The organism is Curtobacterium sp. SORGH_AS_0776 (genome assembly GCF_031453355.1).
Lineage (GTDB): Bacteria > Actinomycetota > Actinomycetes > Actinomycetales > Microbacteriaceae > Curtobacterium.
This window is the reverse complement of the sequence record NZ_JAVIYU010000001.1, coordinates 2,320,879-2,436,221: the sequence shown is the minus strand read 5'-3', so window position 1 is coordinate 2,436,221 and position 115,343 is coordinate 2,320,879. Positions and strand designations below refer to the sequence as shown.

Sequence of the window (115,343 nt, the reverse complement as noted above, 5' to 3'; positions counted from 1 at the left end):
ATCTCGACCTACGCGTCGAGCGCCGCCATGTACGAGGTCGGCTACAACCACTTCTTCCGCGCGCAGGACCACCCGTCCGGCGGCGACCAGGTGTTCTTCCAGGGGCACGCGTCCCCCGGCATGTACGCCCGCGCCTACATGGAAGGGCGCCTCGGCGAGGACCAGCTCGACGGCTTCCGGCAGGAGAAGTCCCACGCCGGCGGCGGACTCTCGTCCTACCCGCACCCGCGCCTCATGCCGCACTTCTGGCAGTTCCCGACCGTGTCGATGGGCATCGGCCCGATCAACGCGATCTACCAGGCGCAGCAGGCGAAGTACCTCTCCAACCGCGGCATCAAGGACGCCTCCGACCAGCAGGTCTGGGCGTTCCTCGGCGACGGCGAGATGGACGAGGTCGAGTCGCGCGGACAGCTCCAGGTCGCCGCGAACGACGGCCTCGACAACCTGAACTTCGTGATCAACTGCAACCTGCAGCGTCTCGACGGTCCGGTCCGCGGCAACGGCAAGATCATCCAGGAGCTCGAGGCGTTCTTCCGCGGTGCGGGCTGGAACGTCATCAAGGTCGTCTGGGGCCGCGAGTGGGACGACCTGCTCGCCCGCGACACCGAGGGCGCGCTCCTCAACCTGATGAACCAGACGCCGGACGGCGACTACCAGACGTACAAGGCCGAGAACGGCGCGTACGTCCGCGAGAACTTCTTCGGGCGCGACCCGAAGGCGCTCGAGCTGGTCAAGGACTACACGGACGACCAGATCTGGAACCTCAAGCGCGGTGGGCACGACTACCGCAAGGTCTACGCCGCGTTCAAGGCCGCGACCGAGCACAAGGGCCAGCCGACCGTCATCCTCGCGAAGACGGTCAAGGGCTACGGCCTCGGCCCGAGCTTCGAGGGGCGCAACGCGACGCACCAGATGAAGAAGCTCACGCTCGACAACCTCAAGCAGTTCCGCGACGAGATGCGCATCCCGATCACGGACGCACAGCTCGAGGAGAACCCCTACACGCCGCCGTACTACCACCCCGGGAACGACGACGAGGCGATCCAGTACATGCACGAGCGCCGGCGTGAGCTCGGCGGGTACGTGCCGGAGCGTCGCACCAAGTACACGTCGATCACCCTCCCCGAGGACTCGAAGTACCAGGTCGTCAAGAAGGGCTCCGGCAAGCAGGAGATCGCCACCACCATGGCGTTCGCCCGACTGCTGAAGGACCTGCTCCGCTCCCCCGACTTCGGCGACCGCGTGGTGCCGATCATCCCCGACGAGGCACGCACGTTCGGCATGGACGCGTACTTCCCGACGGCGAAGATCTACAACCCGAACGGCCAGCACTACACGTCGGTCGACCGTGAGCTCCTCCTCGCCTACAAGGAGAGCCCGCAGGGACAGATCATCCACGTCGGCATCAACGAGGCGGGCGCCCTCGCGGCGTTCACCGCGGTCGGCACCTCGTACTCGACGCAGGGCGAGCCGCTCATCCCGGTCTACGTCTTCTACTCGATGTTCGGGTTCCAGCGCACCGGCGACGCCATCTGGGCCGCCGGCGACCAGATGACCCGTGGCTTCATGATCGGCGCCACCGCCGGTCGCACGACGCTCACGGGCGAGGGCCTGCAGCACGCCGACGGCCACTCGCTGCTCCTCGCGACGACGAACCCCGCCGTGGTGTCCTACGACCCCGCGTACGGCTACGAGATCGGGCACATCGTCCAGGCCGGCCTCGACCGGATGTACGGCACGAACGAGGACGGCAGCGCGAAGCACGCCGACCCGAACGTCATGTACTACCTGACGGTCTACAACGAGCCGATCGTCCAGCCGGCCGAGCCCGAGGGCATCGACGTCGACGGCATCGTCAAGGGCATGTACCTGCTCAACCGCAGCGAGCACGACGGCCCGAAGGCCCAGCTGCTCGCGTCGGGTGTCGCCGTGCCGTGGATCCTCGAGGCGCAGCAGCTCCTCGCCGAGGACTGGGGCGTGTCGGCCGACGTCTGGAGCGTCACGAGCTGGGGCGAGCTGTACCGCGACGGTCTCGACGCGGAGCAGCACGCCTTCCTCAACCCGAACGAGGCACCGCGCACCCCGTACGTGACCGAGCGACTGCTCGGCACCGAGGGCCCGGTCGTCGCGGTGAGCGACTTCATGCACGCCGTGCAGGAGCAGATCCGCCCGTTCGTCCCGACCGACTACGCCACCCTCGGCGCCGACGGCTTCGGCTTCTCGGACACCCGTCCGGCAGCGCGCCGCTTCTTCCACATCGACGGCCCCTCGGTCGTCGTGCGGACGCTGCAGCAGCTCGCGAAGCAGGGCAAGGTCGACGGCGCGCTCGTCCAGCAGGCGATCGACAAGTACCGCCTCCACGACGTGACCGCCGGCACCACGGGCAGCGCGGGCGGCGAGAGCTGATCAGCGAGTGACGTCGGTCCGACCGGACTCCGAGAGCCAGGAGAGCGCGCGCGAGCGGGCGCTCTCCTGGCTCCGTCAGGTGTCCGGGGAACTCTCCACCGCCACCATCAAGCGGCTCGAGGACACCCTCCCCTGGTACAGCGAGATGCCTCCGGGCCGACGCTCCGCCGTGGGGCTCGTGGCCCAGGCGGGCATCACCTCGTTCATCAGCTGGCTCGAGGGCACCGCGTCGACCCCGTGGATCGCCGCGGCGGACGTCTTCGGCTCCGCGCCGCGGGAACTCCTGCGCTCGGTGAGCCTGCAGCAGACGCTCCAGCTCATCCGCGTGGTCGTCACCGTGGTCGAGGAACGCGCCAAGGACGACGAGATGCTGCAGGAGGCGATCCTCAAGTACTCGCGGGACATCGCCTTCGCGGCCGCCGACGTCTACGCCCGCGCGGCCGAGGCCCGTGGGCTGTGGGACGCCCGGCTCGAGGCCCTCGTGGTCGACTCCATCCTGTCGGGCGAGTACGACGACGAACTCCCGTCGCGCATCGCGGCCCTCGGCTGGCACGGTCACGGCGAGGTCGCGGTCCTGGTCGGCAACGCGCCGAAGCAGCTCGAGGTCGACCAGATCCGTCGAACCGCGCGGCACATGGACGCCGACGTGCTCATCGGCGTGCAGGGCTCCCGCCTCGTCGTGGTGATCGGCCGTGCCACGCCGCGCGACGACGTCCCCGAGGGCGAGGAGCCGGTGTCCTTCACCGCCATCGCCCAGGCGCTCGAACCCTCGTTCGGCGAGGGACACCTCGTCCTCGGCAACGAGGTGCCCGGCGTCGTCGACGCGTCCACCAGCGCGAAGGGCGCCCTCGCCGGCTTCGCGGTCGCGCGGGCCTGGCGCGGTGCTCCTCGTCCGGCCCTGGCCGACGACCTGCTCCCGGAACGCGCCCTCGCCGGCGACCCGCTCGCCCGGTCCGCTCTCGTGCAGCGCATCTACGTGCCGCTCAAGGACCAGTCGACGGAGCTCCTGCAGACACTCTGGTGCTACCTCGACACCGGCCGGTCGCTCGAAGCCACGGCGCGCGAGCTGTTCGTGCACCCGAACACGGTGCGCTACCGGCTCCGCCGCGTGGCGGACATCATCGGGTGGGACGCCACGCACGCGCGGGACGCCCTCATCGTGCAGTCGGCGCTCATCCTCGGCGCCATGTCCGAGTCGACCGCCGGGCGGCGTCGCATCCCGCACCGCCGGTGAGCGACGTCCTATGCCGCATCGTCGCTAGGAAATGCACAATGTCGAGCGGTCATCGCTGTGGGAAGCCCACACGGGTGCGGCGCGGGCCGACGGGCAGGATTGTCCGGTGATCGTCGTCGTCGCGCCCGGACAGGGCTCCCAGACCCCCGGCTTCCTCGCCCCCTGGCTCGAGGACGCCACCGTCCGTGACCGCGTGGGGGCGTGGTCCGAGGCCATCGGCGTCGACCTCGCCGCCCACGGCACCGAGTCCGACGCCGAGACCATCAAGGACACGGCGCTCGCGCAGCCGCTCATCGTCGCCGCCGGTCTCATCACGGCCGACGCCCTGCTCGCCGACGGCCGCCGTGCCCTCGTGGGCGGGGTCGCCGGCCACTCGGTCGGCGAGTTCACCGCCGCCGGGGTCGCCGGGATCCTCGAGCCGACCGACGCCGTCGCCCTCGTCGCCGAACGCGGCCGGGCGATGGCGGACGCCGCCGCGCTCGAGCCCACGTCGATGGCCGCCGTCCTCGGTGGGGACGCCGACGCCGTCGCCGCCGCGCTCGAGGCGAACGGCCTCGTCCCCGCGAACCACAACGGCGGCGGTCAGACCGTCGTCGCCGGTCCCGCCGACGCGATCGCCGCCCTCGCCCGCCGACCCGCCCGCGAAGGCCCGCGTGATCCCCCTCGCCGTGGCCGGTGCGTTCCACACCCGGTACATGGCGTCCGCCGTCGAGCGTGTCGCCCCGGTCGCCGCCGCCGCGACCGTGCAGGACCCGTCGCTGCCGATCTGGACGAACGCCGACGGTTCCCGTGTCGACGACGGTCGTCGCTTCGTCGACCTCATGGTCCAGCAGATCCAGAGCCCCGTGCACTGGGACGCCGTGATGGAGTCCTTCGCGGCCGCCGGTGTCACGGGCATCATCGAACTCGCACCCGCCGGTGCCCTCGTCGGCCTGGCGAAGCGCGGTCTGCGCGGGACGCCGACCGTCGCGATCAAGACCCCCGACGACCTGCCCGCAGCGATCGACCTGCTGCAGAGCGCGGGCCAGGAAGCAGACGCAACCGCATGACCGACGCACCCATCCCGACCACCGCGACCGAGGGGACGGAGCCGACCCGCGCCTCCCGTCCGCTGCTGCAGCAGCGTCGCGGCCACGAGTTCACCCGCATCCTGGCCTTCGGCGCCGCCCGCGGTGAGAACGCCGTGCCGAACGACGACCTCGTCGGGCCGATCGACTCCTCCGACGAGTGGATCCGCCAGCGCACCGGGATCATCACCCGCATGCGCGCCGGCAAGGACGTCGAAGCGGTCGACCTCGCCGAGGCCGCCGCGCTCGACGCGATCGCCAAGGCGGGCCTGACGCCGGACCAGATCGGCGTCGTGCTCGTGAGCACCGTGACCCACACCGTCGCCACGCCGTCGATGGCGTCCCTGCTCGCCGAGCGCATCGGTGCGGCGCCCGCCGCGGCCTACGACATCAGCGCCGCGTGCGCCGGGTACGCGTACGGCATCGCCCAGGCGGACTCGTTCGTGAAGTCCGGCATCGCCGACCACGTGCTGGTCGTCGGTGCCGAGAAGCTCAGCGACATCGTCGACCCGACCGACCGCTCGATCTCGTTCCTGCTCGGCGACGGTGCCGGAGCGGCGATCGTCGGCCCGAGCGACTTCCCCGGGATCGCCCCGACGATCTGGGGTTCCGACGGGTCGAAGTGGGACGCGATCGGCATGACCTCGACCTACAACGAGTGGGAAGCGGGGGCCGCGCGGCCGACGATACGGCAGGCCGGTCAGACCGTGTTCCGCTGGGCCGTCTGGGAGATGGTCAAGGTCGCCCGTGAGGCGCTCGAGTCCGCCGGCATCCAGCCGTCCGACCTCGCCGCGTTCGTGCCGCACCAGGCGAACATCCGCATCATCGACGAGTTCGCGAAGCAGCTCGGCCTGCCCGAGTCCGTCGTGATCGCGCGCGACATCACCACCACCGGCAACACCTCGGCCGCGAGCATCCCGCTCGCCACGCACCGCCTGCTCGAGGAGAACCCCGAGCTCTCCGGCGGCCTCGCCCTGCAGATCGGCTTCGGCGCCGGCCTCGTCTTCGGCGCCCAGGTCGTCGTCCTCCCCTAGCCCATCCCGGCCACGCACCCGCGCGGCCACCCTCCGACGAGCCTCCGGGCACGCGACCGCTGCGTGCCCTAGGCTGGTCCACGGTCAAACGACACCCCCTCAAGGAGAATCCCCATGGCCCTGTCCAACGAAGAAGTCCTCGCCGGCCTGGCCGAGCTGATCAACGACGAGACCGGCATCGCGACCGACACCGTCGCGGCCGACAAGTCGTTCACCGACGACCTCGACATCGACTCGATCTCGATGATGACCATCGTCGTCAACGCCGAAGAGAAGTTCGACGTCAAGATCCCCGACGAAGAGGTCAAGAACCTCAAGACCGTCGGCGACGCCGTCGACTACATCGTCAAGGCCCAGGCCTGACGCGAGCTTCCTGAGCGCCGCGGCCCCGGCGGACCGACCGCGGGCCGCGGCGCTCATCTCGTCCACCGGACCGACACTCGTCGGTCCACACAGGTCCGGCGTTCGTCGGGCCGCCCCGGTCCGGCGTTCGTCGGGCCGCCCCGGTCCGGCGTTCGTCGGGCCGCCCCGGTCCGGCGTTCGTCGGGCCGCCCCGGCTCCGTCCGGCACCGCCACGAGCGGTCGGACGTCCTCACGAAAGAACACGTCGTTCCATGACCAACAAGACCGTCGTCGTCACCGGGATCGGTGCGATCACGCCCCTCGCCGCGACCGCCCCGGACACGTGGGACGCGCTGCTCGCCGGCACGTCCGGCATCACCCGCATCGAGGACCCGCGCTACGCCGAGCTCGAGCTCCCCGTCGAGTTCGCCGGCCAGGCGCGCCGGTTCCTCACCGACCAGCTGACCCGCCCCGAGTCGAAGCGCCTCGACCCCTCGTCGCAGCTGTCGCTCGTCGCCGCGCGCGAGGCCTGGGCCGACGCCGGCATCGACGCCGAGACCGTCGTCCCCGAGCGCCTCATCGTCGACTGGGCCACCGGCATCGGCGGCGTCAACACCCTGCTCGACGCGTGGGACACCCTGCGTGAGAAGGGGCCCCGTCGCGTCCTGCCGATGACGGTCCCGATGCTCATGGCGAACGGCCCGGCCGCCGCCATCGAGATGGAGTTCGGCGCCCGCGGCGGCGCCCGCACCTACCTCTCGGCGTGCGCGTCCTCGACCGAGTCCCTCGCCGAGGCCTACCGCCACGTCGCCACCGGCGAGGCCGACATCGTCATCACCGGCGGCGCCGAGGCCGCCCTGCACCCGCTGCCCCTCGCGGCGTTCGCGTCGATGCAGGCACTCTCCCGCCGCAACGACTCCCCCCAGACCGCATCGCGTCCGTACGACGTCACGCGCGACGGCTTCGTGCTCGCGGACGGCGCCGCGGCGCTCATCCTCGAGACCAAGGAGCACGCCGAGGCCCGCGGTGCGACGATCTACGCCGAGGTCGCCGGCGCCGGCATCACCTCGGACGCGTTCCACATCACCGCGCCGGACCCCGAGGGCAGTGCCGCTGCCCGGGCCGTCCTGCAGGCGCTCGAGCACGCCGGTGCCGCGCGCGAGGACGTCGTGCACGTCAACGCGCACGCCACCTCGACCCCGGTGGGCGACGTCGCCGAGTACCACGCAATGCGCCGCGTGTTCGGCGACCACCTCGACAACGTCGTGGTGTCCGCCACGAAGGCGTCGACGGGGCACCTCCTCGGTGGTGCCGGTGCGATCGAGGCCGCGTTCACCGCCCTCGCGCTGCACAACCGCGTCGCGCCGCCGACGATCAACCTCACCCAGCAGGACCCGGAGATCGTGATGGACGTCGCCACGGCGCCGCGCGAGCTCCCGCAGGGCGACCTGCTCGCGGTGAGCAACTCGTTCGGGTTCGGTGGGCACAACGCCGTGGTCGCGTTCCGGAGCGTCTGAGCCCGGCCCGTCGGTCCTGCGGCCCGTGGCGTGTGGCCGCGTCCGTTCGCCGAGACTCGGCCCCGCGGACGGTTTCGCGGCTCCGGAAGCGCGAAACTGTCCGCCGAGGCGAGACTCGGCGCGGGCGGCCGCGGACGCACGAACGCCGCCCCGAGGGGCGGCGTTCGTGACGGAGGGAACGGCTCGGCAGGTCAGCCGACGCGGTGCAGCCAGACGACCGGGTTGCCCTCGGCGGCGTGGCGGAACGGTTCGAGTTCGTCGTCCCACGCCTGACCCAGGGCGAGTCGGAGCTCGCGGTGGAGTTCGAGGGCGTTGCTGCCCGCCACCTCCATCGCGTAGCGGACGCGGTCCTCGGGGACGACCATGTTGCCGGTGACGTCGGTCTGCGCGTAGAACACCCCGAGGTCGGGCGTGTGCATCCAGCGGCCGCCGTCCGACTCGGAGGTGGGTTCCTCGGTGACCTCGTACCGGAGGTGCTCCCAGCCGCGCAGGGCCGAGGCGATCGCCGCACCCGTACCGACGGAACCGGTCCAGGTGAACTCGGTCCGACGGGCGCCGTCCTGTGCGGGCTGGTCGAGCCACGAGAAGTTCACGGCGCGACTCATGGCGCGACCTGCCGCCCATTCGACGTGCGGGCAGAGCGCGCGTGGTGAGGAGTGCACGTAGAGCACCCCGGTGGTCGTTCCGTTCACGATTCCTCCGATTCGTCAGGTGCGACTTCCCCATCGACCTGAACTGGAGGTTCTCGTTTCGGAACCATCGATATCCGATTGTGATGTCCTTGCGGACACGCCCATTATGCAGGCTGCGCGCTGGGAACACCAGGCACCGCGACAGAGTCAGTGGAAGACGTGCCCCGATGCGTCGAGCGGGTGCCGCTCCCCCGCGGTGACCGGCACCGGGATCCGGTTCTCGGCGGGCGGGATCGGGCAGGCGAACTGATACGAGAACGCGCACGGCGGCAGGACGAGGAGGTTCCAGTCCAGCTCGACGTCGGCAGCGACACCGGGGTCGTCGAGGTACAGGAACCGGCCCATCGAGTAGGTGCTGCCGGGATCGTCCTCGGGCAGGGCGCTCGTGGCGTCCTGCACGATGAGCTGCAGCCGTGCGGCGCCTCGGAAGGCCGCGGAGCGGACCGCCACCAACCGGACGGCCGATCCGCCCAGGGTGGTCTCGACGTGTCCGGCGACCTCGAGCGGATCGCCGGCTGCGTCGACGACGCTCGCCGCGCCTCCCGGGACACCCGGCGTGTACCTGCCGGACGTGACCCACGCGGCGGAGTGGCCGAACCGGGCGATGTGGGCGAAGCGGGCGATCGCGTCGGACGCCGGGTCCCACACGCGCAGCGTGCCGCGGGAGACGGTGCCGGCGAGGCCGTCCGGGAAGGCGACGACCGACGGGACGACCGCCTCGTCGCCGGCGACGAGCACGGTGTCGTCCACCGGGTCGCCGTCGACGACCACCCCGTCAGCCGCGTCGGCGGTGACCGTCAGGCCGCCGGGTGCCGGTGCCCACTGCCCCGGGACCGGCCACACGGGCTGCGCGTGGTCGACACGCTGGGCGTTCACGAGCGCGAGCGGACCCCGAGCGCTGGTCGCCCAGCGGTCACGGTCGGCGACGTGCTCGTCGAAGGCGGTCACGACTGCTCTTGGCGGGGGTAGATGACCTTCTGGACGATGATGATCACCGACGCGGCGACCGGCAGGGCCACGAGCGCGCCGAGCACCCCGCCGATGGTCCCGCCCGCGACCGCTGCGATGACGACGAGGGCGCCGGGGACCTGCACGGCGCGCGACATGATCCGCGGCGAGATCACGTACGCCTCGACCTGCATGTACACGAGGTAGTAGATCGCGGCGGCGAGGGCCGTCGCGGGCGAAGCGAACAGGCACAGCAGCGAGATGACGATGGCCGACGCGAGCGTGCCCACGAGTGGGATCAGCGACCCGAGGAAGGCGAACGACGCCAGCAGCACGGGCAGCGGAGCACCGATGATGAGCAGGAACACCAAGCTGAGGATGCCGTTGATGAGTGCCTGGGAGATCTGCCCGACGACGTAGCGACCGACCGCCTGGGTGATCTGCTCGCTGACGTCGATGAAGTTCTCGCGACGGGACGCCGGGACGAAGCGGTAGGTCATCGACTTCATGCCGCGCATCGACGCGAGGAAGTAGAGCATCAGGATGATGACGATGACGGCGCCCGTGAGACCGGTCAGGATCCCGCTGCCGACCGCGAGGATCCCGCCGCCGAGGCTCAGCAGGTTGCCGGGGTTCTCGACGAAGGACTGCACGGACTGCAGCGCGTGGTCGATGTCGAACGACCCCGACAGCTGGTCGGAGAGGTTCTGCACCCACTCCTGCCTCGAGATGTCCTGCACGATGTCGGGGAAGTTCTGGATGAGGTTCGTCGCCTGCTGGACGAGGATCGGCACGACCGCGAACACCACCCCGGCGAACGCGGCGAGGACCCCGACGACCACGACTGTGATGGCCACCCAGCGCGGCACGAACCGTTCGAGGAAGGACACCAGCGGGTCGATGCCGAGCGCTAGGAACAGCGCGACGCCGACGTAGACGAGCACGGTGGAGAGCTCGTTGACGATCGCCCCCGCGACGACGGCGACGAGCACGCCGAGCGCACCCATGAAGCCGATCCGGAAGGCGTTCACGCGCACGCCGGTGCCACCACGGGTCACCTCGAACGTCACGTTGGGCGTCGGGCTGTGGTCGTCCTGTTGCTGCTGCGTGTCGCGCTTCCTCGGGAGGTGCACGCGGGGCGGGTGCGGTCGCTTGCTGTTGCTCGAACCCGCGTCGGCTTTTGACATGTAGGGCGGGCGGGACTTGAACCCGCGAATCGTTCGGTTATGAGCCGACTGCCTTGACCAGCTTGGCTACCGCCCCGTGCCGGGGACCGTCAGGCCACCGGTTCCCCACGATACAGCGACTCGAACGTCGAGAGCGTGCGGTTGATGTCGTGTGCCTCGATCATCGCCAGGCTGCGGTCGCGCATCGTGACGTAGTCCTCGTCCGACGCGGTCAGCACCGCCGTGAGCTTCGCCGCGAGGTCGTGCTCGTCACCGGGGGTGAAGAGGTAGCCGTTGCCGTCGATGAGGTGCGGGAGCGCCATCGAGTCCGCCGCGACGACGGGGAGGCCGGAGGCCATGCCCTCGAGCGAGGCGATGCTCTGCAGCTCGGCGGTGGAGGGCATCGCGAACACGGTCGAGTTGGTGAGCGCCTGCTGCTTGACCTCGTCCGAGACGAAGCCGAGGAACCGGACGCGGTCCTCGAGCCCGAGCTCCTTCGCCTGCTGCCGGAGCTTGGGGATCATCTCGCCGTCGCCGACGATCGTCAGCGTGGCTCCGAGCTCGGACGGCAGCAGCGCGAGGGCCTTCACGAGGACGTCGAGGTTCTTCTCGGGTGCGACCCGACCGACGAAGACGATGTCGTTGTTGGCAGGCCGCCCCTCGCGTGCGACGTACCGCGTGGCGTCGATCCCGCACGAGATCGCCAGGACCCGCTGCCCGGCGATGGCCCGGCGCAGGTAGTCGGCGGCGAGGTTCGTCGGGGTCGTGATCGCGTCGGCGAGCCGGTAGGTCTTGGCGGCGTCGTTCCAGGCGATCTTCACCGCGATCGGCACCGTGCGCTTGCCGAACGGCGTGTACTCGAGGAGGTTCTCGGGCATGAAGTGGTTCGTAGCGATCACCCGGATGCCGCGCGCGTGCGCCTCGGGCACCATGCCCCGGCCGACGACGACGTGCGACTGGATGTGCAGGACGTCGGGCTGGAACGCGTCGAGGATCGGGGCGGTCCACTTCTTCACGCTCCACGGCCACACGAAGCGCAGCCACGCGTGCAGCGGCCACTTGTAGGACTTCAGGCGGTGCACGACGAGGGTCACGCCGTGGAGCTCCTCGTCGAAAGTGCCGTAGTGGCGGCTCGCCGCCGGGGCGACGATCTGGACCTCGTGCCCGCGTTCGGCCAGGCCGACGGCGAGCTGCTCGGCGAAGGTCGCGGCTCCGTTGACGTCGGGTGCGAAGGTGTCCGCTGCGATGAGGACGCGCAGCGGTCGTCGACCGCCCGTCGCACCCGTCGGTCCGGCGGTGGCGGTGGTGGCGTCGTCTGACACGGCTGGCGTCGTCCTCTCGTGGGCGATTGCTGGTCGTTCGACGACGCTACCGCACGCCGCTCGGGCTGCGCGTCCGCCTCGCGGTGGACGCCGTCACCCCACGGGACGACGGCTCAGGAGCGGGTCTGCGGGTGGTGCTTGGCGAGGAGGAACACCCCGGTGATCGCGATCGCGGCGGCGACGACGAAGCCGAAGACGGCGAAGACCGGGGCGCCGGCGGCCTCGCCGAGGACGATCACCCCGATGCCGACGGCGACGATCGGGTCGATGACCGTCAGCCCCGCGATCACGAGGTCGGCCGACCCGCTCGAGTACGCGTTCTGCACGAAGTACCCGCCCAGCGAGGCGGCGACGACCACCCCGACGATCGCGAGCACGGTCAGCCAGTCGAACGTGCCGTTCACGAACCGGTTGAGCACGACCTTGGCCAGCGTCGCGACGAACCCGTAGAGGACGCCGGCGCCGACGATGTAGTACAGCGCGTTCTTGTGCTTCGCGACGAGGCGGAACGACACCAGCACGAGCACCAGCACCACGGCCAGGATCACGAGCACGGTGACGAGCTGTCGGCTCGTGATCGCGCTCTCGTGCCCGACGAAGGCCGCGATGCCGACGAAGATGCCGACGCCGATGATGCACGTCCAGACCGCTCGCCGTGCCCGACGGCCGAGCGGCACCCCGGAGGACCGCGACGAGAACCAGGTCGTGATCACGAGGGCCACGGCGCCGAGCGGCTGCACGACGATGAGCGGCGCGTACGTGATGCTCACCAGCTGCAGGACCACGGCGATGCCGAGCATGAGCGTGCCGAGCACCCAGTAGCCGCTCGAGACCAGCCCGACGACGTGCCGGACGCTGAGGCCCTTCGACTGCCGACCGAGCCGCGCTTCCACCCGCTGCACCCCGCGGCTCTGGAACTGCGCCCCCAGTGAGAGGAACACGGCCCCGATGAGCGCGACGGGGATCATGAGCGCCTGGAACGGCGTGAGGTTCACCGCGTCGGGCAGCTGGAGGTCCGTCGTCACGCGTCGAGGCTACCGTTCCCCGCCGGATAACCTGGGTGAATGGCCGTTCTCCCGATCCGCATCACCGGCGAACCCGTCCTGCACGAGCGTGCAGCCGAGGTCACCGACTTCGACGACGACCTGCGATCGCTGGTCGCCGACATGTTCGAGACGATGGACCTCGCACCCGGGGTCGGACTGGCCGGCCCGCAGGTCGGCGTCGGCAAGCGGCTTTTCGTGTACTCATGGACCGATGATGACGAGGTCCTCCACCGCGGCGTCGCGGTGAACCCCGTCCTGTGGACGACCCCCGCCGTTCCCGAGGCTGTGGAGGAGCTCGACGAGGACGAGGAGTCCGAGGGCTGCCTCTCGGTCCCGGGCGAGCGGTTCCCGCTCCGCCGCTCCGAAGGCGCGCTGCTCCGTGCCGTCGACGAGCACGGCACGCCGTTCGAGGTCGAGGCCCACGGCTGGCTCGCCCGCATCTTCCAGCACGAGTACGACCACCTCGACGGGTACCTCTACGCGGACCGGCTCGTGCACCCGTACGGCAAGCAGGTCGCGAAGGCCATCAGGAAGAACAGCTGGGGCGGGCCGGGCAAGTCCTGGCTGCCCGGGCGCGACCACCCCGAGGGCTGACGGCGGCGGACCGCGTCGGCTCGGGCCCGGTGAGCGGGGACGCATGGCGAGGGCCCGGTCAGCGGGGACGCAAGGCGAGGGCCCGGTCAGCGGGGACGCAAAGGGAGGGCCCAGGAGGCGCGGCTCACCCTCGCCAGGCAGCGATCGCGTCCCGCAGGTGCTCGGTCTCCGGATGCCCCGGGCAGTACTCGAGCAGACCGGCCGCGACGTGCGCCTCGGCCGACGAGTCGACGGAGGCCGCCCACGGCCCGGTCCCCCGCACCGCGCAGGTGGTCGCGAGTTCCTCGAGCGTGGCGTCCCCCTCGGCGGCGTCGACCGCGGAGCGCTGCTGCGTCGACATCTCGGTGCCGGTGATCCGCTGCGCCCGGCAATCGGTGCGCTCGTCGTCCCACACGGCGGAGTAGGTGGTGTACGTCTCGGAGCGGTCCGACGTCCCCACGTCGCAGACGAACGCGAAGACGATCGGCGCCGTGCCGGACACCGCGACGCCCGAGGTGGCGGTGGTGTCGAGCGAGTCGCCCGGCTCGGACTCCGCGCCGGTCGTGCACCCCACGAGGCCGATCGCCGCGGCCGCGACGACGCCCGCGGCGAGGGCTCGGCGCACGGTGATCACCTGTGAACGCTAACAGCTTCCGGCCATGCGTCCGCTGCGAGCTCCGACGCCACGCAAAAGGCCCCCACCCGAAGGTGGGGGCCGTTCGCTCCCCGAGTTGGACTCGAACCAACAACCTGCCGGTTAACAGCCGGCTGCTCTGCCAATTGAGCTATCGAGGATCACTGTCCGCTGGCGAATGTCGTGCGAACAACGGGTAACAGCATAGCAGCACCCGGGAGCGACCCCGCGCATCCGCCACGCATCCCGGGCGTGCCGCGCTCAGTACCCCGCGACCGGGTCCACCACGCCGACGAAGCCCTCGCCTGCCCCGCCGAGGAACGCCACGGTGTTCACCCGCACGCGCTCGGCGAGCAGCGGCGCCACCATCTCCGGCGTGTCGGCCTGGTGCGGCGTGATGATCGCGCCCGGCTCGTCCCAGAGCGGGTGCCCGTCGGGCAACGGCTCCGGGTCGGTGACGTCGAGTCCGGCCGCCGCGATCGCACCGCTGCGCAGGGCGTCCACGAGCGCGGAGGTGTCGACCAGTCCCCCACGGGCGATGTTCACGAGCCGTGCCGACGGCTTCATGATCGCGAACTGCGCGGGCCCGAACAGCTTCGCGGTCCCCGAGGTCATCGCCGCGGCGATCATGACCACGTCGGCATCGGGCAGGACGTCGTCGAGCTGGTCGGTCGTGACGGTCCGTTCCGCCCCGGGAACCGGCGAGGACGACCGGCGCACCACGGTGACCGAGACCTCGAACGGCGCGAGCAGGCGGATGTACTCCAGCGCGATGCCACCCGCGCCGATGACGACCACGTTCCGACCGTAGAGCGAGACACCCTCGGGCTCGGTCGCCCACGACCGCGCACGGGCACGCTTCTGCAGCACCCGCAGCGTCCCGAGCGTCAGCGCGAGGGCGTGCTCGGCGACGGGCTCGGCGTACGCGCCCTTGGCCGAGGTGAACAGCACCCGGTCGCCGTGCTCGGCGATCAGCGAGGCGAAGGCGTCTACGCCGGCGAACGGTAGCTGGACCCAGCCGATGGACGGTGCGCCGTCGAGCGCGTCGGCGAGTCCCGCGGGATCGCGAGGGTCGAGCCACACGAGTCCGGCGGTGTCCGCCCCGAGCGGAGCGACGGTCCCACCGGCTGCGGCGACGGCGTCCTCGTGGAGGGCGGTGCCGTCCCCGGCGGGCAGGATCGCGATCGGGCCGGCGGTCGGCGGGGCGACCGGCAGCTCGGCACCCGCGTCGGTCACCACGGCCCGGTGCCCGCGCACCCCCGACGACGCATCCGCGCTCATGCGTTCTCCTGCCGCTCCGCGCGCGGGCCGGTGCCGGCGGCGACCGGCCGACGCGGCGCCGAGGACCGACGGGGTGCGGCCGACGCCGGCTGCCGACGCTTCACCGGACGGGCCGCCGTCGACGCGAGCGTCTTGACGTAGGGGTCGACGGGGTTGTCGAGGACCTCGTCGAAGGTGCCGAGGCCGACGAGCCGGCTCTCGGCCATGATCGCCACCCGGTCGGCCAGTGCCCGGGCCTCGCGCAGGTCGCTCGACACCACGACCGCCGAGAACTGCCGGTTCCGCTGCAGGGTCGCCAGCGCCTCGAGCACCGACTGCCGCACGAGCACGTCGACGCCGCGGGCGGGTTCGTCGGCGACGAGCAGCTGGGGCTCGAGCACGAGCGCCTTCGCGAGCGCGACGCGCTGCCGCTGCCCGCTCGAGAGCTCCCACGTGTTGAGTCGCATCACCCCGAGCGGCAGGTGCACGGCGTCGACCAGGCGGGCGACGATGAGGCCGGCCTCCTTCCGGTCGAACCGGCGGTCACGGGCGTAGATCGGTTCCGCGATCGCCTCGCCGACGGTGAGGTCCGGGCTGAGCCGGTCCGCGCCGTCCTGCGGCAGGTAGCCGATGCGGCCGCTGAGCCGCTCGAGCTTGCGGGACGTCGGTCGGAGCCCGCGCGTCTTCTGCCCGAGCACCGTGAGTTCGCCCCCGACGATGTGCCGACGGTGGGCGCCGTCGCCCTCGCCGGTGGTGCCGAGCTGGCCGGCGATCGCCGCGGCGAACGTCGACTTGCCGGACCCGGACTCGCCGAGCACGGCCAGGATCTCCCCCTGACGGACCGTGAGGCTCACGCCGTCGACGGCCCGGATCGCATCCGTCCCCCGTCCGCTCCGGTACTCGATCGACACGTCGTCCGCGACGACCGCCGGTCCGTTGACCGCGATCATGGGTCCCCTTCCACGCCGCCCCCTGGCGGCGGTTCGCGACGGACCGGGCTGCACCGACCGTCGTGCGTGTTGCGGTGGAGGTGACCGTCCAGGAGGCGCGGCGTGCGTCGTCGACGTCGGCCGCGCCTCCGGGGATGGTCGCGTCGGGTCAGGACCCGGCGTTCTCCAGTTCCACAAGCGTACGCCGTCGCTCAGCCTGTTCCGCCGGATCCGGCACCGGGAGTGACGCCAGGAGACGCTGCGTGTACGGGTGCTGCGGCGAGCCGAGGACCTCGGCCGTGGTGCCCGTCTCGACCAGGTCGCCGCGGTAGAGCACGGCGATCCGGTCGGAGAGCGCGCCGACCACGGCGAGGTCGTGGCTGATGAACAGCGACGCGAACCCGAGGTCCTGCTGCAGCTCGAGGAACAGCTCGAGCACGCGCGCCTGGACGGACACGTCGAGCGCACTCGTCGGCTCGTCGGCGATGAGGAGCTTCGGCCGGAGCGCGAGCGACCGTGCGAGCGACGCGCGCTGCCGCTGGCCGCCGGACAGCTCGTGCGGGTACCGGTCGCCGTAGGCCGCCGGGAGCTGCACGGCCTCGAGCAGTTCGCCGACACGCTTCCGGGCGGCACGCGGGCTCGACACCTCGCCGTGCACGACGAGCGGTTCCGCGACGCACTCCGAGATCGTGAGCAGCGGGTTGAACGAGGTCGCCGGGTCCTGGAAGACGAACCCGATGTCCTTGCGGTGCCGCTTGAAGTCGCGTTCGCGGTATCCGAGCATCTCGGTGCCGAGTACCTCGAGCGACCCGCCGGTGATCTTCGTCAGGCCGGCGATCGCGCGGCCGATGGTCGTCTTGCCGGAGCCGGACTCCCCCACGAGGCCGAGGACCTCGCCGGGACGGATGTCGAGGTCGACGCCCTTGACCGCCTTGAACGCGTGCGACCCGAGCCGGCCCGGGTACTCGATCTCGAGCCCGCGTGCGCGGACGAGCGGCTCGACGTCGTCACTGATCGCCGCACGGCGGGCGACCCCGGTGGAGGCCTCGAGCCGGGGCACGGCGGCGAGCAGGCGCTTCGTGTAGTCGGCCTGCGGCGCCGCGAACAGCTCGGCGACCGGGGCCTCTTCGACGACCTCGCCCTGGTACATCACGGCGACGCGGTCGGCCAGGTCGGCGACGACACCCATGTTGTGCGTGATGATGACGATCGCCGCGCCGAACTCGTCGCGGCACCGGCGGAGCAGGTCGAGGATCTCCGCCTGGACCGTCACGTCCAGGGCGGTGGTCGGCTCGTCGGCGATGATCACCGACGGTTCGAGGGCGAGCGCGCTCGCGATGACGACGCGCTGCTTCTGACCGCCGGAGAACTGGTGCGGGTAGTGGTCGACCCGGGTCTCGGGATCGGGGATGCCGACGCGGCGGAGGTAGTCGATCGCCTTCGCGCGGGCCTCCTTCGCGGAGACGCCGCCGTGGGCCCGGAGCCCCTCGGCGATCTGCCACCCGACCGTGAAGACCGGGTTCAGCGCCGTGGAGGGCTCCTGGAACACCATCGCGCCGGCGGTGCCGCGCAGGCTTCGGAGCTTCTGCGCACCGACCGTCACGACGTCCGTGCCGTCGAGGAACACCGCACCGCCGAGCGTCGCCGTCTCCGGCATGAGGCGCAGGATGCTCCGCGCCGTGACGGACTTGCCCGAGCCGGACTCGCCGACGAGGGCGAGGACCTCGCCGGGGCGGACGTCGATGCTGACGCCCTTGACCGCGTCGACGGCACCGCCGTCGGTCGCGAAGGTGACGGTCAGGTCGTCGACGACGACGACCGGTTCCGTCGTGGTGTCGCCTGCCTGGAGGCGCGTGGAGGCGCGGGACTGGTTGGTCGCGTCCGTCATGCGGTCGCCCCTTCCGTGCTGGCCGTCTGCTTGCGGGACACCAGCTGCTTGAGCCGGCGTCGCGCACGCAGGCGCGGGTCGGAGATGTCGTTGAGGCTCTCACCGATGAACGTCACGCCGAGGACGAGCACCACGATCGCGACACCCGGGAAGACGCCGGTCCACCAGACGCCGCTCGCGACGTCGGACAGCGCGCGGCTGAGGTCGTAGCCCCACTCCGCGCCGCTGGTCGGGCCGATGCCGAAGCCCAGGAACCCGAGGCCCGCGAGTGTCAGGATCGCGTCGCTCGCGTTCAGCGTGAGGATCAGCGGGAGGGAGCGCGTCGAGTTCCGCAGCACGTGCCGGGTCATGATGCGCCACGGGTTGGTGCCCATCACCCGCGCGGACTCGACGAACGCCTCGTTCTTGAGCCGCACGGCCTCGGCGCGGACGACCCGGAAGTACTGCGGGACGTACACGACCGTGATCGAGATCGCCGCGGCGATGATGCCGCCCGCGTAGCTCGAGTTGCCGCCGGAGATCACGATCGAGACGACGATCGCGAGGAGCAGGGACGGGAACGCGTAGATCGCGTCCGCCACCACGACGAGGATCCGGTCGAGCCAGCCGCCGATGTAGCCGGAGACCATGCCGAGCAGGACGCCGATGATGATCGACACGACGACGGCCACGATGACCACGAGCACCGCGGTCCGGGCGCCGTAGACGACGCGGCTGAAGACGTCGAAGCCGCCGACGGTCGTGCCCCAGATGTGCGTGGCGCTCGGTGCACCGGTGCGCGGGAAGCTCTGCCCGTCGGCGCCCTGCAGCTGGCCGAAGCCGTACGGGGCGATGAGCGGTGCGGCGATCGCGACGAGGAGGTACAGCGCGCAGATGACCACGCCGGTGATGAGCATGGCGCGCTGCCAGCCCGTGCTCCGACGGAGCTGCAGCACGACGGGCAGCCGCTTCCAGAGCGGCTCGTGGCGGTCGACGAGGGAGGTGTCAGCCATCTCTAGAACCTCACTCTCGGGTCGATGAGGGCCGCGACGACGTCCACGATGAAGTTCGTCACCGCGACGATCACCGCGAGCATCGCGACGATGCCCTGGACCGCGACGAAGTCGCGGGCCGACAGGTACTGGTTGAGCTCGAATCCGAGCCCGCGCCACCCGAAGGTGGTCTCGGTGAGGACGGAACCGCCCAGGAGCATGGCGATCTGGAGTCCCATCACCGTGATGATCGGCACGAGGGCGGGACGGAACGCGTGCGTCCGGACGAGCCGCGCCTCCCGAACGCCGCGCGAGCGGGCCGCGTCGACGTACTCGGAACCGAGCGTCCCGATCATGTTCGCGCGCACCAGGCGCAGGAAGATGCCGGCGGTGAGGAGCCCCAGGGTCAGTGCCGGCAGGACGGCGTGCGCCAGCACGTCCCCGATGATCTGGGCGTTGCCGGTGCGCAGGGCGTCGATGAGGTAGATGCCCGTCGCGCCCTGGATGTTGTCGAGGACGAGCGACACCCGCGTGGACGCGCGGTCACCGAGCGGGAGCCAGCCGAGCCACACCGAGAAGACGAGCTTGAGCAGCAGGCCGCCGAAGAACACCGGCGTCGCGTAGGTGAGGATCGCGAGCGCGCGGAACAGGACGTCCGGCCACTTGTCGCGCATGTACGCGGCGAGCATGCCGAGCGGGATGCCGAGCAGCAGCGCGACGATGAGCGCGTAGAAGACGAGCTCGGCGGTCGCGCCGCCGTACGTGACGATGATCTCGGTGATCGGCCGGTTGTCGGTGGCCGTCGTGCCGAAGTCGCCGCGGACGATGTTGCCGAGGTACTCGATGTACTGGACGAAGACCGGGCGGTCGTAGCCCGCGGCGTGCAGGCGTTCCTGCAGCTGGGACGGCGTGAGTCGGCCGCCGACCGATGCGGTGATCGGGTTCCCGATGACGCGCATCAGGAAGAACACGAGCGTCACCAGGATGAAGACGGTCGGGAAGATGAGGAGGAACCGGACGAGGACGTACCGGCCGAGTCCGCCGCCGCTGCTCTTGGCACTGCGCTGTGCCTCGGGCTTGGTGGGGTCGGTGGCCAGTTCCGAGCTCGCCTCTGGGGTGCTGAGGGTCACGGGGACGGGTGCCTTTCGGTGCCGTTGGGGACGCGGTCACGGGGGCGCTCCTCGTGGGAACGCCCCCGTGGACCGGAACCGGGCTTACTTGGAGAGGGTCGCGTACCGGAACTTGTACGAGGAGTCGAGGGTCAGGCCCTTGACGTCCTTGGCCGCGACGGCGACCGACTTGCCCTGCAGCAGCGGCAGCGTCGAGATCTGCGTCGCCTCACGCTCCTGCGCCTGCTCGATGAGGTCGGCGCGCTTGTCCTTGTCGGACTCCTGCTGCTCCTCGGAGATGAGCTGCTGGATCGTCGGGTCGTCGTAGTGGTTCTGCACGAAGTTGTCCTTCGTGAAGAACGGCGACAGGTAGTTGTCGGCGTCCGAGAAGTCCGGGAACCAGCCGAGCTGGTACACCGGGTAGGCGTCCTTCGTGCGCTCCTGGGCGTAGGTCGTGTAGACCGTCGACTGGATGTTCACGGTGAACAGACCGGAGTTCTCGAGCTGGGTCTTGAGCTCGGCGTACTCGTCGTCCGACGTCGAACCGTAGTGGTCCGGTGCGTACTGGATGTCGAGCTGCACCTTGCCGGTGACGCCCGCCTTCGACAGGGTCTCCTTCGCCTTGTCGACGTCCGCGCCGCCGTCGCCGTCGCCGTAGAGCTCCTCGAAGGGCTTCGCGGCACCCGTGAGGCCGTCCGGCACCATCGAGTAAAGCGGCGAGTAGGTGTCGTTGTAGACGTCCTTGGCGAGCTTCTCGCGGTCGACGACGTCCGCCACGGCCTGGCGCACGGCCAGGGCCTTCGTCTCGTCGGCGTCCGACTGCTTCGCGCCGAACGGCTGCGTGTTGAAGTTGAAGACCAGGTAGCGGATCTCACCGCCGGGGCCGTCGGTGACCTTCACCTTGTCGTCCTTGCGGAGGTCGGCGATGTCGGTCGGCGTCAGCGAGCGGTAGGCGACGTCGACGTCGCCCTGCTGCACGGCGAGCTTGAGGTCGGTCTCCTTGGTGTAGTAGCTCGCCGTGACCTCGTCGGTCTTCGGCTTGCCCAGGAGGCCGTCGTAGTTCTTGTTCGCCTTGTACTGGATCGTGTCGTTCTCCTTGTAGGAGCTGATCGAGTACTGCCCGGCGAACGCCTTGCCCTTGACGATGTCCGCAGCCGGCGTGAGCTTGTCGGCCGAGAAGACCTGCTCGTCGACGATCGGGCCGGCGGGGCTGGAGAGCACCTGCGGCCAGGTCTGGTCGGCGTGGTCGAGGTGGAACACGACCGTCGTGTCGTCCGGCGTGTCGATGCTCTTGAGGTTGGCGAGCAGGGACTGCGGCCCGTTCTCGTTGTTGATCTTCAGCTCGCGCTCGAACGAGAACTTCACGTCGCTCGACGTGAGGTCGTTCCCGTTCGCGAACTTCAGGCCCTTCTTGAGCGTCACCGTGTACGTGGTGTCGTTCGTGAACTCGCCCTTGGTCGCGATGTCCGGCTTGACGTCGGGGCTGCCCACCGGCGTGTTCATCAGGAACGGGAAGACCTGGTTCTGCACGGCGAACGAGCCGTTGTCGTACGAGCCCGCCGGGTCGAGCGACGTGATCTTGTCGGTCGTCCCGATGCTGATGCCGTTCAGGGCGGTGTCGCTCACGCTGCTGCTCGCGCAGCCGCTGAGCACCAGCGCCGTCGCTGCCACTCCGGCGCCGAGCGCGATGCCGCGCTTGCCCCACTTGGTCACGGATGCCATGTCCGATGCCTCTCTTGGTGATGAATGCAAGGGTCCTGGGCCGGAGGTGGATCGACTGTGTGCCCGGCCAGGAACGCTCATTGCTATCACCCTGTCACGGAACTCCACGAACCGAGGGAGATTTGTTTACACCGCTGTAATGCACGGTCGCGTCGCGTGCTGCATCATCCGTGCGTCTCCGGGCGGCGCGTCGCGCAGGATTGTTGCGCGCTGCAACGTGGGGCTGTGCCGGGGTTCGGGAGCGCCGAGGTCGCACGAAGTGCCGCCCCGAGCGCTACCGACCGGCCGTTCGTGCGACCTCGGCAACACGCACGCGGCGCGTCGTGGGACCTCGGCGAACAACCCCGGCGAACGACCCCGGGGCGAACGGCCCCGCGCGAGCGACCCCGGCGAGCGACCCCGTGCGGGCGACCACGGGCGAACGACCGCACGGCAGCCAGGTGGGCGCCGCGGCCCGCCTACGAGTTCGCCGCCGCCTCGGCGTCCGCGCGCAACCGCATCCGCTGCGCGTCGATGTCCACGAGCTGCCGCTGGATCTCCGCCCGCCGATCGGCCTGCTCCGTCGGGTCCGCCCGCTGCAACTGCCCGAGCAGCGATGCCTTCCGGGCGAGCAGGTCCCGCTCCACCAGCGCGACGACGATGCTCCGCGCGTAGATGGCCAGGTCCTCGTCGGTGCGGGCCGGGATCGGTGCGAGCGCGAGCTCCTGCACGAGGCCACGGAACGGTCCCGGCACGTCCTGCAGCAACCGTTCGAGCCAGTCCCCTGCACCGATCGCGTCGACGTTCGCCACGACGGCGTCCCGCACGACGGACAGCATCGGCGCCGAGAAGGTCGCGGCCGCCGCCAACCCGAGGAGCGGTGCCCCGACGTGCCCGGGCTGCTGCACCATCGCCATCACGGCGTCGCGCTCCATGCGGGTGATCGGGTCGCTCGGCAGGAGTCGGAGCCCGGCCACGGGCTCGTCCGGAACGGCGGCCGCCTCGCCACCGGAGCCGGCGTGCGTGGCTGGAGCCGCGCCTCCTGAGCGGTGGTCGGTCGTCGACGCGCCCGCGCGCTGTCGGGCGTTCTCGACCGCGCGACGCACCTCGGGGATGTCGAGGCCGAGCCACTTGGCGGTCTCGCGCGTGTACGCCGTCGCGAGCGTCCGGTCGCGGATGCCCGCGACGACCGGTGCGGCGTCGCGGAGGCCGGCGACGCGCCCCTCGGCCGTCTCGATGTCGTGCGCCGCGAGCCGACGACGGATGATGAACTCGAACATCGGACGCTTCGTCTCGATGAGGCGCGTGACCGCGGCGTCACCCCGCGCCAGCCGGAGGTCGCACGGGTCGAGCCCACCCGGCGCCACCGCGACGTAGGTCTGCGAGGCGAAGCGGCTCTCTTCCGCGAACGCCCGCGAGGCAGCGCGCTGCCCGGCCTCGTCCGGGTCGAACGTGAAGACGATGTTGCCGAGCTGCGAGAGGTCGCGGCTCGCCGAGTCGCCGAGCATCGGCCGGAGCACCTTGATGTGGTCGACGCCGAACGACGTGCCACAGGTGGCGACCGCGGTGGTGATGCCGGCGAGGTGGCACGCCATGACGTCGGTGTACCCCTCGACGATCACGACCTGCTTCTGCTTCGAGATGTCCCGCCGGGCGAGGTCGAGCCCGTAGAGCACCTGGCTCTTGTGGTAGATCGGGGTCTCGGGCGTGTTGAGGTACTTGGGGCCCTTGTCGTCCTCGAGCAGCCGCCGCGCACCGAAGCCGATCGTCGCCCCGGTGACGTCGCGGATCGGCCACATGAGGCGCCCGCGGAACCGGTCGTACGGCGACCGGTCGCCCTGGCTGACGAGTCCGGCGGAGACGATCTCCTCGAGCGTGAACCCGCGACCGCGCAGGTGGTCCCGCAGCGCGTCGTAGGACTTCGGGGCGAAGCCGACACCGAAGTGCTGTGCCGCCGCGGGGTCGAACCCGCGCTCACCGAGGAACTGCCGGGCCGGCTCGGCCGCCGCCGTCGTGAGCTGCGCGGTGTAGAACTGCTGCGCCGCCTCGTTCGCGGCGATGAGCCGCGCGCGGGCGTTGTAGTCGGTGCGGGGGCCGTCGCCCTCTTCGTAGTGGAGCGTGAAGCCGATCTTCGCGGCCATCCGCTCGACGGCTTCCTGGAAGGTCGTGTGGTCCTGCTTGATGACGAAGTCGAAGACGTCGCCGTCCTCGCCGCAGCCGAAGCAGTGGTACCGCCCGACCTGGGGACGGACGTGGAACGACGGGGAGCGTTCGTCGTGGAAGGGGCAGAGGCCCTTCAACGACCCCACCCCGGCGGACTTCAGGGTCACGTAGTCGCCGACGACGTCGGCGATGTTGACACGCGAGCGGACCTCGTCGATGTCGTTCCGCGCGATCCTCCCAGCCACCCCTCGATCCTAGTTCGTGCGACCGACGTCGGCCGACCGTCACGAGACCTGTGGACAACGGCCAGGAGGCGCGGCTCGGCCCCGCCCCGCCGGCGCCACCCCGCCGCGGGTCGCATCCAGGGCGCGGCGCACGTGGCCGTGCGCGCGACCGTCAGACCGGGATGTGCACCGTCTCGCGGTCTCCCACCACGAGCCGCTTGTGCCACGCCAGCGCACCCTGGTCGGTCAGGCTCGCCACCTGGTCGACCACGGCCCGCAACCGCCCGGCGTCGTCGGACGCAGCACGCCAGTCCGCCGCGAAGCCCGGCTCGAGGTCGGCGCTGCCGCTCGCCGCGAGGGCGTCGAGGAGCTCGGTCAGGATCCGCCGCTGGTCCTCGTACACGGGCTGTCGATCGCCCTGCGTCATGACGAACGCCGCGACGATGCCCTTCAGCACGGCGATCTCGCCGATGATCTCGGGCGGGGTCACGACCGACGCCGCGAAGCGCACGAGGGAGCCCGAGGCGTAGGACTCCCGCGTCGCCGCGGTCGCCGTCCGCGCGAACCGACCGATCAGCTGCGAGGTGAGGTTCTTCAGCCGCGCCAGGTCTCGTCGCGACCCGTCGTAGGAGGTCATCCACAGCGGCAGCGCGCGGAGCCGGTCGAACGCCTCGAGCAGCTCGTCGCGGCTGAGGTCCGAGCCGACCCAGGCGTGCATGGCCGACACGATGTCGTTCTCGCCGACGCGGTCGCCCAGTGCAGCGACGTCGATGAAGCCAGCGACGACGGCGTCCTCGAAGTCGTGCACCGAGTACGCGATGTCGTCCGACAGGTCCATGACCTGCGCCTCGATGCAGCGCTGCCGACGGGGAGCACCGGCACGGAGCCACTCGAACGCGTCGTGGTCGTCGTCGTAGAAGCCGAACTTGGTGCGGCCGGACGACGCCTCGGACACGCCCTGGGCCGCCGGCCACGGGTACTTGCAGCTGGCGTCGAGCGATGCCCGCGTGAGGTTCAGCCCGTACGGACGGTGGTCCTCGGGCTCGACGCCGTACACCTTCGGCTCGAGCCGGGTGAGGAGCCGCAGCGTCTGCGCGTTCCCCTCGAACCCGCCGATGCCCGCTGCCCACGCGTTCACGGCCGTCTCGCCGTTGTGGCCGAACGGCGGGTGCCCGATGTCGTGCGCGAGGCAGGCGGTGTCCACGACGTCGGGGTCGAGGCCGAGCGAGTCGGCGAGCTCGCGGCCGACCTGGGCGACCTCGAGCGAGTGTGTCAGACGGTTCCGGGCGAAGTCGAGCCCGGTCGTCGGACTGAGCACCTGGGTCTTCGCGGCGAGCCGTCGGAGCGCGCTCGAGTGCAGGAGCCGGGCGCGGTCACGGGCGAAGTCGGACCGACGGTTGCCGTGGGTCTCGGGCAGCCAGCGTTCGGCGTCGGCCGGCCCGTACGAACTCGTGGCGCTCATCCGCCGCTGTGGTGCAGCTCGGCGGCGGCGAGGACCTTGCGGAACTCGCTGTCGACGTCGCGCGACTCGAGCCAGCGGTCGGGCAGGGCGGTGCGCTTCGGGTGGCCCGCACGACCCCGGGGCCCCTCGGCGTCGGCACCGGGGTAGGGAGCGTCGTGGTCGAGCTCCCCGAGCAGGTCGTCGATCTCCTGCAGGCTGGACGCCATCGCGAGCCCGGACCGGACGTCGCCGCCGATCGGGTACCCCTTGAAGTACCAGGCGACGTGCTTCCGGACGTCGCGGCAGCCGTGCTCCTCGCTGCCGAAGAACTCGACGAGCAGTTCGGCGTGCCGCTTGAACGCCACCGCCACCTCGCCGAGGGACGGCATGTAGCGCAGCCCCTCGCCGCGGAACGCCGCCGCGAGGTCGCCGAACAGCCACGGCCGACCGAGGCACCCGCGCCCGACGACGACGCCGTCCGCCCCGGTCTCGTCGACCATGCGGAGTGCGTCGGCAGCGGACCAGATGTCGCCGTTGCCGAGCACCGGGATGTCGGTGATGGTCTCCTTCAGCGTCGCGATCGCCGACCAGTCCGCGTGGCCCGAGTAGTGCTCGTTGGCGGTGCGGGCGTGCAGGGAGACGGCCGCGACGCCGGCGTCCCGCGCGATGCGGGCGGCGTCGAGGTACGTGAGGTGGTCGCCGTCGATGCCCTTGCGCATCTTCACGGTGACGGGGACGTCCCCGGCGGCACGGACCGTCTTCGTGACGAGTTCCTTGAACAGGTCGAGCTTCCAGGGCAGGGCCGCTCCCCCGCCCTTGCGCGTGACCTTCGGCACGGGGCACCCGAAGTTGAGGTCGATGTGGTCAGCGCGGTCCTCGCCCACGAGGATCGTCGCCGCCTCGGCCACCGTGTTCGGCTCGACGCCGTACAGCTGGATCGACCGCGGGGTCTCGGACTCGTGGTGCTGGATGAGCTGCATCGACACGGGGGTCCGTTCGACGAGCGCGCGCGAGGTGATCATCTCGCACACGTACAAGCCGGCGCCGTACTCGCGGCAGAGCCGGCGGTAGGCCATGTTCGTGATGCCCGCCATCGGCGCGAGCACGACCGGCACGTCGACCTCGATGGGGCCGATGCGCAGGGGCTTCGCCGGACGGGTCGCCGTCCCGGGTGCGTCAGTGATCGTCATACGTCGTCCATTCTCCCACGTCGGTGCGCGCCGGTAGCGTTCTCCACATGACGACCGACGCCATCACCAGGTTCGACGCCGACGCACGGGCCCGGGGCCTCCGGGTCGACGTGGTCGAACGCCCCGCCGCGGACTCCCTGCACGGGGCAGCAGCGCTGCTCGGCATCGAGCCCGGCGACATCGTGAAGACCCTCGTCGTCAAGCGGCACGACGGCGGCTTCCTGCTCGCCCTCGTGCCCGGTGGCCGTGCCATCGCCTGGAAGAAGCTCCGCACCGTCGTCGGCGTCAACAAGCTCTCGATGCCCGACGCCGCCACCGCGCTCGAGGCCTCCGGCTACGAACGCGGCACCATCACGCCCATCGGCGCGACGGGCGACCTGCCGGTCTACGCCGACGAACGGATCCTCGGACGCCGGGTCGCCCTCGGCGCGGGTCGGCACGGCGCGAGCGCCTTCGTCGACGCCGACGACCTGATCGCGGCGTACGACGCGACGGTCGCCGACATCACCGACGAGGAACCCGTCCGCTAGCACCCGCTCAGTCGGGGACCTCGGTCCAGACGCCCTCGGCGCCGGGCACGAAGCACGAGTCGCCCTCGCAGACCGGCGCACCGCCGGGCGTGACGAGCGTGAGCAGGGCGGGTCGCGCCTCCTGGCCGTCGGACTGGAGGCGCGGCTCGGTCGAGCCGTCGACGCGGACGTCCGTCATCGGGTCGCCTCCGCGTCTGCTGCCGCGTCCTCGGCGGACCGCTGCTCGGCCTCGGCGATGTCCGACGGGGTCGTCCCGCGGAGGGCGACGACCTGCGTCAGCACCTGCTCGAACGCAGCCGGGTCCTGCGCGCCGGAGACGCCGTACTTGCCGTCGATGACGAAGAACGGGACGCCGTTGATGCCGTACGACTGCGCCTGCGCCTGGTCGGCGCGGACGGCCGCGAGCTGCGAGTCGTCGCGGAGCGTGGCGCGGACCTCGTCCGGGTCGAGACCGACCTCGGCCGCGAGGGACGCCAGCGACTCGTCCTGACCGACGTGCTCACCACGCTCGAAGTAGGCGGCGAAGAGGCGCTCGACCATCTCGAGCTGCTTGCCCTGCTCCTTCGCCAGGTGGATGACCTGGTGTGCCTTCACCGTGTTGGTGTGGTGCATCGACTCGAAGTCGTAGTCGAGGCCGACGCTCGCGGCGATGCCGGAGACCTGGTCGAGCATCTGCTGCGCTTGCTCGACGGGCATGCCCTTGTGGCCGGAGAGGAACTCGGCCTCGGTGCCCTCGAAGTCCACGGGGGTGTCGGGGCTGAGCTCGAAGGAGTGGTACTCGACCTCGACCGGGGCGCCGTTCGGGGTCGAGGCGAAGGCGGCGACGCCGGCCTCGAACTTCCGCTTGCCGATGTAGCACCAGGGGCAGGCGATGTCCGACCAGACATCGACCTTCACAGAGTCGTTCATGCTGGGCGCAACCGGGGCCGCCGCAGCCGCATTCCCGCGCTGCCCCGGCCTGCGTCCGCTGTCACTCCGTCGAACCACGAATCCGACACCGAACCACGGCCGGGGCCCGGTTCGATGTCGGATCCGTGGTTCGACCCGGCCGCGCCGCGCCTACGCGCCGAGCAACCGCGCCGCGAGGTACCCCTGCAGCTGGTCGAGCGCCACCCGCTCCTGCGACATCGTGTCGCGCTCGCGCACCGTCACGGCCTTGTCCTCGAGCGTGTCGAAGTCCACCGTGATGCAGAACGGCGTGCCGATCTCGTCGTGGCGACGGTAGCGACGGCCGATCGCCCCCGCGTCGTCGAAGTCCACGTTCCAGTACTTGCGCAGGTCGTCCGCGAGGCCACGCGCCACCGGCGACAGCTGCTCGTTGCGGGACAGCGGCAGGACGGCGGCCTTGACCGGAGCGAGCCGCGGGTCGAGCCGCAGGACCGTGCGCTTGTCGACGCCGCCCTTCGCGTTCGGCGCCTCGTCCTCGTGGTAGGCGTCGAGCAGGAACGCCATGAGCGCGCGGGTCAGACCGAACGACGGCTCGATGACGTACGGCACGTACTTCTCGTTCGCTGCCTGGTCGAAGTACCGGAGGTCCTTGCCGGAGGACTCGATGTGGTTGTTGAGGTCGAAGTCCGTGCGGTTCGCGACGCCCATGAGCTCGCCCCACTCGGTGCCCGCGAACCCGAAGCGGTACTCGATGTCGGCGGTGGCGTCGGAGTAGTGCGCGCGTTCCCCGTCCGGGACGTCGAAGCGCCGCAGGTTCTCCGGGTCGATGCCGAGGTCGGTGAAGAACGCGACCGAGTCGGCGATCCACTGCTCGTAGTGCTCCTGCGCGGAGGCCGGCGGCACGAAGTACTCGATCTCCATCTGCTCGAACTCACGCGTCCGGAAGATGAAGTTGCCGGGCGTGATCTCGTTGCGGAAGGCCTTGCCGACCTGGCCGATGCCGAACGGGGGCTTCATGCGGCTGGTCGTCACGACCTGCGCGAAGTCCACGAAGATGCCCTGCGCGGTCTCGGGGCGGAGGAAGTTCAGGCCCTCTTCCGACTCGACCGGGCCGAGGTAGGTCTTGAGCATGCCGGAGAACTCGCGCGGCTCGGTCCACTGGCCGCGGGTCCCGCAGTTCGGGCACGCGATCTCGGCCATGCCACCCTCGGGCTGCCGGTCCTTCTTCGCCACGAACGCCTCGATGAGGTGGTCTTCGCGGAACCGGTGGTGGCAGTGCAGGCACTCGACGAGCGGGTCGGTGAACGTCGCGACGTGCCCGGACGCCTCCCACACCTTGCGCGGCAGGATCACGGCCGAGTCGAGGCCGACCATGTCACCGCGGCCGCGGACGAACCGCTGCCACCACTGCCGCTTGATGTTCTCCTTCAGCTCGACGCCGAGGGGCCCGTAGTCCCACGCGGAGCGCGATCCGCCGTAGATCTCCCCCGACTGGAAGACGAAGCCACGGCCCTTGGCCAGGGCGATGACGCTGTCGAGACGGGAGGACTGTGCCACGGGATGCTCCAGAGGTCGCCGAGCTGGGTGCCCGGTTCGGAAACGTACCGGGCAAGCGTACCGGCCCCACGGGCCTCGGCGGACGGGAGGCGCGGTGCCTGTGGAGAACGGGCCTCACCCCTCCGGTCTGAAGCCGTCCACCGCGCCCAGCGCGTCCGCCACGCGCGTCACGTCGTCCTCGTCGTTCCAGAGGTGGAACGCCAGCCGGAGCCGACCGGCCCGCCCGCTCGCGGTGATCCCGGCTGCCGCGAGGGCCCGGAGGGCCGCGCCGTCCGCGTCCGCGAACGTCGTGATCGCCTGACCGCTCCGAGGTGACCCGAGCGTGTCGGCGAGCCGGTCCGTGAGACGCGTGGCGTGCCTCCAGGACGACGTCGCGTCGAGCGCGGCGACGTGCCGGAGCGCAGCCACCGCGCCCGGCCATGCCTGCCACGCAGGCGAGACGTCGAACCGACGCGCGTCGTCGGCGAGCCGCATCGCTGGGCCGTAGCAGGACGCCCACACGTCGGCGCCCGCGTACCACCCGGCCTGCACGGGGCGGAGCCGTTCGAGCGCGGCGTCCGAGAACGTCGAGAAGGCGACCCCGCGCGGCGCGCACAGCCACTTGTACGCGTGCGTGACGGTCACGTCGAACGGGGCCGCGTCCACCGGGAGCACGCCGGCGGCCTGCGTGAGGTCGCACAGCGTGAGCGCGCCGACGGTCCGAGCCGCCTCGAGCACCGGCTCCGGATCGGTGACGACGCCGCTCGACGACTGCACCGCGGACCAGGCGACGAGGGACGTCCCGGGCCGCACCGCGTCGACGAGGGAGGCGAGCGGGACGCTCCGGACCCGGACGCCCCGGTGCGCCTGGGCGAGGAACGGGAACACGAGCGAACTGAAGTCGCCGTCGGGGACGACCACCTCGGCGCCGTCCGGCAGCGCAGCGGCGACGACCGCGACCATGGCGGAGGTCTGCGACCCCGTGGCGACCCGGGCCCGGTCGACGCCGACGATGCGCGCGAAGAGCGAGCGGCCCTCCTCGACGAGCGCGCCGTACGCGACCGGCGTGGACGCGGCGTGCTCCCACTCGTCGAGGTCGGCGCGCATGGCGGCGAGCGTGCCGCGCGTGGGGAGTCCGGCGGTGCAGGCAGCGAGGTAGCCGGAGCCGTCGACGAAGGAGTCCATGCCTCCACGGTGGCGCGGGGTCGCCCATCACACCAGGGCAGGCTTCTTCGATCCCCCATAACATGACGTTGTGGACGACCTCGATCCCCAACTCCTCCGCGTGCTGCGCGCCGTCCGTGACGCCGGCTCGATCAGCCGCGCGGCCGCCGCCCTCGGGTACAGCCAGCCCGCGGTGAGCCAGCTGCTCGCCCGCGCCGAACGCCGGACCGGCCACGAGCTCGTGCTCCGCGGAGCGCGCGGCGTCACGCTCACCGAGTCGGGACGAGTCCTCGCCGACCACGCCCTCGCCGTGCAGGCGGCCCTCGCGGCCGCGCGGGAGGACCTCGACGCCGTCGGCGGCCTCGCCCGCGGACGGGCGCGGATCGCCGGGTTCCCGAGCGCGTCGTCGACCCTCGTGCCGCCGGTGCTCGCCGCGATGTCGGCAACGAGTCCGGGCGTGGTGACCTCGTACGTCGAGGCCGAACCACCGGAGGCCGTCGAGCTCCTCCGCCGCGGCGAGGTCGACCTGGCGCTGACGTTCTCGCACGCGTTGCAGGGCGACGACGTCGGCGCCGACCCGACGCTCACGACCCGGGTGCTCGGTCGCGACCCGCTCGCCCTCGTGACGCCTGCCCCGGCGCTGAGCGGGTCCGCGCACGGTGCCGACGTGGTCGCGGACCTCGCCGCCTTCCGCGAGGCGCGATGGATCGGCGGGTGCCCGCGCTGCCGAGGCCACCTGCTCGCGTCGTGCGCCGCCTCCGGCTTCACCCCGGACATCGTCCTCGAGACGGACAACGCCGCGGCGGTCGTCGGGTTGGTCGCGGCGGGCCTCGGTGTGGCCCTGCTCCCCCGCCTCGCGCTCACGACCACCGTGGTGCCGCCCGGCGTCTCGGTCACGCCGGCGAGCGACGAACTCGCGCGGCGCGTCGAGGTGGTGGTGGCACGCGGCGCGGACCGGGTGCCGAGCGTCCGCGCCGCGCTCGACGCGGTCCGCGGCGCGGCGCACCTGCTCGGCTGAGCCGGAGGCGCGCGCTCGGTCGAGCCGGGAACCGTCGGACGGGAGGCGCGGTCGGCGCCGCCCCGCGCCTCCTGTCAGGCCGTCGGTGCGTCCACCGCCCCGCCGAACCGTCGATCGCGGCGCGCGTACTGCTCGATCGCTCCCCACAGGTCGGTGCGACGGAAGTCCGGCCACAGCCGGTCGAGGAACACCATCTCGGCGTACGCCGACTGCCACAGCATGAAGTTGGACGTCCGCTGCTCCCCCGAGCTCCGCAGGAAGAGGTCGACGTCCGGCAGCTCCGGCACGTACAGCCGCTTCGCGAGGGCCTTCTCAGTGACCTGGCTCGGCTTGAGGCGCCCGGCCGCGACGTCCTCGGCCATGCCCCGCACCGCGTCGACGATCTCGTTCCGACCGCCGTAGTTGACGCACATCGTCAGCGTGCAGACGTCGTTGTCGGCGGTCATGCGCTCCGCGGTCTGCAGCTCGTCGATCACGCTGCGCCAGAGCCGCGGCCGCCGTCCCGCCCACCGGATCCGGACCCCCCACGCGTTCAGTTGGTCGCGGCGGCGGTGCAGGACCTCGCGGTTGAAGCCCATCAGGAAGCGGACCTCGTCGGGTGAGCGCTTCCAGTTCTCGGTCGAGAACGCGTACGCCGAGACGTGCTTGACGCCGATCTGCACGGCGCCGGCGACCACGTCGAGGAGCGATGCCTCACCCGCACGGTGCCCCTCGACCCGGGTGAGGCCGCGCTGGTTCGCCCAGCGGCCGTTGCCGTCCATCACGATCGCGACGTGCTCGGGGACGAACTGCAGCGGGATCGCCGGAGGGTGCTCACCCGTCCAGTCGACGGGCTTCAGCGGCTCGGACTCGGCGTACCGGCGAGGGCTCATGCAGGGGTTCCTCCGTGGTCGGACGGCTGGTCGGTCGCGTGGTCGGGCGCGTTGCCGGGCGCGTGGTCGGACGCGTTGCCCGGCACGTTGCCGGTCGCGTTGTCGGACGGGTCCGGCGGCTCCGGCAGCGTGGGTGCCGGGGTCGCGGCGACCGCGGCGGGCACACCACCCGGTGTCGGATGGACCGGGGACGGGTGCTCGGTGCGGTCGACGTGCGGCAGCGACCGGAGCGATCGTTCCAGGTGCCACTGGGCGTACGCCGCCACCACGCCGGACGCCCGGGAGCGCGTGCGCTCGTCCGACGCGTCCACTGTGCGCCAGTCGCCGGCGAGCAGTGAGCCCAGGAGCTGCAGGGTGTCCGGGTCGAGCCGCGGTGTCCCCGGCGGAGCCGCGTGGTCCGCCACCACGCCGCCGAGCTGCACGACGAACGCCGAGTGCGGCCCGGGCTCGCCGGTGACCGCGCAGTCGCGGAACGACGGCGCCCAGCCCGCGATGCTCATCGCGCGCAACAGGTACGAGTCGAGCGTCGCACTCGTCACGTGCTCGCCCCGCGCCAGCGACCGGAGGGCCCCGACGAGGAGCAGGTACTGCTGCAGTCCGGCGTCGGCCTCGCTCAGGCGGTCGGCGGTCTCGACCATCGCGCTGGCGGCGGTGTAGGCCCCGTAGTCGGCGACGATCTGCGCGCCGTACGAACCGAGCGACTCGGCCTGGGTGACGATGTCGAGCGAGCGGCCCTCGTAGAACTGGGCGTCGACGACCATGAACGGCTCGAGCCGGGACCCGAACTTCGACGCGGTCCGCCGGACGCCCTTCGCCACCGCCCGGATCTTGCCGTGCTGCCGGCTCAGCATCGTGACGATGCGGTCGGCTTCACCGAGCTTGTGGGTGCGCAACACGACGCACTCGTCCCGGTACAGCGGCATTGGTCCAGTATCCCCCGCGCCACCGACGCTCTGTGCCGTGCCGCTCGCGGCGGGCGGGCGTCGAGCGTTCGCGGCGCGCAATCGGGCGGGCGTCGAGCGGGCGCGACACGCCGCTCACGTCCGCCGAGCGGGCAGAAGGTCCCGCTCGCCACCGCCGAGCGGGACAGAGACGTCCCGCTCGCGGCGCGCACGCACCAGCGCGACCACGCACACGAGGCGCGGTGCGGGACGGACCCGCACCGCGCCTCCTGGACGGAACGCGTTACGCCGAGACCAGCTCCGACGCGCCGGACGCAGCCCCCGCGCGCACCGCGCGGTTGACCGCCGAGACGATCGCCTTGAGCGACGCGGTGGCGATGTCGGCGTCGATCCCGACGCCCCACAGTCGGACGCCGTCGACGTCGAGCTCGACGTAGGACGCGGCCTGCGCGTCACCGGAGGCGCTCATCGTGTGCTCCGAGTAGTCGTAGAGCGTCACGTCGACGCCCTGCTCCCGCATGACCGTGAGGAACGCGTCGATCGGGCCCGTCCCGACGGCGTCGGACGTGATCGAGCCGTCGTCGACGCGCAGGGCGACCGAGAGCTTCGTCGTGCCGTCGAAGTCGCTCGACGTCGCCGTCTTCGTGATCTCGTAGCGGCCCCACTTGTCGGACTCGTCGGCTGCGGGCAGGTACTCGTCGCGGAAGAGGTCCCAGATGCGCTCGGACGAGAACTCGCCGCCCTCGGCGTCGGTGCGCTGCTGCACGACCCCGGAGAACTCGATCTGCAGCTTGCGGGGCAGGTCGATCGAGTGGTCCGTCTTGAGCAGGTAGGCGACGCCGCCCTTGCCGGACTGGGAGTTGACGCGGATCACGGCCTCGTACGAACGGCCGATGTCCTTCGGGTCGACGGGCAGGTACGGCACCGCCCACTCGATCTGGTCGATGTCCTTGCCGGCGGCCGCGGCCTTGGCCTTCATGGCCTCGAAGCCCTTGTTGATGGCGTCCTGGTGCGAGCCGCTGAACGCCGTGTAGACGAGGTCGCCCGCCCACGGCTGGCGCTCCGGCACCGGCAGCTGGTTGCAGTACTCGACCGTGCGCTTGATCTGGTCGATGTCCGAGAAGTCGATCTCGGGGTCGATCCCCTGCGTGAACAGGTTCATGCCGAGTGCGACCAGGTCGACGTTGCCGGTGCGCTCACCGTTGCCGAACAGGCAGCCCTCGATGCGGTCGGCGCCGGCCATGTACCCGAGCTCCGCGGCCGCGACGGCGGTGCCACGGTCGTTGTGGGGGTGCAGGGAGAGGATGACGTCCTCGCGGTGGGCCAGGTTGCGGGACATCCACTCGATCGAGTCGGCGTAGACGTTCGGCGTCGCCATCTCGACGGTCGCCGGCAGGTTGATGATCACCTTGCGGTCGGGCGTCGGCTCGAACACCTCGAGCACGTCGTTGCAGATCTCGACCGCGACCTCGAGCTCGGTACCCGTGTACGACTCGGGCGCGAGTACTCGTAGAAGACCTTCGTGTCGTGCTGCAGGGTCGCCTCGGCCGCGCGGCACAGCTTCGCGCCGGACACCGCGATGTCGACGACGCCCTGCACGTCGGTGCGGAACACGACCTCGCGCTGGACGATCGACGTCGAGTTGTACAGGTGCACGATGGCCTGCTTCGCGCCGTCGATCGCCTCGTACGTGCGGTTGATGAGGTGCTCGCGCGCCTGGGTCAGCACCTGGATCGTGACGTCGTCGGGGATGGCGCCCTCGTCGATGAGCGAGCGGACGAAGTCGAAGTCGGTCTGCGAGGCGCTCGGGAACCCGACCTCGATCTCCTTGTAGCCCATCCGGACGAGCAGGTCGAACATGGCGCGCTTGCGCTCGGAGTCCATCGGGTCGATCAGGGCCTGGTTGCCGTCGCGCAGGTCGACCGCGCACCACCGCGGCGCCTTGTCGATGCGCTTCGTCGGCCAGGTGCGGTCCGGGAGGTCGACACGGATCTGCTCGTGGAACGGGACGTACTTGTGGATCGGCATCCCGGAGGGGCGCTGGGTGTTCTGCATCGTTTCGTCGCTTTCGTCGTCAGGTGTGGGTCAGGCCACGACGGACTCCGCGACGAGGTGGGCCGTTGTGTCAGGCCTCGTCGCGGCAGCGAAGGAGGAGGAGCGCCGAGTACATCGGGTCCACGGTAGCACCGGCGGCGGTCCGTGTGACAGACCGAGCCGTCGCGGGGCGCCGAGGTCGCACGGGTGCCGCGGCCAGGGCGTCGAGGTCGCACGGACGCCGCGGTCGCACGACCCGCACCCGGCGACCGGGGCGCCGAGGTCGCACGACATGCCGCGGCCGGGGCGTCGAGGTCGCACGAACCGTTGCCCGCCGGCGCCGCGAGCGACACTTCGTGCGACCTCGGCCGACCCGAGCGACCGATCGTGGGACCTCGGCCGACCCGAGCGACCGAACGTGCGACCCGAGCGACCCGAACGACCGCGAGCGACGGGTCAGTCGACCGCAAGCGCCTCCGTCGGCGGCACCCGCATCGCACGCCGCACCGGACCGAGCACCGACCAGAGCGCGACCGCGAGCGTCCCGATCACGACCACCGCGACGGCCGAGAGTGGGAAGACGGGCGCGATCAGCGCTGCTCCCTGTGTCGTCCCGAGGATCGAGTACGCGCCGGCCCAGCCGTAGCCGACACCGAGGAGCACGCCGAGGACCAGCGCCACCGTCACCATGACCACCGTCTCGACCGTGACCATCACGGCCACCTGACGCCGGGTCGCACCGAGCGTTCGAAGCAGTCCGAACTCCTGCCTGCGTTGTGCGACGGTCATCGACGAAACGTTCACCACACCCGCCGCCGCGATCACGCCGGCACCACCGATCAGCACGGTGAACATCGTCGAGAGCGCGACGAACTGATCGTGGATGCCGCGGTAGTAGACCGGGTCCCCGTCGACCTGTCGGACGAGCATGGCCTCGTAGGTGGCGAGCCCGACCGAGAACGTCACGACGAGGGTGACCGCGATGAGGAGCCCGACGGCGGCCCGGGAGGCGCGCGCCGGCGACCGCAGGGCGTTGCGGCCCGCGAGCATCGCCATCGGGAACCGGCCGACCGCGGCCACGAGTCGGAGGACGGGCGGCAGGACGACCGGCGACCCGAGCACCAGCCCGGAGAACGAGACCGCCCCCGCCGCGACGGCGAGCAGCACGGCGAGGTACGACGTCGCTCCGAGGACGATCGAGCCGGCGACACCGATCCAGCCCCCGAGGAAGAGGACCACCGCGACCGCCGTGCGCCACGGACTCGTGCGTGCTGAGACCTCGGACTCGACCGTCGACCCCAGCGCCTGCAGGGGCGCGAGCGAGAGCACCCGACGGGACCCGATCCGGAACGCAATGACCACGGCGCCCGCGACCGTCACCCACACGACGAGGGACTGCAGGGGCACCATCGGACTCGAGTCCTCGACGATGCCGGTCGACGCCGCCACGACGACCCCCACGTTCGCCAGGGCGAGCGCAAGGAGCACCCCGGCCAACGCCCCGACGATCCCGACGACCGCGCCGTCGCGGGTCAGCCGTCGGCGGAGCAGGGACGCCGAAGCGCCCAGCAGTCGCTCGAGTGCGAGCACCCGGGTCCGACCTGCCATCGCGGTCCCGCACGTGTTCACCGTGACGACCGACGCGACGGAGAGTGCGACGCCGAAGAAGACCCACGCCGCCAGCGGGAGGAGGACTGCGACGGTGCCGCTCTGGCCGGTGCGCGCTCCCGCGTCGAGGATCCGCCCTGCGAGCTCGGCAGCCGCGACGACCACTCCACCGAAGGTCCCGGCGAGGACGGCGACGACGACCGAACCGCCGTTGTCCGCGAGCGCTCGTGTCGGGACGGACCACCGGCGGGAGCGGCGCGCACGGTGCTGCCCGTTCACGCTGCGGTCTCCATCCCGAGCATCGTGGTCGAGATCGCCGCAGCATCCATCGCCGGACGATCCCCCACCACACGACCATCCGCCAGGAACAGGATCCGATCAGCATTCGCCGCAGCCACCGGATCATGCGTCACCATCACCACGCTCTGCCCCCACTCCGACACCGCACCCCGCAAGATCTGCAACACATCACGACCCGTCCGCGAATCCAACGCCCCCGTCGGCTCGTCCGCGACCACCACCGCCGGCCGCGACGCCAACGCCCGAGCGATCGCCACCCGCTGCTGCTGCCCACCCGACAACTGGTGCGGACGATGCGACAACCGATCCCCCAACCCCAGCATCTCCACGAGACGATCGATCCACGCCGACTCCTCACGCGACACCTTGTGCCCACCCAGCAGGAACGGCAACCGGATGTTCTCCCCCACGTCCAACGTCGGCACCAGGTTGAACGACTGGAACACGAACCCCAACCGACGACGCCGCAACTCCGTCAACTCCCTGTCACCCAACCCCGTGACGTCCACCCCGTCGATCCAGATCCGACCCGACGACACCTGGTCGAGCCCCGCCGCGACGTGCATCAACGTCGACTTCCCCGAACCCGACGGACCCATCACCGCCGTGAACTCCCCCGCACCGATGTCGACGCTCACATCGTCCAACGCCGTCACCCGCCGCACGGCATCGCCGTAGTGCTTCGAAACGCGGTCAAGACGGATGATCGGTTGCATGTCCATGCGTCCAGTATTTCAATATCGGGCAGACGCCGCGTCATCCGATCGGTTGATCAGGAGCGTGCGACGTCTCAGTCGACCGCCAGCGCCTCCGTCGGCGGCACCCGCATCGCACGCCGCACCGGCGCGATCGTCGCGACCACCGCGAGGACCAACGCCCCCACGACCACGATCCCCACCGTCAGCGGCGGCAGCACCGGCGTCGTCGCGAAGCCGAGCGAACCGAGCAACGTCTGCCCACCGACCCACCCGTAGAAGGTGCCGAGCACGAGCCCGGTGACGACGGCTGCGACGACCATCTGGACGGCCTCGGTGACGATCATCCGTCGGACCTGCGCCCCGGTCAGCCCGAGCACCCGCAGCAGCCCGAGCTCCCGGCGGCGCTGCAGCACCCCGAGGGCGAGCGCGTTCACGACCCCCACCGCGGCGATCACGGCGGAGAACCCGACGATGACGCTCACGACGGCGTTCAGCTGGACGAAGAAGTCACGCTGCCCCTCGAGCATCTCCTTCGTCATCTGCCCCTGGTCCATGGCCTGCAGCTGGGCACCGAGCACGTGCTGCATGATCCCGAGCGCCACGGCGAAGGTGACGAGCAGGGTGACGCCGATGACGAGCCCGATGGTCGCCCGTGCGGACCGGCCGGGTGCGCGCATGGCGTTGCGGCCGGCGAGCAGCACGACGGGGTCACGGGCCCCGATGCGTCCGATGAGCTGCAGCACGGGCGGCATCACGATCGTCGCACCGACGGCCACCCCGGCGAAGGAGACGAAGCCCCCGAGCGCTGCCGGCAGGACCGCGATGGGCGAGAGCCCGCTGGCGAGCAGCCCGACGAGCAGGAGCAGGCCGCCCGCCACCATCAGCACGATCGCCCAGACCTTCCGAGCGGTCCCTGAGCGGACGTCGTCGTGACTCGGTTCGACGCTCGCCGAGAGCGCCTCGAGCGGGGTCACGGTGAGCACCCGCCGCGAACCGGCTGCGAACGCACCCCAGGTCGCGAGGACGACCGCCACGACCGGGAGCACGAGCTCCCACGGCACGATCGTGTACGCGGTGTCCGGCAGGAACCCGTTGCCCCGCAGCACGACGACGAAGAGCGCACTGAGCCCCGTGCCGACGACCGCCCCGATCAGACCGCCGAGTACCCCGACGACGAGGCCGGTCCGGGTGATCCGTGCACGCAACGAGGCGCCGGTCGCCCCGACGAGCCGCTGCAGCGCGATGGTGCGGGTCTGCCCGGCGATGAGCGTGGCGCAGGTGTTCGCCGTGACGATCGCACCGACGTAGAGGGCGATGCCGAGGAAGAGCCACCCGACGACCGAGAGGATCGCCTTCACCGGGCCGAGCTCGGAGAGACCGGAGGCCGCCAGGGCCTCGGTGACGATCCCCGGCGCGATGACCAGTGCCGACCCGAAGGTGGTGCCGAGCGCCGCGACGAGGACGGTCGGGGCGAACGCGCGGACGCCGTTCACGCTGCGGTCTCCATCCCGAGCATCGTGGTCGAGATCGCCGCGGCATCCATCGCCGGACGATCCCCCACCACACGACCATCCGCCAGGAACAGGATCCGATCAGCATTCGCCGCAGCCACCGGATCATGCGTCACCATCACCACGCTCTGCCCCCACTCCGACACCGCACCCCGCAAGATCTGCAACACATCACGACCCGTCCGCGAATCCAACGCCCCCGTCGGCTCGTCCGCGACCACCACCGCCGGCCGCGACGCCAACGCCCGAGCGATCGCCACCCGCTGCTGCTGCCCACCCGACAACTGGTGCGGACGATGCGACAACCGATCCCCCAACCCCAGCATCTCCACGAGACGATCGATCCACGCCGACTCCTCACGCGACACCTTGTGCCCACCCAGCAGGAACGGCAACCGGATGTTCTCCCCCACGTCCAACGTCGGCACCAGGTTGAACGACTGGAACACGAACCCCAACCGACGACGCCGCAACTCCGTCAACTCCCTGTCACCCAACCCCGTGACGTCCACCCCGTCGATCCAGATCCGACCCGACGACACCTGGTCGAGCCCCGCCGCGACGTGCATCAACGTCGACTTCCCCGAACCCGACGGACCCATCACCGCCGTGAACTCCCCCGCACCGATGTCGACGCTCACATCGTCCAACGCCGTCACCCGCCGCACGGCATCGCCGTAGTGCTTCGCAACGCGGTCAAGACGGATGATCGGTGTGCTGCTCGTGGTCATGACTCCACGATGACGGCCAGGAGGCACGCCCCGCGTCGACCCAGCGGCTCCTGTGGATCGTCCGCTCGGCTCCGCTGCCTGGGGAGAAGTCATCCTGGCGGATGACGGACCGTCAGCGCGCAGCGCGCAGCGCGCAGCCGGACATCCCGCGGTCAGTCGGCCTTCGCGACCAGACCGTGCTCGTGCGCGAACACCACGAGCCGCACCCGGTCCCGCAGCTCGAGCTTGGTCAGGACGCGCGAGATGTGCGTCTTCACGGTCGCCTCACTCACGTACTCGTGCTGCGCGATCTCGCTGTTGCTGAAGCCCCGCGCCGCCAGGTCGAAGATCTCCCGTTCGCGCGGCGTCAGGTCGGCGAACGCGGCCGGCACCGAGGGCGCCTGCTCGCTCGTGTCCTCGTAACGGCGGAGGAGCTCACGGGTCGCCGACGCCGCGAACACCGCGGTCCCGGCGTGCACCGTGCGGATCGCCGCGAGCAGGAACTCCGGGTCGGCATCCTTCAGCACGAAGCCGCTCGCGCCGGCTCGGATCGCCTTCGCCGCTGCCTCGTCGAAGTCGAACGTGGTGAGCACGAGCACCTTCGCGCCGTCGGTCCCGCTGTCCTCGACGATCCGGGCGGTGGCGGTGATGCCGTCCATCACCGGCATGCGGACGTCCATGAGCACGACGTCGGGACGCCCGCGCCGCACGAGCTCCACGCCCTCGGCACCGTCGCCGGCCTCGCCGACGAACTGCAGGTCGGCCTGCGAGTCGATGAGCATCCGGATGCCGGTGCGGAACAGGGCCTGGTCGTCGACGAGCGCGACGCGGATCGGGGTGTCGTTCATCGGCCGGTGCGCTCCTGGAGGGTCGAGGGGGTGGTCGGGACGAGCCCGCGCGGCATCTGGCCGCTCGCGGGGACGGACGGCATCCGGACCGCGACCGCGAAGTCGTCGCCCCGCGGTCCCGCGGTCATCGTCCCCCCGGTCATGGTGGCACGTTCGCGCATGCCCACCAGCCCGTGTCCGGTACCGGGCCCGCGCGTGCCGTCGTCGGCGCGCCGGTTGACGACCGTGATCTCGACGGTGTCCGGCCGGTACGTGAGGCTCGCGCACACCGGGGTGTTCGGCTCGCCGTGCTTCCACGCGTTCGTCAGGCTCTCCTGGACGATCCGGTAGACGGCGAGCTGCGTCGTGGTCGGCAGGCCCGACGAATCGCCCTCGCGCTCGACCCGCACGTCGAGGCCGACGCCACGCATCTCGCCGATCAGCCGGTCGATGTCGTCGATCTCCGGGGTCGGTGCGGTGCCCTGCTCGTGCCGTAGCGCACCGAGCAGTTCGCGCACGTCGCCGAGGGCACGGCGGGCGGTGCTCGAGATCGTCCCGAGCGCTTCGTCGGCGATGGCCGGGTCCGCCTTCAGCGCGTACCGGGCGCCGTCCGCCTGGGCGATCACGACCGCCAGCGAGTGCGCGACGATGTCGTGCATGTCCCGGGCGATCCGGACGCGTTCCTGCTCCACGGCGACGGCGCGATCGGCCCGTGCGGCGTCGCGCTCGGCGAGGAGCTGGGCCTCTCGGCTCATGCTCGCCGACCGCCGGGTGCGGAGCACGAGACCGGCGAGCCACGGCAGGAGGAGCAGCAGCAGCACGATCGCGAAGTACGCGATCGCGACCTTGAGCGACTCCTGCTCGGGCGTCGTCGCCGTCACGATGCCCTGCCGCTGCCGGTAGTCGTCGAGACCGAGGTAGACGGCCGCCGTCACCGGACCGACGATCGACGACACCAGGCCCGCCAGCCGGACGCGCCGGCTGCCGTAGCGGCTCGTCGAGTACACCACCCCGGCGATGAACGCGTTCGACAGGTCGGGCATCTGCATGGTGACCATCTCGAGGACGGCGAACACCCACGCCACACCGAGCGCGAGCCCCGGCGACAGGCGCCGGAGCGCCAGCGCGGCCGTCATGCCGAGGACCGTCAGGAGCGCGAACGGCGAGTCCAGTCCCCGCGCGGTCACGACGAGCACGAGCGCGCCGAGCAGGACCGCGATCACGACGTCGGTGATCACCTGCACGCGCAGCATGGGACGGAACACCACCCCACGGTACGTCCAGGAGGCGCGGTGCGCGTCCGCCTCCAGGTTGACGTCAGCAGACGGTCGGGTCAGAAGCCCAGTCGCCCGAGCTGCTTCGGGTCGCGCTGCCACTCCTTCGCGACCTTCACCCGGATGTTGAGGTACACGTGCCGGCCGCCGAGCAGCGCCTCGATCTCGGTACGGGCCCGCGACCCGACGTCCTTGAGGCGCTCCCCCTTGCGACCGATGACGATCGCCTTCTGGCTGTCCCGCTCGACGAAGAGGTTCGCGAAGATGCGCAGCGGGCCGTCCGGTTCGTCGTCCTCGTCGGGCTCGACGACGTCTTCGATGACGACCGCGAGCGAGTGCGGCAGCTCGTCGCGCACGCCCTCGAGCGCGGCTTCGCGGATGAGTTCGCCGATCCGCTCCTCGTCGGTCTCCTCGGTCACCGCGGCGTCGTCGTAGAGCTGGGGCGACTCGGGCAGCAGCGACGTGATCACGCCGAGCAGGTCCTCGAGCTGCAGTCCCCTCGTGCCCGAGGTCGGCACGATGGCGTCCCACTCGCGCAGCTTCGACACCGCGAGCAGTTGCTCCCCGACCTTGTCCTTGGCTGCCCGGTCAATCTTCGTGACGATGGCGACCTTCTTCGCACGCGGGTACTGGTCCAGCGTGTCGTTGATGAACCGGTCGCCGGGGCCGATCGGCTCGTTCGCCGGGACGCAGAGCCCGATGACGTCGACGTCCCCGAGGGTGGACTGCACCAGGTCGTTCAGCCGCTCGCCGAGCAGGGTGCGCGGTCGGTGCACGCCGGGGGTGTCGACGATGATGACCTGCCCGTTCGGCCGGTGCACGATCCCGCGGATGGCGCGGCGGGTGGTCTGCGGCTTCGACGAGGTGATCGCGACCTTCTCGCCGACGAGTGCGTTCGTCAGCGTGGACTTCCCGACGTTCGGGCGCCCCACGAACGAGACGAACCCGGCACGGTACGGCTCGGTCGGTCCGGCGGTGGCTGGCGTGGTGTCGGTCATGCGTGCGTGGTTCCCGTCGTGGTGGATGCTGCGTCGTCGAAGGCGTCCTCGACGTCCGCGAGTCCGGGCGTGCGCTCGGCGAGCACGGTGATGAGGTGGCGGCGCTTGCCCTCGACCCGGTCGGCCGTGAGCACGACGCCGGACACGGTGACGCTGTCGCCGCTGATCGCCAGGTGGCCGAGCTCCTTGGTGAGCAGGCCGCCGGCGGTGTCGACGTCGTCGTCCTCGAGCTCGATGCCGAACAGGTCGCCGAGGTCGTCGATCGGCAGTCGGGCGGAGATCCGCCAGACGCCCGGCTCGACCTCGACCCGGTCGACCACGGCGCGGTCGTACTCGTCCGAGATGTCCCCGACGAGCTCCTCGATGAGGTCTTCCATCGTGACGAGCCCGGCGACGCCGCCGTACTCGTCGACGACGAGCACGAGGTGGTTCTTCGCGACCTGCATGTGGCGCAGGGTGTCGTCGGCGGCCTTCGACTCCGGCACGAACTCTGCCGGGCGGAGGAGCGTCGTGACCCGCTTGGTACCGGACCCCGGGCGCTCGTACAGGGCCCGGGCCACGTCGCGCAGGTAGAGGACCCCGAGCACGTCGTCGCTGCCCTTGCCGGTGACGGGCATGCGGGAGACGCCCGCGGCGAGGAACTGCTCCATGCCGCTCGCGAGGGTGTCCGAACCGTCGACGGTGAGCATGTCGGTGCGCGGCACCATCACCTCACGCACGAGGGTGTCGCTGAACTCGAAGACCGAGTGGATGAGCTCGCGGTCGTCCTGCTCGAGGACGTTGCTCTCGGTGGCCTCGTCGACGAGCGACAGCAGCTGCTCCTCGCTCGACACCGTCGACGCACTGCCCCCGCGCCCGGGCGTGACGCGGTCGCCGATCGCCACGAGCAGGCCGGCGAGCGGACCGAGCACGATGCGCACGGCCCGGACGAGCCCGCCCGTGGTCGCGATGAGTCGTTCTGCGTGCGCGCGCCCGACGCTGCGCGGGCTGGACCCGACGAGGACGAACGACACCGCCGTCATGATCGCGGCGGCCACGATGAGCGCGACCCACCACGTGTCGAAGACCATCACGAGCGCGATCGTGACGAGCACGGCGGCGGCGGTCTCGGCGAGCACCCGGAAGAAGTTGAGCGCGTTGACGTGCGCCCCGACGTCGTCGCCGACCGCCTCGATCGCGCGGCGGTGCTTGCTCTCCCGCGCGATCTCGTCGAGGTCGGCGCGGGACAGGACGGAGAGCGCGGCGTCGGACGCGGCGAGCAGGCCACCGACGACGACCAGCACGAACGCCACCGCCAGCAGGCCGACGACGAGCAGCATCAGCTCACCGCCCGCGACGCTGGGCGGCGAAGGCCGTGAGGATCTCGCCCTGCAGCCCGAACATCTCCGCCTTCTCGTCCGGCTCGGCGTGGTCGAACCCGAGCAGGTGCAGGATGCCGTGGCAGGTCAGCAGGAGCATCTCGTCGGTGCTCGAGTGCCCGGCGGTCTTCGCCTGTTCCTCGGCCACCTGCGGGCAGAGCACGATGTCGCCGAGCAGGCCTGCGGGTGTCGGGTCGTCCTCGGTGCCCGGACGGAGTTCGTCCATCGGGAAGCTCAGGACGTCGGTCGGCCCGGGTTCGTCCATCCACCGGACGTGCAGCTGCTCCATCGCGCCCTCGTCGACGAGCACGATCGCGAGCTCCGCATCGGCATGGACGTGGAGCGCGTCGAGCGCGAAGGCGGCGAGGCGCTGGATGGCTGCCTCGTCGACCTCGACGCCGGACTCGTTGTTGAGCTCGATGCTCACCGGTTCCCTCCTCGGGAGTCGTTCTGGGGGTACGGGGAGCGCTGGCGGTCCTGCGGCGGACGCCCCCGGCGCTCGGCGCGGTTCGCACCGGCGGGGTTCGGCGTGGCGGCGCTGCCCCGGCCGCCCGGGCGGTACCCGGACTGCTCGGCGAGGCGTTCCTCGTCGTAGACGGTGTAGGCGTCCACGATCCGTCCGACGAGCGTGTGGCGGACGACGTCCTCGCTGCCGAGGCGGGCGAAGTGGATGTCGTCGACCTCGCCGAGGATGCGCGTGACGAGCCGGAGCCCGGACAGGTTGCCCGGCAGGTCGACCTGGGTGATGTCACCCGTGACGACCATCTTCGAGCCGAACCCGAGCCGCGTCAGGAACATCTTCATCTGCTCGGGCGTCGTGTTCTGCGCCTCGTCGAGGACCACGAACGAGTCGTTCAGCGTGCGTCCGCGCATGTACGCCAGCGGGGCCACCTCGACCGTGCCGGCGGCCAGGAGCTTCGGGACCAGCTCGGGGTCCATCATCTCGTTGAGCGCGTCGTAGAGCGGACGCAGGTACGGGTCGATCTTGTCGGTCAGGGTGCCCGGCAGGAAGCCGAGCCGCTCGCCGGCCTCGACCGCGGGGCGCGTCAGGATGATCCGGGTGACCTCGCGCCGCTGGAGCGCCTGGACGGCCTTCGCCATCGCCAGGTACGTCTTGCCGGTACCGGCGGGGCCGATGCCGAACGTGATCGTGTGCTCGTCGATGGCGTCGACGTAGGCCCGCTGCCCGTCGGTCTTCGGCCGCACGGACTTGCCGCGGCTCGACACGATCGGCGTGCCGAAGGTGTCGGACGGCTTGCGGTCCTCGTCGAGGAGCTTCGCGGAGACGGGGATGTCGGACGGCCCGATGTCCTGGCCGCGCTTCACCATGCCGACGAGCTCGTCGACGAGGGCGTGTGCGCGCGTGACGTCGCGTTCGGGACCGGTCAGCGTGACCTCGTTGCCGCGCACGAGCACGCGGACGCCGGGGTACTGGCGTTCGACGGTCTTGAGCAGTCGGTCCTGTGGGCCGAGCAGCTGCACCATGGCGATGCCGTCGACCTGGATCGAGGCCGACACGTCCGTCGGGTCGGCCGGGGTGGGTGCTGGTTCGTTAGCCGGCAAGGGTGCCTTCCTGCAGTTCACCTGCGAGTACGTGCGCGTGCACGTGGAACACGGTCTGACCGGCGGCTTCGCCGGTGTTGAAGACGAGTCGGTACTGGCCGCCGGCGCGCTCGTCGGCGATTCGCTGCGCGGTGGCGACCAGGTAGGCGAGGAGGTCCGGGTCACCGGCTGCGAGCTCGGTGACGTTCCGGTACTGCTCGGTCTTGGGGATGACGAGCACGTGGACGGGTGCCTTCGGCGCGATGTCCTCGATGGCGATCACGCGGTCGTCCTCGGCGACGACGGTCGCCGGGATCTCGCGCGCGATGATCCGGGAGAAGATGCTGGGCGTGCTGGTGCTCATGGCTCCATCGTAGAACGCGGTACCGACGCCACGCCTTCCCGATCCCGGCGCTACCAGCGACCGAGCCGCGTCTGGAGGACGGCGAGCGCGGCCGGGCCGGCGGTGGACGTCCGGAGCACCGTGTCGCCGAGGCGGACCCGGACGGCGCCGGCGGCCACCAGCCGGTCGAACTCGGAACCGTCGATGCCGCCCTCGGGTCCGACGACGAGCACGATCTCGGCGACGTCGCTCGGCGGTTCCCACTCGGAGAGCCGGACGTCGCCGACCGGGTCCAGCACGAGGACGGCGCGAGCACCGTCGGCCGCACCGGGAGCCGGAGCCGCGAGCTGCCCGGTCGTCACCGGCGCGTCGACGACGGGCACCCGGGAACGGATCGCCTGCTTCGACGCCTCGTGCGCGATCGCCGTCCAGCGTGCGCGGCCCTTCTCGACCTTCGCGCCGTCCCAGCGGGAGACGCTGCGGGCCGCCGACCACGGCACGATCCGGTCGACACCGATCTCGGTCGCCGCCTGCACCGCCATCTCGTCGCGGCCGCCCTTCGCGAGCGCCTGCACGAGCGTGAGCGTCGGTGTGGGTGCGTCGTCGACGGCGACCGTGGACACCGCCAAGGAGAGCGTGTCCCGCCCGAGCGCGGCCACGGCCCCGGTCACGACGGTGCCACGACCGTCGGACAGGCGCAGCGTCTCCCCCACCCGGACCCGGGCGACCGTGACGGCGTGGCGTCCCTCCGCCCCGTCGAGCGGGACGGTGTCGCCGACCGTGACGCCGTCGAGCGACCCGACGAGGTAGAGCGACGCCATCAGAAGTTGAAGAACCGGTCGCGGAGCTTGCCGAACATGCCCTGCTGGAAGCGGGCGAGCTGCGGCTTCGCGGCCTTGTGCGACTTCGCGAGCTGCTCGACGAGCTGCCGTTCCTTGTGCGAGAGCTTCGTCGGCGTCACGACCTGCACACCGACCCGGAGGTCGCCGCGACCGTTGCCCCGGAGCTTCGTGATGCCGCGGTCCTTGATCACGAGGACGTCGGCGCTCTGCACACCCGGCCGGACCTCGAGCTCGACCGGGCCGTCGAGCCCGTCGATCGTCGCGGTCGTCCCGAGCACGGCGTCGGTCATCGCGACCTCGAGCGTGGCGAGCAGGTCGTCCCCGTCGCGGCTGAACACGTCGTGGTGGCGCACCCGGATCTCGAGGTAGAGGTCACCGGAGGGGCCACCGGCCGGACCGACCTCGCCCTGGCCGGGCATCTGCAGGCGGAGCCCGGAGTCGACGCCGGCGGGGACGTCGACCGGCACCGTGCGGCGGGCGCGGACGCGTCCCTGGCCCTGGCACGTGGGGCACGGGTTCGGGATGACGGTGCCGTACCCGCGGCAGGTGCCGCAGGGCGCGCTCGTCACGACGTTGCCGAGGAGCGAGCGGACCTGGCGCTGGATGTGGCCGGTGCCGCCGCAGATGTCGCACGTCTGCGGGCTCGTGCCCGGCGCACAGCAGGAACCGCCGCACGTCTCGCACAGCACCGCGGTGTCGACCTCGACGTCCTTGTGGGTGCCGAAGACGACCTCGTCGAGGTCGACGTCGATGCGGAGCAGGGCGTCCTGTCCGCGCTCGGCACGGCTGCGCGGGCCGTTGCCACGACCGCCACCGCCGCCGCCACCGAAGAACGCGTCGAAGATGTCGCTGAACCCGCCGGCTCCGCCACCGAAGGGGCTGTCGGCCTGGGGCCCGGCGTCGTACCGGCGGCGCTGCTCGGGGTCGCTCAGCACGTCGTACGCGTGCGTGACGTCCTTGAAGCGCTCGGCCGCGTCGGGGCTCGGGTTCACGTCCGGGTGCAGTTCGCGCGCCAGACGGCGGTACGCCTTCTTGATGTCGGCATCGGAGGCGTCCTTCTGGACGCCGAGGACGTCGTAGTGGTCTGCCACGTATCCCTCAGTCGGTTCGGTTCGGTCGGTCGGGTGCGGCGGTCGCCGCGGTTCTGGTGGTCGTCGGTGGGCCTGGAGGCGCGGGTCGCCCCGTCGGGACCGGCTCGCTCAGGCGCGTGGGCACCTGGTCAATGTTCACCCAGGAGTTTGGACAGGTACCGTGCGACGGCGCGCACGGCGGCCATGTTCGTGCCGTAGTCCATCCGGGTCGGCCCGAGCACGCCGAGCCGGGCGAGTTCGCCGCCGGCCAGGTACCCGCCGGCGACGATGCTCGTCGCGTCGAGCCCGTACTCGGCGTTCTCCACGCCGATGCGCGCCGCGACGCCGTCGTCGATCTGCATCTCACCGAACAGGCGGAGCAGGGTCACCTGTTCCTCGATCGCCTCGAGCACGGGGAAGAGCCCGCCCGAGAAGTCCTGCTCGCTCTTGGCGAGGTTCGCCGCACCGGCCATCACCAGGCGGTCCTGCCGGTTGGCGGCGACCTGCTCGATGAGCGTCGCGACGACGACCCCGGCGAGCGGTTGGGCGTCGGGGCGGATCTGCTGCGGCACCGCGCGGAGCGCCGTCGAGACGTCCTGCAGCAGCAGCCCGACGCCGGCGCCGTTCACCACCGTGCGGAGTTCGGTGAGCGAGCCCTCGTCGAGCGCCACGTCGGTCTCGACGACGCGCTGCTCGACCCGGGCGGTGTCGGTGATGAGCACCACCATCAGGCGGTTGTCGCCGAGGCGGACGAGCTCGATGTGCTGGACACGCGCGCGCACCATCGAGGGGTACTGCACGAGGGCCACCTGGTTCGTGAGCTGGCTGAGCAGCCGGACCGTGCGGCCGAGGACCTCGTCGAGGTCGTTCGGCGCCCCGAGGAACGTCTCGATCGCGTGCCGCTGGGCGCTGGACAGCGGCCGCGCGCCGGCGAGGTGGTCGACGAAGACGCGGTACCCCTTGTCGGTGGGGACGCGACCGGACGAGGTGTGCGGTGCCGCGATGAGCTGCTCGTCCTCGAGCTGGGCCATGTCGTTCCGGATCGTGGCGGCGCTGACCCCGAAGGCGTGCCGCTCGACGATCGTCTTCGAACCGACCGGCTCGCGTGACGCGACGTAGTCCCGCACGATGGCCTTGAGGACCTCGAGGCTGCGTTCGCTGACCACCCGGACCCCTTCCACTCGATCTGGCACTCGGACGTGTCGACTGCTGATCCTACGCCCGACCACCGACGGACCGGGACTTCTCCACACGCCTGCCAGTACGCTTCCGCCATGACCTACGGACAGCAGCCCGGTGGCCCCCAGTTCCCGGGCGGGTACCAGCCGCCCCAGCCCATGTCGCCCGAGGACCAGCGCCTCTGGGCCACGCTCACGCACATCGGCGGGGATCTTCTTCAACTTCGTCGCGCCGCTCGTGGCCTACCTCGTCCTGCGCGATCGCGGCGGCTTCATCCGCGAGCACACGCGCGTGGCGCTGAACTTCCACATCACGATGGCGATCGCCTACGTCGCCGCGGGCCTCTTGACCATCGTGCTGATCGGCGCGGTGCTCCTGCCGGTGATCGGGATCCTGACGATCATCTTCGGGATCATGGCCGCCGTCGCCGCCAACCGCGGGCAGTTCTACCGCTACCCGCTCTCGATCGAGTTCATCAAGCAGTAGCTCAGTCGAGCAGCTCGCGGACCACCGCGTCCGCGAGCAGGCGACCCCGCAGGGTCAACTCGATCCGTCCCCGCACCGCGGCCGACCCGTCCACGAGCCCACGTGCGATGAGGCCGGCGACGCGGCCCCGTGCCTCCTGGCCCAGCTCGCTCGTCGCCAGCTCACCGCGGACCCGCGCCGCGAGCAGCACGCGCTCGACGTACCGGGTCTCGTCGTCGAGGGTCTCGCGGCCCGCCGCGGGCGACTCGCCCTGCAGCACCCGGTTCGCGTACGCGGCCGGGTGCTTCACGTTCCACCAGCGGGTGCCGGCGACCGCGGAGTGCGCGCCCGGGCCGACGCCCCACCAGTCGTGGCCCTTCCAGTAGGACAGGTTGTGCCGGCTCGCGTGGTGGTCGCCGCGGGACCAGTTCGAGACCTCGTACCAGGAGTACCCGGCGTCGCCGAGGACCTGGTCGGCCAGCTCGTACATGTCCGCCGCGAGGTCGTCGTCCGGCGCCGGCAGCTCGCCGCGTGCGACCATCCGACCCATCGCGGTGCCGTCCTCGACGATGAGCGAGTACGCCGAGACGTGGTCGGGCGCACACGCCAGGGCCGCGTCGAGCGAGGTGCGCCAGTCGTCGAGGGACTCGCCCGGCGTCGAGTAGATGAGGTCGAGCGAGACGTCGAGCCCCTGCTGCTTCGCGGCGTCCACGACGAGCGGCACGCGCTCGGGGTCGTGCGTCCGGTCGAGCGTCGCGAGCACGTGCGGCACCGCGGACTGCATGCCGTAGCTCACGCGGGTGAACCCACCGGCGCGCAGCGTCGCCAGGGACGACTCGTCGACGGAGTCCGGGTTCGCCTCGGTCGTGACCTCGGCCCCGGGCAGGATGCCCCAGGTGTCGTCGATCGCCCGCAGGATCATCACGAGGTCGGACGCCGGCAGCATCGTCGGCGTCCCCCCGCCGAAGAACACCGTCGACACCGGGCGCCGCGGGACGCCGGAGCGGTCGAGGACGTCCGCCGCGAAGCGGATCTCCTGCACGGCGTGCCCGGCGTAGTCGTCCCGCCGGACCCCGCGCAGCTCGGACGCCGTGTAGGTGTTGAAGTCGCAGTAGCCGCACCGCACGCGGCAGAACGGCACGTGCACGTACACGCCGAACGGGACGTCACCCGCGGACGCCGCGGGCGAGAGCAGCCCGTCCGCTGGTGCGGGATCGGCGATCGGGAGAGCACTCGGCATGGACTCCATTGTCCGTCATGATGGAGACATGGAGCACCACCCCGTCCCCACCACGGTGCTGTGGGACATCGACGGCACCCTCGTGATGAACGCCTCCTCGCCGGGCAACCTCTACCACCTCGCGCTCGAGCGGGCGGTGGGTCGTGACCTCGTCCTCCGCGTCGGACACCAGCACGGCCGCACCGACGCCGGGCTCATCGCCGAGCACGTCCGGGCCCACGACCTGGACGACTCGCTCATCCCCACCGTGAGCCGCCACCTGCACGACCTGACCGAGGAACGGCACGTGTCCGGCGACCACCGGAGTCCGGCTCCGGGCGCGATCGCCCTCGTCCGACGGTTCGCCGAGCTCGGCTGGCGCAACGGCCTGCTGACCGGCAACTCCCCCTACCGCGCCCGCGTCAAGCTGCAGGGCGCCGGGTTCGACGTCGACGCGTTCGACTGGGAGCACTCGTACTTCGGGGATGCCGAGGTCGAGCGCAGCGGGGTGACCGCACGTGCTGCCGAGGCCCTCGCGGGCACCCGGGCCGTCATCGTCGGGGACACCCCGCGGGACGGCGAGGCAGCCGAGGCCGTCGGGATCCCGTTCCTCGCGGTGGCGACCGGAGTGTTCGACGTCGACGCGCTCCGCGCCACCGGTGCCGTGACGATCGCTCGGAACTGTGTCGACGACGCGTCACTCATCGAGGACGCCATCGCGGCGCTGCCGCCGCTCCGCCCGGTCGGCGAGGACTCCTAGCCGAGCAGACCTAGTCGCCGCGGAGCGCTTCGAGGTACTTCTGCGCCATCACGCGCTGCTGCCGACGGAGCAACGGGGCCACGAACTGCCACTTGCGGCTGGACGGCTGTGAGAACTGCCGGATCTGCAACCACACCGAGCCGTCCGGGGTCCGCTCGACGACGAAGGACTCCTCGCCCGAGAGCGGGTGCCCCTCGAGCGTGCCGTACGCGAAGCCCTTGCGGTCGGTCTCGTCGATGATCGAGACGACCCGGACCGGCGCCTGCACCGTCTGGCCGAACGCGTGCATCGTCAGCGTCGCGCTCGTCCCCGCCGTCACGAGCGGCGTGCCGTCCGGGGCGAACTTCTCCACCCGGGGCGTCCCGATCGAAGCCGGGGCGATCGGCACGCCGTCCTCGTCGAAGGTCACCGGGTTGTAGCGGACCTCGTCGTCGTCGGGCTGTTCCTCGACGTGCACGCGGATCCCGCTGCGCTCCTGGATCTGCCAGGTCAGGGCCTGGGTCACCGCGGTCTCGAAGCGCTGGTCGCCGTGGCCGATCCGGGAGCGCGACTCGGACGGGGCGAACCCCTCCGGCGGGTACGTCATGAGGTCCGGCGCCTGGGTCGCACCCACGGCTCCGTACGTCAGGGCGGTCCGGTAGCTCCCGCGGGTACTCATGCGGCCCACTGTACTGGGGACTCGTCCCCCGGATCGAACCGAGTCGTCCTCGGGTGCGCAACCGGCGGTCCGCTTTCCGCGCGCCCCGAACTGGAGGCCCGACACCCGTCCGACACGCCCCTATCGTGGGTGCGTGCCCCGCTCCCCCCTCGCTCACGCGCGGTCCGTCGACCGCACGACGGCCGCGTTCGCCGTCCTGACGCTCGCGGCGTTCGGACTGTCGGCGACGGCACGGGCCGCGGTCGAGTGGGCGACGGCCGGCCTCGGCGCTCCCTCCCGGTACGTCACGACGCCGCCGGGAGACGTCGACGTGTTCGACACCGCGAACGCCATCGCCGCGTTCGGGGCGTGCAGCGCCGGAGCGGGAGTGCTCCTGTTCGGGGTGACGCTCGTGCTCGCGGTGCGCCGACACTCGGCACGCCGGCTGCCCTACGTGCTCGGGTTCTGCACGCTGGCGATGGTGGTCGGGTCGGTGGTGGCCGGGTTCGCCGCGGCGGCGCAGGTCGACTACGACACGGCTGCCGGACTCGTCATCCTGCGGACCGCACTCGCGGGACTGGCTGCGGCGAGCCTCCCGGCACTGGGCCTGGCAGCGTTGCGGGCTCGCGCCCGCCGCGTCTGACGCGCTCCGCTACTTCTTCTTCTCTTCGACGTCGCCGGAGAGCGCCGCGATGAAGGCTTCCTGCGGGACCTCGACACGACCCACCATCTTCATGCGCTTCTTGCCCTCCTTCTGCTTCTCGAGGAGCTTGCGCTTGCGGGTGATGTCACCGCCGTAGCACTTCGCGAGGACGTCCTTGCGCATCGCCCGGATGCTCTCGCGGGCGATGATCCGGGCACCGATGGCGGCCTGGATCGGGACCTCGAACTGCTGGCGCGGGATGAGCTTGCGCAGACGCTCGGTCATCAGCGTGCCGTAGGCGTACGCCTTGTCGCGGTGCACGATCGCGCTGAACGCGTCGACCTGCTCGCCCTGGAGCAGGATGTCGACCTTCACGAGGTCGGCCGCCTGGTCACCCGTGGGCTCGTAGTCGAGCGACGCGTAGCCCTGGGTCTTGCTCTTCAGCTGGTCGAAGAAGTCGAAGACGATCTCGCCGAGGGGCATCTCGTACCGGATCTCGACGCGGTCCTCGCCGAGGTACTCCATGCCGAGCAGCGATCCGCGGCGCGACTGGCACAGCTCCATGATCGCGCCCACGTAGTCCTTCGGCGCGAGGATGGCCGCACGGACCATCGGCTCGCGGACCTCGACGATGCGGCCGCCGGGGAACTCGGAGGGGTTCGTGACCTCGGTGACGGTGTTGTCCTCGTTCGTGACCTCGTAGATCACGCTCGGAGCCGTGGTGATGAGGTCGAGCCCGAACTCGCGGCTGAGGCGCTCGGTGATGATCTCGAGGTGGAGCAGACCGAGGAAGCCGCAGCGGAAGCCGAAGCCGAGCGCCACCGACGTCTCCGGCTCGTACACGAGGGCGGCGTCGGACAGCTTGAGCTTGTCGAGCGCTTCGCGGAGGTCCGGGTAGTCGGAGCCGTCGATCGGGTACAGGCCCGAGAACACCATCGGCTTCGGGTCGGTGTACCCGGCCAGCGCCTCGGTCGCGGGCTTCTGCGCCGTCGTGACCGTGTCGCCGACCTTCGACTGGCGGACGTCCTTCACACCGGTGATGAGGTAACCGACCTCGCCGACGGAGAGGCCCTTCGTCGGCTTCGGCTCGGGCGCGGACACGCCGATCTCGAGGATCTCGTGCGTCGACTTGGTCGACATCATCTGGACCTTCTCGCGCGGGTGGATCGTGCCGTCCACCATCCGCACGTAGGTCACGACGCCGCGGTAGCTGTCGTAGACCGAGTCGAAGATCATCGCGCGGGGCGGAGCGTCCACGTCGCCCACGGGGGCCGGCACGGAGCCGACGACCCGGTCGAGCAGCTCGGCGACGCCCACGCCGGTCTTGCCGGACACGCGCAGGACGTCGTCCGGCGAGCCGCCGATGAGCTGCGCGAGCTCGGCCGCGTACTTCTCCGGCTCGGCCGCCGGCAGGTCGATCTTGTTGAGGACCGGGATGATCTCGAGGTCGTTCTCGAGCGCCAGGTAGAGGTTGGCGAGCGTCTGGGCCTCGATGCCCTGCGCCGCGTCGACCAGGAGGATCGCTCCCTCGCACGCCGCGAGCGACCGGGACACCTCGTACGAGAAGTCCACGTGACCGGGCGTGTCGATCATGTTGAGCGCGTACGTCTGCCCGTCGAGCTCCCACGGCATGCGCACCGCCTGGGACTTGATCGTGATGCCGCGCTCGCGCTCGATGTCCATGCGGTCGAGGTACTGCGCACGCATGGCGCGGTCCTCGACGATGCCGGTGATCTGCAGCATGCGGTCGGCCAGCGTGGACTTGCCGTGGTCGATGTGCGCGATGATGCAGAAGTTGCGGATCGCGTCGGCCGGGGTCGAGGCGGGCTCGAGCGGCGCGGATGCTTGTGGGCTCACGGTTCCTCGGGGTGGGTCGGACGGTCGAACGATTGTCCCACGTCCGCGCGGCGGCGGCGCGCACGTCCCGTCAGACGACGGCGTGCTCCGGCGCCGGCAGCGCACCCAGTCCGCGGCGCAGGTCCGCCGGCGTCGCCGCGAGGCAGACACGGATCCAGCCCTCGCCGGTCCGGCCGAACGCGCTCCCGGGCGCCACGGCGACCCGCTCCCGCTGGAGGAACCCGAGCGCCCACTCAACGACGTCCCCCTGCGAGGCGTGGGACATGTCGATCCACAGGTAGAAGGCGCCGCGCGGGTCGAGGTAGTGGATGCCGGCGGCGTCGAGCACTTCCTTCGCGACACCGAGGTTGGCGCGGTAGTGCTCGCGGGCGTCCTGCACGGCGGAGTGGTCCCCCACGATCGCCGCGAGGGCAGCCCACTGGTCGGGTTCGGCGACGCAGCTGATCATCGCTTCCTGGGTCGTCCGCATCGTCGGGCCGAGTCCCTTCGGCGTGACGAGGTACCCGACACGGACGCCCGTCATCGCGTAGGTCTTGCTCAGCGAGAAGGCGGTGAAGACACGGTCGTCCTCGTCGAGGCTCGCCAGGCTGACGTGGCGGGTGCCGTAGGTGAAGTACTCGTAGACCTCGTCGCTGATCACCCAGAGGTCGTGCCGCTTCGCCAGGGCGAGCAGGTCGCGGAGGGTCTGCTCGCCGAACACCGAGCCGAGCGGGTTCGACGGCGAGTTCACGACGAGGGCGCGGGTCCGCTCGGTGATGCTCGCCTCGAGGGCCTGCAGGTCCGGCTCGAACCCGTACTGCGGCTCGAGCCGGTACGGCACCGGGGTCGCTCCGATGATGTGGGCGTTCATCGTGAAGGTCGTGTAGCCGGGGTCCGGCACGAGGACCTCGTCACCGGGGCTCAGCACGAGGGTCATCGCCTGGAAGAGCGCCTGCGTCGCGCCGATCGTCATCCAGATCTGCTCGACGTCGACCTCGATCCGGTTCTCGCGGTGGAGCTTGTCGCGGATCGCCTCCCGCAGCGGGGCGATGCCACCGTTCGGGGTGTAGTCGGTGCGGTCCTCGGTCCAGGCGCGCCGGGCGGCCTCGCCGATGTGCGCCGCGACGGGCACGTCGGGCTCGCCGATGACGAGCATCGCGATGTCCGTGCCGGTCGCCTGGTCCGTCTGCTCGGCCTGCATGCGCGCGGCTTGCTCGAACACGCGGCGGATGCCGGAGGCGGGGACGGTCTCGATGCGGGGCGCGAGCGATGGCATGCTCGTCACGGTAGCGAACGGTTGTTGCGGCACGGTTTCGGCGTTTCGGTGCTTTGGTCCAGACGCTTCGGCCTGGTAATGTTGGTGGCTGGCTTCCGCGTTCCCCGCCCACGGGTGGAACGCGATGCGACCAAGGGCCCCTCTACCCAGCGGTCGCGACCACCCGTAGAGACGATCAAGGAGCAACACGCATGGCGAACATCAAGTCGCAGATGAAGCGCATCAAGACCAACCTCAAGGCCCAGGAGCGCAACAAGGCCTACCGTTCGGAGCTCAAGACGGTCATCCGTCACACGAACGAGGCCGTCGTCGCTGGCGACAAGGACAAGGCCGTCGCGGCCCTGACCCTCGCGTCGAAGAAGCTCGACAAGGCCGTGAGCAAGGGCGTCATCCACAAGAACCAGGCCGCGAACCGCAAGTCGGCCATCGCGAAGAAGGTCGCGTCGCTCTGACGCACTGACCCTTCTGGTCTGCAGGCCCCGCACCGTTCCGTGCGGGGCCTGTTTGCGTGTGCGGGGCCTGTTTGCGTGTGCGGGGCGCGTGCGGGCGCGTGCGGGGAACCACGCGGCTTTCGAGGAAGTGCGCGTCGATCGACAAGCGGGATGTCGCACGACGCGCGCAGTGCCGTGCGACATCGTGGGCCCGGCGGGCGGGCTCAGCTCGGCCCGGCGGGCGGGCTCAGCTCGACCCGGCGGGCGGCCGGGTTCGGCGCGGTCCGGCGGGCGGGCTCGGCTTGCGGGCGAGCGGCTGCGGCTCTGGAGGCGCGGCTCGCCTCAGCGCGCCTCGCCGCGCCGGGCGATGGTGCGGACCATGACCTCGAGCGCGTAGTGCGCGTCGCGCGAGCCACCCTTCACGGCGGTGTCGGCCTCGGCGATGCTGATGATCGCGTTCGCGAGCCCGGACTCGCTCCACCCCGCGACGTCACGCTGCGCCCGCTGCACCTGCCACGGCGCCATGCCGAGCGCCGAGGCGGCCTGCCCGCTCGGCCCGCGGAAGGCACTGACCTTCGCCATCGTGCGGATCTTCGACGCGAACGCCGCCACGATCGGCACCGGAGCCTCGCCCGTGGAGAGCGCGTGCCGCAACTCGACGATCGCCGGGGCCGAACGGCCGGCGAGTGCGATGTCGGCGACCTTGAACGCGTTCGTCTCGACGCGGCCGCCGTAGTACTTGTCGACCACCTTGTCCGTGATCTCGGCGGCCTCGTCCGCGAGGAGCTGCCGGCACGCAGCCGCGAGCTCGGCCAGGTCGTCCGCGAACGCCGCGACGAGGGTACGAACCGCCGAGGGCGCGATCTTCCGTCGGGCAGCGCGGAACTCCGCCGTGACGAAGTCGATCCGGTCGGTCTCGCGCTTGAGCTCGTCGCACTGCACCTCGACGCCCCCGCCGACACCGCTGCGGATCGTGTCGAGCAGCTTCTTGCCGCGCACTCCCCCGCCGTGGCGCAGCACGAGCGTGACGTCGTCCGCCGGGGCACCGAGGTACGAGATCGTCTCGGTGATGAACGCGTCGGTGCACTTCTCGACGTTGGTGACCCGGACCAGTCGGGGCTCACCGAACAGGGACGGGCTCGCGAGGGTTGCGAGGAGGCCGGGAGCGTACTGGTCGGCTTCGAGGTCGTGCACCTCGAGCGCGGGGTCCTCGCCCAGGAGCAGGTCGCGCAGAACGCTGCTCGCTCGCTCGGCGAGGAAGGTCTCGGGCCCCGTGACGAGCACCACCGGCGCAGGGCGGATGCCCGACCAGGGCACCTGGTCGATCTTCGCTGCGGCGCGGACGGGCTTCTTGGCGGCCATGCCTCGATCCTACGGGCGACCGCTGACGCCGAACGCTCCGTCCACACCCGGAGGGCGTCGGGTCCGTCCCGTCCGACGACCACGGTCCCCTGCTGGTCGGTCCGGTAGGCGCGGGTGCCCGCGGCCTCGAGCATGTCCAGCGCCGAGCGGGTCGGGTGGCCGTACGTGTTGTCCGCACCGACGCCGATGAGCCCCACCGCGGCCGCGGTCTCGCGGTAGAGCACCGGGTCCTGGTCGGCCGAACCGTGGTGCGCCACCTTCACGACCTCGATCGTGGTCCCGGGCCGGGCCTGCGCTCCGGTGTCGGCCCGGTTTGCCAGGACGCCCCGGAGCCGGCGCTGCGCGGTCTCCCCAAGGTCTCCGAGGAACAGCCCGGCGACGCACGACGTGCAGCCCGGCCCGGGTTCCGTGCGGAGGACCAGACTCGCGTCGTTGCCGGCGTCCCGCGCACCCGACCGCGGCCACACCACCCGCCACCGGAGCGGCCCGAGCGTGCCCGACGTCGTGTCGTCGGCCGTGCGGACGTCGATGCCCGCGTCGACGAGTGACCCGAGGATGCGCTCGTCCTCGACCCGACCGGTCGGCCCGACGAGCGCGGTCGTCACACGGTCCGCGACCGACGCGACCGCACCGACGTGGTCCCGGTCGAAGTGCGTCAGCACGAGCAGGTCGACCCGGTCGACGCCGAGGAGGTACAGGCAGGCGCTGAGTCGCTCCGGATCGTCGCCGACGTCCACCAGTGCGGTGCCGCTCCCGCCGCGGACGAGCACCGCGTCACCCTGTCCCACGTCGCACGCGGCGACGGCCCAGTCGCCGGGCAGCCCCGCGCGCACGACGAGTCGCGGCACGGCGACGGACACGATCCCGACCGCTGCGACCGTGCACGCGGCGAGGAGCAGGCGGAAGCGGATCGCTCGGGGCGCGAGGACCGCCACCGCGACCGAGGCGCTCACAACCGCGGCGCCGACCACCCCGAGCACTCCGGCTGGCCAGGGCGCGGCGGCGTACGGCAGCGCAGCCGCTCCGTGCGCGATGCCTCCGATCGCGCTGGCGGGCGCCCACGCCACCGCGGCGAGCACCGAACCGCCCCACGGCCACAGCGGCGCGGTCAGGCACGCGGCGAGCCCGACCACCGTCACGATCGGCGCGAGCGGCTCGGTCAGCAGGTTCGCCGGGACCGCGTAGGTCGGGAACGTGGCCGACAACGGGATGGTGACCGGCCAGCAGGCGAGCTGCGCCGCGACGGGGATCGCGAGCGCTGCCGCCACCGGCGTCCACATCCGCCGTGCGAACAGCGCCGTCAGCGGCGGACCGAGGACCACGATCCCACTCGTCGCGAGCACCGACAGGGCGAACGCGAACGACCGGGCGTACCAGGGGTCGACGACGAGCATCCCGACCACGGCGAGGGCGATCAGCGGGACCCCACGCACCGGACGTCCTGCGAGGTGCACCACGAGCACGACCACCGCCATCACGGTCGCCCGCACGATCGAGGGGTCCGGACGGACCAGGACGACGAACGCCAGCAGGAGCACGATGGCGACCACCGCCCGACCCGCTCGCGGGAGGCCGACGACCCGCCCCAGCACGACCACGAGTCCCACGATCACCGCACAGTTCGCGCCGGACACAGCGGTCAGGTGGGTGAGCGCCGAGGTCTCCATCGCGGCCTCGGTCGCGGGGTCGAGTCCGCTCCGGTCGCCGATCGCCAGACCGCGCAACAACGAGGCTCCGGGTTCCGGCAGGGTCGCGCTCGCGGACACGAACGCCCGGCGCGCCCGATCGGTGGCCGCGAGGAGTCCCGTCGGCGGCTCGGTCCGGACCCCGCCGCGCAGGAACGCCACGAACGACGTCGTGTTCCCCGGCTCGTCCGCTTGGAGCGTCGCCACCCCGTGCACCCGACTCCCCGCGGCGGCAGCCCCGCCCGCGCCGCGCGCCGTGGGGACGACCCGAACCGGCACGCGCAGCCCGTCGACGTCCTCCGCAGCCACCAGGGTCCCGACGACCGACCGGTCACCCGGCGCGAGGTCCCGGTCGAGCACGACCTCGACGGCGGCCGTCCGGACACCGTCGAGGACGGCAGGGCTCCGCCGGTCGTCGCCGACCACCACGGCGACCGCCACCGTGGTGCAGAACGCGGCCGACGCCACCACGAGTCCCACGACGCCCAGAGCCCGCCGCGGGCACCCCACCAGCAGCCACGCGATGCCGCCACACGCGACGGCCGCGCACGCGAGGACGAACCACCCCGCGCTGCCCGGCACCCCGACCAGCACCGCCGCGCACACCCACGCGGCCGACGCCGGACCGGCCACTCGCAGGTCCCTAACGCCGGGAGCGAGGTCGACCGCCACCGCCGACCCCGATCAGACCCGCACGCGGTCGCGGAGCTCCGCGAACCGGACGTCACCGATGCCGCTGACGTCGAGCAGGTCCTCGACGGCGGCGAACCGTCCGTGCTCGTCGCGCCACGCGAGGATCCGGCCGGCGAGCGACGGCCCGATCCCGGGCAGGGTCTCGAGCAGGGTCTGATCGGCCGTGTTGAGGTCGACGGCGGCATCGACGGCAGACCCGGCACCACCACCGGCACCATCCGACCCGGCACCGCCCCCACCACCACCGACCGAGCTGCTCGAATCGTCGAGCGCTGCCGGTATGTCCGTCTCCCCCACCTTCGGCACGTACAACCGCTCGCCGTCCACCAGCACCCGCGCGAGGTTCAGCCGAGCCAGGTCCGCGTCGTCACGAGCGCCCCCGGCCCGCTCGACCGCGCCGGACACACGGCTGCCCCCGGGCAGCGTCACGATGCCTGGACGTGCCACCGCCCCGACGACGTGCACGACCACGAGCGGGGCCGCCGACGAGGACGGAGGACCCCCACCCGGAGAACCGGACGGTACCGCTGACGGAGCACCCGCCACCGACAGCGGACCGTCACCCCCACCGCCCGCAGACGATGACGAACCCGACCACGACCCGACCGCCACCACGACCCCGGCGACCAGGACGACGAGCCCCGCCAGCAGGACCGCCGTCCGCGGCGACAACGCCAGCCCAGCGGCCAACGACCGCGCAGACCCACCCGCCGACGCCGCCCCAGCTCCGCCGGACGGCCCCGTGGCTCCACCATCACCAGACGACATGCCCGCACGCTACGGAGCCCGACCACCCGGTCGGACCCCGCAACGACGATCCGTGGACGACCGTCCTCCAGCCCAACCTGTGGAGGACGAACGGCGCGCTACCCCTTGATCGCGATGTTCACGAGCTTCGGCGCCCGCACGATCACCTTCACGATCTCGCGGTCCCCGATGTACCGCTGGACGTTCGCCGACGCCCGAGCGAGCGCCTCCAGCTCCGACGGCTCGATCGACTTCGACACCTCGAACGAGTCCCGCACCTTGCCGTTGACCTGCACGACCGCGGTCAGCGACTCCTGCACGAGCAGCGTCGGGTCGGCCTTCCGCCAGCCGTACGTGGCGACGGTGGCCTCGTAGCCCAGCTTCTCCCACATCTCCTCGCCGGTGTACGGCGCGAAGACGCTCAGGCCGAGCGCGATGGTCTCGACGGCCTCGCGGACGGCGGGGTCAGCCGCGCCCGGACCGTTGTCGATCGCCTTGCGGGTGACGTTCACCAGGTCCATGAGCCGCGCGATCACGACGTTGAACTTGAACGACTCCATCATTCCAGGCGCATCGGCCAGGAACCGGTGCGTGACCTGCCGCAGGGCCCGGTCGCCGTCCGCCCACACGACGTCGGGCGACGACGTGACGTCGAGCGCCAGCCGGTAGGCACGGGCGAGGAAGCGGGCCGAGGCGGACGGGGAGACGTCCTCCCAGTTGATGTCGTCCTCTGGAGGCCCCGCGAAGCCCATCACCAGGCGGATCGCGTCGACACCGTTCGCGTCGAGCTCGTCACCGAGCGAGACGCCACCCTTCGACTTCGACATCTTCGAGCCGCCGGACAGCACCATGCCCTGGTTGAGCAGCGCCGAGAACGGCTCGGTGAAGTCGAGGTAGCCGAGGTCGAACAGCACCTTGGTCACGAAGCGCGCGTACAGCAGGTGCAGGATCGCGTGCTCGATGCCGCCGATGTACTGGTCGACCGGGGCCCACTTGCGTGCGACGGCGGGGTCGAACGCCTGCGTGTCGTCGTTCGCCGCCAGGAAGCGCAGGAAGTACCACGACGAGTCGACGAAGGTGTCCATCGTGTCGGTGTCGCGGAGCGCGGGAGTGCCGTCCACCGGGTTCGGCACGTTCACCCAGTCGGTCGCGCCACCGAGCGGCGAGGTGCCCTTCGGCTTGAGGTCGAGTCCCTCGGTGTCGGGCAGCCGGACGGGCAGCTGGTCCATCGGCACCGGGTGCTCGGTGCCGTCGGCCCCGTGGATGATCGGGATCGGGGTGCCCCAGAAGCGCTGGCGCGAGATGAGCCAGTCGCGCAGGCGGTAGGTCTTGGCTGCACGGCCGGTGCCGCGCTCCTCGAGCAGGAAGATCGCCGCGGTGATCGCGTGCTGCTTGGACATGCCGTCGAGCGGGCCGGAGTTGATCATCCGACCGGTGCCGGTCAGGGCCTCACCCGTGGACACCGGGTCGAGCGCGGGCAGGTCCTCGAGCGAGGCGCCCTCGGGGATCACCGGGATCGCCCCGGTCACCGCGGCGTTCGTGTCGACGACGACCCTCACCGGCAGGTCGAACGCCCGCGCGAAGTCGAGATCGCGCTGGTCGTGCGCCGGGACGGCCATGACCGCGCCGTGACCGTAGTCGGCCAGCACGTAGTCGGCGGCCCAGATCGGCAGGCGCTCCCCCGTCAGCGGGTGGATCGCGGAACGGCCGAGCGGCACGCCGGTCTTCGGGCGGTCCGCGTTCTGCCGGTCGATCTCCGACGTCTTCTGCGTGGCGACGAGGTATGCGTCGAACGCAGCCCGGACGTCGTCCGACACGGATGCGTCAGCCACCAGCGCAGCAGCCAGGTCCGAATCCGGCGCCACCACGAGGAACGTCACCCCGTGGATCGTGTCCGGACGCGTGGTGAACACCGTGACGGGCTCGTCGCGGCCCTCGATCACGAAGTCGACGTCCGCGCCGACCGAGCGGCCGATCCAGTTCCGCTGCTGCGCGATGACCTTCGCCGGCCACCGGCCCTCGAGTTGGTTGAGGTCGTCGAGCAGCCGGTCGGCGTACTCGGTGATCTTGAAGTACCACTGCGTCAGCTTCTTCTTGACGACGACGGCACCGGAGCGGTCCGAGGTGCCGTCCGGCAGCACCTGCTCGTTCGCGAGGACGGTCTGGTCCACCGGGTCCCAGTTGACCCAGCTGTCCTTGCGGTAGGCCAGCCCCTTCTCGTACATCTTCAGGAACAGCCACTGGTTCCACTTGTAGTACTCGGGGTCCGAGGTGTGGATCTCGGTGGTCCAGTCGAACGACGGCGCGTAGCGCTTGAACGACGCCTTCTGCTGCTCGATGTTCGCGTAGGTCCAGTCCTTCGGGTCGACCCCGCGCTTGATCGCCGCGTTCTCGGCCGGCAGCCCGAACGAGTCCCAGCCGATCGGGTGCAGCACGTTGAAGCCCTGCTGCCGCCAGTACCGCGCCACGAAGTCGCCGAGCGCCCAGTTCTCGGCGTGCCCCATGTGCAGGTCGCCGGACGGGTACGGGAACATCTCGAGGATGTACTTCCGCGGACGCATGTCGTCGAGGTCGGTCGTGAAGAGCCCGAGCTCCTCCCAGCGCGGCTGCCACTTCTCCTGCAGACGACGGAAGTCGTAGGCGTTCGGGTCCTCGGGGTACGGCTCGGTGGTCACGGAACTCTCATTCAGTCTGGAGGCACGGATCACGTCCGTCGGACGCGCTCCGGTCATCAAGGATATAAGCCTGGAGGAACGGATCACCGCACCGGAGCCGACCCACCGCCGGCAGGTGCTCGGCTCACACCGCCGCGAGCCGCCCGTCGCGCATCCGCAGCGTCCGGTCGACGAGGTCCGCCGCCACCGGCACGTGCGACACGACGACGACCGTCCTGCCGTCCTGCCGCGCGGCCCCGACGAGGTCGCGCAGCACGGTGTCGCCGAGGTCGGGGTCGATGTCGGCCGTCGGCTCGTCGAGCACGAGCACCGGGAACGCGTGCAGGAGCGCCCGGGCGAGCGCGAGCCGGTGCGCCTGCCCGCCGGACACCAGGGCACCGCGCTCACCCACGCCCGCGTCGAGTCCACCGCGTCGCTGCACCCACGCCCCTAGGCCGACCCGGTCGAGCACGGCGAGCAGGTCCTCGTCGGTCGCGGTGTCGCGGGCGAACAGCAGGTTCTGCCGCACGGACTGGTCGAACACGAACGGGTCCTGCTCGATCAGCCCGACGCGGGCGCGGACGGCGTCGGGGTGCATGTCCTTCGCCTCGACCCCGTCGAGCGTGTACGAGCCCTCGTGGTCGACGAACCGGACGAGCGCGTCCACGAGCGTCGACTTGCCCGCGCCGCTCGGTCCCTCGAGCACGACGACCTCGCCGGGTCGGAGGTCCAACGACACCCGGTCGACGGCGGCCGCCGCGGCACCGGGCCAGCGCACCGTCACATCGCGCAGCGAGACGGCGACGGGCCCGTCGACCACGAGCGAAGCGGGATCGGCGTCCGCGTCCGGCTCCGGGACGATGCCGGCCGGCACCTCCGCCGGGACGACCCGCTCCACCCGGTCGGCCGCGGCTCGGACCCGGCGCAGCGTCAGCACCGCGAGCGGGACCCCGCCGACGACCTCGAACAGGGCGAGCGGCACGAACACGGCGAGGGCCCAGAGCGGTCCATCGAGCGCGCCGGTGACGACCGCGGGGGCGCCGACGGCCAGGATCCCGATGACCGCGCCACCGCCGACGAGGCCGACCAGGGCCCCGACGAGTGACTCGACCGTCCCCCGGCGCCGCACGGCCGCGGTCACCCGGGCGTCGAGCCGGGCGATGTGGTCGAGCCGTTCGTCGAGCGTGCCGTAGGCGGCGAAGACGTCGAGCGTCCGCACGGTGTCGAGCACGAGGTCGGCGACGTGCCCGCGTTCCGCGGCCGTCTGCTCGTCGGAGCGCCGTGCGATCGAGAGGGTGACGACCGACCCGAGCAGCGCGCCCACGGCGAGGGCGACGAGCAGCACGAGCGCCGCCGGCACCGACACGAACGCGACCGCGACGACGGAGAGCAGCGCGGCCACGCCGGCGGACACGAGCGGGCCGACGACGCGGATGGGCAGGTCCTGCAGCCGGTCGGTGTCCGTGACGAGCCGCGTGAGGAGGTCGCCGCGACCGGTGGAGCCGAGTCCCGCCGGAGCGATCGACGACAGACGGCGGTACATCTCGGTGCGCACGACCGCGAGCTGCCGGAACGAGGCGTCGTGTCCGGCGAGGCGGTCCACGTACCGGAGCGCCGCACGGCCGAGCGCGAACGCGCGGACACCCACCATCACGAGCGTCAGGTAGAGGATCGGCGGGTGCTCGGCCGCACGCGTGATGAGGTACCCGCTCGCGGCGAGGAGTGCGACGGCGCAGACCGCACTGAGCGCACCGGCCGTGACCGCCTTCGCCCAACCGGCTCCGTGCGGCATCGCGAGCCGCAGGACGGAGGCGTCCCCGCCGGCACGGCCGCCCCGCCGCTGGCGCGTCGGACCGGAACCGGCGTCGTGGGCCCCTCGCGCCTCCCGGGTCATGCCCGCACCCCGTCCGTGCTGGTGACCGCGACCGCGCCACCAAGTCGCCCGTCGACACGGGTGACCGCGACCGCGCCGTCCGGCCGCACGTCGACGCGGACGTCCGCCGCCGCGACGACCGCGGGCCGGTGGCTCGCGACCACGACGACGGCCCCGTCGTCGGCGAGGCGGCGGAGCGTGCCGACGACGTGCGCCTCGGCGTCGGCGTCCAGCGCGGAGGTCGGCTCGTCGAGCAGCACGAGCTGCGTCCCCGTCCGCCGCGCGCGGTACAGGGCGCGCGCCACCGCGACGCGCTGCGCCTGGCCGCCGGACAGGCCGCTGCCCCCGGAACCGACCTGGAGGCGCGGGTCGAGTCCCAGCCCCGCCTCGCCCAGGGCGGTGCGGACCGCTGGCTCGTCGGGGGTCGCGCTGAGCGCGACGTTCTCGGCGATCGTGCCGCGGACGAGTCGTGGGCGCTGGTCGGCCCAGGTCGTGCGCTCGGCGACCGTGCTGCCGTCGGGACCCGGCACGGTCACCGTGCCGTCGTGGGGCAGGGCACCGCGGACCGCGGCGATGAGACTGGACTTGCCGGAGCCGCTCGGGCCGGCCAGGACGACGATCGTGCCCGGTCGGGCGCGGAGGTCGAGCGGACCGATCACGACGTCGGGACGGCGCACGGTGAGTCGGTCCAGCGCCAGGTGGTCGGCGGCGGGGACGGCTCCGGGACGTGCCGCGGGCGCCGTGGTGTCGTCGAGGACGTCGAGCACGGCGGTCGAGGCCTCGACGCCGTCCTGTGCCGCGTGGAAGTCGGCGCCGACCTGGCGGATCGGGGCGAAGGCCTCCGGAGCGAGGACGAGCACGAACATCGCGGCGCCGAGCCCGAGCGAGCCGTCGACGAGTCGGATGCCGATCGACACCGCGACGAGCGCGACGGACAGGCTCGCGGCGAGCTCGAGCGCGAACCCGCTCACGAACGACAGCCGCAGGACCCCGACGGTGCCACGGCGGTACTCGTCGGTGACGGTGCCGATGCGTCCGACCTGGCGCCGGGCACGGCCGAAGACCTTGAGCGTCGCCAGCCCCTCGACCGCCTCGGTGAAGGCACCGCCGAGCTTCGCGAGCGCGTCCGACTGCTTCCGCTGGAGCGCCTGCGTCGCGAGGCCGATGAGGATCATGAACACCGGGATCACCGGCAGGGCGCAGAGCACGATCAGGCCGCTGGTCAGGTCGCCGAGCCCGATCGCGACGACGAGCATCGGCGTGGCGATCGCGGTGAGGGCCAACTGCGGCAGGTACCGGCCGAAGTAGGCGTCGAGGGCGTCGAGCCCAGGCCCGAGCGTGGTCGCGAAGGCCGCACTCGAACGCTCGGCGAGCCACGACGGTCCGCGCTCGGCCGCCCGGGCGAGGACGGTCGCGCGCAGCTCGCTCTTCACCTTCGCCGCCGCACGTGCGGCGAGGTCGTCGGTGGCCCAGGCGGCCACGGCCCGGACGACGAACGCCGCGCCGAGGAGCGCGAGCGCCGGGGTGAACGCGTCCGGGACGCTGCCGTCACGGACGGCGTCCACGCCGAGGGTCACCGCCGCGGCGATCCCCCACGCGATCGCGATGGTCGCGAGCGTGCGGAGGACACCGGTGCCGGCGGCCGCGACGATGAAGCCACGGGCCGTCCGCGACAGCCGCAGCAGGCGCGGGTCGAGCGGCTTCACCGTCGCCGCCTAGTGCGCGGCCTGGGTCACGTGGGCCCGGGACACGCGCTTGCGGAAGATCCAGTACGTCCACGCCTGGTAGGCGAACACGAGGGGCACGAAGATCAGCGCCACCCAGCTCATCACCGTGAGCGTGTACGAGCCGCTCGACGCGTTGTAGACGTTCAGGCTGTTCGCCGGGTCGTTCGTCGCGGGCATGACGTCCGGGAAGATCGCGGTGAACATCGCCAGGACGATCGCCGCGATGGTGACCGCCATGAGCGTGAACGCCCGGCCCTCCTTGCCCCAGGCGTTGCAGAGCACCGCGAGGACCAGGGCGAGCGCGGCGACGACCGACAGGACGATCGACGTCGGGGTGGACCGCACCAAGGCCATCCAGACCAGGAACGCTGCGCCGACGACGATCGTCAACACGCCCGCCCGGGTCGCGAGGCGCTTCGCACGCGCACGGATCGCACCCTCGGTCTTCAGCGCGACGAAGACGACGCCGTGCGTGAAGAACACCAGCAGCGTCGCCACGCCGGTGAGCAGCGCGAAGGGGTTGAGCAGGTCGAACACCGTACCGGTGTAGTTGTGGCCGGCGTCCATCGGGATGCCCCGGACCACGTTGCCGAACGCGACGCCCCAGAGGAACGACGGCACCGCGCTGCCGACGATGATCATCAGGTCGAACCGGCGCTTCCACTCGAGGTGCTTGTTCTGGTGCCGGTACTCGAACGAGACGCCGCGGGCGATGAGCGCCGCGAGGATGAGCAGGAGCGCCAGGTAGAACCCGGAGAACATCGTGGCGTACCACTCGGGGAACGCCGCGAACAGGCAGGCACCCGCGACGATGACCCAGGTCTCGTTGAGGTCCCACACCGGGCCGATCGTGTTGATCAGGACCCGACGGTCGGTGTCGTCCTTGCCGAGGAACGGCAGGGACATGCCGACACCGAAGTCGAAGCCGTCGAGGACGAAGTAGCCGACGAAGAAGACGCCGACGATCGCGAACCAGAGAACGGGGAGATCCATCAGTAGACCGTCACTTCGTGCTTGACCTCACCGGTCTCCTCGTCGACCTCCGCCGGGGCGGCGGGGCCCTCTTGCGCGACCTTCTTGATGAGCCGGAACTCGACCACCGCCAGGGAGCCGTAGATGAGCGTGAAGACGATGAGCGAGATGAGGACCTCGACCCCGGTGACGTTGGGCGAGACGCCGTCGCTCGTCTTGAGCAAACCCGAACACGAGCCACGGCTGGCGGCCCATCTCGGTGAAGATCCAGCCGACGATCATCGCGGCCATCGGCAGCGGGACGGTCCAGGTGGCGATGCGCCAGACCCACCGCTGGGTCGGGAACCGGCCCTTGCGGGTCAGCCAGAGCCCGACGAGCGAGACCAGCACCGCGCCGACACCGAGCGCGATCATCCAGCGGAACGACCAGTAGGTCACCCAGATGATCGGCTTGTAGTCGCCGGGGCCGTAGACCTGCGAGTACTGCGCCTGCAGGTCGTTGATGCCCTCGACCGTGCCGTTGAAGGTGTGCGTCGACAGGAACGAGAGCAGGTACGGCACACGGATCGAGAACAGCTCGTGCACGCCGTCCGGGGTGCCGAGCGTGAAGATCGAGAACGAGGCGTCCTTGCCGGTGGCGGTGTTGTACAGCGCCTCGGCAGCGGCCATCTTCATCGGCTGGGTGTCGACCATCGTGAGGCCGAGCTGGTCGCCGGTGAGCACCGTGAGCGCCCCGGCGGCCAGCATCGTCCACATGCCGAACTTCAGCGCCGGCATCATCGTCTCGAGGTTCTGGTTGCGCGCCAGGTGGTACGCGGCGACCGAGATGATCACCGCGGCGGCGACCATGAAGCACGCGAACAGGGTGTGCGGGAAGGCGGCCAGCGCGACCTTGTTGCCGAGCACGGCCCAGATGTCCGTGAGCTCCGCACGCCCCTTGGCCTCGTTCATGGAGAAGCCGACCGGGTGCTGCATGAACGCGTTCGCGGCGATGATGAAGTACGCCGACATGATCGTGCCGGCGCTGACACACCAGATGCTCGCGAGGTGCAGACCCTTCGGCAGGCGGTCCCACCCGAAGATCCAGATGCCGATGAACGCCGCCTCGAAGAAGAACGCGAGGATGCCCTCGAGCGCGAGCGGGGCGCCGAACACGTCACCGACGAACCGGGAGTAGTTCGACCAGTTCATGCCGAACTGGAACTCCTGCACGATCCCCGTCACGACGCCCATCGCGAAGTTGATGAGGAAGATGCGCCCGAAGAACCGGGTCAGCTGGAGGTAGTGCGCGCGCCCCGTCCGGTACCAGGCCGTCTGGAACACGGCCACGACGACGGCCATGCCGATCGTCAACGGGACGAAGAGGAAGTGGTAGATCGTCGTCAGACCGAACTGCCACCGCGACAGGAGGAGCGGATCGAGGATGTCGTTCATGCGGCGTTTCCGAGCCGGTTCGCCGCGCGCTGTTGGTGCACGTCAGTTGCTTCCTGTGGAGGGGAACTTCTGCTGTCACAACCGTTGGGACACGAACACGTTACCTCGCGGACACATGGTTCGACAAGTTGTAGAACCCTCAGTGCACGGATGTGCAGCGGGATTGCACGGCACAACCGTGCGGAACAACGGTGCGGGTACCTGATCCCGGAACGACGACAGGTGCCGGGCAGTTGCCCGACACCTGTCGTTTTGTGCTGATCGGGTGCTACAGCAGGTCGTTGTCCTGCAGGAACGCCTTGGCGACCGAGGCCGCCGACTTCTGGTCGACCGAGTTCTGACGGTTGAGCTCGATGAGCGCGTCGGTCGTGAGGAGCTTGTTCACCTTCTCGATGGCGTCCGCGGCCTTCGAGTCGAGGTCCTTCGACACGATCGGGGTCACGTTGTTCGCCGGCACGAGGTGCTCCGGGTCCTCGAGCGTGACGAGCTTCTCGGTCTTGATCGAGGCGCTGGCGGAGTAGATGTCCGCGACCTGCGAGTCACCGTCCTGGATCGCCTTGATCGTGAGCGGGCCGCCGGAGTCGTTCTGCTGGTTGACCTCGCCGGTGATGCCGTACTTCTCCTTGAGGCCCTTCGGACCGTAGGCGGCGGTGGCGAACTCCGGGTTGGCGGCGATCGAGATCGTCCCGCCGATCTTCGAGAGGTCGGCGATCGACTTCAAGCCGTACTTGTCCGCCGTCGCCTGGGTCACCGTGTAGGTGTCGGCGTCCGAAGCGTCGGCCGACGGCAGCGCCTTGACGTCCGACGGCAGGGCCGACTTCAGCGCGGTGTTGATGCCGTCCGTCGTCGTCTCGGTCGTGGTGGACTTGCCGTCCTCCTGCAGGAGGTAGTTGAGCAGGTTGCCGTTGTACTCCGGGAAGACGTTGATGCTCCCCTTCGCGACCTCGGGCCAGTACGCCTTGCGCTGACCGATGTTGAGCTTCTTGGTGACGGTGAAGCCCTCGTGCTCGAGCTCCTGCGCGTAGAGCTCGGCGATGATCTCGTTCGACGGGTACGCCTGCGAGCCGACGACGATGGTCTTGGAGTCCCCGCCGCCGGAGCCGGAGGAGAGCGGGTCGCTCGACGAGCAGCCCGCGAGGGCGATGGCGGCCGCGGACGCGACGGCGATCGTCGCGGCGAGACGCCGGGTCGTTGCTGTGATCACGGGTGGGTTCCTTCCACAGGGGTTGATGCTCGTGGTGCTGAGCTGCGGGTGCTCCGACGCGACAGACGCGCCGACCCGGCGGAGACACCCGCGGGGACGGCGAGCCGCTGCAGCGCGGCGAAGACGATCTCGAACGCGATGGCGAGGGCGATCACCAGGAGGGAACCACCGAGCACCTCCGCGTAGTCCGAGTTGGCGATGCCGGAGAAGGCGTAGCCGCCGAGTCCGCCGGCGTTGATGTAGCCGACGAGGGTCGCGGTGGCGACGACCTGCAGCACGGCGGCACGGATGCCGCCGACGATGAGCGGCAGGGCGAGCGGGATCTCGACCTTGCCGAGGATCTGCCACCCGGTCATGCCCTGCGCCTTGGCGGCGTCGATCACGACGCGGTCGATCGCCTCGACGCCGGAGTACGCGCCGGCGAGCACCGACGGGATCGCGAGGATGACGAGTGCGATGAGCGGCGCCCCGAGTCCGAGGCCGATCGAGAGTGCGAGCAGCGTCAGGACGCCGAGCGTCGGCAGCGCACGGATGCCACCCGAGACGCCCACCGCGATCGAGCGTCCCTTGCCGGTGTGCCCGATCAGCAGGCCGACCGGCACGGCGATCGCGACGGCGATGGCGACCGTGAGCAACGTGATCCACACGTGCTCCCAGAGTCGGATTCCGACGGCGTCGGACCCGACGTTGTTCGCCGGGTCGAAGATCCAGGCGATGCCCTGGGCGAAGAGGTTCATGCGGAGACCTCGTTCGCTCGGACGTCGTCAGCGGCGCGGCGTCGGACGTCACGGGCGTTGCGGCCGCTCCCCCGTGTCCACGGCATCGCGAGCCGACCCACGGCCACGAGCAGCGCGTCGAACACGAGCGCGAGCACGATGGTGAGGACGATGCCGGTGAGGATCTCGGCGCTGATGCCGCGCTTGAGGCCGTCGGTGAGCAGGAACCCGAGGTTCGGCACACCGATGAGCGCGCCGACCGTGATGAGGCTGATCGTGGACACCGACACCACTCGGATGCCGGCGAGGAGGACCGGACCGGCGAGCGGCAGCTCCACCTTGAAGAACCGCTGTGCGGGCGAGTACCCGAGCGCCTCGGACGCCCCCACGACGTCCTGGTCGACCGCGTCGATGGCGTCGGCGGCGGACCGGGCCATCAGGGCCACGCCGAAGATGGTCATCGCGATCACGACGTTCACCGGGTCGAGGGTGCTCGTGCCGATGATCGCGGGCAGCACCAGGAAGAGGGGCAGCGCCGGGATCGTGTAGAAGAGGCTCGCGACGACGACGATCGTCGAGGCCGTCCCCCGGGCCACGCCGTTGCGCTTCCGCAGGCGCGACACGAGCAGGCCGATCGGGACGGACAGCAGGAAGCTGATGACGATCGGCGGGATCGCCAGCCAGACGTGCGCGATCAGGTTGTCGCTGATCGTGTCCGTGTTGCCGAGGACCCAGTTCACGCGTCGCCCCGCTGCTCCTGGGGAACTGCCTCGGCCGCGTCCACGACCTGCACCGGACCGGTGAGCACACCGGCGGCGCGCCCCTCGCCGTCGACGACGATCGGCCCGGTCGGCGTCTGCTCGACGCGGAGCGCGCGTCGGCCGCGACCGGCGCCGATGAAGTTCGCGACGAAGTCGTCCGCGGGCTCGGCGAGGATCTCGGCGGGGGTGCCGAGCTGGGCGATCTCGCCGCCCTTCTTGAGGATGACGACCTGGTCGCCGAGCTTGAAGGCCTCGTCGATGTCGTGCGTGACGAAGACCACGGTCTTGCCGAGCTCGCGCTGCAGCCGGATGAGCTCGTCCTGCAGGTCGTTCCGCACGAGCGGGTCGACGGCACCGAAGGGCTCGTCCATGAGCAGGATGTTCGGGTCGACCGCGAGTCCGCGGGCGACGCCGACGCGCTGCTGCTGTCCGCCGGAGAGCTGCGAGGGGTACCGGTTCGCGAAGGCACGGTCGAGCCCGACCGTGTCCATGAGTTCGAGGGCACGCTGGCGAGCGTCGGCCTTCGGGACCCCCGTCAGCAGCGGCACCGTGGCGATGTTGTCGACGACCTTGCGGTGCGGCAGCAGCCCGGCGTTCTGCATCACGTAGCCGATGCTGCGACGGAGCTTGACCGGGTCGACGCCCGCGACGTCCTCCCCGTCGATCTCGACGGCACCTGCGCTGGGGTCGACCATGCGGTTGATCATCCGGAGCAGCGTGGTCTTGCCGCAGCCGCTCGACCCGACGAAGACCGTCGTGGTCCTCGAGGGGATGACGAGGCTGAAGTCGTCGACCGCGTTGGTGCCGTCCGGGTAGGTCTTGCGCACCGAGCGGAACTCGATCATGGGTGCCCTTCTGTTCGGAGGTAGCCCGACTCCGAGTGAGAGTACCCGTCGGGTGTGACACCCGTTCAGCCGTGACGGCGTGTGTCGTGTCCCGGACAGCGCGTGCGCAGCGTCCGGACGCGACGACGCCCGTCTCTCCTGTTCGGAGGACGGGCGTCGTCGGATTGCCGCTCGGCGTGTCAGGAGGCCGCGATCACCGCTTCGAGGTGCCCGCGGCTCATCGCCCGGTACTCCTCGATCAGCGCGGTCTCGGGGTTCGCCGGGTCACGGTGCGCCCGCGCGAGGACGGCGTGCGACGACTCGGCGAGGACCACCCAGGTCCGCTCGATGCGCTCCCCCGTCGGCACGCCGAACCGCTCGTGCATGATGTGGGCGACGGCGCTCCCCAGCGCCGCCATCCGGTCCTCGGCGTCGCCCGTGCCGGTGTCCGCCGCGTCGCCGAAGCGGATCGCCCGGAAGCCCGGCTCGGTGCGGTACATCTCGGCGGTGACGTCGATCAGCGCGTCGCACGCGGCCTGCCAGGTCGTCGCCTCGCTGGTGTCGAGGGCGGTGATGAACCGCTCGGCCAGGCGCTGGGTGCTCCGGATCGCGAGTGCCTCGACCACGGCGATGCGGTCCGGGAAGTAGCGGTAGACGGTGCCGATGGACGCCCCCGCCCGCTCGGCCACCATCGCGGTGGTCAGGCGCTCGAACCCGATCTCGTCGATCACCGCGGCTGCGGCGTCGAGGAGGCCGGCGAGGCGCGCCGAACTGCGGGCTTGGACCGGCTCGTTCCTGAGCAGTGATGATCCCCCCGGCAGTGCGTTCGATACCTCGGTGACGAGCACGTGTTCTCCTCTTGCGCCGACAGCGCGACTCATGTGGGTGTGACGGTCACAACTGTCGCAGAGACCGGCTGGAATATCGCTGCGACTCTCCCAGTACACGTGTGAGGTCGTACGTGTGCCAGGTCGGACGTGGAATGATGGGGCGATGCCCGACCCGACGCCCCACGAGCCGTCGTTGGCCGAGCCGATCCTCCACCGGGCGGCCCGCATCGAGGACGCCGTCCAGGAGTTCCGCGAGCACCGGGCTCGCCGCCGGGGGCTGGTGCCGACCGTCATCCCGTACACCGGCTACGGCGCACCCGGGTGGGTCCGCGTCCTCTGCCGGGTCCTCCTCACGCGTCGGGGCCTCGCATCAGACGCCTCCTTCTACGGTGTGCGCGGCTGGCGGAGCTTCACGAGCGTCGCGGTCGACGACGCCGAGGTCACGATCACCGCCGGCGGGACCTCGCACGTGGTGCAGTCCGACCGCGGCGGCGTGGTCGACACCATCGTGCCGATCGACCTCGAGCCGGGCTGGCGCACCATCAAGCTGTCCGCCGGGGGCATGCGCGACGTCGAGGCCGACGTCTTCATCGTGCACCCGGACACGCGGTTCGGACTGCTGTCGGACATCGACGACACCGTCATGGTGACCTCGCTCCCGCGCCCGATGCTCGCGGCCTGGAACTCCTTCGTGCTCACGGAGCACGGGCGCCGGCCCGTCCCGGGCATGTCGGTGCTGTACGAACGCGTCCTCGCGCAGCACCCCGGCGCCCCGACGGTCTACCTCTCCACCGGCGCCTGGAACGTCGCGCCGACGCTGCAGCGCTTCCTCAGCCGGAACCTCTACCCGTCCGGCACCCTGCTGCTCACCGACTGGGGTCCCACGCACGACCGGTTCTTCCGCAGCGGCCAGCTCCACAAGCAGCAGAACCTCGAACGACTCGCCGAGGACTTCCCGCACGTGCAGTGGCTCCTCGTCGGCGACGACGGGCAGCACGACGAGTCGCTCTACGGCGAGTTCGCCCGGGCCCACCCCGAGAACGTCGCGGGCGTCGCCATCCGCCAGCTCTCCACGAGTGAGGCCGTCCTCGCCGGTGGGCGGTCCCGCGCCCAGGAACGCTCGCGCGAATCCTCGGCGCCCTGGGTCTACGCCCCGGACGGCGCCGGCATCTGGTCCGAGCTGGCACGGGTCGGCATCACCCGCGCCGACCCGGACGACCCGGCCTGAGCCATCCCTCAGCAACCACCCCGGCCTCCCGAGGCGGCGGTGGTTGGATCGGCCCATGAGCCCGGCTGACACACCGACCAACCGCATCGAGGACCACGCGCTGATCGGCGACACCTACACCGCCGCGCTCGTCGGGCGCGACGGCACCGTCGACTGGGCGTGCCTGCCCCGCTTCGACAGCCCGTCGACCTTCGCCTCGATCCTGGGCACCGAGGACCACGGGCACTGGACCCTCCGCCCCACGGACCCGGACGCGACCGCCACCCGCCGGTACGACCACGACACGCTCGTGCTCGCGACCGTGTGGACGACGAGCACCGGCGTGGTCGAGGTCACCGAGTTCATGCCGATCGGTGCGCACCGGGCGACGATCGTCCGGCGGGTGCGCGGGCTCCGCGGCAGCGTGGAGCTCCGACAGACGCTGCGCATCCGGTTCGACTACGCCCTCGCGCTCCCCTGGGTCCGGCAGATCGGCGGCGACGAGGACCCCGCACTGCTGGCCACGGCGGGACCCGGGTCCGTGATCGTCCGCGGGGTCCGCTTCCGCGCCGACGACCACCGACACACCGCCACCACCACCGTGCACGACGGCGACGTGCTCGACACCGTCCTCACCTGGTACCCGTCGCACCGCGAGCCGCCGGAGCCCCTCGACGTCGACGAGGCCCTGCACCGCACCGTGCGCTGGTGGCGGGACTGGATGGCCACCGCCCGGACCGAGGGCCGGTACGCCGAGGCGGCCCGCCGGTCGCTCCTCCTGCTCCGTGCGATGACCCACGCCGAGACCGGCGGCGTCGTGGCGGCCGCGACGACCAGCCTGCCCGAGGACCCCGGCGGCGAACGCAACTGGGACTACCGCTACGTCTGGCTCCGCGACGCCTCGCTCGCCCTCGCGTCCCTCATCGCGCACGGGTACCGCGACGAGGCGATGCACTGGCGCGGCTGGCTCCTCCGCGCGATCGCCGGCGACCCCGCCGACGTGCAGATCATGTACGGCATCGCCGGGGAGCGCGAACTCCCCGAACGCGAACTGCCGAACCTGCCCGGGTACGCGGGCTCCACGCCGGTCCGGATCGGCAACGGCGCCTACACGCAGTACCAGGGGGACGTCTTCGGCGAGGTCCTCGCCGCGCTCCACGACGCCCGCGAGCTCGGCGTCGAGGAGAACGCCGACTCGTGGGCACTCCAGCGCGCCCTGCTCGGGTACGTCGAGGAGCACTGGCAGGAGCCCGACAACGGCATCTGGGAGATGCGCGGGCCCCGTCGGCACTTCACGCACTCGCGCGCGATGATCTGGGCCGCATTCGACCGCGGCGTCGCAGCCGTCGAGGAGTTCGGCCTCGAGGGCCCCGTCGACCGCTGGCGGACCCTCCGCGCCGAAGTGCGCGCCGAGATCGAGGAGCACGGGTGGAACGCCGAGCGCGGCAGCTACCGCCAGCACTACGACACCGACGAGGTCGACGCGAGCCTGCTCGTCCTGCCGCAGATCGGCTACGTGAAGCCCGGTGACCCGCGGATGGTCGGGACCGTCGCCGCGATCGAGCAGGACCTCCGGACCGGCGACGACGGCCTCGTGCTCCGGTACCGCACCTCGTCCGGCTTCGACGGGCTCTCCGGCAGCGAGCACCCGTTCCTCGCGTGCTCCTTCTGGCTCGTCGAGCAGTACGCCGCGTCCGGGCGCGTCGAGGACGCCGAGCGGCTGATGGACGTGCTCGTCGGCTACGCGAACGACGTCGGCATGCTCTCCGAGGAGATCGACGTCGCGACCGGCCACCACATCGGGAACACCCCGCAGGCGTTGTCGCACCTCACGCTCGTGTCCGCCGCGGACGCGATCGCGCGGGCGCGCGGCACGGCGGCCGGCCACCGGACGCGACTCGCCGTGCACGACGGCGGCACCCGCTCGTGGACCGGAGAGGGCGAGCGGGCCGGCACACCCGCCTGACGCGGTGGTCGTGACCGCAGACGGACGGGAGGCACGGTGCCAGCTGGCACCGTGCCTCCCGTCCGTCGTCACCGCCCGATCAGGGCGTCACCGTCACGTCCGTCAGGACGAGGACTCCCAGTCCGCCGGGCCGCGCGACCCCGCGCGGTACTCCTCGAGCGGGACCTCGTCCGCCTTCCAGGCGTCGACGACCGGCTCGACGATCTCCCAGCAGCGCTCGGCCACGTCACCGCGGATCGAGAGCAGCGGGTCGTCGTGGAAGATCCCGTTGAGGACCTCGCCGTAGGGGGTGAGCTCGCCGTCCGCGAAGGAGGACGACAGGGTGACCTGGCCCATCTCGAACGGGTTGCCGCCGCCGTTGGCCGACACCGTCAGCTCGATCTCGTCGGGGTTGAGCACGATGCGGAGCGTGTCCGTCTTCGGCCGACCGGACAGGCCGGAGGGCAGGCGCGTCACGGGCTTGAAGGTGATCAGCACCTCCTTCCGGCTGTTGCCGAGCGCCTTGCCGGAACGGAGCGTGAACGGCACGCCCTTCCAGCGGGCGGTGTCCACCTCGACCGAGATCTCGGCCAGCGTCTCGGTGCCGCGGGACTTGTCGACGCCGTCCTCGTCCTGGTACGACGGCAGCTCCTTGCCGTCGATGGTGCCGGCCGTGTAGACCGCACGACGCGACGCGATCTTCGGGTCGCCGCCCTTGAGCTCGGTCGAACGGAGCACCCGGGCCAGGGACGAGCGGAACTCGACCGCGTCGATGTCCGCCGGGGCGTCCATCGTCACGATGCCGAGGATCTGCAGCAGGTGCGACTGGATCATGTCGACCATCGCGCCGGCCTCGTCGTAGTACTGGGCGCGGTTCTCGAGACCGAGGGTCTCGTCGTAGAAGATGTCGACCTTCTCGATGTTGTCGGCGTTCCAGATCGGCTCGAACAGGCGGTTCGCGAAGCGCAGACCGATGATGTTCAGGACCGTGGTGCGACCGAGGAAGTGGTCGGTGCGGTGCACGCGCTCCTCGGGGACGAGCTTGAGGACCGTCTCGTTGAGGGCCTTCGCGCTGGCGACGTCCGTGCCGAAGGGCTTCTCGAACGCGAGGGTCGTGCCCTCGGGCAGCTCGACCTGCTGGAGCGCCTCGCAGATGTCGGAGGCGATCTGCGGCGGGAGCGCGAAGTAGAGGATCGGCTCGGCGTCGGCGTCGGCCGCGGCGAACAGCGCCTTGAGGTGCTCGGGGTCGGTCGGGTCACCCTGGATGAACTGCGTCGACGCGAGGGTGGCATCGACCTCCGGGCCCTTCACGTCCTGCGACGCGAAGGACTTCGTGACGACGTCCTTCCACTGCTCCTCGCTGCGGGCGCTGCGGCCCGTGCCGATGAGCTGGACGGGCACCGCTCGACCGCTCTGCAGGAACGTGCCGAGGCCCGGCAGCAGCAGGCGGGAGGCGAGGTCGCCCGTCGCGCCGAAGATGATGAGAGTGCGCTTGTCGGTCACCGGAGGTGACTCCTTTCGCTGTGGTGGGGGTGGTCCGCTTGAGGCCAAGCCGTGGGCGGACCGGTTGATTCCCGGACGAGCAGGTTCGTTCGTGTGCCTGCGTTCCGGAGGTCGTGCTGCAGTTCCGGTGTGGTGCTGGACGCACTTCGGGCGGCACCGGTGTGGTGCCGCCCGAAGTCAGGTGCGCTGGAGGTCCAGGTCAGTGACCGAAGTTGCCGCGGTAGTACTCGTAGACCCAGCCGACGAGGGTGATCGCCACGCAGGCGAGCCCGATCGGGACGATCCACAGCCCGGCTGCGACACCGAGGAAGCAGAGCGCGGTGGCACCCGCGAGCAGGATGGGCCACCACGACCACGGGCTGAAGTGCCCGAGCTCGGCGTCGCCGTCCTCGATGTTGGCGTCGGGGCGGTCCTCGGGGAGGACGCCGCCCTGCGAGGACATCACCTTGCCGAGGTAGAACGCGATGAACGCGGACATGATCCCGGTGAGGCCGATGGCCACCGTGCCGACCCACTCCGGGTGACCGTAGTAGAGCAGCGACCAGATGGTGTACGCGGCGTCCGCGAGGATGAAGAACCCGAAGAGGATCCAGAACAGGTTGGTGTTGGCGCGCATCGCCTTACTTCACCTCGCCCTTCGCGGCGTCGTAGGTCGGAGCGTCGGGGGCGTCCTTGGCCGGACCCACACCGATCGGCACACCCGCTTCGGGGTGGTTGAGGTCGAACGCCGGCGACTCCGAACGGATGCGCGGGATCGACGTGAAGTTGTGCCGCGGCGGCGGGCAGCTGGTCGCCCACTCGAGCGAGCGGCCGTAGCCCCACGGGTCGTTCACGGCGACCTTCGGCGCGTTCCGGGCGGTCACGTAGACGTTGAAGATGAACGGCAGGAACGAGATCGCGAGGATCATCGAGCCGATCGTCGACAGCTGGTTCATCCAGGTGAACCCGTCGTTCGGCAGGTAGGTCGCGTAGCGACGCGGCATGCCGATGACGCCGAGCCAGTGCTGGATGAGGAACGTCGTGTGGAAGCCGATGAACAGGAGCCAGAAGTGGATCTTGCCGAGGCGCTCGTTGAGCATCTTGCCCGTCCACTTCGGCCACCAGAAGTAGAAGCCGGAGAACATCGCGAACACGACGGTGCCGAAGACGACGTAGTGGAAGTGCGCGACGACGAAGTACGAGTCGGACACGTGGAAGTCGAGCGGCGGCGACGCCAGGATCACACCGGTGAGGCCACCGAACGTGAAGGTGATGAGGAAGCCGACGGCCCACAGGAGCGGCGTCTCGAACGTGACCGAACCGCGCCACATCGTGCCGACCCAGTTGAAGATCTTCACGCCGGTCGGGACCGCGATGAGCATCGTCATGAGCGAGAACCACGGGAGCAGGACGCCACCGGTGACGTACATGTGGTGCGCCCAGACCGTGACCGACAGCGCGGCGATCGAGATGGTCGCGTAGACGAGGGTCTTGTAGCCGAAGATCGGCTTGCGGCTGAAGACCGGGAAGACCTCGGAGACGATGCCGAAGAACGGCAGCGCGATGATGTAGACCTCGGGGTGGCCGAAGAACCAGAACAGGTGCTGCCAGAGCAGTGCACCGCCGTTGGCCGGGTTGAAGATCTGGGCGTTGAAGACGCGGTCGAGCCCGAGGCCGAAGAGCGCGGCAGCGAGCACCGGGAATGCCATGAGCACGAGCAGGGCCGTCACGAGGGTGTTCCACGTGAAGATCGACATGCGGAACATGGTCATGCCCGGCGCACGCATCGTGATGATCGTGGTGATGAAGTTCACCGCGCCGAGGATCGTCGAGAAGCCCGTCATGCCGAGACCGAAGACCCAGAGGGTGCCACCGAGCCCTGGTGTGAACGTCGTGTCACTCAGTGGCGCGTAGGCGAACCAGCCGAACGACGCGGCGCCCTGCGGGGTGAGGAAGCCACCGACGGCGATGAGCGAGCCGAACAGGTAGAGCCAGAAGGCGAACCCGTTCAGACGCGGGAAGGCGACGTCCGGCGCACCAATCTGCAGCGGCATGATCGCGTTCGCGAAGCCCGAGAAGAGCGGGGTCGCGAACATCAGCAGCATGATCGTGCCGTGCATCGTGAAGAGCTGGTTGTACTGCTCCTTCGTCGCGACCACGTGCAGGCCGGGCTCGAAGAGCTGGGCACGGATGACGAGCGCCATCACCCCCGCGAGCAGGAAGAAGATGAACGAGGCGATCAGGTACATGTACCCGATGGTCTTGTGGTCCGTGGAGGTGATCCACCGGACGATGATGTTGCCCTTCCGGCCGACCTTCGACGCCTGGAAGTCCAGTGTCGTGGTCCCTGCAGCCGGCTGGCCGACGAGTGACGTGGTCATCTGACGGAGCCCCTACTTGTTGTCGCTCGACGCCGTGACGGGCGTCTTGTCGTTGGGTTCGTTCGTGTTGGTGTTGTACTCGTTGCCGAGCAGACCGACCTTGCCCTGCTCCTCGAGCGAGTCGAGGTACTTCTGGTACTCAGCCGGGGTGACGACCTTCACCTGGAAGAGCATGAGCGAGTGGTACTCACCGCACAGCTCCGCGCACTTGCCCTGGTAGGTACCGAGCTTCTGCGGGATGAAGTACTCGTCGTTCTGCTTGCCCGGGAGCATGTCCTTCTTGTAGAGGAAGTCGATGATCCAGAACGAGTGGTCGACGTCGCGGGACGAGAGCTCGATGTGGACCTTCTTGCCCTTGGGCAGGTAGAGGGTCGGGAGCTGCGACTCGTCGATCGCGCCGTTGGCGTTCTCTTCTTCCTGGGCCTGGATGCCCTGGTAGTAGACGCTCTTGGACTTGTCGTCCTCGTTGATGTAGTTGAAGTCCCACGCCCAGCGCTTGCCGTAGACGTGGATCGTCGCGTCGGCGTTCTTGAACGGCTGCTCGATCGCGGCCTGGTCCTTGGCGGTGAAGGCGAAGAAGCCGAGCACGAGGATCAGCGGCACGATCGTGTAGAAGATCTCGAGCGGCATGTTGTAGCGCATCTGCACCGGCAGGCCGGTCTGGCCCTTGCGGCGGCGGTAGACGATCGCTGCCCAGATGATGAGGCCCCACACGATCAGACCGACCGCGAGCAGCACGACCCAGCTGGTGGTCCACAGGCCGACGATGCGGCTCGTGTGGTTGGTGACGTCCTTCGTCTCCTCCGTGCCGGGGAGCCATCCGTTCAGCTGCTGCTGCGTGCAACCAGCCAGTGCGATGACCAGACCGACGGCCACCGGGACGGCCGCCCAACGTATACGGCGATTCGAACGCACTGTTACCTCTCGGAAGAACGTGAAAACCGGAGCAGGCCGCGACGTGAAGGTCGCGCATGGCTCGCTCCCAGCTTGGTTGGAACACTCCTAGCTTACTCGCAGCTCGGGACCGCTCGCGCACACGCGACACACCTCGGGTCGCGATCCGCACTCCGTCCGGGCGGATTTTCCCTGGTCGTGCGGGATGCCACGCCCGGGAACGAACGAGCGGGGAGCGACCGTGTCGGTCACTCCCCGCTCGTGTCGGGTCGACGGAGATCAGTGGAAGCTGTCACCGCAAGCGCAGCTGCCCTGCGCGTTGGGGTTGTCGATCGTGAAGCCCTGCTTCTGGATGGTGTCCTCGAAATCGATCGAGGCGCCGTCGAGGTACGGGACGCTCATCTTGTCGACGACGACCTCGACGCCGTCGCCGAACTCGGCCGTGGCGTCGCCGTCGAGCAGGCGCTCGTCGAAGTAGAGCTGGTAGATCAGGCCGGAGCACCCGCCGGGCTGGACGGCGAGGCGCAGGCGGAGGTCGTCGCGGCCTTCCTGTTCGAGGAGGCTCGCCACCTTCGCCGCGGCCGCGTCGCTGAGCAGGACGCCGTGCGACGGCGCCTCGGTCGTCGGTGCGTGGTCGGTGATGGTGTCGCTCATCCGCGCGTCTCCCTCCGTGCGGTGTCGTTCACCGCGCTTGGACCGATTGTAAGCACCGTCAGCCGCGAGTCGCGAGACGCGCGAGCAGGATCGTCTCCGATGCGATGGCGCGGTGCAGGACGCCGAGGTGCTGCGACTCGTTCGGGCTGTGCGCGCGGGTGTCCGGGTCCTCGACGCCGGTCACGAGGATCTGCGCGTCCGGGAACTGGGCGGCGAGGTCCGAGACGAACGGGATCGAGCCGCCGATGCCCTGCTCGACGGGCGACTCGCCCCAGCCCTCGGACATCGCGGTCCGCGCTTCCTGGACGGCCCAACCGGCGGTGTCCACGAGGAACCCGTCGCCGGCGTCCGGCTCGCTGATCTCCATCCGGGCGCCGAACGGCACGTGCGCCCGCAGGTGCCGCTCGACCGCGGCGTACGCGTCCGTCGCGGCCTGCCCCGGCGCGACCCGCACCGAGACCCGGGCGGAGACCGTCGGCAGCAGGGTGTTCGAGGCGTTCGCGACGCTCGGGACGTCCATGCCCGTCACGGTGATCGACGGCTGGAACCACATCCGCGACAGCACGTCGCCACGGCCGACCGGACGGACACCCGGGAGCAGTGCCGCGTCGGCGGCGAGCTGCTCCTCGGTGCGCTCGGGCACGTCGGCCTCGTACGAGGAGAGGCCCTCGACCGCGACGGCGCCGTCGTCGTCGTGCAGCGAGGCGAGCAGGCGGACCATCGGGATCATGGCGTCCGGCGCCGCTCCCCCGAACATGCCGCTGTGGCTCGCGTGCTCGAGGGTCGTCAGGGTCAGCTTGAAGGTGACGTTGCCGCGCAGGGAGACGGTGATCGACGGGACCTCGGTCGACCAGTTGTCGCTGTCCGCGACGACGATGACGTCGGCGGCGAGGTGCTCCTGCTGCTCGCGGAGGAACGTGCGGAACGACCGCGAGCCGAACTCCTCCTCGCCCTCGATGAACAGGACGACGCCGAGCTCCAGGTCGTCTCCGAACTGCGCGTGCAGCGCCCGCAGCGATGCGATGTGGGTCATCACGCCGGCCTTGTCGTCCGAGGCACCGCGGCCGTACAGGCGGTCGCCACGCAGCGTCGGCTCGAACGGCGGGGTCTCCCAGAGCGCGTCGTCGCCCTGCGGCTGGACGTCGTGGTGGGCGTACAGCATCACGGTCGGCTTGCCGTTGCGGGCCGGGCGGACCGCGAGGACCGCGGGCTGACCGAGCTCCCCGCCGGCGGCCTCGACCGCTGCGGTGTCGCCGTCCACCGCCGACCGGACGATGCGCACGTCGTCCGCGCCGAACACGCCCGTCGACCGCGCCAGGTCCGCGACGGCCTCGGCGCTGGCCCGCACGTTCGCCGGGTCGAACGCCGACCAGGACACCGAGGGCAACCGCACCAGGTCGGACAGGTCGGCGATCGTCGAGGGCAGCGATCCCTGCACGTGTTCGCGGAGGGCGTCGAGGAGTGCGGGGTCGGTGGCGGCGGCGTGCTGGTCGGTGTCGGTCATGTCCCGTAATCTAGAGGACGATCCAGCACGCAGACCGCAGTCAGGAACGCATCGTGGCGAAGGCAGCCCCCAAGACCAACACGACCGTCAACCCGTCCGAGGCCGAGCTCCTCGAACAGGGGAAGGGCCGTCCGACGCCGACCCGTCGCGAGCGTGAGGCGGCGAACCGTCGTCCCATCGTCGGCGGCTCCGCCGAGGACAAGAAGGCGGCTCGTGCACGGCTCACGAACGAGCGCGAGAAGGCCCGCGTCGGCATGGCCAACGGCGAGGAGCGCTACCTCCCCGCGAAGGACAAGGGCGAGCAGCGAAAGTTCGTGCGCGACTGGATCGACGCCCGCTGGAACGTCGGCGAGATCATGATGCCGGTGCTCGTGCTGTTCCTCATCGTCGGGTTCGCCGCGTCGCAGACCGTGATCGCGTCGTACTCGCTGCTGCTCGTGTGGGCGTTCGTGGCGCTCTTCGTGCTCGACTGCATCGTGCTCTGGCTGTCGTTCCGCAAGAAGCTGACGGCCAAGTTCGGCTCGATGCAGCGCGGGACGTTCCTCTACATCCTCACGCGGGCGTGGCAGCTGCGCTTCCTGCGCCTGCCGAAGCCGCAGGTCCGCCGCGGGCAGTACCCCACCGTCTGATCGTTCCCCATCGCAGCGCCGTCCGGTCCGCCGGGCGGCGCTGCGTCGTTCCCGGCGCGCGGCCCGGCGGCCCCACCATCCCTCACCGTCCCGCGCCGTCCCCCGTCGTCCCCCGTCGTCCCCCGCCGAGCGGGCAGTATCCGTCACGCTCGCGGGCTCCGCACGGCACATTCCGCCCACTCGCCGAATGCGAGCGGCGCGTCGCGCCCACTCGGCGGCCTGCCCGCCGACCACCCACCGGACGGTAGGCGCGGTGCGGCCCCGCCCCGCGCCTCCCGTCCGTCAGGTGCTCGACGCGGGCGTGCGACCCGCCCGGCGCACTTCGCCGAGGTCGCGGGAGGTGCCGCTCCGCGGCGCGCGCGACGGCGCATTGCGCGACCTCGCCACAGCACACGCGGCGTGTCGTGCGACCTCGACGACGGACACCGGGACCCGACGACGGACACGCAGACCCGGACCCGGACCCGCGACCCCGACCGGTCACGACTCGCCGCCCACGACTCCCCGAGCGGGCAGAACGCACCGCCACGACGCGTCGAGCGTGACGTACTTCGCCCGCTCGACGACGCGCACGCGACGTCAGCGTGCCGCGCGCCCCAACCGCCGCCGCCGGAGCCGGTTGATCCGCGTTGCCCAGGTCGGCCCCTCGTAGAGGAACGCCGTGTAGCCCTGCACCAGGGTCGCCCCGGCGTCGATGCGGTCCTGCACGTCCTGCTCGGTCGTGACGCCGCCGACCGCGATGACGCAGAAGTCCGACGGCACCGCGGCCCGGACCCGCCGCAGGACCTCGAGCGACCGAGCCGCAACCGGTGCCCCGGACAGACCGCCTGCGCCCATCGCCTCGACGTCCACAGCCGGGGTGCGGAGTCCCGAGCGGGAGATCGTGGTGTTGTTCGCGATGACACCGGCCAGCCCGAGGGAGACGGCGAGCCCCGCGATCGCGTCGATCTGCTCGTCCGTGAGGTCCGGCGCGATCTTCACCAGCACCGGCACCTTGCCGGCGGCGTCGCGCACGGCGGTGAGCAGCGGTCGGAGCTGGTCGAGCTCCTGCAGACCGCGCAGCCCGGGCGTGTTCGGCGAGCTGACGTTGACCGCGAGGTAGTCCGCGAACGGCGCGAGCCTGCGCGTCGACTCGAGGTAGTCGTCGACGGCGTCCTCGACGGCGACGACCCGGCTCTTGCCGATGTTCACGCCGATGACGGGCCGCCCGGGGTTGCGCCGGGCACGCTCCAACCGACGTGCTGCTGCGGCGGCACCGTGGGTTGTTGAAGCCCATGCGGTTGATGAGGGCGCGGTCGGGGATGAGCCGGAAGAGCCGCGGGCGCTCGTTGCCGGGCTGCGGCTTGGCGGTGATGGTGCCGACCTCGACGTGCCCGAACCCGAGGACACCGAGTCCGGCGATCCCCCGGGCGTCCTTGTCGAACCCGGCGGCCAGGCCGAAGCGGGACGGGAAGTGGATCCCCATGGTCGTCACGCCGTCGGCGGCGGAGGGCCGCGAGTAGCGCTCGACGAGCCGTCCGACGACGGGCACGTGCGGCAGCCACTTGATCACCGCGAACGCGATGTGGTGCGCGCGCTCGGGGTCCATGTTGGCGAACACCGAGCGGAACACGACGGAGTACCCGCCGCGGACGATCCGTTCCGCGATGCCGCTCACGCGCCGGCCCCGGCCGGGGACGAGCCGGCGACCGGGTCGGCCGCGCCGTGGTGGTCGCGGCGGAGTTGGCCGATGGCGTCCTCGAAGTCCTCGAGCGAGTCGAAGGCCTGGTAGACACTCGCGAACCGGAGGTAGGCGACCTCGTCGAGTTCGCGGAGCGGCGCGAGGATCGCGAGCCCGATGTCGTTCGCGTCGATCTGGCTCGACCCCGAGGACCGCACGGTCTCCTCGACGCGCTGCGCGAGGATCGCCAGGTCGCCGTCGGTCACCGGGCGTCCCTGGCAGGCCTTGCGCACGCCGGACACGATCTTGTCGCGGCTGAACGGCTCGGTCACCCCGTTGCGCTTCACCACGTTGAGCGAAGCGGTCTCGGTGGTCGAGAAACGGCGGCCGCAGTTCGGGCACTGACGACGGCGACGGATGGAGGTTCCGTCGTCGCTCGTCCGGGAGTCGACGACGCGGGAGTCCGGGTGGCGGCAGAAGGGGCAGAACATGTCGACCCCAGGCTACCGGTTCGTACGCTCCGTCACGGCGGCGCCGTGCGCGGGGAGCTGCTCCTCGGTCGCGAGGGCGACGATGTGCGGCGCGACCTCGGCGAGGGCCTCGGGCGAGTAGCGGATGACCTGCTGCGGGCGGAGGAACGTCGACGCGGACAGCCCGGAGCCGAAGCGCGCCTGCCCGCCGGTCGGCAGGACGTGGTTCGACCCGGCCAGGTAGTCGCCGAGGCTGACCGGCGTGCTCGGCCCGACGAACACCGCGCCCGCGGCGTCGATGTCGGCGAGGACCGCGTCGTCGTCGGTGGTCTGGATCTCGAGGTGCTCCGGCCCGTAGGCGTTGCTCACGGTCGCCGCGTCGGCGAGCGAGTCCACGAGCACGATCGCGGACTGCGGTCCGTCCAGGGCGACCTGGAGGCGCGACGCGGTCCCGACACGCGCAGCACGTTCCGGGATGGCCGCCTCCACCGCGTCGGCGAACGCCGCCGACGTCGTCACCAGCACGCTGCCGGCCTGCTCGTCGTGCTCGGCCTGGCTGATGAGGTCGGCGGCCACGTACCCGGGGTCCGCGGTGTCGTCGGCGATCACGAGGATCTCCGTCGCGCCGGCCTCGGCGTCGATGCCGACGACACCGCGCACGAGGCGCTTGGCCGCTGCGACGTAGTTGTTGCCGGGCCCCGTGACGAGGTCGACCGGCTCGAGGCCGATCGACGGGACGCCGTACGCCAAGGCACCGACGGCTCCGGCGCCGCCCATCGCGTAGACCTCGTCGATGCCGAGCAGGCCGGCCGCCGCGAGGATCGTCGGGTGCACCGCTCCCCCGTGGTCGCGCTGCGGGGGCGACACGAGCGCGATCGACCGCACGCCGGCGACCTGGGCGGGGACGACGTTCATGACGACGCTCGACGGGTACACCGCCTTGCCACCGGGCACGTAGAGGCCCACCCGACGCATCGGCTGCCAGCGCTGGTGCACCTCGGCGCCGTCGGCCAGGGTGGTCACGGACGCGGCGGGCACCTGGGCCGCACTCGCCGCCCGGACCCGGCGGATGGCCTCGTCGAGCGCTTCCCGGAGCTCGGGCGTGAGGCCGGCGACGGCCGCGGCGATCTCGGCAGCGGGGACCCGCACGTGCTCGGGCGCTCCCCCGTCGAACCGTTCGGCCTGGTCGTGCAGCGCCGACGCCCCGTGCTCGCGGACGGCGTCGACGAGCTCGCGGGCGGCGTCCACCGCGTGCGAGACGTCACCGGCGGCGCGCGGCATGAGTCGGAGGAGTTCGGCACGGGCGGGGAGGCCACCACGGAGGTCGATTCGCTGCATCATCAGGTGGTCAAGCCTACCGAGCGCGGACTGGAGGTCGGTGGCGGACCGGCACCGCACCTCCTGGTTCGCGGTGACGGGGCCCGGGGCTCGCGTCGTCAGGCGAGCGCGTCGACGACGGGGCGGTGTCGGGCGGCGGCTGCCGCGTCCCAGGCGCCGAGCAGGTGGAGCGTCGCGATGCGGAACGCGAGCGCGCGGACGAGCAGTTGGTCCCACTCCGCGACGTCGGCGCCGAGCGCGCCGAGCTGCGCGACCGGGACGCCGTGCCAGCACACGGCGTCGACCGCGGCGACGGCCGCACCGAACCCGGCGGGTCGCCAGGACGGCGGCCAGTCGATGACGGCGGGGACGGCGGGGACGGCGGCATCGGCGAAGAGGACGTTGTCGAGCAGGTCGCCGTGGACGAGCTGCGACGGCGCTCGGACGGGCCGGAACGCCGCGGCGAGGCGATCGAGCGTGGGGTCGTCCGGCAGGCGCGCTGCTCCCCAGGCCATCCGGTCAGCGCGGCCCCACGGGTCGGCGGGGCAAGGCGTGGACGGGGCGAGGAACGCGGGGCGGTCGAGGTGTGCGATCGCTCGGTGGAAGGCGTTCCCGACGCGGATGACGTCGGCGACCCGGGTCTCGTCGGCGCGGCCGGGCAGCCACTCCCATGCCTCCCAGGCGCCGGCGCGCCAGGGGCCGTCCCGCCGGGCGCCGGCGCGCCAGGGGCCGTCGACTGGTCGGACGGGTCGAGGTGTGCGGAACGTCGAGGTGTGCGCCAGCTCGGCGAGGACGCCCGCCCGCCAGTCCGTCACCGTTGCGCCGTCGTGCGGTCGGAGGACGACGTCGCCGGCGCGCCAGGTCAGCCCGCGCCCGCCCGCGAGCCGTTCGAGCCGCTGGTCGGCCACGCCGAAGGCACGCAGGGTGCCGGCATCCGGAGCGCCCGCCACGGTGTTCACGCGGTCCGGAGCACCTTCGACATCGGACGGCCCTTCGCGACCTCGTCGACGAGCTTGTCCAGGTACCGGATCTGCCGCATGAGCGGGTCGTCGAGTTCCTCGATCCGGACGCCGCAGATCACGCCGGTGATGAGCGGTGCGTTCGGATGGAGGTGCGCGGCCGCGAAGAAGTCCTCGAACGTCGTCTCGTCGGCGAGGTGCTCCTCGAGCGCGGCGTCGTCGAACCCCGTGAGCCACTCGATCACCGCGTCGAGCTCGGCCTTGGTGTGCCCCTTGCGCTCCACCTTCGCGAGGTAGTGCGGGTACACCGCGGCGAACGGCGTGCCGAAGATGCGGTGCCCGGCCATCGTCAGACCAGGCAGCGCGGCCCGAGCAGGCTCTTCAGCTCGCCGAAGAGGTCGGGTGTCAGGTTCACCGGGAACGGCAGCTCGAACGTGCGGGCGACGTCGTCCTTGATGAGCTTCAACCGGACCTCGGTCTCGCCGCTGTGCCGACCGAGGACGGCGGCGAGTTCGGTCACCGTCGTGGTCGTCGCCTGCCGCTCGGGCAGGCTCAGCGTGAGCGGGCCGGACCCCATGGCGTCGCCGACGTTCGGCTGGAACATGCTCACCGCGTGCAGGGCCTTGCCGTCGTCGCGCACGTTGACACGACCGCGCAGGACCACGATCGAGTCGGCGACGAGCGACGGCCCGAACTCTTGGTAGGTCTTGCCCAGGAACATCACGCCGATCTGGCCGCCGAAGTCCTCGATGTCGACGATGCCGTACGGGTTGCCGCTGGACTTCGCCACCCGGTGCTGCACGCTCGTCAAGAGCCCCGCGACGGTGACCGTCTCACCTTCGACCGAGTCGTCGGCCGCGATGAGGTCGGCGATGGTGATCGACTGGTGCTTCGCCAGCTCGATCTCGAGCCCGGCGAGCGGGTGGTCGGAGACGTACAGGCCGAGCATGTCCCGTTCGAACGCGAGCTTGTCGCGCTTGGACCACTCTGGGCGGTCGGGCACCTGGGACACGACGGCTGCCGACGGCTGTTCCTCGGCGACCTCGGCGAAGAGGGAGTCGAAGTCGAACCCGACGTTGCCGTGGGCCTCGTCGCGCTTGACCTTCACTGCACCCTCGACGGCGCCCTCGTGGATCTCGACGAGTGCCCGCCGGGAGTCGCCGAACTCGTCGAACGCACCGGCCTTGATGAGCGACTCGACCGTCCGCTTGTTCGCCGACGAGATCGGGATCTTGCGGAGGAAGTCGTGGAAGGACTCGAACGCGCCCTTCTCGGTGCGGGCCTGGACGATGTCGTCGACGACGTTGAAGCCGACGTTGCGGATCGCGCCCATGCCGAAGCGGATGTCCTCGCCGACTGCCGCGAAGAAGCCGATCGACTCGTTGACGTCCGGCGGCATGACCTTGATGCCCATCCGGCGGCACTCGTTCAGGTACAGCGCGAGCTTGTCGCGGGCATCGCCGACGCTCGTCAGCAGGGCCGCCATGTACTCGGCCGGGTAGTGCGCCTTGAGGTACGCGGTCCAGAACGACACCACGCCGTACGCCGCCGAGTGCGCCTTGTTGAACGCGTAGTCGGAGAACGGCAGCAGGATGTCCCACAGGGTCTTGATGGCAGCGGCCGAGTAGCCGTTGTCCTGCATGCCCTTCTCGAAGCCTGCGTACTGCTTGTCCAGCTCGGACTTCTTCTTCTTGCCCATCGCGCGGCGGAGGATGTCCGCTTGGCCGAGGGAGAACCCGGCGACCTTCTGCGCGATGGCCATGACCTGCTCCTGGTAGATGATCAGGCCGTAGGTCGTGCCGATGATGTCCTGCAGGGGCTCCTCGAGCTCCGGGTGGATCGGCGTGATCGGCTGCTCGCCGTTCTTGCGGAGCGCGTAGTTCGTGTGCGAGTTCGCACCCATGGGGCCCGGACGGTACAGGGCGATGAGCGCCGAGATGTCCTCGAAGTTGTCGGGCTTCATCAGACGCAGCAGCCCACGCATCGGTCCGCCGTCGAGCTGGAACACGCCGAGGGTGTCACCACGCTGCAGGAGCGCGTACGCCTCGGGGTCCTCGAGCCCCATGGTCTCGAGGTCGAGCTCGATCCCACGGTTCGTCTTGATGTTGTCGAGGGCGTCACTGATGATCGTGAGGTTGCGGAGCCCCAGGAAGTCCATCTTGATCAGGCCGAGCGACTCCGCTGCCGGGTAGTCGAACTGCGTGACGATCTGGCCGTCCTGCTCGCGCTTCATCACGGGGATGATGTCGATCAGCGGATCGCTCGACATGATGACGCCGGCGGCGTGCACGCCCCACTGGCGCTTCAGCCCCTCGAGCCCGAGGGCGGTGTCGAACACCGTCTTCGCCTCGGGGTCGGTCTCGACGACCGTGCGGACGTCCACGGCTTCCTTGTAGCGCGGGTGGTCCTTGTCGAAGATCCCGGTGAGCGGGATGTCCTTGCCCATCACGGGCGGCGGCATCGCCTTGGTGAGCTTCTCGCCCATGCCGAACGGGAAGCCCAGCACGCGCGAGGAGTCCTTGAGCGCCTGCTTCGCCTTGATCGTGCCGTACGTGACGATCTGCGCGACACGCGCCGACCCGTACTTCTCGGTGACGTACTTGATCGCCTCACCGCGGCGCCGGTCGTCGAAGTCGACGTCGAAGTCGGGCATCGAGACGCGGTCCGGGTTGAGGAAGCGCTCGAAGATCAGGCCGTGGCGGATCGGGTCGAGGTCGGTGATGCGCATCGCGTACGCCACCATCGAGCCGGCACCGGAACCACGGCCGGGACCGACGCGGATGCCGTTGTTCTTCGACCAGTTGATGAAGTCGGCGACCACGAGGAAGTACCCCGGGAAGCCCATCTGGTTGATGATGCCGACCTCGTAGTCGGCGCGTTCCTGGACCTCGCGCGTGATGCCGTCGGGGTACCGGTACTCGAGGCCCTTCGCCACCTCTTTCTCGAACCACGAGTGCTCGGTCTCCCCCTCGGGCACGGGGAACTTCGGCATGTAGTTGGCCGCGGTGTCGAACTCGACGTTGCACCGCTCGGCGATGAGCAGCGTGTTGTCGCAGGCCTCGGGGTTGTCGCGGAAGAGGTGCCGCATCTGCTGCGGGGTCTTCAGGTAGAACTCGTCGGCGTCGAACTTGAAGCGGTTCGGGTCGTTCAGGGTCGAGCCGGACTGGACGCAGAGCAGCGCCGCGTGCGACTTGGCGTCGTGCGAGTGCGTGTAGTGCAGGTCGTTCGTGCCGACCAGCGGGATGTCGAGGTCCTTCGCCAGCCGGATCAGGTCGCTCATGATCCGACGTTCGATCTCGAGCCCGTGGTCCATGACCTCGGCGAAGTAGTTCTCCTTGCCGAAGATGTCGCGGTAGTCCGCCGCGGCCTTGACGGCTTCGTCGTACTGGCCGAGCCGCAGCCGGGTCTGGATCTCCCCCGAGGGGCAGCCCGTCGTGGCGATGATGCCCTCGTGGTACTCCTCGAGCAGCTCGATGTCCATGCGGGGCTTGAAGTAGTACCCCTCGATCGACGCCTTGCTCGACAGCCGGAACAGGTTGTGCATGCCCGTCGTGTTCTCGGCGAACATCGTCATGTGCGTGTACGCGCCGGAGCCCGACACGTCGTCGCCGCCGCCGTCGCCCCAGCGCACACGGGTCTTGTCGGTCCGGTGGGTGCGCGGCGTGATGTACGCCTCGGTCCCGATGATCGGCTTGACGCCGCCGGCCTTGGCGGCCTTCCAGAACTCGAACGCGCCGAACATGTTGCCGTGGTCGGTCACGGCAACGGCGGGCATGCCCTGCGCGGCGGTCTCGGCCACGAGGTCGCCGAGCCTGGCGGCGCCGTCGAGCATCGAGTACTCACTGTGCACGTGCAGGTGGACGAAGGAGTCGGAATCCGACACGGAACCTCCGGTTCGCGGGAGCTGCTGCGGTCTGGGAACAGCCTAACCGCGACCGGGGACAAACCCGGGCGCGTCGAGGCGGACGGGAGGCGCGGTGCGGGCCCGACCCGCACCTCCCGTCCGTCAGGGGCGCGCCGCTGAGGGCGCGCAACACGCCGCGCGCGTCCCGCCGAGAGCGCACGAAGTGCCGCTCCGCGGCGACGACAGCGACACTTTTCGCGACCTCGGCGGGCGCGGCCGGGCGCGTCGAGGCGGACGGAAGGCGCGTTGCGGGGCCGACCCGCGCCTCCCGCCCGTCAGGGGGTCGCGCCGCGCGCGGGGCGCGACGCCGAGGGCGCGCAACACGCAGCGCGCGTGCCGTCGAGAGCGCACGAAGTGCCGCTCCTCGGTGCCGACAGCGACCGATTTCGCGACCTCGGCGGGCGTGGCCGGGCGCGTCGAGACGGACGGGAGGCGCGGTGCGGGCCCGACCCACGCCTCCCGTCCGCCAGGGGGGGGGGCGCGCCGCCGAGGGCGCGCAACTCGCCGCGCGCGTCCCGCCGAGAGCGCACGAAGTGCCGCTCCGCGGCGCGGCGAGCGGCACTTCGTGCGACCTCGGCGCGCCAGGCGCGCGCCAGCCGAGCGCGCGCGCGGCCTACGCGGCGCGGATGCGGTCCAGCGCCCGCTGCAGGTCGTCGGGGTACTCCGCCGAGTACGACACCCACGACCCCGTCCGCGGGTGCTCGAACCCGAGCCGGACGGCGTCGAGCCACTGCCGCGTGAGCCCGAGCTCCTCGGCGAGCACCGGGTCGGCCCCGTACATCGTGTCGCCCACGAGCGGGTGCCGGGTCGCCGCCATGTGCACCCGGATCTGATGCGTCCGACCGGTCTCGAGATGCACCTCGAGCAGGGTCGCGGAGCGGAACGCCTCGAGGGTCTCGTAGTGCGTCACGCTCGGCTTGCCGTCGGCCGTGACCGCGAACTTCCAGTCGCTCGAGGGGTGCCGGCCGATGGGCGCGTCGATCGTGCCGGACGTCGGGTCGGGGTGCCCCTGCGCGAGCGCGTGGTAGACCTTCTCGACCGTGCGCTCCTTGAACGCGCGCTTGAGGTGCGTGTACGCCAGCTCGGTCTTCGCCACGACCATCAGCCCCGAGGTGCCGACGTCGAGCCGGTGCACGATGCCCGCGCGTTCGGCGGCACCGGAGGTCGCGATCGTGAAGCCGGCGGCGGCGAGACCACCGGGGACCGTGGGGCCGTCCCAGCCGGGCGAGGGGTGTGCGGCGACGCCGATCGGCTTGTCCACCACGACGATGTCGTCGTCGTCGTGCACGACCGTCATGCCGGGGACCTCGACCGGGATGATCCGGGGGGCTTCCTTCGGCGTCCACTCGACCTGCAGCCAGGAGTCGGCGTGCAACCGGTCGGACTTGTCCACCGTGACCCCGTCGACGGTCACGCCGCCGGCCGAGACGACCTCGGCAGCGAAGGAACGGCTGAACCCGAGGAGCTTCGCGATGGCGGCGTCGACACGCTCACCGGCGAGCCCGTCCGGCACCGGAAGGGAACGGCTCTCGGTCACGTCGCGTCGTGCCCGAGGGTGTCCCGCCCGTCACGCGGCGCGCGCGGGTCCTCGACGAGGGGCCGGGATGCGCGGTGCTCGTCCGCCTCGGAGGCGTCCGACTGCGCACGCGCCGCGTCCAATGCGCGCTGCTGCTTCGCGGAGAGGGCACGGGTGCCGTCGAGGTTCACCCCGAGGATCACCAGCAGGACGAAGACCACCATGCTGATGCAGATGAACGAGTCGGCGATGTTGTAGATCGCGGGCATCATCCACGGGGTCGAGATGAAGTCCACCACGTGGCCGCGACCGAAGCCGGGCTCACGGAAGAGCCGGTCGAGCAGGTTGCCGAGCGCCCCGCCGAGGAGCATGCCGAGCACGAGTGCCCACCACATCGACCGGATCCGCCGGGCGAACACGATGATCGCGACCACGACGGCGGTCGAGACGATCGAGAACACCCACGTCATGTTCACCGCGAACGAGAACGCGGCGCCGGGGTTCCGGACGTAGAGCAGCTGCAGGGCGTTCCCGAGGACCGGGACGACGGTGCCGTACGGCAGGTTGGCGACGACGAGCGCCTTCACGCCCTGGTCGAGCGCCACCACGACGACAGCGGCGAAGGCCAGTGCCGCGATCGCGCGGACACTGACCTTCGCTCGTGATGCTGGTCGCGACAACGTCAGTTGCCGAAGCCCTGCGCCGATGCCGGCGCCGGGGTGAGCCCGGACTGCTCGGTGCCCGAGCCGTCCAGCTCGTTGAGCTGACCCTGGATGTAGCTCTTGAGCTGTGCACGGTAGTCACGCTCGAACGTGCGGAGCTCGTCGATCTTGCCCTCGAGCTGGCGCTGCTCCTGCTCGAGCACCGCGACACGCTGACGGTTCGTGTTCTCGGTGTCGGCGATGATCTGGCGCTGCTTGGCCTCGGCCTCGGAGACGAGACGGGCGGCCTGCGCGGTGCCCTCGGCGATGAGCGCGTCGCGCTTCTCGACGCCTTCGCGGACGTGCTCCTCGTGGAGACGACGGGCGAGCGTCAGGAGGTTCGTGGTGCCCTCGGTGTCCTCGTCGGCCGGGACCGTGGTGGCCGGCGCGGCGGCGGCGACCGGAGCGGGCTCCGGCGCGGCTGCCACGGGGGCGGGCTCCGGCTCGGGCTCGGGGGTCGGAGCGGACTGCTCGGCCTCGGCCGGCTTCGGCGCGGACTCGGCCGACTGCAGACGCTGGCGGAGCTCGTCGTTCTCGGCCGTCAGGCGACGGAGCTCGACGACGACCTCGTCGAGGAAGTCGTCGACCTCGTCCTGGTCGTAGCCCTCGCGGAACTTCGTCGGCTGGAACCGCTTGTTGACTACGTCTTCCGGCGTCAAAGCCATTGCCGTCACCTCAATAGAACTGCTGAACGTGTGGAACCGTCTCGGTGCGACCGAATCTACCAGTCGCGCCGAACGGTGCGGATGCCACGCCGGGGCGAGCATCGGATCCCGACCACCGTACACCGATGGTGGCCGTGAACCGTGACCACGCACTGGGCGTGGCGCGTGTCGTGTCCTCTTAGTTGGCGAACACGGGGATGAGCAGGGCGATCACGAACCGGATGATGATCGCCAGGAGGAGCACGATCGTCCAGCCGAAGTCGAGCGCCACGGGGCCCATGCGCATCGGCGGGAGGACCCGGCGGACCGCCCGGATCGGCGGGTCCGTCACGGTGTAGACCACGTCGGCGACGACGAGGAGTGCTCCGCGCGGCCGCCAGGACCGGTTGAACTGCTGGACGATGTCGAGGACGAACCGCCCCCACAGCACGAGGATGTACAGCAGGAGGAGGTAGTACAGGATCGTGAGGATCGCGGTCACGATGGGGCTCGCTCAGCTCGGGTGCGGACCGTCATGCGACGAGCCGCACGGGGCGGGTGGGCCTGAGGGACTCAGGACTGGGCGAAGAAGGACGCCTCGATGTCGGACTCTACCTCAGGCGCCTCACCGCTCACCGCGACGTGCGCCGGCGACAGCAGGAACACCTTGTTGGTGACGCGCTCGATCTTGCCGTAGAGGCCGAGCGACAGCCCGGAGGCGAAGTCGATCATGCGGCGGGCGTCGGCCTCGGTCATCTGCGAGAGGTTGATGATGACGGGGATGCCGTCGCGGAAGCTCTCGGCGATGGACTGGGCGTCCTTGTACTCGCGGGGGTGGACGGTGAGGATCTCGTTCATTTCCTGGACCGGTGCTGCCTTCTGTGCGGACGTGTGCGAGCGGCGGAGCGGGGTGACCTGGGCGCCGCGCTGGTGGGTGTGCGCCTTGGGCTCGGCGGCGACGGGCGCCACCGGTGCCGCGGCGGGCGCGGGGGTCTCGTCGGCGACCGGAGCGGGCGCGGGGGCAGGGGCCGGAGCGGACTGCTGCCGCGCGGGCTGCTGCGGCTGCTCGTCCTCGTACTCGAGTTCCTCGTCGGCGAGGCCCAGGTAGACCATCGTCTTCTTCAGCGGGTTGGCCATGGTTCCTCCGGAGGTCGGTGCTCGTGGATGCCCTTGCAACGAGGCTAGGGCGCGACCGGCCGATTTCCCGTGATTGCGGTCCCGATCCGCAGGTGTGTCGCGCCCTCGAGCACGGCGTCGGCGTAGTCACCGCTCATCCCGGCCGAGATGTCCGTCGCGGTGGGGGCGAGGGACACCACGCGCTCGGAGACCCCACGGAGCCGGGCGAAGGCCGCGCGCGGCTCTTCGTCGAGCGGTGCGACGGCCATCACCCCACGGAGCCGGATCGTGCCCGTGGCGAGCACCCGCGACACCATGGCCTCGACGGCGTCGGGTCGCACGCCACCGCGGTCTGGGTCGTCGGTCAGGTTGACCTGCACGAAGCCGTCGATCACCGGCGGCTCGGGTTCCGCCTCGGTCGGCGCGAACGCGTCCACGACGGACTCGCGGTCGAGCGACTGCACGACGTGCGCGTACCGCCGGACCTGCCGGGCCTTCTTCGACTGCAGCTGTCCGACGAAGTGCCAGACCAGCGGGAGGTCGGCGAGCTCGGCGGCCTTCGCCTGCGCCTCCTGGTGCCGGTTCTCCCCCACGTCGGTGACGCCGAGCGCGGCGAGGTCGCGGACGAGCGACGCCGGGTGGAACTTCGTGACGACGACGAGCGTGAGCTCGTCGGCCGAGCGCCCTGCGGCGCGCGCCGCGTCGGAGATGCCGCTCCTGACGGACGCGAGACGCGCCTCCAGTCCGTCGTCTGCTGACGGGGCGGACGGGAGGCGCGTGTCGGCTACCAAGGAGGGATTACTTCAGGAAGTCGGGGACGTCGAGCTCGTCGTCATCGTCGTCGAACGCCGGGTCGGCGGCACGCTGCGCGGGCGCCTCGTGCTCCTGCGACGCCCACGACGGGGCGGACGAGGACGAGTCCTCGATCGCACCGGTCGCACCGGCGGAGGTCACCGGGACGGTCGCGCCGGCCTCGGGGTCGACCCAGCTGGAGCGGCGCTCCTTCTGCTGCGAGGTGGGCTCGCCGCCGTCGAAGCCCGCGGCGATGACGGTCACGCGGACCTCGTCGCCGAGCGTGTCGTCGATGACGGCACCGAAGATGATGTTCGCCTCGGGGTGGACTGCCTCCTGCACCAAACGGGCCGCGTCGTTGATCTCGAAGATGCCGAGGTTCGAACCACCCTGGATCGAGAGCAGCACGCCGTGCGCACCGTCGATCGAGGCTTCGAGCAGCGGGCTCGCGACGGCCAGTTCGGCCGCCTTGATCGCCCGGTCGGCGCCCCGCGAGGAACCGATGCCCATGAGCGCGGAACCCGCACCCTGCATGACGGACTTCACGTCGGCGAAGTCGAGGTTGATCAGGCCGGGCGTGGTGATGAGGTCGGTGATGCCCTGGACGCCGGCGAGGAGCACCTGGTCGGCCGTGGCGAAGGCCTCGACCATCGAGATGCCGCGGTCGCTGATCTCGAGCAGGCGGTCGTTCGGCACGACGATGAGCGTGTCGACCTCGTCCTTGAGGCCGGCGACACCGTTCTCGGCCTGCGACTGACGACGCTTGCCCTCGAAGCTGAACGGCTTCGTGACGACGCCGATGGTGAGCGCGCCGATCGACTTCGCGATGCGGGCGACCACGGGCGCACCACCCGTGCCTGTCCCACCACCCTCACCGGCGGTGACGAAGACCATGTCGGCACCGGCGAGGGCCTCTTCGATCTCCTCCGCGTGGTCCTCGGCGGCACGACGGCCGACCTCGGGGTCCGCTCCGGCGCCGAGGCCGCGGGTGATCTCGCGGCCCACGTCGAGCTTGACGTCGGCGTCGCTCAGGAGCAGCGCCTGCGCGTCGGTGTTGATCGCGATGAACTCCACCCCGCGGAGGCCGAGCTCGATCATCCGGTTGACGGCGTTCACGCCGCCGCCGCCGACGCCGACGACCTTGATGACGGCGAGGTAGTTGTGGTTCGTGGTCACGTCAGTCAGGCCTCCGGTCGAACCCTCAACCTCTACTTGAAGTTCAGGGGCATTGCTGGTAGATGTGGTGCTGGCTTCGACGCTACGGGTGCGCTCCGGGCACTGTCGCCCCGCCACGCCGCGTGTCGCGCGATTCCGCGTCGACTTCCGCTACTTCTTCGCGCGGATGATGCCGTTGTCCGGAGCGCTGACGTCGTACTCGACGACGACGCCGGGGTTCCGCGCCGCGTGGTCCTTCACGAGGGCCGCGAGGAGGGCCGCCTTCGCGTCGGACTGCTCCGGGTTCCCCCAGACGACGCTCGAGCCGTCCTTCAGGGTGAGGGTCACGTCGTCGGCGGTCGAGCCCTTCACGCTCGTCACCTGCTGACGCACGGTCGACGGGAGCGCGAGCACGACCTCGGTCATCGTGCGGAACTCGGACGAGCCGAGCTTCGCGTTGCCGATGTCGGCGACGGGCATGTTCGCGGGCTGCTTCGGCGACGACTGCACGACGATGCCTGCAGGGTCGACCAGGTCGAAGGACTTCCCCGACCGCACCGCGACGACCGGCGTGCGCTCGGTCACGGTGACCACGAGGGTGTGCGGCGGGGCCTCCTCCGTCACGTAGCTCTCGATGAGCGGGAAGCCGGCGATGTCCTTCCTGATGGCGTCGAAGTCGAGCCGGGCCAGCGGGGTGCCGATCTGGTCGGAGAGCGCCTGGCGGAGCTGGGTCTCGTCGACGCGGTTCGTCCCCTTGACCTCGATGGTCTGGAGCGCCATCAACGGCGAGAACACCGCGACGAGGATCGAGATCCCGAAGACGAGGACGATGCTCGCGGCGGTGATCCAGGCGGCGCGGCGGTGCCGGCTGCGACGGGTGAAGCGGCGGACCTCGGCGCGCTCGAGGAGGCGACGACGGCGCTTGGCCACCCGGGCCTCCCGCGCGGTCTCGGCAGCGCGGACGCCGGCGCCGATCGGGCGCTCGTGGCCGTCCCCGTCCGGGCCGTGCAGGTCGGTGAGGTGGGCGAGCCGCTCGGCGTCGCGGCGCTCGGTCTCCTGCCGCTCCCGGGCGAGGCGCTCGGCCTCGGGGTCGTGGTGGTCCTCGTCGGGCGTGTACTCGCGCAGCCGGCCGGCGACGGACGACAGTCCGGCGCCGAGGCGACGGCCGGCGGCGCCGGCGAGGGCACCGGCGCGGTCGCGAGCCGAGCCGTTCGACGTGTCGTCGGCGGCGGTGGGGTCGGCCGTCTCGACGACCGGTTCCTCGGTGGCGGGCGCGAGCCGCGCCTCCTGGACCTCCGGCTCGGGCTCGCGGGACGGACGCCGCGGGATCAGCGGGGCACGACGCTGCCGGGGCGCGCCCGCGCGGTCGGCAGGTGCGTCCGGACGGGCCGGCCGCTCGTCGAACCCCTCGGGACGCTTCACCGGGACAGCGCCCCGTCGTCGTGGAGGGCGCTGAGCACCTGCGGGATGATCCGGTACACGTCGCCGCAGCTCAGGGTCATGATGATGTCGCCGTCGCGCGCGACCGCGGCCGCACGCGCCGAGGCCTCGTCCCAGTCGGGCAGGAACTCGACGCGGGACTGGTCGGCGAAGCGCTCCTGGACGAGGGCGCCAGTGACGCCGGGCTCCGGGTCCTCGCGGGCGCCGTAGACGTCGAGGACGACGGTGTGGTCGGCGAGCTCCTCGTAGACCTTGGCGAAGTCACCGGCCATCAGGCGCGTCCGCGAGTACAGGTGCGGCTGGTGGATCGCGATGATCCGGCCGTCGCCCACGACGTTCCGTGCGGCCTTGAGCGCCGCCGCCACCTCGGTCGGGTGGTGCGCGTAGTCGTCGTAGACCGAGACGCCGCGCTCGACGCCGTGCAGCTCGAAGCGTCGCTGAGTTCCGCCGAAGGCCTCGATGCCACGGATCGCGTCCTCGGCGGCGACGCCGAGTCCGGTCAGGACGGCGAAGGCGCCGACGGCGTTGATCGCGTTGTGGCGGCCGGGGACCCGGAGCGTCAGGTGGTGCGCCTCGCCCGCGGCGCGGAAGTCGACCTCGACCCCGGCGGACTCGGTGATCCCCTCGATCCGGACGTCGGCGTCGACGGCCTCGCCGAAGGTGACGATCTCGGGCGCGTCCTCGCGGGCGCGGATCCCAGCCGTGACCGCCTTCGCGCCGGCGTCGTCGCTCGAGATCACGACGCGCTCGCTCGCCTTGGCGGCGAACTCGACGAAGGCCTCGGTGAAGGCCTCCTCGCTGCCGTAGTGGTCGAGGTGGTCGGCGTCGACGTTCGTGATGAGGGCGACCGCGACGTCGTAGAGCAGGAACGATCCGTCGGACTCGTCGGCCTCGACGACGAACAGGTCGCTCGAGCCCGGCGCCGAGCTCGTGCCGAGGGACTGGATGACCCCACCGTTGACGAAGCTCGGGTCCAGCCCGAGCTCGACGAGCGCGGTGACGATCATGCCGGTCGAGGTGGTCTTGCCGTGCGCGCCGGCGACCGCGACGAGGCGGTGCTCGGCGATGAGGGCGGCGAGGGCCTGCGACCGGTGCAGGACCGGCAGGCCGCGGCGCTGGGCCTCGAGGAGTTCCGGGTTGTCCGGCCAGAGCGCGCTCGTGACGACGATGGTGTCAGCGTCACCGACGTTCGCGGCGTCGTGGCCGATGTGCACCTCGGCGCCGAGGTCGCGCATGGTGCCCGTGGTGGCGGTCTCGCGGGAGTCGCTGCCGGTCACGCGGTGGCCGGCGGCGAGGAAGAGCCGGGCGATGCCGCTCATGCCGGAGCCGCCGATGCCGACGAAGTGGACGGTGCCGAGATCGTCGGGGATCGGCTGCGTCAGGTCCGGCTTGATGGTCATCGTTCCTCCGTGGTGCTGTCGTGCGTGCCGTGCTGCGCGTCGCGCTGCGTGCCGTGCGCGTCGCGCTTCGCATCGGTCGCGCGCTTCGCGGCGTCGAGGACGAGGTCCGTCATGCGGTCGGCGCCGTCGCGGTGTCCGACGCTGCCGGCACGGACGGTCATGTCGGCGATGCGGGCCCGGTCCTGCAGGGTGTTCAGCAGCTGGAACGTCACCCAGTCCTCGTCGAATTCCGCGTCGGCCACGAGGACCGCTCCCCCGGCGTCGACGACGTCCTTCGCGTTGTGCCGCTGCTCGCCGTTGCCGACAGGGTACGGCACGAGGACGCTCGGCAGCCCGACGGCGGACAGCTCGCAGACCATGCCGGCGCCGGCGCGCGAGACCACGAAGTCGCTCGCGGCGTACGCCAGGTCCATCCGGTCGCAGTAGGGCAGCACGTGGTAGCCGTCGAGGTCGCTCGGGCCGATGTCGGACTTCCCGCCGACGACGTGCAGGACCTGCCAGCCGGCACCGACGATCGTCGCGGCGCTCCGGTTGACGGTGCGGTTGATGCTCCGCGCGCCGGAGGACCCGCCCGTGACGAGGAGGACCGGTCGGGCGGGGTCGAGGCCGAACTCAGCGAGCCCCTCGGCGCGGCTCGCGCGACGGTCGAGCGACTCGATCTCGCGCCGGAGCGGCATGCCGACGACCCGGCCGTGACGGAGACGGGTGTTCGAGAAGGTCACGCCCACGTGGTCGGTGAGGAACGCTGCCAGGCGGTTCGCCAGGCCGGGCTTGGCGTTCTGCTCGTGCACGACGATCGGGGTGCCGGTACGGCGTGCGGCGATGTACGCCGGTGCGGCCGCGTAGCCCCCGACCCCGAGGACGACGTCGACCTCGCGCTCGCGGATGATCTGTTCGACCCGACGCACGGCGCCGAGGAACCCGCCGGGGAAGCGGAGCGCGGCGGCGTTCGGCTTGCGCGGGAACGGCAGGCGCGGGATCGTCAGCAGTTCGTAGCCGCGCATCGGGACGAGCCGGGACTCGAGCCCCTCGGCGGTACCGAGGACGAGGACCTCGGCGTCGGGCTCGCGCTCGGTCAGCCGGTCGGCGACCGCGAGCAGCGGGTTGACGTGGCCGGCGGTGCCGCCGCCCGCGAAGAGGTACGTGTTCACCGGAGGGTTCCGTTCGTGGTGGTGCGGCCGACGCCGGTCCTGCCCGGGAGGTCGCTCTTGCCCGGGAGGTCGCGCGCGAAGGACAGGACGACGCCGATGGCGACGAGGGTCATGATCAGCGCGGAGCCACCGGCCGAGATGAGTGGGAGGGGGACGCCGAGGACCGGCAGGAGGCCGAGGACCACGGCGATGTTGACGAGCGCCTGGCCGATGATCCACGCGAGCACGCCACCGGTGACGGTCTTCACGAAGGGGTCGTTCGACTGCCGGATGATCTTGATCATGCCGACCGCCAGGACCACGAACAGGGCGAGCACGACGACGGCGCCGACGAGCCCGAGCTCCTCGCCGATGATCGCGAAGATGTAGTCGTTGTCCGCCTCGGGGAGCCACGACCACTTCGCCTTGGAGTTGCCGAGGCCCACCCCGAAGACGCCGCCGGAGGCCAGCGCCCACATGCCGTGGGTCGGCTGCCAGCAGAGGTCCTGGTACTGGCTCGTGTCGGTGCAGCCGGAGAGCCAGGCGCTGATGCGGTGCGACCGGGAGCTCGACGCCATCGTGACGAACGGCAGCAGCACGGCGAGGCCGAGCACCCCGACGAGCAGGTGCTTCGCCCGGGCGCCGCCGACGTAGAGCGCGCCGAACACCAGGATGAGCATGATCATCGCGGTGCCCTGGTCGCCGCCGACGAGGACGAGGCCGATCGACCCGAGCGACGCGATGCCGATCGGGATGAAGACCTCTTTCCAGTCGTCGAGCTTCTCCCGCTTGACGTACATGATCGCGCCGATGCCCAGCACGAGCGCGAGCTTGAGGATCTCGGACGGCTGCGCGGTGAACGAGCCGAGGCGGATCCAGTTCCGGTTGCCCTGGATCGAGTAGCCGAGCGGGGTCAGGACGACGAGCGCCTGCACGACCAGGCCGACGCCGACGATCCACATCGCCCACTTCCGCCAGAACCGCGCGGGCAGGCGGGAGGCGATGAGCATGAGCGGGACGCCGAGCACGGCGTAGAGGCCCTGGCGGGAGGCCGCGCCGAAGAAGTCGTGCGTCGCGGCGTACTGCTCCACGCTCGACGAGGACAGCACCATGACGACGCCGAAGACGACGAGGAAGAGCGTGACGCCCAGGATCGTGTAGAAGGTGCTCGACTCGGCGACGAAGACGTTCTTGACGGCGACGACCGCCCCGTTGTGGCGTCGTGCGGGTGCGTGCGGTCGGCCGGGGGCCGCTCCGCCGCTACGGCCGCTCGGGAGATCCGTCGTCGCCATCGGCGTTTCCTCCCAGGTGCTCGTGGACCGCCGCCGCGAATCGACGCCCCCGGTCCGCGTAGGAGCCGAACTGGTCGAACGACGCCGCAGCCGGGGCGAGGAGGACCGTGTCGCCCGGCCTCGCGACCGATGCGGCATGCCGGACCGCCTCGGGCATGACCTGATCAGTGTCCGCTGCCTCGACCTGCAGCACCGGCACCCCGGGCGCGTGTCGCGCGAATGCCTCGAGCACGGGGCCGCGATCGGCCCCGATCACGACGACGCCACGGACGTCCGGCCCGAAGCGCTCGACGAGTCCGTCGATGTCGACGCCCTTGAACAGACCACCGACGATCCACACAACCTTGTCGAACGCCGCGAGCGACGCCGTGGCTGCGTGCGGGTTCGTCGCCTTGGAGTCGTCCACCCAGGTGACGCCCTCGGCGGAGGCCACCAGCTCGGTGCGGTGGTGGTCGGCGCGGAAGCCCTGCACGGCGGTGCGGATCGCGCTCGGCTGCACGGAGGCCGCACGGGCGAGCGCGGCCGCGGCGAGGACGTTCATCGTCATGTGCGGGCTGGCGAGCCCGGCGGCCTCGAGGTCGGCGACGGTCGCGAGCTCGAGCGCGCTGTTCCGTCGGTCGTCGGTGAAGGCCCGGTCGCAGAGGACGTCCTCGACCACCCCGACGTCGCCGGGCGCGGGGATCCCCGGGCCGAAGCCCACGGCACGGCACCCCTCGACGACGTCGGCGTCCTCGACCATGTGCCGGGTGACGTCGTCCGTGGTGTTGTACACGCAGGCGAGGACCGTGCGCTCGTAGACCTTGGCCTTCGCGGCCCGGTAGGCCTCGGCGGAGCCGTGCCACTCGAGGTGGTCGTCCGCGATGTTCAGGCAGGCGCTGGCGAGGGGCACCACGGCACCGTCGCCGGTCGTCGGCATGTAGTGCAGCTGGTGGCTGGAGAGTTCGACGACGAGGACGTCGTAGCCGTCCGGGTCGCGCACGACGTCGAGGACGGGCACGCCGATGTTGCCGCACGCCACCGCGCGGAGCCCGCCGGCCTCGAACATCGCTGTCGCGAGCTGCGTCGTGGTGGTCTTGCCGTTCGTGCCGGTGATGGTCACCCAGGGCGCAGCGACGGGGCCGCGCACGACCTTGTCGCGGACGCGCCAGGCCAGCTCGATGTCACCCCACACGACGCTGTTCGCCACGGCCCACTGCACGGTCGCGTTGTGCGGCGGCAGGCCCGGCGACACGATCACGACGTCCGGCGCCTGGGCCTCGAGGGCGGCGGGCACCGAGTCGAGGGGCACCTGCACGAACTGCGCACCGATCACGTCGAGCAGCTCCACGCTGTCCGACGGGGCGTCGGTCGAGTAGACCGTCACCGCGCTGCCGAGCTCGACGAGGGTGTCGGCGACCGAGAACCCGGTGGCGCCGAGGCCGAGCACGGCGACGTTCAGCCCCTTCCAGCCCTCGGCGTACCAGCTGTCCAGGGACTCCAGGCGGGACGAGGACACCGCGTCATCCAACTCGTGCGATCCATTCGAGGTAGAAGAGTCCGACACCGGCGGCGACGCAGAGTCCCGCGATGATCCAGAACCGGACGACGACGGTCACCTCGGCCCACCCCTTCAACTCGAAGTGGTGGTGCAGCGGACTCATCCGGAAGATGCGCTTGCCGTGGGTGATCTTGAAGTACGCCCGCTGCAGGATGACCGAGCCGGTGACGATGAAGAACAGGCCGCCGATGAGGATGAGCAGGAGCTCCGTGCGGCTGAGGATCGCGAGGCCGGCCAGCGCGCCGCCGAGCCCGAGCGACCCGGTGTCGCCGAGGAAGATCTGCGCCGGCGACGTGTTGTACCAGAGGAAGCCGATCAGGCCACCGCAGACCGCCGCCGCCACGACCGCGAGGTCCAGCGGGTTGGTCACGGTGTAGCAGGCGTGCTCGGTGTTCGCGTCGAGCCGGGCACCGCCGCAGATCTGGTTCGACTGCCAGAAGCCGATGATCACGTACGAGCCGATGGCCAGGATGCTCGAGCCGGTCGCGAGACCGTCGAGCCCGTCCGCCACGTTCACGCCGTTCGACGTCGAGACCGTCAGCAGGACGATCCACGCCAGGAACAGCACGGTGCCGATCACGGTGCCGAGCGCCATGAAGTCGAGCCACGGGATGTCCCGGATGGCCGACACCATCGTCGACGCCGGTGGCTTGCCGTTGCCGGACGGGACGACGAGCGCCACGGTCGCGAAGATGACGCCGACGATGACCTGCCCGAGGACCTTCGCCCAGCCGCCGAGCCCGAGACTGCGCTGACGACGGACCTTGAGGAAGTCGTCGATGAAGCCGACGAACCCGAGGCCGACCATGAGGAACAGGACGAGCAGGCCGGACAGCGTGACCGAGTCTCGGCCGACCAGGTGTCCGACGAAGTAGCCGAGCACCGCGCCGATGATGAGGACGATGCCGCCCATCGTCGCCGTGCCGCGCTTGGTGTGGTGCGACTGCGGGCCGTCGTCGCGGATGAACTGTCCCCAGCCGAGGCGGTGGAACAGCTTGATGAACAGCGGCGTGAGCAGCAGTGTGAACACCAGCGACACGGCGCCGGCGATCAGGAGGGCGATCATTCGGTGACACCTCCGAGGCGGTCGCCGAGGAATCGCAGTTCGGCGGACTTCGAGGACTTGACGAGGACGACGTCGCCGGGGCGGAGCATGTCCTGCAGTGAGTGGACGGCGTCGTCGACGTCCTCGATGAACACGGACTCGCCGTCCCACGATCCCTCGAGGGTGGCGGCCTGGTGGATGGGCATCGCGCCGCGGCCGACGACCACGAGCTGTCCGATGCCGAGACGGACGACGAGCCGACCGATGCGGTCGTGCTCCTCCGTCGAGAACTCGCCGAGCTCGGCCATCTCGCCGAGCACGGCGACGGTCCGCTCCCCCGGGCGCACGATCTGCGCCAGGGTCCGCAGCGCCGCTGCGGTCGAGTCGGGCGACGCGTTGTAGGCGTCGTTGATCACGGTGACGCCGTCGGGGCCGCCGGGGAGGAGCTCCATGCGCCAGCGCTCGGCGCGCGTCATCGACGCGAGCGCGGCGGCGCCGGCGGCGAGCGGGACGCCCCACAGGTGGGCGACCGTGAGCGCGGCGGACGCGTTCATGGCGTGGTGCTCACCCAGGATCGCGAGCTGCACGTCGACGTGATCCGTGCCTCCTGGCCGTCCGTCCGCAGACGGGTCGCCTTCCTGGCGGACGGGAGGCGCGGTGAGCGTGAAACGGGTGCCGTTGCGGTCCGTCTCGATGCCGGTGATGCGGTAGTCGGCGTCGTCGGACGTGCCGAAGCCGACGACGTGGGCGGCCGTCAGGTCGCGCATCGACGCGACACGGTCGTCGTCGACGTTGAGGAGCGCGGTCGCGCTCCCGGGCAGGTCGGTGACCATCTCGGACTTGGCGCGCTGGGTCGCCTCGATCCCGCCGAACTCGCCGGCGTGCGCGAGGCCGACCTTGAGGACGACGCCGACGTCCGGCTCGGCGATCGCGACGAGCTTGGCGATGTGGCCGATGCCGCTCGCGCCCATCTCGACGACCAGGTACCGGGTGTCCTCGGTGATGCGGAGCATCGAGATCGGCGCACCGACGTGGTTGTTGAACGACCCCTGCGGCGCGACGGTCTCGCCGTGCTGCTCGAGGATCGTCCGGAGCATGTTCTTCGTGCTCGTCTTGCCGTTCGAGCCGGTGATCCCGACGACCTTGAGCGGCGCCGGGCGTCCGTCGGCGTCGACGCGGTCGGCGGTCGCCATCCGGACGCGCGTGACGACCTCGTGTGCGAGCGCGGCGAGGGCGTCGTAGCCGTCCGCCACGACGATCTGCGGTGCCGTGGTCTCGACGCGCTCGGGCGTGATGACGAGCGCGGCGCCGGCCTCGGTCGCCGCGGGGACGAAGCGTCGCCCGTCAGTGACCTCGCCCGGGAGCGCGAAGAACACGCTGCCCGGCGTCACGAGGCGGGAGTCGGTCTCGACGGTGCCGTCGACGACCAGGTCGCCCTGGTCGGCGACGTCGGTCGCCTGGGCACCCGGGATCAGCTCGCCGTCGATCGCTGTCGCGATCTCGGCGAGGGTCATGGCGATCATCGGAGTTCCTCGGTGGGGCCGGAGTTCGGTTCCCAACCGGCCTCGCGGAGGGCCTGGCGGGCTTCGTCGCGTGCCGAGTACGGCGTGCGGACGCCCTGGATGTCGCGGTAGTCCTGGTGGCCGGGCCCGGCCCAGAGGATCGAGTCCCCCTCGCCGACGAGGCTCACCGCGGTGCGGATCGCGGCCTCGGGCGGGCTGACCTCGTGGAGCTCGTGCTCCGGGAACGCCTCGCGCGCGGCGTCGACGAGGGTCTTCCGGATCGATGCGGCGTCCTCGAAGCGCGGGTGGTGGTCGGTGACGACGAGGATGTCGCTCCCCGCAGCCGCCACGCGGGCCATGTCCCCGCGCTTGGTCTTGTCGCGGTCGCCGTCTGCGCCGAAGAGCATGAGGACCTTGCCGGGGGTGAACTGCCGGACGGCCGCGAGGGTGTTCTCGAAGGCGTCGGCGCTGTGGCCGAAGTCGACGTAGACGCTCGGGCCGCGGTCGCCCGAGACGCGCTCGGTCCGGCCGGGCAGGTAGCACTCGATGGCGCTCGTCCGCTCGCCGCGCTGCTCGCGCTCGTCCTCGTCCGGGTAGCGGCGGTGGTTCGTCTCGAGCGCGTGCGCGATGGCGCCGAGCTCGAACCCGCCCTCGACCAGCATCACGATCGCGAGCGCGGCGTTCGCGGCCATGTGCCAGCCGATCAGGGGCACACGGGTGGTGAGCGCACGGCCCTCGGGACCGGTCAGGCGGAACTCGGTGTAGGCGGCGTGCGCCTCGACGATGTCGACGTGCCACTCGGCCTCGACGTCGGGGTGGACCGTGATGGTCGTGACCGGGATCCGGGAGTCCTGCACCACGCGGTGGCCCCAGTCCGTGTCCAGCGAGACGACACCGCGACGGGCGTGTTCGGGCTGGAACAGCGGGAGCTTCGCCTGGTAGTACTCCTCCATGTCGGCGTAGTCGTCGAGGTGGTCGTGCGACAGGTTCGTGAACGCCGCGACGTCGAAGACGATGCCGTCGACGCGGTGGCGGCTGAGGGCCTGGGCGCTCACCTCGACGGCGACCGCGCGGACCTCGCTCTCGCGCATCCGGGCGAGCAGGGCGTGCATCTCGCTCGCCTCGGGCGTGGTGAGGCGGCTCGTGACACTGAGCGTGCCGATGTGCCGCTCGGCGGTGGAGCTGAGGCCCGTGACGAGGCCGAGCTGCTTGAGGATCCCCTCGAGGATGTAGGACGTGCTCGTCTTGCCGTTCGTGCCGGTGACGGCGAACAGCTGCGGCAGGTCGGTGGCCTCGTCCGGGTGGGTGCGGTACACCCACGCCGACACGTCGCCGAGGGCCGCACGGGGGTCGTCGACGACGAGCACCGGCAGACCGGCCGCCTGGGCGTGCTCCACGCCGGCGTCGTCGGTCAGCACCGCGACCGCGCCGCGCTCGGCGGCCTCGGCGGAGAACTCCGCGCCGTGCCGGTTCGCACCGTGCACGCCGACGAAGAGGTCACCCGGCTGCACCTCGGCGGCGCTCAGGGTGACGCCGGTCGTCTCGACGGCGTCGACCGAGCCGACGACTCGCAGACCGAACGCGTTCGCGAGTTCGGCCACGGCCCTCGGGGTCGGGTGTTCGGGTCGGAGGACCGGGGGGATCCGTGCGGACAAGTGCTCCTTCTTCCTCACCACGTGGTCGGGTAGGTCTTCGCCGGCGTCGTGGAGGGGGCTACTCGGTACTTCTCGAGCACCTGGGACATGAGAGTTCGGAACGCCGGAGCCGCTCCGCTGGACCACTTGTTGGCCTGCGGCTTCGTGAACGTCACCGTGACAACATACTGGGGGTCCTCGGCGGGTGCCATTCCGGCCACCGAGGTGATGCGCTGGCCGCCGTAGCCCTTCGACCCCTCGGCGACCTCGGCGGTACCGGTCTTCGCGGCGATGTTGTAGCCGGAGATCGGCTTCATCCCCACGAGGGTGCCGCCGGTGACCACGCTCTGCAGCATGTCCGTGACCTGCGTCGCGGCGTTCGCGGACACGACGCGCGTCGGCTGCACGTCGGGCGCGTCGATCGTCTTGCCGTCGGCTGTCTGGCACCCCTTCACGAGGTGCAGCGGGATCCGGACACCGTCGTTCGCCAGGGTCTGGAAGATGCTCGCGACCTGGATCGCGGTCGTCGAGATGCCCTGGCCGAACATCGAGTTGATGTTCGTCTGCTGGTCCCAGTTCGGGCTCGTGCCGTAGTCCATCGACGGCTGGCCCGGGTAGTCGATCGCCGACTCGGGCTCGAACAGGCCGAACTTCTGCATGTAGTCGTACCGCTGCTGGGCGGTCAGGCGTTCCCCGAGCTCGGTGATCCCGACGTTCGAGGAGTTCTGCAGGATGCCCGTGAGCGTGAGGTTCTCGGTGTCGTGGAACTCGGAGTCGTGGATCGACCCGCCCCACGGGAACGAGCGCGTGTACGGCACGACGGCCTGGTCGGTCGGACTCGACTTGCCCTGGTCGATGAGGGCGGCGGCGATGGCGGCCTTGATCGTTGACCCGGGCTCGTACGTGGCCGTGAGGGCCCGGGAGCCGAACGCGCCCTTGTCGGTCGTGCCGTCGACGTTGTTCGGGTCGACCGTCGGGTAGTCCGCGACGGCCAGGAGTTCGCCGGTCTTCACGCTCGTGACGGTCGCCGTCGCCGACTCGGCCTGCAGGGACTTCGCGGCGGACGCGATCGTCTGCTCGGCCATGTACTGCAGGTCGCTGTCGATCGTGGTCTCGACGGTTCCGCCGTCCTTGGCTTCCTTCGTGGTCACGGTGCTGCCCGGGAGCTGGACACCGTCGGACCCGCGCTCGTACGTCTCGGAGCCGTTCGACCCGGCCAGGCACTTGTCGTAGGCGTACTCGAGGCCGGCCTGGGCGCCGTCGGTGCCCATGAAGCCGGTGATGTTGCCGGCCGTCGCACCCGTCGGGTACACCCGTGATGCCTGCTGCTCCTTGTAGATCCAGGGGATGTCGAGCGCGGTCACCGCCTTGTAGTGCTTCACGTCGAGGCCCTTGACGAGGTAGGCGAAGTCGGACCGTGGGTTGGCCGCGATGTTCTTCTGCATGGTGGCGACGTCACCGCCGGACGCCTTCGCCAGTGCCGTCAGCGCCTGGTCGACCGAGACGTCCTTCACCCGGGTGCCGCCGAGCTTGCCCTCGAACTTCTTGACCAGGCGTGGCGCGGTCGTGATGTTGTACCGGGTGACGCTGTCGGCGAGCTCGGTCCCGTTGCGGTCCACGATCGACCCGCGGGTGCCGTAGATCGTGACGGGGATGCTCCGCTTCTCCTTCGACAGCTCGTTGAGCGCGGCGGCCTGGACCACCTGGATGTCGACGAGGCGGATCACGAAGACCGCCACGAGGGCGATCACGGCGATCATCACGACGCTGTAGCGGAGTCGTCGGCTGCGGATCGTCTTCGTCACGCGGTGCGGTCCTTCCCGGGGTGGAGCGGTCGTGCGGCAGGGCCCCCGGCCCGCAGGTCACCGGGTGGACGGGGCCTGGAGCTGGTTCGGGTCGGACTCTACGTCGGCCGTCGAGGAAGCCCCGGCCGACGCGCTGGCGCCTGCGGTCTTCCCAGCGTCCGCCGCGGCGGCGTCGCTGCCCGCTGTGGGCCCGCTCTCCTTGCTGGTGGAGGTGTCGCCCTGCTTCGCGGCGAGCGGCACCTCGTCCAGCAGCGAGTTCGGGACCTGGTTCGAGGTCGCCGCCGTGGCCTGGTCCGCGACCGCCGGGGTCGGCGTGCCGTAGACCCGGCCGGTCTTCGGGTCGAGGTACACCGGCGTCGAGTTCGCGATCATGCCGAGTGCCTGCGCGTTGCGGGCCAGGTTCTGCGGGGAGTCGAGGACCCGCAGCTCCTCGGACAGCGACTGCTGCGTGCGGGAGAGGTTCGTCTGCTCCGCGCTCAGGGAGTTCAGCGTGTACGCGCCCTGGCTGAGGACCATGCTGATGCCGAGCTGCGCGAGGAGCAGGATGCCGAGGGCGGCCACCGCCACCGCGGCGTACGCGATGCGCGGGCGGGCACGGCGCTGGGCCTTCGTCGGGGTGACCTCGACGAGCTCCGGCCGGTTCTGCCGCGTCGGACGCGGGGCGCGGGACGGGACGACGGCGGGGTCGACGAGTGCGAGGTTCGTGCTCATGTCACTTCCGGATCCGCTCGGCCGCGCGCAGGCGCACGGGGGTTGCTCGTGGGTTGGCGGCGCGTTCGGCTTCGTCGGCCAGCTCGGCGCCCTTGACGACCAGTTCGTACGTCGGCCGGTGCTCGGGCAGTTCGACCGGCAGGCCGGCGGGTGCGCTCGACTTCGTCCGTGCGGTCAGCGCTCGCTTGACGATGCGGTCCTCGAGCGACTGGTACGACTCGACGACGATGCGGCCACCGACCGCGATGGCGTCGAGCGCTGCCGGGATCGCCCGTTCGAGGACGCTCAGTTCGGCGTTCACCTCGATGCGCAGCGCCTGGAACACGCGCTTCGCGGGGTGGCCTTGGCGCTGGATGGCCACCGGGGTCGCGTCGTGCAGGACCTGGACGAGGTCGCCGGACATCTCGAACGGGGCGGTCGCCCGTCGCTCGACGATCGCCCGGGCGTAGCGTCCGGCGAGCTTCTCCTCGCCGTAGCGCTGGAAGATCCGGCGCAGCTCGCCCTCGTCGTAGGTGGCGAGGACGTCGGCGGCGGTCTGCCCCTCGGTCCGGTCCATCCGCATGTCGAGCGGCGCGTCCTGGCTGTACGCGAACCCGCGTTCGGCCCGGTCGAGCTGCAGGGAGCTGACGCCGAGGTCGAACAGGACGCCGTCGACCTCGTCGAAGCCCTCGCCCTCGATCGCGTCGACGATGCCGTCGTAGACCGTGTGCACCAGGCGGACGCGGTCACCGAAGCGGGCGAGCCGCTCCCCCGCGATGCCGAGCGCGTCGGTGTCGCGGTCGAGGCCGATGAGCGTCAGCTCCGGGAAGCGCTCGAGCAGCCCCTCGGAGTGGCCGCCCATGCCGAGCGTCGCGTCGACCACGACCTTGCCCGGCCCCTCGAGGGTGGGCGTGAAGAGGTCGACGATGCGCTCGAGCATCACCGGGGTGTGGGGGAAGCGCTGTGCGCCCGTCTCGTTCTCGGCCATGTGCAGCCCCTCGTCCTCCGGGCCGCGGGTCCGGATCCCCATCCATGCGACCTGACACCGGGGAAGGGGTGTCAGGGATGCACGGCTGGGAGTCCCGATCCACGGATCAGAAGATCCCCGGGATCACCTCCTCGTCGTTGTCGGCGAAGCCCTCTTCGACTTCTGCGTAGTAGGCCTCCCACGCGGGGGTCGACCAGATCTCGGCACGGTCACCGGAGCCGATGACCGTCAGGTCCCGCTCGAGCCCCGCGTACTCGCGGAGGTTCTGCGGGATGGTGACGCGGTTCTGCTTGTCGGGCTGCTCTGCGCTCGCTCCGGAGAGGAACAGGCGCATGTAGTCCCGGGTGCGCTTCGAGGTCATCGGTGCGGTGCGGATGCGCTCGTGCAGTTGCTCGAACGTGTCCGCGCTGAAGACGACGACGCAGCGCTCCTGCCCGCGGGTCATCACGAGGCCCCCGGACAGTTCGTCCCGGAACTTGGCGGGGAGGATCACGCGACCCTTCTCGTCGAGCTTCGGGGCATGGGTACCGAGCAGCACGTCGGGCCTCCCCTCCGCTCCACCGGACCGTTGTGTCCCCCACTTTACTCCACTCCCCTCCCCACGGTGCGGAAATCATTCCCGAAATCGCCGTCGTGCCCTGTTTTGGGGTCGATGGAGGCTCAGTTCCGGCGCGCTCGAGCGCGGAGAGGCCCGAATCCTCGGGGATCGGAGACCCGGTGGAGGGATGTGGAGCGCGTGGAGGGAAGTGGAGGACTTCCACAGCTCGAGCGCGCGCTCCCGCGGCGCGGCGGCGGCTCGCGCCGCCCGTGTCGGCGGCTCGCGCCGCTCGTCGAGCGGGCGGAACCGGTCGCTCGGCGGCGCCGAGCGGGCCGTTTCGCGCCCGCTCGGCGACCGGCCGGCGGCGTGTTGCGCCCGTTCAGCGGGCACCTGCGGGACGGGAGGCGCGGTGCGGCGCCGACCCGCGCCTCCCGTCCGATGGCGCGCACCGCCTCGCCCCAGCGGGCACGACCCGCCGCGCGCGGACCTCCGAGCGGGCGGGATCGGCCGGCGCGCGGCCTCGAGAGGGACCGATTTCGCCCGGTCGCCGAGCGGTCACGACCCGCCGCGCGCGGACCCCCGAGCGGGCACGATCGGCCGCG

Annotated in this window: 94 protein-coding genes, 2 tRNA genes and 7 pseudogenes (1 of these 103 running past the window's edge); 16 read left to right on the top strand and 87 right to left on the bottom strand. The window is 71.0% G+C overall.

Translation table 11 applies throughout. The features are described 5' to 3' along the window. The 6 genes and pseudogenes from aceE to QE359_RS12010 form a co-directional block, all read left to right on the top strand. Positions 1–2,406, top strand: the 3' portion of a protein-coding gene (aceE, locus tag QE359_RS12035) for a pyruvate dehydrogenase (acetyl-transferring), homodimeric type (protein ID WP_070418721.1). It extends 339 nt beyond the left edge of the window; only the last 2,406 of its 2,745 coding nucleotides appear in the window; its start codon lies off the left edge, out of view; it ends in the stop codon at positions 2,404–2,406. Positions 2,407–2,413: 7 nt separating this feature from the next. Next, positions 2,414–3,640: a CdaR family transcriptional regulator gene (locus QE359_RS12030; protein ID WP_070418720.1), complete on the top strand. Its 1,227-nt coding sequence runs from the start codon at positions 2,414–2,416 to the stop codon at positions 3,638–3,640. A 106-nt stretch (positions 3,641–3,746) separates the two neighbouring features. Then, positions 3,747–4,689, top strand: a pseudogene (locus QE359_RS12025) (ACP S-malonyltransferase). Next, positions 4,686–5,741, top strand: a complete 1,056-nt coding sequence (locus tag QE359_RS12020; protein ID WP_070418718.1) for a beta-ketoacyl-ACP synthase III — start codon at positions 4,686–4,688, stop codon at positions 5,739–5,741. Before QE359_RS12025 ends, QE359_RS12020 begins: the two are co-directional and overlap by 4 nt. 114 nt (positions 5,742–5,855) lie before the next feature. After that, positions 5,856–6,104: an acyl carrier protein gene (locus tag QE359_RS12015; RefSeq protein WP_022903951.1), complete on the top strand. Its 249-nt coding sequence runs from the start codon at positions 5,856–5,858 to the stop codon at positions 6,102–6,104. A gap of 251 nt (positions 6,105–6,355) precedes the next feature. Next, positions 6,356–7,600, top strand: coding sequence for a beta-ketoacyl synthase (locus QE359_RS12010; RefSeq protein WP_070418717.1), 1,245 nt, complete (start codon positions 6,356–6,358; stop codon positions 7,598–7,600). Between the two features lie 191 nt (positions 7,601–7,791). Here QE359_RS12010 and QE359_RS12005 read toward each other — a convergent pair whose 3' ends face one another. The 6 genes from QE359_RS12005 to QE359_RS11980 all read right to left on the bottom strand — a co-directional run bounded on the left by QE359_RS12005 (position 7,792) and on the right by QE359_RS11980 (position 12,753). Beyond that, a complete protein-coding gene (locus tag QE359_RS12005; RefSeq protein ID WP_071294840.1) occupies positions 7,792–8,292 on the bottom strand; it encodes a DUF3145 domain-containing protein in 501 nt (166 codons plus the stop codon). Between the two features lie 147 nt (positions 8,293–8,439). Then, positions 8,440–9,240, bottom strand: a complete 801-nt coding sequence (locus QE359_RS12000; RefSeq protein ID WP_309779325.1) for a DUF1684 domain-containing protein — start codon at positions 9,238–9,240, stop codon at positions 8,440–8,442. Beyond that, positions 9,237–10,373 carry an AI-2E family transporter gene (locus QE359_RS11995; protein ID WP_229085312.1) on the bottom strand — a complete coding sequence of 379 codons (1,137 nt, stop codon included), beginning with the start codon at positions 10,371–10,373 and terminating at the stop codon, positions 9,237–9,239. The genes QE359_RS12000 and QE359_RS11995 overlap by 4 nt, the downstream gene beginning before the upstream one ends. A 55-nt stretch (positions 10,374–10,428) precedes the next feature. Next, positions 10,429–10,503 (bottom strand) — tRNA-Ile (locus QE359_RS11990). 13 nt (positions 10,504–10,516) lie between these two features. Next, positions 10,517–11,728, bottom strand: a complete 1,212-nt coding sequence (locus QE359_RS11985; protein ID WP_071301896.1) for a glycosyltransferase — start codon at positions 11,726–11,728, stop codon at positions 10,517–10,519. A 113-nt stretch (positions 11,729–11,841) separates the two neighbouring features. Then, complete coding sequence (locus tag QE359_RS11980) at positions 11,842–12,753, bottom strand: DMT family transporter (protein WP_181015106.1); 912 nt, start codon at positions 12,751–12,753, stop codon at positions 11,842–11,844. Between the two features lie 39 nt (positions 12,754–12,792). Here QE359_RS11980 and def point away from each other — a divergent pair, with 39 nt between their 5' ends. Further along, positions 12,793–13,368 carry a peptide deformylase gene (gene def / locus QE359_RS11975; RefSeq protein ID WP_071294837.1) on the top strand — a complete coding sequence of 192 codons (576 nt, stop codon included), beginning with the start codon at positions 12,793–12,795 and terminating at the stop codon, positions 13,366–13,368. Positions 13,369–13,492: 124 nt separating this feature from the next. Here the strand turns inward: def and QE359_RS11970 are convergent, their stop codons facing one another. From QE359_RS11970 to dusB, 12 genes and pseudogenes are all read right to left on the bottom strand, one after another. Beyond that, the gene (locus tag QE359_RS11970) at positions 13,493–13,981 is read right to left on the bottom strand and encodes a hypothetical protein (RefSeq protein ID WP_070418713.1); all 489 of its coding nucleotides are present in this window, start codon (positions 13,979–13,981) and stop codon (positions 13,493–13,495) included. Between the two features lie 88 nt (positions 13,982–14,069). Then, a tRNA-Asn gene (locus QE359_RS11965) sits at positions 14,070–14,142 on the bottom strand. Between the two features lie 100 nt (positions 14,143–14,242). Next, a complete protein-coding gene (locus QE359_RS11960) occupies positions 14,243–15,262 on the bottom strand; it encodes a D-isomer specific 2-hydroxyacid dehydrogenase family protein (protein WP_309779324.1) in 1,020 nt (339 codons plus the stop codon). Then, the gene (locus tag QE359_RS11955) at positions 15,259–16,191 is read right to left on the bottom strand and encodes an ATP-binding cassette domain-containing protein (protein ID WP_070418712.1); all 933 of its coding nucleotides are present in this window, start codon (positions 16,189–16,191) and stop codon (positions 15,259–15,261) included. Before QE359_RS11955 ends, QE359_RS11960 begins: the two co-directional genes overlap by 4 nt. Before the next feature lie 148 nt (positions 16,192–16,339). Beyond that, on the bottom strand, positions 16,340–18,058 hold the full coding sequence (locus QE359_RS11950) for an ABC transporter ATP-binding protein (RefSeq protein WP_229085309.1): 1,719 nt from the start codon (positions 18,056–18,058) through the stop codon (positions 16,340–16,342). Further along, entirely contained in the window at positions 18,055–19,050 is a 996-nt protein-coding gene (locus tag QE359_RS11945) for an ABC transporter permease (protein WP_309779323.1), read from the bottom strand. The genes QE359_RS11950 and QE359_RS11945 overlap by 4 nt, the downstream gene beginning before the upstream one ends. A 2-nt stretch (positions 19,051–19,052) precedes the next feature. Then, positions 19,053–19,718, bottom strand: coding sequence for an ABC transporter permease (locus QE359_RS19130; RefSeq protein ID WP_374115159.1), 666 nt, complete (start codon positions 19,716–19,718; stop codon positions 19,053–19,055). Positions 19,719–19,901: 183 nt separating this feature from the next. Beyond that, a pseudogene (locus tag QE359_RS19125) lies at positions 19,902–20,000 on the bottom strand (hypothetical protein); the annotation flags it as partial. Between the two features lie 243 nt (positions 20,001–20,243). Continuing rightward, the gene (locus QE359_RS11935; RefSeq protein WP_309779322.1) at positions 20,244–21,860 is read right to left on the bottom strand and encodes an ABC transporter substrate-binding protein; all 1,617 of its coding nucleotides are present in this window, start codon (positions 21,858–21,860) and stop codon (positions 20,244–20,246) included. Positions 21,861–22,318: 458 nt separating this feature from the next. Further along, entirely contained in the window at positions 22,319–24,247 is a 1,929-nt protein-coding gene (gene dnaG, locus QE359_RS11930; RefSeq protein WP_309779321.1) for a DNA primase, read from the bottom strand. A gap of 151 nt (positions 24,248–24,398) precedes the next feature. Further along, positions 24,399–25,688, bottom strand: coding sequence for a deoxyguanosinetriphosphate triphosphohydrolase (locus QE359_RS11925; protein ID WP_309779320.1), 1,290 nt, complete (start codon positions 25,686–25,688; stop codon positions 24,399–24,401). Further along, the gene (gene dusB, locus QE359_RS11920) at positions 25,685–26,857 is read right to left on the bottom strand and encodes a tRNA dihydrouridine synthase DusB (protein ID WP_309779319.1); all 1,173 of its coding nucleotides are present in this window, start codon (positions 26,855–26,857) and stop codon (positions 25,685–25,687) included. The genes QE359_RS11925 and dusB overlap by 4 nt, the downstream gene beginning before the upstream one ends. 47 nt (positions 26,858–26,904) lie before the next feature. On the opposite strand from dusB, the gene QE359_RS11915 reads away from it, so the two are divergent. After that, positions 26,905–27,387 carry a YbaK/EbsC family protein gene (locus QE359_RS11915; RefSeq protein WP_309779318.1) on the top strand — a complete coding sequence of 161 codons (483 nt, stop codon included), beginning with the start codon at positions 26,905–26,907 and terminating at the stop codon, positions 27,385–27,387. A gap of 7 nt (positions 27,388–27,394) precedes the next feature. Here QE359_RS11915 and QE359_RS11910 read toward each other — a convergent pair whose 3' ends face one another. The 4 genes from QE359_RS11910 to QE359_RS11895 form a co-directional block, all read right to left on the bottom strand. After that, the gene (locus QE359_RS11910; RefSeq protein WP_309779317.1) at positions 27,395–27,565 is read right to left on the bottom strand and encodes a hypothetical protein; all 171 of its coding nucleotides are present in this window, start codon (positions 27,563–27,565) and stop codon (positions 27,395–27,397) included. After that, positions 27,562–28,296, bottom strand: coding sequence for a DsbA family oxidoreductase (locus tag QE359_RS11905; protein WP_309779316.1), 735 nt, complete (start codon positions 28,294–28,296; stop codon positions 27,562–27,564). Before QE359_RS11905 ends, QE359_RS11910 begins: the two co-directional genes overlap by 4 nt. 150 nt (positions 28,297–28,446) lie before the next feature. Beyond that, positions 28,447–29,832, bottom strand: a complete 1,386-nt coding sequence (locus tag QE359_RS11900) for a glycine--tRNA ligase (protein ID WP_071294830.1) — start codon at positions 29,830–29,832, stop codon at positions 28,447–28,449. A 114-nt stretch (positions 29,833–29,946) separates the two neighbouring features. Next, positions 29,947–30,996 carry an aminotransferase class V-fold PLP-dependent enzyme gene (locus tag QE359_RS11895; protein WP_309779315.1) on the bottom strand — a complete coding sequence of 350 codons (1,050 nt, stop codon included), beginning with the start codon at positions 30,994–30,996 and terminating at the stop codon, positions 29,947–29,949. A gap of 70 nt (positions 30,997–31,066) precedes the next feature. Here QE359_RS11895 and QE359_RS11890 point away from each other — a divergent pair, with 70 nt between their 5' ends. Continuing rightward, positions 31,067–31,993 (top strand): LysR family transcriptional regulator, encoded by a 927-nt coding sequence (locus QE359_RS11890; RefSeq protein WP_309779314.1) that lies wholly within the window; start codon positions 31,067–31,069, stop codon positions 31,991–31,993. A gap of 74 nt (positions 31,994–32,067) precedes the next feature. On the opposite strand, the gene QE359_RS11885 is transcribed toward QE359_RS11890, so the two are convergent. The 17 genes and pseudogenes from QE359_RS11885 to hrcA form a co-directional block, all read right to left on the bottom strand. Next, positions 32,068–32,865, bottom strand: coding sequence for an isoprenyl transferase (locus tag QE359_RS11885; protein ID WP_070418701.1), 798 nt, complete (start codon positions 32,863–32,865; stop codon positions 32,068–32,070). Positions 32,866–33,065: 200 nt separating this feature from the next. After that, a pseudogene (gene recO / locus QE359_RS11880) lies at positions 33,066–33,788 on the bottom strand (DNA repair protein RecO); the annotation flags it as partial. 262 nt (positions 33,789–34,050) lie between these two features. After that, positions 34,051–35,822: pseudogene (gene leuA, locus QE359_RS11875) on the bottom strand (2-isopropylmalate synthase). Between the two features lie 435 nt (positions 35,823–36,257). Continuing rightward, entirely contained in the window at positions 36,258–37,688 is a 1,431-nt protein-coding gene (locus QE359_RS11870; protein WP_309779313.1) for an ABC transporter permease, read from the bottom strand. Then, on the bottom strand, positions 37,685–38,425 hold the full coding sequence (locus QE359_RS11865) for an ABC transporter ATP-binding protein (protein ID WP_309780427.1): 741 nt from the start codon (positions 38,423–38,425) through the stop codon (positions 37,685–37,687). Before QE359_RS11865 ends, QE359_RS11870 begins: the two co-directional genes overlap by 4 nt. A gap of 74 nt (positions 38,426–38,499) precedes the next feature. Beyond that, complete coding sequence (locus tag QE359_RS11860) at positions 38,500–39,900, bottom strand: ABC transporter permease (protein WP_309779312.1); 1,401 nt, start codon at positions 39,898–39,900, stop codon at positions 38,500–38,502. After that, entirely contained in the window at positions 39,897–40,649 is a 753-nt protein-coding gene (locus QE359_RS11855; RefSeq protein WP_309779311.1) for an ABC transporter ATP-binding protein, read from the bottom strand. The genes QE359_RS11860 and QE359_RS11855 overlap by 4 nt, the downstream gene beginning before the upstream one ends. Positions 40,650–40,801: 152 nt before the next feature. Then, a complete protein-coding gene (locus QE359_RS11850) occupies positions 40,802–41,476 on the bottom strand; it encodes a response regulator transcription factor (protein ID WP_309779309.1) in 675 nt (224 codons plus the stop codon). Then, a complete protein-coding gene (locus QE359_RS11845; RefSeq protein WP_309779308.1) occupies positions 41,473–42,720 on the bottom strand; it encodes a histidine kinase in 1,248 nt (415 codons plus the stop codon). Before QE359_RS11845 ends, QE359_RS11850 begins: the two co-directional genes overlap by 4 nt. A 68-nt stretch (positions 42,721–42,788) precedes the next feature. Next, positions 42,789–43,727, bottom strand: a complete 939-nt coding sequence (gene era, locus QE359_RS11840) for a GTPase Era (RefSeq protein ID WP_309779307.1) — start codon at positions 43,725–43,727, stop codon at positions 42,789–42,791. Next, positions 43,724–45,046, bottom strand: a complete 1,323-nt coding sequence (locus QE359_RS11835; RefSeq protein WP_070418694.1) for a hemolysin family protein — start codon at positions 45,044–45,046, stop codon at positions 43,724–43,726. Before QE359_RS11835 ends, era begins: the two co-directional genes overlap by 4 nt. Before the next feature lie 4 nt (positions 45,047–45,050). Beyond that, positions 45,051–45,512 (bottom strand): rRNA maturation RNase YbeY, encoded by a 462-nt coding sequence (gene ybeY / locus QE359_RS11830; RefSeq protein WP_070418693.1) that lies wholly within the window; start codon positions 45,510–45,512, stop codon positions 45,051–45,053. Continuing rightward, complete coding sequence (locus tag QE359_RS11825; protein ID WP_396127733.1) at positions 45,509–46,648, bottom strand: PhoH family protein; 1,140 nt, start codon at positions 46,646–46,648, stop codon at positions 45,509–45,511. Before QE359_RS11825 ends, ybeY begins: the two co-directional genes overlap by 4 nt. Further along, positions 46,638–46,991 carry a histidine triad nucleotide-binding protein gene (locus QE359_RS11820; protein WP_309779306.1) on the bottom strand — a complete coding sequence of 118 codons (354 nt, stop codon included), beginning with the start codon at positions 46,989–46,991 and terminating at the stop codon, positions 46,638–46,640. The genes QE359_RS11825 and QE359_RS11820 overlap by 11 nt, the downstream gene beginning before the upstream one ends. A 50-nt stretch (positions 46,992–47,041) precedes the next feature. Beyond that, positions 47,042–47,791: a 16S rRNA (uracil(1498)-N(3))-methyltransferase gene (locus tag QE359_RS11815; protein ID WP_071294822.1), complete on the bottom strand. Its 750-nt coding sequence runs from the start codon at positions 47,789–47,791 to the stop codon at positions 47,042–47,044. Then, entirely contained in the window at positions 47,791–48,903 is a 1,113-nt protein-coding gene (gene dnaJ, locus QE359_RS11810; RefSeq protein WP_071294821.1) for a molecular chaperone DnaJ, read from the bottom strand. The genes QE359_RS11815 and dnaJ overlap by 1 nt, the downstream gene beginning before the upstream one ends. A 128-nt stretch (positions 48,904–49,031) precedes the next feature. After that, a complete protein-coding gene (gene hrcA, locus QE359_RS11805; RefSeq protein ID WP_070418688.1) occupies positions 49,032–50,048 on the bottom strand; it encodes a heat-inducible transcriptional repressor HrcA in 1,017 nt (338 codons plus the stop codon). Between the two features lie 250 nt (positions 50,049–50,298). On the opposite strand from hrcA, the gene QE359_RS11800 reads away from it, so the two are divergent. After that, positions 50,299–50,547 carry a DUF4870 domain-containing protein gene (locus QE359_RS11800; protein WP_309779303.1) on the top strand — a complete coding sequence of 83 codons (249 nt, stop codon included), beginning with the start codon at positions 50,299–50,301 and terminating at the stop codon, positions 50,545–50,547. A gap of 1 nt (position 50,548) precedes the next feature. On the opposite strand, the gene hemW is transcribed toward QE359_RS11800, so the two are convergent. Further along, positions 50,549–51,766: a radical SAM family heme chaperone HemW gene (gene hemW / locus QE359_RS11795; RefSeq protein WP_309779302.1), complete on the bottom strand. Its 1,218-nt coding sequence runs from the start codon at positions 51,764–51,766 to the stop codon at positions 50,549–50,551. Positions 51,767–51,794: 28 nt separating this feature from the next. On the opposite strand from hemW, the gene QE359_RS11790 reads away from it, so the two are divergent. Then, on the top strand, positions 51,795–52,505 hold the full coding sequence (locus tag QE359_RS11790; protein ID WP_309779301.1) for an HAD family hydrolase: 711 nt from the start codon (positions 51,795–51,797) through the stop codon (positions 52,503–52,505). A gap of 10 nt (positions 52,506–52,515) precedes the next feature. On the opposite strand, the gene QE359_RS11785 is transcribed toward QE359_RS11790, so the two are convergent. Further along, entirely contained in the window at positions 52,516–53,163 is a 648-nt protein-coding gene (locus QE359_RS11785) for a DUF1990 family protein (RefSeq protein WP_070418685.1), read from the bottom strand. Positions 53,164–53,296: 133 nt separating this feature from the next. On the opposite strand from QE359_RS11785, the gene QE359_RS11780 reads away from it, so the two are divergent. Continuing rightward, entirely contained in the window at positions 53,297–53,785 is a 489-nt protein-coding gene (locus QE359_RS11780) for a hypothetical protein (protein ID WP_309779300.1), read from the top strand. A gap of 9 nt (positions 53,786–53,794) precedes the next feature. On the opposite strand, the gene lepA is transcribed toward QE359_RS11780, so the two are convergent. Beyond that, the gene (gene lepA, locus QE359_RS11775) at positions 53,795–55,642 is read right to left on the bottom strand and encodes a translation elongation factor 4 (RefSeq protein ID WP_071294816.1); all 1,848 of its coding nucleotides are present in this window, start codon (positions 55,640–55,642) and stop codon (positions 53,795–53,797) included. Positions 55,643–55,712: 70 nt separating this feature from the next. Further along, the gene (locus QE359_RS11770; RefSeq protein ID WP_309779298.1) at positions 55,713–56,897 is read right to left on the bottom strand and encodes an aminotransferase class I/II-fold pyridoxal phosphate-dependent enzyme; all 1,185 of its coding nucleotides are present in this window, start codon (positions 56,895–56,897) and stop codon (positions 55,713–55,715) included. A 191-nt stretch (positions 56,898–57,088) separates the two neighbouring features. Between QE359_RS11770 and rpsT the strand changes: the two genes are divergently transcribed. Next, entirely contained in the window at positions 57,089–57,349 is a 261-nt protein-coding gene (gene rpsT, locus QE359_RS11765; protein WP_070418682.1) for a 30S ribosomal protein S20, read from the top strand. 321 nt (positions 57,350–57,670) lie between these two features. Here the strand turns inward: rpsT and holA are convergent, their stop codons facing one another. The 13 genes and pseudogenes from holA to QE359_RS11705 all read right to left on the bottom strand — a co-directional run bounded on the left by holA (position 57,671) and on the right by QE359_RS11705 (position 74,828). Then, on the bottom strand, positions 57,671–58,690 hold the full coding sequence (gene holA / locus QE359_RS11760; RefSeq protein WP_071294815.1) for a DNA polymerase III subunit delta: 1,020 nt from the start codon (positions 58,688–58,690) through the stop codon (positions 57,671–57,673). Positions 58,691–59,070: 380 nt separating this feature from the next. After that, positions 59,071–60,456, bottom strand: a pseudogene (locus QE359_RS19120) (ComEC/Rec2 family competence protein); the annotation flags it as partial. Positions 60,457–61,059: 603 nt separating this feature from the next. Continuing rightward, the gene (locus QE359_RS11755) at positions 61,060–61,533 is read right to left on the bottom strand and encodes a ComEA family DNA-binding protein (protein ID WP_309779295.1); all 474 of its coding nucleotides are present in this window, start codon (positions 61,531–61,533) and stop codon (positions 61,060–61,062) included. A gap of 401 nt (positions 61,534–61,934) precedes the next feature. Beyond that, positions 61,935–64,547 (bottom strand): leucine--tRNA ligase, encoded by a 2,613-nt coding sequence (leuS, locus tag QE359_RS11750; RefSeq protein WP_396127732.1) that lies wholly within the window; start codon positions 64,545–64,547, stop codon positions 61,935–61,937. 67 nt (positions 64,548–64,614) lie between these two features. Further along, on the bottom strand, positions 64,615–66,363 hold the full coding sequence (cydC, locus tag QE359_RS11745; RefSeq protein WP_309779293.1) for a thiol reductant ABC exporter subunit CydC: 1,749 nt from the start codon (positions 66,361–66,363) through the stop codon (positions 64,615–64,617). Beyond that, positions 66,360–68,048: a thiol reductant ABC exporter subunit CydD gene (gene cydD, locus QE359_RS11740; protein WP_309779292.1), complete on the bottom strand. Its 1,689-nt coding sequence runs from the start codon at positions 68,046–68,048 to the stop codon at positions 66,360–66,362. Before cydD ends, cydC begins: the two co-directional genes overlap by 4 nt. Before the next feature lie 9 nt (positions 68,049–68,057). Then, positions 68,058–69,062, bottom strand: coding sequence for a cytochrome d ubiquinol oxidase subunit II (gene cydB / locus QE359_RS11735; RefSeq protein ID WP_309779291.1), 1,005 nt, complete (start codon positions 69,060–69,062; stop codon positions 68,058–68,060). Beyond that, positions 69,062–70,475: pseudogene (locus tag QE359_RS11730) on the bottom strand (cytochrome ubiquinol oxidase subunit I). The gene cydB and the pseudogene QE359_RS11730 overlap by 1 nt, the downstream one beginning before the upstream one ends. A gap of 268 nt (positions 70,476–70,743) precedes the next feature. Then, positions 70,744–71,679, bottom strand: a complete 936-nt coding sequence (locus QE359_RS11725) for an ABC transporter substrate-binding protein (protein WP_070418674.1) — start codon at positions 71,677–71,679, stop codon at positions 70,744–70,746. Next, entirely contained in the window at positions 71,676–72,416 is a 741-nt protein-coding gene (locus tag QE359_RS11720) for an ABC transporter permease (protein WP_071301875.1), read from the bottom strand. Before QE359_RS11720 ends, QE359_RS11725 begins: the two co-directional genes overlap by 4 nt. Further along, complete coding sequence (locus tag QE359_RS11715) at positions 72,413–73,135, bottom strand: ABC transporter permease subunit (protein WP_309779290.1); 723 nt, start codon at positions 73,133–73,135, stop codon at positions 72,413–72,415. The genes QE359_RS11720 and QE359_RS11715 overlap by 4 nt, the downstream gene beginning before the upstream one ends. Then, a complete protein-coding gene (locus tag QE359_RS11710; RefSeq protein WP_070418671.1) occupies positions 73,132–74,001 on the bottom strand; it encodes an ABC transporter ATP-binding protein in 870 nt (289 codons plus the stop codon). The genes QE359_RS11715 and QE359_RS11710 overlap by 4 nt, the downstream gene beginning before the upstream one ends. A gap of 179 nt (positions 74,002–74,180) precedes the next feature. Next, complete coding sequence (locus tag QE359_RS11705; protein WP_175496097.1) at positions 74,181–74,828, bottom strand: TetR/AcrR family transcriptional regulator; 648 nt, start codon at positions 74,826–74,828, stop codon at positions 74,181–74,183. 145 nt (positions 74,829–74,973) lie between these two features. Between QE359_RS11705 and QE359_RS11700 the strand changes: the two genes are divergently transcribed. After that, positions 74,974–76,038 (top strand): phosphatase domain-containing protein, encoded by a 1,065-nt coding sequence (locus QE359_RS11700; RefSeq protein ID WP_309779289.1) that lies wholly within the window; start codon positions 74,974–74,976, stop codon positions 76,036–76,038. Positions 76,039–76,093: 55 nt separating this feature from the next. Continuing rightward, the gene (locus tag QE359_RS11695; protein ID WP_309779288.1) at positions 76,094–77,983 is read left to right on the top strand and encodes a glycoside hydrolase family 15 protein; all 1,890 of its coding nucleotides are present in this window, start codon (positions 76,094–76,096) and stop codon (positions 77,981–77,983) included. A 102-nt stretch (positions 77,984–78,085) separates the two neighbouring features. On the opposite strand, the gene QE359_RS11690 is transcribed toward QE359_RS11695, so the two are convergent. From QE359_RS11690 to QE359_RS11665, 6 genes are all read right to left on the bottom strand, one after another. Then, positions 78,086–79,465 (bottom strand): glucose-6-phosphate dehydrogenase, encoded by a 1,380-nt coding sequence (locus tag QE359_RS11690; protein WP_070418667.1) that lies wholly within the window; start codon positions 79,463–79,465, stop codon positions 78,086–78,088. A 199-nt stretch (positions 79,466–79,664) separates the two neighbouring features. Continuing rightward, positions 79,665–80,081 (bottom strand): cytochrome c oxidase subunit 4, encoded by a 417-nt coding sequence (locus QE359_RS11685; RefSeq protein WP_070418666.1) that lies wholly within the window; start codon positions 80,079–80,081, stop codon positions 79,665–79,667. A gap of 4 nt (positions 80,082–80,085) precedes the next feature. Continuing rightward, positions 80,086–81,825, bottom strand: coding sequence for a cytochrome c oxidase subunit I (gene ctaD / locus QE359_RS11680; protein WP_309779287.1), 1,740 nt, complete (start codon positions 81,823–81,825; stop codon positions 80,086–80,088). A gap of 12 nt (positions 81,826–81,837) precedes the next feature. Further along, complete coding sequence (gene coxB, locus QE359_RS11675; protein WP_071294807.1) at positions 81,838–82,740, bottom strand: cytochrome c oxidase subunit II; 903 nt, start codon at positions 82,738–82,740, stop codon at positions 81,838–81,840. 258 nt (positions 82,741–82,998) lie between these two features. Beyond that, on the bottom strand, positions 82,999–83,373 hold the full coding sequence (locus QE359_RS11670) for an iron-sulfur cluster assembly accessory protein (RefSeq protein ID WP_092387612.1): 375 nt from the start codon (positions 83,371–83,373) through the stop codon (positions 82,999–83,001). Positions 83,374–83,431: 58 nt separating this feature from the next. Beyond that, a complete protein-coding gene (locus QE359_RS11665) occupies positions 83,432–84,877 on the bottom strand; it encodes a dipeptidase (RefSeq protein ID WP_309779286.1) in 1,446 nt (481 codons plus the stop codon). Between the two features lie 53 nt (positions 84,878–84,930). Here QE359_RS11665 and QE359_RS11660 point away from each other — a divergent pair, with 53 nt between their 5' ends. Then, a complete protein-coding gene (locus tag QE359_RS11660) occupies positions 84,931–85,506 on the top strand; it encodes a DUF3043 domain-containing protein (protein WP_071294805.1) in 576 nt (191 codons plus the stop codon). Positions 85,507–86,085: 579 nt separating this feature from the next. Here the strand turns inward: QE359_RS11660 and QE359_RS11655 are convergent. The 25 genes and pseudogenes from QE359_RS11655 to mraZ form a co-directional block, all read right to left on the bottom strand. Further along, a pseudogene (locus QE359_RS11655) lies at positions 86,086–87,094 on the bottom strand (quinone-dependent dihydroorotate dehydrogenase). Between the two features lie 65 nt (positions 87,095–87,159). Beyond that, complete coding sequence (gene nrdR, locus QE359_RS11650; RefSeq protein WP_070418661.1) at positions 87,160–87,657, bottom strand: transcriptional regulator NrdR; 498 nt, start codon at positions 87,655–87,657, stop codon at positions 87,160–87,162. A 12-nt stretch (positions 87,658–87,669) separates the two neighbouring features. Further along, positions 87,670–88,977, bottom strand: a complete 1,308-nt coding sequence (hisD, locus tag QE359_RS11645) for a histidinol dehydrogenase (RefSeq protein WP_261647544.1) — start codon at positions 88,975–88,977, stop codon at positions 87,670–87,672. A 95-nt stretch (positions 88,978–89,072) separates the two neighbouring features. Further along, the gene (locus QE359_RS11640) at positions 89,073–89,912 is read right to left on the bottom strand and encodes a hypothetical protein (RefSeq protein WP_309779285.1); all 840 of its coding nucleotides are present in this window, start codon (positions 89,910–89,912) and stop codon (positions 89,073–89,075) included. Further along, complete coding sequence (locus tag QE359_RS11635; RefSeq protein ID WP_309779284.1) at positions 89,909–90,259, bottom strand: DUF2200 domain-containing protein; 351 nt, start codon at positions 90,257–90,259, stop codon at positions 89,909–89,911. The genes QE359_RS11640 and QE359_RS11635 overlap by 4 nt, the downstream gene beginning before the upstream one ends. Positions 90,260–90,261: 2 nt before the next feature. Then, positions 90,262–93,744 (bottom strand): DNA polymerase III subunit alpha, encoded by a 3,483-nt coding sequence (dnaE, locus tag QE359_RS11630; RefSeq protein ID WP_396127763.1) that lies wholly within the window; start codon positions 93,742–93,744, stop codon positions 90,262–90,264. Between the two features lie 685 nt (positions 93,745–94,429). Next, positions 94,430–95,353, bottom strand: a complete 924-nt coding sequence (locus QE359_RS11625) for an RluA family pseudouridine synthase (protein WP_070418659.1) — start codon at positions 95,351–95,353, stop codon at positions 94,430–94,432. Continuing rightward, the gene (gene lspA, locus QE359_RS11620; protein ID WP_309779282.1) at positions 95,350–96,012 is read right to left on the bottom strand and encodes a signal peptidase II; all 663 of its coding nucleotides are present in this window, start codon (positions 96,010–96,012) and stop codon (positions 95,350–95,352) included. The genes QE359_RS11625 and lspA overlap by 4 nt, the downstream gene beginning before the upstream one ends. Positions 96,013–96,014: 2 nt before the next feature. After that, positions 96,015–96,698 (bottom strand): DivIVA domain-containing protein, encoded by a 684-nt coding sequence (locus QE359_RS11615; protein ID WP_309779281.1) that lies wholly within the window; start codon positions 96,696–96,698, stop codon positions 96,015–96,017. 178 nt (positions 96,699–96,876) lie between these two features. After that, positions 96,877–97,179: a YggT family protein gene (locus tag QE359_RS11610; protein WP_083295315.1), complete on the bottom strand. Its 303-nt coding sequence runs from the start codon at positions 97,177–97,179 to the stop codon at positions 96,877–96,879. 71 nt (positions 97,180–97,250) lie between these two features. Next, positions 97,251–97,814 carry a cell division protein SepF gene (locus tag QE359_RS11605; protein WP_309779280.1) on the bottom strand — a complete coding sequence of 188 codons (564 nt, stop codon included), beginning with the start codon at positions 97,812–97,814 and terminating at the stop codon, positions 97,251–97,253. Positions 97,815–97,858: 44 nt separating this feature from the next. Then, complete coding sequence (locus QE359_RS11600) at positions 97,859–98,584, bottom strand: YggS family pyridoxal phosphate-dependent enzyme (RefSeq protein WP_309779279.1); 726 nt, start codon at positions 98,582–98,584, stop codon at positions 97,859–97,861. A gap of 7 nt (positions 98,585–98,591) precedes the next feature. Beyond that, positions 98,592–99,761, bottom strand: a complete 1,170-nt coding sequence (gene ftsZ, locus QE359_RS11595; RefSeq protein WP_309779278.1) for a cell division protein FtsZ — start codon at positions 99,759–99,761, stop codon at positions 98,592–98,594. Between the two features lie 150 nt (positions 99,762–99,911). Further along, a complete protein-coding gene (locus tag QE359_RS11590) occupies positions 99,912–101,162 on the bottom strand; it encodes an FtsQ-type POTRA domain-containing protein (RefSeq protein ID WP_309779277.1) in 1,251 nt (416 codons plus the stop codon). Beyond that, positions 101,159–102,580 (bottom strand): UDP-N-acetylmuramate--L-alanine ligase, encoded by a 1,422-nt coding sequence (gene murC, locus QE359_RS11585; protein ID WP_071294943.1) that lies wholly within the window; start codon positions 102,578–102,580, stop codon positions 101,159–101,161. Before murC ends, QE359_RS11590 begins: the two co-directional genes overlap by 4 nt. Beyond that, complete coding sequence (murG, locus tag QE359_RS11580) at positions 102,577–103,731, bottom strand: undecaprenyldiphospho-muramoylpentapeptide beta-N-acetylglucosaminyltransferase (protein WP_309779275.1); 1,155 nt, start codon at positions 103,729–103,731, stop codon at positions 102,577–102,579. Before murG ends, murC begins: the two co-directional genes overlap by 4 nt. Beyond that, complete coding sequence (gene ftsW / locus QE359_RS11575) at positions 103,728–105,002, bottom strand: putative lipid II flippase FtsW (RefSeq protein ID WP_309779274.1); 1,275 nt, start codon at positions 105,000–105,002, stop codon at positions 103,728–103,730. Before ftsW ends, murG begins: the two co-directional genes overlap by 4 nt. Next, positions 104,971–106,497: a UDP-N-acetylmuramoyl-L-alanine--D-glutamate ligase gene (gene murD, locus QE359_RS11570; protein ID WP_309779273.1), complete on the bottom strand. Its 1,527-nt coding sequence runs from the start codon at positions 106,495–106,497 to the stop codon at positions 104,971–104,973. Before murD ends, ftsW begins: the two co-directional genes overlap by 32 nt. Before the next feature lie 4 nt (positions 106,498–106,501). After that, entirely contained in the window at positions 106,502–107,605 is a 1,104-nt protein-coding gene (gene mraY, locus QE359_RS11565) for a phospho-N-acetylmuramoyl-pentapeptide-transferase (protein ID WP_070418650.1), read from the bottom strand. Beyond that, complete coding sequence (murF, locus tag QE359_RS11560) at positions 107,602–109,107, bottom strand: UDP-N-acetylmuramoyl-tripeptide--D-alanyl-D-alanine ligase (protein WP_309779272.1); 1,506 nt, start codon at positions 109,105–109,107, stop codon at positions 107,602–107,604. The genes mraY and murF overlap by 4 nt, the downstream gene beginning before the upstream one ends. Further along, entirely contained in the window at positions 109,104–110,741 is a 1,638-nt protein-coding gene (locus tag QE359_RS11555) for a UDP-N-acetylmuramoyl-L-alanyl-D-glutamate--2,6-diaminopimelate ligase (RefSeq protein WP_309779271.1), read from the bottom strand. The genes murF and QE359_RS11555 overlap by 4 nt, the downstream gene beginning before the upstream one ends. Before the next feature lie 14 nt (positions 110,742–110,755). Continuing rightward, entirely contained in the window at positions 110,756–112,525 is a 1,770-nt protein-coding gene (locus tag QE359_RS11550) for a penicillin-binding protein 2 (RefSeq protein WP_309779270.1), read from the bottom strand. A 57-nt stretch (positions 112,526–112,582) separates the two neighbouring features. Beyond that, positions 112,583–113,236, bottom strand: coding sequence for a hypothetical protein (locus QE359_RS11545; protein WP_309779269.1), 654 nt, complete (start codon positions 113,234–113,236; stop codon positions 112,583–112,585). A 1-nt stretch (position 113,237) separates the two neighbouring features. Then, on the bottom strand, positions 113,238–114,203 hold the full coding sequence (gene rsmH / locus QE359_RS11540; protein ID WP_175473627.1) for a 16S rRNA (cytosine(1402)-N(4))-methyltransferase RsmH: 966 nt from the start codon (positions 114,201–114,203) through the stop codon (positions 113,238–113,240). 106 nt (positions 114,204–114,309) lie between these two features. Next, positions 114,310–114,741, bottom strand: coding sequence for a division/cell wall cluster transcriptional repressor MraZ (mraZ, locus tag QE359_RS11535; RefSeq protein ID WP_022906684.1), 432 nt, complete (start codon positions 114,739–114,741; stop codon positions 114,310–114,312). Between the last annotated feature and the right edge of the window lie 602 nt (positions 114,742–115,343).

What these genes read in the sequence shown, in the direction of transcription:
- QE359_RS11635 (WP_309779284.1), bottom strand. Translation starts at nt 90,259, where the DNA reads ATGGCCGGGCACCGCATCTTCGGCACGCCGTTCGCCGCGGTGTACCCG.
- hisD (WP_261647544.1), bottom strand. Translation starts at nt 88,977, where the DNA reads ATGATGCAGCGAATCGACCTCCGTGGTGGCCTCCCCGCCCGTGCCGAA.
- ctaD (WP_309779287.1), bottom strand. Translation starts at nt 81,825, where the DNA reads ATGACCACGTCACTCGTCGGCCAGCCGGCTGCAGGGACCACGACACTG.
- QE359_RS11955 (WP_070418712.1), bottom strand. Translation starts at nt 16,191, where the DNA reads ATGATCGCGGTCAACGGACCGGCGGTCGTCGCGGACGACGTGTCGATC.
- QE359_RS12010 (WP_070418717.1), top strand. Translation starts at nt 6,356, where the DNA reads ATGACCAACAAGACCGTCGTCGTCACCGGGATCGGTGCGATCACGCCC.
- QE359_RS11685 (WP_070418666.1), bottom strand. Translation starts at nt 80,081, where the DNA reads ATGCGCGCCAACACCAACCTGTTCTGGATCCTCTTCGGGTTCTTCATC.
- QE359_RS11925 (WP_309779320.1), bottom strand. Translation starts at nt 25,688, where the DNA reads ATGAGCGCCACGAGTTCGTACGGGCCGGCCGACGCCGAACGCTGGCTG.
- QE359_RS12015 (WP_022903951.1), top strand. Translation starts at nt 5,856, where the DNA reads ATGGCCCTGTCCAACGAAGAAGTCCTCGCCGGCCTGGCCGAGCTGATC.
- hemW (WP_309779302.1), bottom strand. Translation starts at nt 51,766, where the DNA reads ATGCCGAGTGCTCTCCCGATCGCCGATCCCGCACCAGCGGACGGGCTG.
- QE359_RS11615 (WP_309779281.1), bottom strand. Translation starts at nt 96,698, where the DNA reads ATGGCTTTGACGCCGGAAGACGTAGTCAACAAGCGGTTCCAGCCGACG.
- QE359_RS11770 (WP_309779298.1), bottom strand. Translation starts at nt 56,897, where the DNA reads ATGCCATCGCTCGCGCCCCGCATCGAGACCGTCCCCGCCTCCGGCATC.
- rsmH (WP_175473627.1), bottom strand. Translation starts at nt 114,203, where the DNA reads ATGGCCGAGAACGAGACGGGCGCACAGCGCTTCCCCCACACCCCGGTG.
- QE359_RS11935 (WP_309779322.1), bottom strand. Translation starts at nt 21,860, where the DNA reads ATGGCATCCGTGACCAAGTGGGGCAAGCGCGGCATCGCGCTCGGCGCC.
- QE359_RS11960 (WP_309779324.1), bottom strand. Translation starts at nt 15,262, where the DNA reads ATGAGCGCGGATGCGTCGTCGGGGGTGCGCGGGCACCGGGCCGTGGTG.
- holA (WP_071294815.1), bottom strand. Translation starts at nt 58,690, where the DNA reads ATGGCCGCCAAGAAGCCCGTCCGCGCCGCAGCGAAGATCGACCAGGTG.
- mraY (WP_070418650.1), bottom strand. Translation starts at nt 107,605, where the DNA reads ATGATCGCCCTCCTGATCGCCGGCGCCGTGTCGCTGGTGTTCACACTG.
- QE359_RS11895 (WP_309779315.1), bottom strand. Translation starts at nt 30,996, where the DNA reads ATGGACTCCTTCGTCGACGGCTCCGGCTACCTCGCTGCCTGCACCGCC.
- QE359_RS11700 (WP_309779289.1), top strand. Translation starts at nt 74,974, where the DNA reads ATGCCCGACCCGACGCCCCACGAGCCGTCGTTGGCCGAGCCGATCCTC.
- QE359_RS11905 (WP_309779316.1), bottom strand. Translation starts at nt 28,296, where the DNA reads ATGAACGACTCTGTGAAGGTCGATGTCTGGTCGGACATCGCCTGCCCC.
- QE359_RS11945 (WP_309779323.1), bottom strand. Translation starts at nt 19,050, where the DNA reads ATGGCTGACACCTCCCTCGTCGACCGCCACGAGCCGCTCTGGAAGCGG.
- era (WP_309779307.1), bottom strand. Translation starts at nt 43,727, where the DNA reads ATGACCGACACCACGCCAGCCACCGCCGGACCGACCGAGCCGTACCGT.
- QE359_RS12020 (WP_070418718.1), top strand. Translation starts at nt 4,686, where the DNA reads ATGACCGACGCACCCATCCCGACCACCGCGACCGAGGGGACGGAGCCG.
- leuS (WP_396127732.1), bottom strand. Translation starts at nt 64,547, where the DNA reads ATGACCGGAGCGCGTCCGACGGACGTGATCCGTGCCTCCAGACTGAAT.
- QE359_RS11855 (WP_309779311.1), bottom strand. Translation starts at nt 40,649, where the DNA reads ATGACCACGAGCAGCACACCGATCATCCGTCTTGACCGCGTTGCGAAG.
- nrdR (WP_070418661.1), bottom strand. Translation starts at nt 87,657, where the DNA reads ATGTTCTGCCCCTTCTGCCGCCACCCGGACTCCCGCGTCGTCGACTCC.
- ftsW (WP_309779274.1), bottom strand. Translation starts at nt 105,002, where the DNA reads ATGGCGACGACGGATCTCCCGAGCGGCCGTAGCGGCGGAGCGGCCCCC.
- QE359_RS11835 (WP_070418694.1), bottom strand. Translation starts at nt 45,046, where the DNA reads ATGCTGCTCGTCGTCGGCCTGCTGGCGGTGGCGTTCGTGCTGGTCGTC.
- QE359_RS11695 (WP_309779288.1), top strand. Translation starts at nt 76,094, where the DNA reads ATGAGCCCGGCTGACACACCGACCAACCGCATCGAGGACCACGCGCTG.
- QE359_RS11545 (WP_309779269.1), bottom strand. Translation starts at nt 113,236, where the DNA reads ATGAGCACGAACCTCGCACTCGTCGACCCCGCCGTCGTCCCGTCCCGC.
- QE359_RS11710 (WP_070418671.1), bottom strand. Translation starts at nt 74,001, where the DNA reads ATGATCGAGTTCCGCTCGGTGCGCAAGACCTACCCGGACGGCACCAAC.
- QE359_RS11850 (WP_309779309.1), bottom strand. Translation starts at nt 41,476, where the DNA reads ATGAACGACACCCCGATCCGCGTCGCGCTCGTCGACGACCAGGCCCTG.
- QE359_RS11720 (WP_071301875.1), bottom strand. Translation starts at nt 72,416, where the DNA reads ATGAACCTCTTCGCCCAGGGCATCGCCTGGATCTTCGACCCGGCGAAC.
- QE359_RS11910 (WP_309779317.1), bottom strand. Translation starts at nt 27,565, where the DNA reads ATGACGGACGTCCGCGTCGACGGCTCGACCGAGCCGCGCCTCCAGTCC.
- QE359_RS11915 (WP_309779318.1), top strand. Translation starts at nt 26,905, where the DNA reads ATGACGACCGACGCCATCACCAGGTTCGACGCCGACGCACGGGCCCGG.
- QE359_RS11785 (WP_070418685.1), bottom strand. Translation starts at nt 53,163, where the DNA reads ATGAGTACCCGCGGGAGCTACCGGACCGCCCTGACGTACGGAGCCGTG.
- QE359_RS11790 (WP_309779301.1), top strand. Translation starts at nt 51,795, where the DNA reads ATGGAGCACCACCCCGTCCCCACCACGGTGCTGTGGGACATCGACGGC.
- QE359_RS11670 (WP_092387612.1), bottom strand. Translation starts at nt 83,373, where the DNA reads ATGAGCGACACCATCACCGACCACGCACCGACGACCGAGGCGCCGTCG.
- dnaE (WP_396127763.1), bottom strand. Translation starts at nt 93,744, where the DNA reads ATGCTCGACGGCGCCGCCAGGCTCGGCGACCTCGTGGCCGAGACCGCC.
- murC (WP_071294943.1), bottom strand. Translation starts at nt 102,580, where the DNA reads ATGACCATCAAGCCGGACCTGACGCAGCCGATCCCCGACGATCTCGGC.
- QE359_RS11605 (WP_309779280.1), bottom strand. Translation starts at nt 97,814, where the DNA reads ATGGCCAACCCGCTGAAGAAGACGATGGTCTACCTGGGCCTCGCCGAC.
- QE359_RS11665 (WP_309779286.1), bottom strand. Translation starts at nt 84,877, where the DNA reads ATGACCGACACCGACCAGCACGCCGCCGCCACCGACCCCGCACTCCTC.
- QE359_RS11950 (WP_229085309.1), bottom strand. Translation starts at nt 18,058, where the DNA reads ATGACGGACGCGACCAACCAGTCCCGCGCCTCCACGCGCCTCCAGGCA.
- QE359_RS11865 (WP_309780427.1), bottom strand. Translation starts at nt 38,425, where the DNA reads ATGCAACCGATCATCCGTCTTGACCGCGTTTCGAAGCACTACGGCGAT.
- def (WP_071294837.1), top strand. Translation starts at nt 12,793, where the DNA reads ATGGCCGTTCTCCCGATCCGCATCACCGGCGAACCCGTCCTGCACGAG.
- QE359_RS11815 (WP_071294822.1), bottom strand. Translation starts at nt 47,791, where the DNA reads ATGGCGTCGCTCTACCTCGTCGGGTCGCTCGACGGCGTCACGGTCGGC.
- QE359_RS11820 (WP_309779306.1), bottom strand. Translation starts at nt 46,991, where the DNA reads ATGAGCACCAGCACGCCCAGCATCTTCTCCCGGATCATCGCGCGCGAG.
- murF (WP_309779272.1), bottom strand. Translation starts at nt 109,107, where the DNA reads ATGATCGCCATGACCCTCGCCGAGATCGCGACAGCGATCGACGGCGAG.
- QE359_RS19130 (WP_374115159.1), bottom strand. Translation starts at nt 19,718, where the DNA reads ATGCTCGCCGCGTACATGCGCGACAAGTGGCCGGACGTCCTGTTCCGC.
- cydC (WP_309779293.1), bottom strand. Translation starts at nt 66,363, where the DNA reads ATGACCCGGGAGGCGCGAGGGGCCCACGACGCCGGTTCCGGTCCGACG.
- rpsT (WP_070418682.1), top strand. Translation starts at nt 57,089, where the DNA reads ATGGCGAACATCAAGTCGCAGATGAAGCGCATCAAGACCAACCTCAAG.
- dusB (WP_309779319.1), bottom strand. Translation starts at nt 26,857, where the DNA reads ATGACGATCACTGACGCACCCGGGACGGCGACCCGTCCGGCGAAGCCC.
- cydB (WP_309779291.1), bottom strand. Translation starts at nt 69,062, where the DNA reads ATGGATCTCCCCGTTCTCTGGTTCGCGATCGTCGGCGTCTTCTTCGTC.
- QE359_RS11885 (WP_070418701.1), bottom strand. Translation starts at nt 32,865, where the DNA reads ATGAGCCCTCGCCGGTACGCCGAGTCCGAGCCGCTGAAGCCCGTCGAC.